The sequence below is a fragment of the Streptomyces sp. B21-105 genome, from assembly GCF_036898465.1.
In the GTDB taxonomy this organism is placed as follows: domain Bacteria; phylum Actinomycetota; class Actinomycetes; order Streptomycetales; family Streptomycetaceae; genus Streptomyces.
Window position 1 is genome coordinate 6071233 of record NZ_JARUMJ010000001.1, and the last position, 114586, is coordinate 6185818.

Below are 114586 nucleotides of genomic sequence, written 5' to 3' on the forward strand. Positions count from 1 at the left end.
GTAGAAGAACGCCGAGGCGGCGGCGGAGGCGAGACCGCCGTGGCCGAGCGCCTTGAGCGGGTCGAGCAGCGAGGTCTTGCGGGCCGGCTTCGGCTGCTCCTTCAGGAACACCGTGATGCACAGGAAGCCGATGGCCATCAGGAACGCGGTGCCGAAGAACGGGTAGCGCCAGCTGGCGTCGCCGAGCAGCGCGCCGAGCAGCGGTCCGCAGGCCATGCCGAGGCCGAGCGCGGACTCGTACAGCAGAATGGCGGCCGCGCTGCCGCCGGCCGCCGCGCCGACGATCACGGCGAGCGCGGTGGAGACGAAGAGGGCGTTGCCCAGTCCCCAGCCGGCTCGGTAGCCGACCAGCTGCGCGACCGAGTCCGAGGTGCCGGCGAGGCCCGCGAAGACGACGACGAGGGCGAGGCCGGCGAGCAGCGTCCGGCGTCCGCCGATGCGGCTGGAGACGAAGCCGGTGACCAGCATCGCGATCGCGGTGATCAGGAAGTACGAGGTGAAGAGCAGGGAGACCTGTCCGGCCGTGGCGTCCAGCCCCTGGGCGATGGACGGCAGGATCGGGTCGACCAGGCCGATGCCCATGAAGGCGACGACGGACGCGCCGGCGGTCGCCCACACCGCCTTCGGCTGCCGCAGGATGCTTCCGGTTCCCGCTCCCGCGTCGAATGGGTCCATGGTGCGTCTCACCCCTCCAGAGATGGTTGGTATATGCACATAGTAAGTTAGCTCGGCTAATTAATGCAAGCTACATGTATGTTGTGCGAGAGCAACTGGTTCCGTCCGGACGGGTGATCGTCCTTGACGTGGACGTGCTCGGGTAGGACCGTGGGGCTCTATGAGGGGCGAACCCAGTTGCCCGAAGTGTGGTGGCCGGGTCAGGGCTCCCGGACTCTTCGCCGATTCCTGGCAGTGCGATGTGCACGGGACGGTCCATCCGCTGCAGCCTGTGATCCCGCCCAGCGTCGAGGCGCTCAGCGTCGTCGTGCACCGCACCCAGGTGCCGGTGTGGATGCCGTGGCCGCTGCCGGTCGGCTGGCTCTTCACGGGTGTGACCTATGCGGGCGACGACCGCAGCGGCGGCCGTGCCACCGCGGTGGCCTGCTCCGGGCCCGGACCGCTCGGCGGCATGGGCGAGCTGATCCTGGTCGCCGAGGAGCTGGGCGTCGGCCTGGGCGCGCGCTACGCCGGCGTCGACGGGCCGGACCCGGGGCCGTACATGAGCGTCGAGAAACCGCCGCAGGCCAAGGTCCTGGCCGCAGGTCGGCCCACTCCGCTCTGGCATGTCTCGGCTACCCCGGACGACCGTGCGGTCTTCGCGGGCGAGGCGCGGGGGCTGTGGCTGTGGGCGGTGGTGTGGCCCGAGCAGTCCGGACTGCTGATGTACGACGAGCTGGTGCTGACGGATCTGCGGGACGCGGGGGCGGAGGTGGAGCTGGTGCCCTGCGGGGCACTGTCACCGCGCCTCCTCAAGCCGTAGCGCGCTGTCGGCTTTTGTCGGGCCCTGCTGATTCCGCCGGGCTCTGCCGATCCGGTCGGCCCTGTCGGGTCTGGCGGGTGTAGGGGGCGCCGGGGGGTTTCGGGTGTGACAGGGCGGTCTGATTTTCCGGCTATGCTGGAGCGTCCCCTTCCGTCCGTCCCCGACTGGAGTCCGCGTCGTGCGCATCGATCTGCACTGCCACTCCACGGCCTCGGACGGTACGGACACCCCGGCCGAGCTGGTGCGAGGCGCCGCAGCCGCCGGACTGGACGTCGTCGCGCTGACCGACCACGACACCACGCGCGGACACGCCGAGGCCGTCGCGGCACTGCCCTCGGGGCTCACCCTCGTCACCGGCGCGGAGCTGTCCTGCCGGGTCGACGGGATCAGCATGCACATGCTGGCCTACCTCTTCGACCCCGAGGAGCCCGCTCTGCTCGCCGAACGCGAGCTGGTGCGGGACGACCGGGTGCCCCGGGCGCACGCGATGATCGCCCGGCTGAACGACCTGGGCGTGCCCGTCACCTGGGACCAGGTGGCGCGGATCGCGGGGGAGGGGTCCGTCGGGCGGCCGCATGTCGCCACCGCGCTGGTCGAGCTCGGCGTCGTCCCGACCGTGAACGACGCCTTCACCGCGCACTGGCTGGCCGACGGCGGCCGGGCCCACGTCGGGAAGCACGAGACCGACCCCTTCGAGGCGATCCGGCTGGTCAAGGCCGCGGGCGGGGTCACCGTCTTCGCGCACCCGGGCGCGAGCAAGCGGGGGCACACGGTGCCGGAGGCCGTGATCGCCGAGCTGGCCGCCGCCGGTCTCGACGGCGTCGAGGTCGACCACATGGACCACGACGCGGACACCCGCGCGCGGCTGCGCGGCCTGGCCCGGGACCTGGGGCTGCTGGTCACCGGCTCCTCGGACTACCACGGCAGCCGTAAGACGTGCGTGCTCGGCGAGTACACCACCGACCCCGAGGTGTACGGGGAGATCACCCGGCGGGCGACGGGTGCGTTTCCCGTCCCGGGGGCCGGCGGAGTCTGAGTTCCGACCCCGACTCCGTTTCCACGCCCCTGTGCTGCAGGCTGTGCCCACCCGTTCCTCCCCCCAGTGCCTCCAGGGCCTGGGATACCCCATGCGGAACGACTGTTCACAGCGGTAGCCCTTCTCCGCAAGGCCCAACCATGTTCGACGTCGCTGTCTTCGGCTCCCTCTTCCTCACCCTTTTCGTCATCATGGATCCCCCCGGGATCACCCCGATCTTCCTCGCGCTGACCGCCGGACGCCCCGGCAAGGTGCAGAAGCGGATGGCCTTCCAGGCCGTCTGTGTGGCGGGCGGCGTGATCGCCGTCTTCGGACTCCTCGGCCACCAGATCCTCGACTACCTGCACGTCTCCGTGCCCGCGCTGATGATCGCGGGCGGGCTGCTGCTTCTGCTGATCGCGCTCGACCTGCTCACCGGCAAGACCGACGAGCCGAAGCAGACCAAGGACGTCAACGTCGCCCTTGTCCCCCTGGGCATGCCGCTGCTGGCCGGCCCCGGCGCCATCGTGTCCGTCATCCTCGCCGTGCAGAAGGCGGACGGGGTGGCGGCGCAGGCCTCGGTCTGGGCGGCCATCCTCGCCATCCATGTCGTGCTGTGGCTGGTGATGCGGTACTCGCTGCTGATCATCCGCGTCATCAAGGACGGCGGCGTGGTCCTGGTGACCCGGCTCGCGGGCATGATGCTCTCGGCGATCGCCGTGCAGCAGATCATCAACGGGATCACCATGGTCGTCCGGTCGAGCTGACCTGCGGACACGCGGACAGCAAAGCCCCCTACGGCGGTGCCGTAGGGGGCTCGCAAACCTGTAAGGGGACCCGCGCTGTTACGAGGCCGTGGGGTCGGCCGGACGGATCCACAGCCGCTGCCCGATGGCGGCGGCCTGCTGAACGATCCGGTTGACGGAGGCGGCGTCCACGACGGTGCTGTCCACGGGGGTTCCGTCGACGTCGTCGAGTCGCATGATTTCGAAGCGCATGGCTTCTCCCTTCGTCTGGTCATCCTCCTGAGGAGAACTACTTGGTTACGTAGGGAGTCAACGGCATGCGTGTTACAAACATTCCCTACGCTAAAGAAATTTTTCGAACGACTAATTACTAGCGAGTAAGGGAGCTTGTGTGGACTGAACGGGACCGGTTGTGTTCGCAGCGTGACCACCGGGACAATGGAGGCGATGAACGACGACCTCCCGGCCCTCGCCGCCCGCATCGACCGCACGAACCAGCTGCTGACCCGCATGCTCGCGGAGGTGGCCAAGACGCCCTCGACCCACGCGATCTTCGTCGACGCGGGGTACCTGTACGCGGCGGCGGGGCGTCTGGTGGCCGGGACCGAGGACCGGCGGGCCTTCGACCTCGACGCCGAGGGCCTGATCGAGGCGCTCATCGACCGCGCACGCTCGATCTTCGCCGACAGCCGGCTGCTGCGGGTCTACTGGTACGACGGCGCCCGGCGGCGCATCCACACCACCGAGCAGCAGTCCATCGCCGAACTGCCGGACGTGAAAGTGCGGTTGGGCAATCTCAACGCCAACAACCAGCAGAAGGGCGTTGATTCGCTGATCCGCACCGACCTCGAGTCGCTGGCCCGTCACCGGGCGATCAGCGACGCGGCCCTGCTGGGCGGCGACGAGGACCTGGTATCGGCGGTGGAGGCCGCGCAGGGGTACGGCGCCCGCGTCCACCTGTGGGGCATCGAGGCGCCTGAGGGCCGCAACCAGGCGGAGCCGCTGCTCTGGGAGGTCGACAGCCAGCGCACCCTCGACCTCGACTTCTTCAAGCCCTACGTGGCCCGCCGCACCGCGGGGGCCTACGAGTCGGCCGGCGCGGGCCGTCCCACCCGCGAGGCCGTCCGTTTCGCCGGCGCGCAGATCGCGGCGAAGTGGCTGGCGGCGCGGGGCAGGGAGAGCCTGGCCGAGTTGCTGCCGGGCCACCCCTACCTCCCCGGCTCCGTCGACCAGGACCTCCTCGTGGAGGCCGAGGGCATCCTGCAGTACTCGCTGCGCGGCCAGGCGGACCTGCGGCGCGCCCTGCGGGACGGCTTCTGGGAGCACATGCAGGCGCAGTACTAGCGCGCTCCCAGCGTGCTCCCAGCGTGCTCAGGACGGCGAAACGCGCCCGATTCAGCTCCGGGTGGTCGGTGGGAGGGCGTCCCAGAAGTCGGCGAGACCGCGGGCCGTCAGGAGCGGCTGGTCCTGGTTGGGGGAGTGGTCGGCGTCCGGCACGACCGTCCGGCGCGCCCGCAGTTCCTCGGCCATCGCGTCGAGGAGGGGGACCGGCCAGGTGTCGTCCGACGCGCCCGACAGGACGTGGAAGGGCAGCGGGACGGCCGCGAGCTCCGCGACCCGGTTCGGCTCGACGCACAACCGGCGGCCCGTTACCAGGAGTTGGGCCGGCTTGTGGTTCAGCCAGCGCTGCCGCATCTGGGCCAGTTTGCCGAAGCCGCGGGCCGGGCCGCCGACCTCCTCCGGCGCCCCCATCGCCAGGATGGCCTGCCAGACCTCGGCCATCGTCATCACCGCGAGCGCGTCGTGCAGCAGCTTCACGCGCTGCTTCTGGGACTCCGAGATCTCCGCCGGGCCGGACGAGACGAGCGTGAGCGAGACGAACGGGGAGTGGTCCAGGAGGACGGCGGCACGGGCGATCTGCCCGCCCATGGAGTGGCCGACGAGATGCAGGGGCTGGCCGAGAGCGGACGCCTGCGCGAGGACGTCACGGGCCAACTCCTCGTGAGCGTACGGAGATTCGTCGTCGGCGGGGCCGTCGGACTCGTTCTGCCCGCGGCCGTCCACGGCGACGGTCCGGTAGCCGCGGGCGGTCAGTGGCTCGTGCAGCCGGTGGAAGTCCTCCTTGCTCCCGGTGAACCCCGGCAGCAGCAGCGCGACCCCCCGTTGCTCCACACCGGTGGCCACCGGCGCGTCGACCACGGCGAACGCCCCACGCGTGGTCCGCAGCGGGTACGCGCGTGCGCCGGAGGGCGGTGGGAACACAGCGGACGCGTCGTAGGCGTCGTAGGCGTCGTGCGCGGCGGACGCGACGACGCCGGTGGGTCCGACGGCGCCGGGCGCGGCGGGGCTGACGGGAGGCTCGGCGGACAGAGCGGGCTCGCTGCGGTCGGTCACGGGGCGAGAGTACCGGGGGCCGGGAAACGCCGAGGGCCCGGTCCACAGGGTGTGGACCGGGCCCTCGGCTGTGAGCTCGTCGGCTCAGCCGTCCGTCGGCTCCGCGACGGCCTTGGCGGCCGCCGTCTTGCGGGTGCGGCGCGGCTTGACGGCTTCCGCCTCCTGCGTGGCCTGGGCCGGGATGTCGGCCGTGGCCTTGCGGGTGGTACGGCGGCGGGGCCCCGGCTCCGCGCCTTCGGCCGTCTCGACGGCTGTCTCGGCGGGGGCCGGGGCGGCGGCAGCCGTCTTGCGGGTGCGCCGCGGCTTCGCGACGGCGGCCTCCGCGGCCGGCTCCGCCACGGCGACCTCGACGACCTCAGCGGTCTTGGCGGCCGCCGTCTTGCGGGTGCGCCGCGGCTTGGCCTCGGCGCCCTCGGCGCTGTCGACCGCGGCTTCGGCCGGGGCCGCGGTCTTGCGGGTGCGGCGCGGCTTGACCTCGGCCTCGGGAGCCTCCGGGGCCTCGACGGCGGTGGCGGCAGCGGCGGTCTTGGCGGCCGCCGTCTTGCGCGTCCGACGGGGCTTGGCCTCGGTGGCCTCGGCCGTGTCCACGACAGCCTCCGCCGCGGCCGGGGCCGTCGCCGTGGTCTTGGCGGCCGTCTTGCGGGTGCGGCGCGGCTTGGCCTCGGTCGCCTCGGCCGTGTCGACCGCAGTCGTCGCCGCGGCCTCGACCGGGGCGGACGCGGCGGTCTTGCGGGTGCGGCGCGGCTTGACGGCTTCCGCCTCCTGCGCGGCCTCCGTCTCCTGCTCCTGCGCGACCTGGGCCGGGATGGCGGCCGTGGCCTTGCGGGCGGTGCGGGTACGGGTGCGGGGCTTGGCCTCGGTCGCCTCGGCCGTGTCGACCGCGGTCTCGGCGGCGGCGGCCGTCTTGCGGGTGCGGCGCGGCTTGACCGCGGGCTCCACGGCCGCGGCGGCCTCCGGGGCCACCTCGACGCTCGTGACGGTGTCGACCGCCGCTTCGGCCGGGGCCGTCGCCTTGCGGGTACGGCGGCGCGGCGCGGCCTCCACCACCGGCTGGGCCGGCTCGACCGCTACGGTCGCGTCGGTCGTACCGGTCGGCTCGGCCGTGTCGACGGCGGGCTCCGCGGTCCTGCGGGTGCGGCGGCGGCGCGGCTTCGACGCATCGGGCGCGGTCTCCGGCGTGTCGAGGGCGGGGCCCTCCGCCGTCGTCACAGCCGCTTCCGCCGCCTCGGCGGCGGGCTCGACGGCTGTCACGGGGGCGACGGTCTCCGGCGCGGACCCGTTGCGGGTACGACGACGGCGACGCGGGGTGCGCGGGCCGGCGGCCTCCTCGGTGACGGGCGTCCGCTCGGCGGCGGGACCCTGCTCCAGCGCGGTCCCGGCGGGCGCCGCGGCCGCGTCGACCGGCGAGCCGTTGCGGGTACGACGACGGCGACGCGGCGTACGGGCTGCCCGCTCGCGGTCGTCGGAACGGTCGTCGGAACGGTCCGCGGAACGGTCCCCGGAGCGCTCGGAGGAGCGTCCGCCGGAACGGGAGTCGCTCCGCCCGCCCCGTCCGCCGCGGTCACCGCGACCGCGTGCGTTGCGGCCGCCCGGCTCGCCCAGGTCCTCGAGCTCTTCCGCGTCGAGCCCGGCGCGGGTGCGCTCCGAGCGCGGCAGGACACCCTTGGTGCCCGCGGGAATGCCGAGTTCCTCGAAGAAGTGCGGAGAGGTGGAGTACGTCTCCGGCGGGTCGCTGAACTCGAGCTCCAGCGCCTTGTTGATGAGCTGCCAGCGCGGGATGTCGTCCCAGTCGACGAGGGTGATCGCGATGCCCTTGGCGCCCGCGCGGCCGGTCCGGCCGATGCGGTGCAGGTACGTTTTCTCGTCCTCGGGGGACTGGTAGTTGATGACGTGTGTGACGCCTTCGACGTCGATGCCGCGGGCGGCCACGTCGGTGCAGACGAGCACGTCCACCTTGCCGTTGCGGAAGGCGCGCAGCGCCTGCTCGCGTGCGCCCTGGCCGAGGTCGCCGTGGACCGCGCCGGAGGCGAAACCGCGCTGCTGGAGCTGGTCGGCCAGGTCGGCCGCCGTGCGCTTGGTACGGCAGAACACCATGACCAGGCCCCGGCCGTCGGCCTGCAGGATGCGGGCGACCATCTCGGGCTTGTCCATGTTGTGCGCGCGGTACACGTGCTGCTTCGTGTTCGCGACGGTGCGGCCCGCGTCGTCCGGCGAAGTGGCGTTGATGTGCGTGGGCTGCGACATGTAGCGGCGCGCGAGGCCGATGACCGCGCCCGGCATGGTCGCCGAGAACAGCATGGTCTGGCGCTTCGCCGGAAGCATGTTGATGATCTTCTCGACGTCGGGCAGGAAGCCCAGGTCGAGCATCTCGTCGGCCTCGTCGAGGACGAGCGAGCGGATGTGCCTGAGGTCGAGCTTCTTCTGGCCCGCGAGGTCCAGCAGACGGCCGGGGGTGCCGACGACGACGTCGACGCCCTTCTTCAGGGCCTCGACCTGGGGCTCGTAGGCGCGGCCGCCGTAGATGGCGAGGACGCGCACGTTGCGCACCTTGCCCGCGGTCAGCAGGTCGTTGGTGACCTGCGTGCACAGCTCACGCGTGGGGACGACGATGAGCGCCTGTGGGGCGTCGGTGAGGTCCTCGGGGCGGGCGCGGCCGGCCTCGACGTCGGCCGGGACGGTCACGCGCTCGAGGAGCGGGAGTCCGAAGCCGAGCGTCTTGCCGGTGCCCGTCTTGGCCTGTCCGATGACGTCGGTGCCCGTCAGGGCGACCGGGAGCGTCATCTCCTGGATGGGGAAGGGGGTGGTGATGCCGACGGCCTCGAGGGCTTCGGCGGTCTCGGAAAGGATTCCGAGCTCTCGGAACGTAGTCAGGGTGCTGCCTCTTCTGTGTACGCGGTGCGAGGCGAGCGCGGGGGTCGTGACGGACCGTGCCGGGGACGTCGGATGCCTTACGGGCGAACCGCTCGCGGCAAGCCGTATGGCACGGGACCTCTGCCGACGCTCTAGCGCTCGTACCGCTGAGGGTGTCCCTCTGGCCGGCGTACGCGATGTGCCGTACGAGCTGGCCATGAGGGCTGTCGGGTCGGAGCCGATCGGGCCACCGACCGGGCATCCTCATACGTGCGGCCCGTCGAATATTCGGCAGGCGCATTACCACCATACCCCGGAATCGTGCACATGCGATGGCCGATTCGGTCACGTTGTGGTTGTCACAGTGCCTGGACCGGTCCGTTGCGTCTTCGTCGTCACACTGACTGACCAGGGACTTCCAGCCCGCGACGAGCGGGCTATTGTGCGCTGCATGACGACCTCTGACAAGCCCGAGAACACCGTTACCGGAATCGCGGCCCAGGACTGGGCGACGGCCTCCGCCGACCCGCAGTACCGTGCCGCGGTCGTGGACCTGCTGGGCGCGTTGGCGTACGGCGAGCTGGCGGCGTTCGAGCGGCTCGCGGAGGACGCCAAGCTGGCGCCCACCCTGGCGGACAAGGCGGAGCTGGCGAAGATGGCGTCGGCGGAGTTCCACCACTTCGAGCGGCTGCGGGACCGGCTCACGGAGATCGGCGAGGAGCCGACGCAGGCGATGGAGCCCTTCGTGGCCGCGCTCGACGGCTTCCACCGGCAGACGGCCCCCTCGGACTGGCTGGAGGGTCTGGTCAAGGCGTATGTCGGCGACTCGATCGCGAGTGACTTCTACCGCGAGGTCGCGGTGCGGCTGGACACCGACAGCCGGGCCCTGGTGCTGGCGGTGCTCGACGACACCGGCCACGCGGGGTTCGCCGTGGACCGGGTGCGTTCGGCGATCGACGCGGAGCCGCGGGTGGGCGGCCGGCTCGCGCTGTGGGCGCGGCGGCTGATGGGCGAGGCCCTGTCGCAGTCCCAGCGGGTGGTCGCGGACCGCGACGCGCTGTCGACGATGCTGGTGGGCGGGGTCGCGGACGGCTTCGACCTCGCCGAGGTGGGCCGGATGTTCTCCCGCATCACGGAGGCGCACACCAAGCGCATGGCCGCACTGGGCCTCGCGGCCTAGTCAGCACCTATCGGGTGCCTCGGGTGCCTCGGGTGCCGGGTGAGGCGTGTGGGTCGGAGGCGCCGGGTGGGTCGGCTGGCTCAACTCCGGCCTGGCGTCCCCGGGTACGCCGTGCCCCCGGGGTACGGCGTGCCGCGGGGCCGGACCGTGCCGCGGGGCCGGACCGTGCTGCGCGGTCGGGACGTGCCGCGGGTTCAGGCCGTGCTGCGGGGTCAGGCCGTTGCTGATCGTCGGCGCAGACTTGCGGCGGGGCGCAGCAACAGCGAGAGCGAGGCGGCGGAGATGGTCGCCGCGCCGAGAAGGCTCGGCAGGAGGCTGCCGGGGCCCAGTGCGCTGTGGGTGACGAAGTCACCGAACAGGGCTCCGGCGATCCCCGTCGCGAAGACGAGCGTGTGGACCGGCAGGCGGTGGGAGAGGCGGGTGACCGCCGTCCACGCGAGCACGAGACCGAGCACAGCGGAGCCGAGCGCTTCCAAGATCATTTGGGTCCCTCCCAGGCGGCGGGCTGTGCACCAGCGTCGTAGCGCGTCATACCCGTGACCTGCGAAATGCAATCCTCCTGTGTGGTCGCGTCGTGCTCTTTCTGTGGAGAGAGGCGGGCACGGCGCGCACGGGGGCGGCAGGCAAAGGGGAGGGGCCCGGGGACCGTGTCGGCCGCCGGGCCCCTCCCGTGGATCGCTTCGCCTTTTACAGCGCGCCGAAGCCCACCTTGCGCGGGGCGGGCTCGCCCAGCTCGACGTAGGCCAGACGGTCGGCCGGGACCAGGACCTTGCGGCCGTGCTGGTCCACGAGGCTGAGCAGCTGCGACTTCCCGGCCAGGGCCTCGGCCACCACGCGCTCGACCTCCTCGGGAGTCTGACCGCTCTCCAGAACGATCTCGCGAGGCGCGTGCAGCACGCCGATCTTGACCTCCACGGCTATGTCCCTCCGACGGTCATGAGATGCGCGGGCGTCCGCGCCGTACGCTGCACACATTAGCCCGGTGAGGGGACGTACACGGCGCGCCCGTCCACGCCAGGAGCGAACAGCCGGCGGGAACAAACGCCCGCCCCGCCCGCTCAGTGCTGATCAGTGCCGTGCAGCGGGAATCCCGCGATGCCCCGCCAGGCCAGCGAGGCCAGCAGCTGTACCGCCTGGTCGCGCGGCACGCTGCGGTCGCTGTGCAGCCAGGACCGGGCCACGACCTGCGCCAGGCCGCCGAGGCCGGAGGCGAGCAGCATCGACTCCGCGCGCGAGAGACCGGTGTCCTCGGCGATGACCTCGCAGATCGCCTCGGCGCACTCGCCCGTGACCTTGTCGACGCGTTCGCGCACCGAGGGCTCGTTCGTCAGGTCCGACTCGAAGACCAGGCGGAAGGCGCCGCCGTCGTCCTCGACGTACGCGAAGTAGGCGTCCATGGTGGCCCGGACGCGCTGCTTGTTGTCGGTCGTCGATGCGAGGGCGCCGCGCACCGCCTGGATCAGCGACTCGCAGTGCTGGTCCAGCAGGGCGAGATAGAGATCGAGCTTGCCCGGGAAGTGCTGGTAGAGCACCGGCTTGCTGACGCCGGCCCGCTCGGCGATGTCGTCCATCGCGGCCGCGTGGTAGCCCTGTGCGACGAAGACTTCCTGGGCGGCGCCCAGCAGCTGGTTCCGCCGGGCACGGCGCGGCAGGCGCGTGCCTCGCGGGCGCGCCGCCTCTGTCTGCTCGATGGCTGTCACGCCGCCTCCCAAAGTCGTCCTCTTGCGGTGAGCGCCGCGTCGCCATCGTACTTTTGGGTAACCCCGGTGCGCGCGGTGCGAGCGCAGAATTTCACGGACTGGACGAGGACAGAAGTGGTCGAGATGGTTTCGAAACAGTAGGTTCCGGGCATACTCGCCCCCCGTTCCAGCTCAGCGCCCTTCAGCGGTAGTCGTCCTCGTCGATCGAGACGACGCGTGCCTGTTCGGCGAGATCGGCCTCGTTGGCCCGGGTGGGATCGGCGTCCTCCAGGGGGTCGTCGTGCTCCTGTGTGACGTCTGCGGACTGCTCGGCCGCGTCCTCCTCGGGTGCCTCGACGTCGATCTCCCCGAAGTCGTCGTCCTCGTCGAACGCTTCCGGGTCGGTGGGGTCAACGGTCATGGCGGGCTCCCTTCCTACGAATGCCCCTGCCAGCTGCGGGGGCCACCAGCGGGTGCCCTGGGTACGAGCCTAGGAGACACCCGTTTCGGACGCTATGCGATCGCTGTGCCCAGTGCCCCTGATTCCCGCGGGTATGACCCCTGTGAGGGGGCGGCCCGGCGTCGATCGCGCGCGGACGCGAGTGGACGATGCGTGGACCGCCTCGCCGGGCACACCGCTCACACGTGTGACGGCGAACACACATGGTCGCGCGTGATCGTCTCGTAACATTGCCCGCATGTCTTCGACCGAGCTCCCCGCCGTGCCGCCCACCAGCGTGCTGCCGAAGGCGGCCGCAGTACGGGTCGCGGAGGGCGAGCGGCTGCGGTCCGTGGGGCTGCCCGGCGTCACGTTGACGGTCCGGTCCCGGCCCCCCGCGCGCGCGGGACTGCAGCCGGCGCTGTACGTACACGGCCTCGGCGGCTCCTCGCAGAACTGGTCCGCGTTGATGGCCGCGCTCGACGGGGTGGTGGCCAGCGAGGCCGTCGATCTCCCCGGCTTCGGCGACTCCCCGCCACCGGACGACGGCGACTACTCCGTCACGGCACACGCGCGTGCCGTCATCCGCTATCTCGACGCCGCCGAGCTCGGGCCCGTCCACCTCCTCGGCAACTCCCTCGGCGGCGCGGTGTCGACACGGGTCGCCGCGGTCCGCCCGGACCTCGTGCGCACCCTGACCCTGGTCTCGCCCGCCCTCCCGGAGCTCCGGGTGCAGCGCACCGCGGTCCCCACGGGCCTGGTCGGCCTGCCCGGCGTGGCCGCGCTCTTCAGCCGGCTCACCCGGGAGTGGACGGCCGAGCAGCGCGTCCGCGGCGTCATGGCCCTCTGTTACGGCGATCCCGCGCGGGTCAGCCCGGACGCCTTCCGGGACGCGGTGCAGGAGCTGGAGCGGCGGCTGAGACTGCCGTACTTCTGGGACGCGTTGACGCGTTCGACGCGCGGGTTGCTGAGCGCGTACACGCTGGGCGGGCAGCACGGGCTGTGGCGTCAGGCCGAGCGGGTCCTCGCCCCTGCGCTGCTCGTCTACGGCGGACGCGACCAGCTCGTCGGCTATCGCATGGCGCAGCGCTCCGCCCGTGCCTTCCGTGGCTCCCGTCTGCTGACCCTGCCGGACGCGGGGCACGTGGCGATGATGGAGTACCCCGAGACGGTGGCGAGAGCCTTCCGGGAACTCCTGGCCGACACCGCGGCCACGACCGCGACCCCGAGGGGCTGAGGCCGACGTGGGACGTCACAGCCGGCGTGGACCCGCACCCAAGCGCGCGGGGGACGGCGCCCCCCGGGGCGCGTCACAGGGAGCCTCACAGGGGACCTCTGCAGGGCCCGCGCCCGGAGACGCGCGCGGCAGCCGCGCCCAGGCCCCGCCCCTGCCACCCCTGGGCCCCGACGGCAGCCCCGCACACGGCGTGCCCCGCTTCGCCGACGGGACGTCCGCGCAAGGCGTGCCCCGCTTCGCCGACGGCACTCCCGCACACGGGTTCCCGCAGGCCCGCGGCGGTCACCCCGAGCAGCGTGAGGCCGGAGGCGGCTGGGGGGACTTGAGAGCGCGTCAGCCGGGTACCGGGCAGCCTGTGATACCGCGTCAGCGACCCGTGCCCCCTTCGAGCGGCCCGGGCCAGGGCCCCCGTCCTTCCGGCCGCGGGGCACGCCAGGGGCCACGCCAGGACTACCTCGACGCCTTCGGCGCCGACACGCAAGACGACGTCTTCACGCGCGTGAGACCTGCTTACGCGCCGCCGCGCCCCGGGGAACGCCTCCCGCACGCCCCCGTGCCCGACGCGGACGCCGTCTCCCGCGAGAGCGACCCCGCCGACGGACGGGGCGACGGCGCGCCGCCCGCCGGCGAGTCCGTGTCCGCCGCCAAGGGCGGCAAGGGGCGGGCGTTCACCGGCATCGCGGCCGCCGCCGTCACCACCGTGCTGGCCGTCGTGGTGGCCGGACAGGTCGCCGACGGGCGGGACGACGTGGCCGTCCAGTCGCAGTCCGCGACCGAGCGGGCCGAACGGGACTCCGTCGACGACGCCACGCGCGGGGACGACCGGCCGAGCCCCTCGGTGTCGCCCGGCGTCGTCACGCTGACGTACGCGCAGAAGATGTCCGCCAAGTACCCCCTGGCCCCCAAGCTCGCGGGGTCGGGGAAGTTCGACGCGATCGCGGGCGTCGCCAAGGCGCCCGGCAAGGGGCGGAAGTACACCTACCGCGTCGACGTCGAGCAGGGGCTCGGGCTCGACGGCGAACTCTTCGCCCAAGCCGTGCAGAAGACGCTCAACGACGACCGCAGCTGGGCCCACGGCGGCGCCCGCACCTTCGAGCGGATCCACTCCGGCAAGCCCGACTTCGTCATCTCGCTCGCCAGCCCCGGCACCACCGCCGTCTGGTGCGCCAAGTCGGGTCTGGACACCACGGAGGACAACGTCTCCTGCGACTCGGCCGCCACCGAGCGCGTGATGATCAACGCCTACCGGTGGGCGCAGGGCTCGCCGACCTTCGGCGACCAGCTGTACGCCTACCGGCAGATGCTGATCAACCACGAGGTCGGCCACCGGCTCGGCTTCGGCCATGTCACCTGCGACAAGGACGGCGAGCTCGCGCCCGTCATGCAGCAGCAGACGAAGTTCCTCGACCACGACGGGATCCGCTGCCTGCCCAACGCCTGGGCCTACCCCGGGAGTTGACGGAGGGCGGGAGGGCGGCGAAGGCCGCAGCGGCATGGCGGTCGCCGCCCGCGGACGCGGTGTCCCCGGATGCGTCGTCCGCATCGTCGGCGTCGTCCCCGTTGCCCGCCGCGAACGCGGAGCGGCGGGTGGACCGAACGGGTGCCGTCCCCGAATACGCGGCGTGACATAGCGCAGTCAGATGATCTCTTAGCGCGACCGAACGCGACCCGCACGGGAAAGTTACGACCGTTCACCCCTTTTGGTGGCGCGACGGACAACCGTCCGTCGCGCCACCGCCTTGTCCGCATACGTTCTTCCCGCTGCGAGCCGCCGGGTCAACGACGGCTCACCAAACGGGAGATCGGGAGTGCGCGTGCGCATCGGACTGCTTACGGAGGGTGGCTATCCGTATGTGAACGGTGATGCCGGACTGTGGTGCGACCGGCTCGTGCGCGGGCTCGAGCAGCACCAGTTCGAGGTGTACGCGCTCAGCCGGACCGAAGGCCAGGAGGACGCGGGCTGGGTGGCGTTGCCGCCGCAGGTCAGCCGGGTACGCACCGCGCCGCTGTGGACGGCGCAGGACGACGGGGTCGATCACGGACGGCGTGCACGCCGGCGCTTCGCCGAGTCCTACGGCGCGTTGGCGGCCGCCCTGTGCGAGGGGGACCCGTCGGACGCGGCCGGCCTCTCGCAGGCCGGTCCGACCGCTCAGGCGGACCGTTTCGCCACCGCGCTGTACGGTCTCGCCGAACTCGCCCGCGACGAGGGCGGACTGGTGGGAGCACTTCGCTCGGAGGACGCCGTGCGCGCCCTGGAGCGGGCCTGCCGCGCGCCCGGCGCGCTGCGCACGGCGCGCGAGGCGCGCGTACCCGATCTGCTCGCCGTCGCCGCACACCTCGAAAGCGCCCTGCGCCCCCTTTCGCTCGACTGGTACGACGACCAGGGCGACGAGGCGGGCCGGGGGCTCGGCGCGGTCGACCTCTGCCACGCCGCGTCGGGCGGCGCCGCCGCCCTGCCCGGACTCCTCGCACGCCACTTCTTCGACGTGCCCCTCCTGGTCACCGAGTACGGGGTGAGACTGCGCACGCACTATCTGAGCTCGCAGTACCTGAACTCTGGTAACGGCCCATCCCCGGCGGGCCCCGGGAACGCGCCGTCCGCCGTGACCGCCCCCGCCGCGACCAGTCCCGCCATGACCGCTCCCGCCGTACGCGCACTGGTCGCCGCCTTCCACGGCCGGCTCGCGGCCGAGGTCTACCGGCAGGCGGCGTGCGTCACGTCCGGCAACGCGCACGCCCGCCGCTGGCAGGAGCGGTGCGGCGCCGACCGCGCCAAACTGCGCACCGTCTACCCGGGCATGGAGACGGCCCGCTTCGCCGACGTGGGTGACTCCCCGGACACCGCCGACCCGCACACGCTGGTCTGGATCGGCCGGGTGGAACCCGCGAAGGACCTGGTGTCCCTGCTGCACGCCTTCGCGGAGATCCGCAAGGAGGAGCCCCGCACCCGGCTGCGGATCATCGGCGCGGCGTCCGGCGAGGAGGGCCGGGCCTACCTCGGCCATTGCCGGACGCTGGCCGCCCAGCTCTTCCCCGACGAGGCGGACGGACCGCACGCCGTCGGCGACAACCCGGTCTCCTTCGAGGAGATCGGCGGCCCGGAGTCGGCCACCCTCGCCGACGCGTACGCGTCCGGGGCGGTCGTCGTGCTGTCGAGCGTCGTCGAGGGCTTCCCGGTCGGTCTGGTCGAGGCGATGCTCTGCGGCCGGGCGACCGTGTCGACCGACGTCGGCGCGGTGGTCGAGGTCATCGGAGGCACCGGACTGGTCGTCCCGCCGCGCAATCCGCGGGCGCTCGCGGCCGCCTGCGTCGCGCTGCTGCACGACCCCGAACGCCGTGCGCGCCTGGGCGCGGCCGCCCGTGCCCGCGCCCTCGAACTGTTCACCGTCGAGCAGAACGTCGAGGCGTTCCAGGGCATCTACCTCGAACTCGCCTCCCAGGCCCCGATGCGCCGGTTCCTCTTCGACGACGACGGCGAACCCCGGCCGTTCGCCGTCCCGCCCGAGGCGTGTCTGCCCGGCCCGTGGACCGGGCCGGACGCCCCGGTCACCGCTCGGACCGGCCCGGCCTGGGCGGCGGGTCCGCCGGCCCGGGACGCCTCGGCGGTCGCCGCGACGGAGGCGGCACGATGAGCGGGCCGGACGAACCGGACCGACCGGAATCACCCCTTGATGCCAGTGCCGCCGCGGCCGGCGCCGGTGCTGCCATCGCTGCCGCCGGCCCCACCGCTGCCGCCGCCGGCAGCGCCGTTCCCGGTGCCGTCGACGAGGCCCCGGCGGGCGCCCCCGGTCGCGCCGACGCGCGCGGCGCTCACGGTGCCGGCGATTCCGCGGGCACCCGCTCCGGCGCCCCAGGGCCGGCCGCGCCCCGCCGTGGCGGCGCGGACCCGGTGAAGACCCTGCTGCACCGTCACCGTGACCTGTGCGAACGCGCCGTCGACCCGCTGGAGATCGCCGCCGGCCTGGAGGCTCACGGGGTCACCGACCGCACCGCCGCACGATTCCGGCACCGGGACGTCTTCTCACTCGCCGAGGAGATGTACGCCCGGGTCCCACGCGACGCGGACGCGCCGCCGCTCGCCGCACCCACCGCCGCCCCGCGGCCCCGCCTTGACTGGGCGCTGCTCACCCTGCTGCCCGGCGGCCTGTGCGCCGCGACCGTGACGGGCCTGCGTCTCACCCACGGGGGCACCGCTCTAATCGTCGCGGCCGCCGGCCTCCTCTCCGTCGTCCTCGCCGTGCACGCGGCGCTGCGCCGGGGGCCGTTGAGCCCGCACCGGGGCGCCCACCCCGGCCCGCACCGGACGGAGGCATGGACCTGCTGGCTCCTCGCCTACGCGGCCCTCGGCGACAGCCTTCTGCGCGCCGCCGTCGGCGGCGGCCCGGACGGCCTGCCGGACGGGACGGCCGACGGCCCCTGGCCCGTCGCCGCCGCTCCGCTGCTCGCCCTGACCCTGGCCTGCGCGCCCGCCGCCTGGTGCGCCCACCTCCTTGCCGGGCGCGCCCGCCGCCGCCTGGGCACCAGCCGCGGCCTCGACGAGTTCGCCGCCTCCGTGCAGCCGTTGCTGCTCGGCACCGTCGTTCTCTTCCTGTGCGCGCTCGCCGCACTGACCGCTCTCAGCGCGGCCGTACTGGGCGAGCCCGCCGGTTACGGTCACACCCTCACGCTCGGCGGCCTCCTCTTCCTGGCCCGCCTTCTCATCGTGCACGGCTACCCCCACGCCCCCGCCGTCGTCCTCGGTGCGGCCGGTGCGGCCGAGGCACTGGCCCCGGCGGCGGTCTTCGCCGGCCGTCTGCCCGGCTGCGACTTCCTGGCCGTGCCCGTGGACGACCTGGCCACCGCCTGGGGTCCGGCCGGAGTTCCGCTCCTCGTCTGCGGCAGCGCGGCCCTGGCCCTCCTGGTCCACGCGGCCCGCACGCTGTCCCGGGCGTCGGCCCACGCGGGAACGGACCAGCCGTGCTGACGCGAACCCGGCCCCGCCGGTCCCGGCAGCCACCGCGGCAACCCCACGCGGCGCAACCCCCCACCGTGCCCGACCGGATGACGCCCGCGCTCCCGCACCTCGCCGTGGCCCACCGCATCCCACCGCAACACCCCCGAAGGAGAGACCAGATGACCACCTCCCGATCCGGAGCGACCGCAGCCGCCGGGGCACCCGCGGGCGCCGGCGCCCCGGCAATCCCGGCCCCGGCAGCCCTGGCAACCCCGACCCCGGTCACGGCAGCCACGGCCCCGGCAGCCACGGCACTGGCTGCCCCGGTCCCGGCGTACACCCCGGGAGCCGCACGATGAGGGTCCTGCTGATCGGAGCCAACGGCTACCTCGGCCGATTCGTCGCCGACCGTCTGCTCGCCGACCCCGCCGTCCAGATCACCGCGCTCGGCCGCGGCGACGACGCGGACGTCCGCTTCGACCTCGCGTCCGGCAGCCCCGGTGCGCTCACCCGCTTCCTCGACGCGGTCCACCCCCAGGTCGTCGTCAACTGCGCGGGCACCACCCGCGGCGGCGCCCGCGAGCTCACCCGGCACAACACCGTCGCCGTCGCCACCGTCTGCGAGGCGTTGCGACGCAGCGGCTGCGGCGCCCGGCTGGTCCAGATCGGCTGCGGCGCCGAGTACGGCCCGAGCCAGTCGGGCTCTTCCACCGCCGAGGACGCCGTGCCCCGGCCGGGCGGCCCGTACGGCGTCAGCAAACTCGCCGCCACCGAACTCGTCCTCGGCTCCGGACTCGACGCCGTCGTGCTCCGGGTGTTCTCGCCCGCGGGCCCCGGCACGCCCGCCGGTTCCCCGCTGGGCCGGCTCGCCGAGGCCATGCGCCGCGCCATGCAGTCCGGCGACGGCGAGCTCAAGCTGGGGGGTCTCGGCGTGCAGCGGGACTTCATCGACGTCCGTGACGTCGCCCGAGCCGTGCACGCCGCCGCGCTCTCCGCCGCGCAGGGCGTCATCAACATCGGCTCCGGTCGCGCCGTCCGGCTGCGCGACGCCGCGGCGATCCTCGCGCGCGTGGCCGGATACGGCGGAGCCCTCCACGAACTCGACGGCCCGCCCGGCGGCCACCCGCGGCCCGTCATCGGCCACCCCCGCCTGGAGGCCGACCACGGCGGCCCGGTCGCGTACCCGTACCCGGACGGCTGCGGCAGCTGGCAGCAGGCCGACGTGCGCACCGCCCGCGACCGGCTCGGCTGGCGCCCCCGGATCAACCTCGAGGAGTCCCTCGCCGACATCTGGATGGAGGCGGCATGTCGTATCTGACCGGAACCCCGGCGGGCAGCGCGTACTCCGGCACCACCGACGTCCGCACCGGCCTCGGCGTCCCCGGCCTCGCGCATCCGCTGCTCGCGCCCGCCGAGTGGGGCGAACTCGCCCGGCCCGGCAGGCCCCTGCACTGGGTCGCCCTGGACGTCTTCGACGGACCCGGCTCGCGCCCCGACCCGAGCTGTCTGGAATCCGCGGGCCGACTGCGCAACGCGGGCATCCGGGTCCTCGGGCGCATCGACGCGCGGTACGGAGCCCGCGACTTCGCCGAGGTGATCTCCGAGGCGCAGCGCTACCTCGACTGGTACCAGGTCGACGGCTTCCTCCTGGACCGCTGCCCGGCCGACCGCGCCACGCTGCCCGGACTGCGCCGCACGGCCGGCGCCCTGCGCACGCTCCATGACGCACCCCACGTCGTCCTCGACCACGGCGTCCACCCGTGCCCCGGCTACGCCGAGCTCGCCGACCAGCTGGTCACCTTCTCCGGCCCCTGGAGCGACTACCGCTGGTCCCAGGTGGCCGAGTGGACGGCGGAGCACCCGCCGGAGCGCTTCTGTCACTTCGTGCACGGCGTGCCGCGCGGGCACCTCGACGAGGCGCTGCGCATCGCCCGCTGGCAGGGCGCCGCGACGATCTGGTTCACGGACGGCACCGAACGCGGCGGCGCACGCGACCCCTGGGAGACCATGCCCGGCTACTGGGACGACATCGTCTCGCGGATCGGAACAGGTGTCTCGGAATGAAAATGGCCATGGCACTGTTACGGGGAGAACAACCGTCATGACTGACCGACCAACGGAGTCCCCGTGTCGCTGCCACCCCTGGTCGAGCCGGCCCCCGAGCTCACCGTAGACGAGGTCCGCAGGTACTCCCGCCACCTGATCATCCCCGACGTGGGGATGGACGGGCAGAAGCGGCTGAAGAACGCCAAGGTGCTCTGTGTGGGCGCCGGCGGCCTGGGCTCGCCGGCGCTGATGTACCTGGCCGCGGCGGGCGTGGGCACGCTCGGCATCGTGGAGTTCGACGAGGTCGACGAATCGAACCTGCAGCGGCAGATCATCCACAGCCAGGCCGACATCGGCCGCTCCAAGGCCGAGTCCGCCCGTGACTCCGTTCTCGGCATCAACCCTTACGTCGACGTGGTGCTTCACGAAGAGCGGCTCGAGGCCGAGAACGTGATGGACATCTTCAGCCAGTACGACCTGATCGTCGACGGCACTGACAACTTCGCGACCCGTTACCTGGTCAACGACGCGTGCGTGCTGCTGAACAAGCCGTACGTGTGGGGTTCCATCTACCGCTTCGACGGCCAGGCGTCCGTCTTCTGGTCCGAGCACGGTCCCTGCTACCGCTGCCTGTACCCGGAGCCCCCGCCGCCGGGCATGGTCCCCTCCTGCGCCGAGGGCGGCGTGCTGGGCGTGCTGTGCGCGTCCATCGGGTCGATCCAGGTCAACGAGGCGATCAAGCTGCTCGCGGGCATCGGCGAGCCGCTCGTCGGCCGCCTGATGATCTACGACGCCCTGGAGATGCAGTACCGCCAGGTCAAGGTCCGCAAGGACCCCGACTGCGCGGTGTGCGGCGAGAACCCGACCGTCACCGAGCTCATCGACTACGAGGCCTTCTGCGGCGTCGTCTCCGAGGAGGCCCAGCAGGCGGCGGCCGGTTCGACGATCACTCCCAAGCAGCTCAAGGAGTGGATCGACGACGGCGAGAGCATCGAGATCATCGACGTCCGCGAGCCGAACGAGTACGAGATCGTCTCCATCCCGGGCGCCAAGCTCATCCCGAAGAACGAGTTCCTGATGGGCACCGCCCTGCAGGGTCTGCCGCAGGACAAGAGGATCGTCTTGCACTGCAAGACGGGTGTCCGCAGTGCGGAAGTCCTCGCCGTGCTGAAGTCCGCGGGCTTCTCCGACGCCGTGCACGTCGGCGGCGGCGTGATCGGCTGGGTCCACCAGATCGAACCGAGCAAGCCGGTCTACTGACGGCATCCCGGGCGTTCGCCCGGCCCGGCAGGCCCATCGGGCCTCCCGACGGGATCGGCGGGGGCTTCGCGTACCAGGGGTGCGCGAAGCCCCCGCCGCCGTCATGAGCAGACCGTGCCGTCCTGCGGGACCGCTCCCTTCAGCAGGTAGTTCTCCACCGCCGAGTCGACGCACGAGCTCCCGCTCCCGTACGCGATGTGCCCCTCGCCCTTCCAGGTGAGCAGCACACCTACGCCCTTGCCGAGCTCGTCCGCCATCTTCCGCGCGCCCTCGTAGGGCGTCGCCGGATCCCCGGTGGTGCCGACCAGCAGGATCGGCGCCGCGCCCGCCGCGCTCACCTCCGGGGTGTCGTACTGTCCGGCCACCGGCCAGTCGTGGCACCAGCCGGCCGTGTCCCAGGCGAGGAAGTCCCCGAACACGGGTGAGATCTTCTCGAACCCCGGCACCAGCAGCTTCGTCTTTTGCGCGGTCGGCCGCTGCCTGTCGTCCAAGCACGATATGACCCGTTGGGAATGGACCGTCGTGCCGTAGCGCCCCGAGGAGTCCCGCTCGTTGTAGCGGTCGGCGAGCCTGAGCAACTCGGAGCCGTTCCCCGCCTGCGCGGCCTCCAGCGCACTGGTCAGCCTCGGCCAGCTCGCTTCGCTGTACAACGGCAGGACGATGCCGATGACGGCGAGCCCCTGCGTCAGCTTGCGCCCGTCCGTCCCGGGCAGCGGGTGGGCGTCCAGCCGGTCCAGCAGGGCCGCGATCCTCGCGCTGCCCGTCTCGGGGTTCTGGCCGGTCGACATGAGGTAGTCCTCCAGCGCCCGCTGAAAGCCGCGTGCCTGGTTCTGGGCATGGCCGACGGCGTCGGCGCTCGGGTCGACGACCGCGTCGAGGGTGAGCCTGCCGACGTTCCGAGGAAACAAGTGGGCGTACACGCCACCCAGTTCGGTGCCGTACGACATGCCGAAGTAGTGCATCTTGCGGTCGCCGAGCACCTGGCGCATCAGGTCCATGTCGCGGGCGGTGTCGGTGGTCGACACATGGGCCAGCAGCGTGCCCGCGGCCTTTTGGCATCCCGCGCCGAGGGCGGTGGCGTCCTGGAGGAACGCCTGTTCCTCGGCAGGGGTGTCCGGGGTCGCGTCGAGGGATTCGGCGGCCTGGATGTCCTGGTCGCCGCGGCAGCGGACACCCTCACTCGCGCCCACCCCGCGAGGGTCCCAGCTCACCAGGTCGTAGCGGTCGCGGAGCGAGGAGACCGTCGAGTCGTAGGAGGGGAGCATGGACACTCCCGAGGCGCCGGGGCCGCCGAAGTTGAACAGGAGCGAACCGATGCGGTCTCCGCCCTCGGCGCGGGACTTGGCCCGGACGAGGGCGAGATCGATGGTCCGGCCGCCCGGCTTCGACCAGTCCAGCGGCGCTTTCAGCGTGGCGCACTGCCAGTCGTCGCCCGGCGCGGAGGAGTCCGCGGTGCTCCCGCACCGGCCCCAGTCGGGTTTCTGCCCGGTCAGCGCGGTGGGCAGGGCCGCCGGGGGTGTGGCCGTGGTCGAGGCGGATCCGGCTGTGGGCCGGGTGCCGGCCGTACCGCCCCTGCCGTCCGTCCCGTCGTCCGCCGCACCGCTGCTGCAGCCCGCAGCCAGCAGCGCGGCGGCGGCTCCCCACACCGTCCACCGTGCGAATCGCGCCATGTGCGCCTCCCCCCTCACCGGCCGTCCACGCTCGGCGGCGAACGGCTTTCAGGCCATGTTAGGCGTCCTGGGCATCGACCGTCCGAGCCTGTGGATAACACTCTGACCTGCGCATACTGTGCGATCGAGGGGCCCTGATGCCGTCCGCGTGGCCGCGGTCGGGAACAGCGTGGCCGCAGTCGGGAACAGCGTGGCCGCAGTCGGGAACAGCGTGGCCGCCGTCAGGAACAGACGGTCCCGGCGGCCGGTGTCCTTCCGTTCAGCAGATAGCCGTCCACCGTCCGCCGCACACACGGGTTTTTGCTGCCGTACGCACCGTGGCCCTGTCCCTTGTACGTCAGCTCGACCCCGACCCCCCGGCCCAGCGCGTCCGCCATCTTCCGCGCCCCTTCGTACGGGGTCGCCGGGTCGCCGGTGTTGCCCACCACGAGGATCGGCGCGGACCCGGGCGCGCTCACGTCGGGATGGTCGGCGGCCCCGGGCACGGCCCAGTCGGTGCAGCCGACCATGGACCAGGCCATGAAGTCGCCGAACAGCGCGGAGGCCGCCCGGAACTCCGGCAGCTTCTTCTCCACGTAGGCGGCCGAGTAACGCGGCTTGTCGTCGGCGCAGTTGATGGAGACGTTGGCGGCCGAGGCGTTGCTGTACTCGCCGTTCTCGCTCCGGCCGTTCATCAGGTCGGACAGCAGCATCAGAATCTGGCCGTCGCCGTCGTAGGCCTGCTCCAGGCCCTCGGTGAGGTACTCCCAGAAGTCCTTCGAGTACAGAGCCTGCGCGATGCCGTTGGTCGCGGCGCTCTGGGTCAGGACGCGCGGGAAGATCCCCGGGATCGGCTTGGAGTCGAGGCGCTTCAGCAGTCCGGCGACGCGGGCCTCGACGTCCTGCGCGGTGTCTCCGACGGGACAGTCCTGCGTCTTCGACGTGCAGTCCTTCGCGAAGTTGTCGAGCGCGCGCTGGAAACCCCTGGCCTGCCCGAGCGAGCCCTGCTCGGAGGTCTGGGTCGGGTCGACGACCGCGTCGAACACGGCTCGCCCCACCTTCTTCGGGAACAGATGGGCATACACGCCCCCCAGTTCGGTGCCGTAGGAGATGCCGAAGTAGTGCAGCCGCTCGTCGCCGAGCACCTGGCGCATCAGATCCATGTCGCGGGCCGCGTCGGTGGTCCGCACCTGCGGCAGCATCTTCTTCGAGTTCTCCTCGCAGGCAGCGTTGAATTTCTTGGTGTTGTCCAGCAGCGCGGTGCGCTCCGCGGCGTCGTCGGGGGTGGCGTCCTGCTGGAAGTACGCGTCGAGCTGCTGGTCGTTCTCGCACCGCACGCCGGCGCTGCGGCCCACCCCGCGCGGGTCGAAGCTGACCAGGTCGTAGCGGGTGCGCAGGGTCGCGTACTCGTCGCCGAACGAGGGCAGGGCAGAGACCCCCGAGCTGCCGGGGCCGCCGAAGTTGAAGATCAGCGAGCCGAGGCGCCGGCTCTCGGCGCCGCTCGCCTCGGCCCGGACCAGCGCGAGGTCGATCGTGTCGCCCTCGGGGTCGTCCCAGTCGAGGGGGGCCTTCATCGTGGCGCACTGCCACGGGTCGCCGTCCGGCAGCGGAGACGGTGCACTGCCGCTGCCCTCCGACCGGGACGGGGCCGGGCAGTCCTTCCAGTTCAGCTTCTGCTCCGTCAGGTTTTCGGCCCGTGCGTCCTGCGCGCAGCCCGCCACCAGCGAGGACAGCAGCACAGCGATGGCGGTCACGGCGGTGGCACGCGGGCGGGAGGGCATCGGCATGACCCCATCCTGAGGTCGTGCACCGGCACGCGCGCGGGGCGCGGGCCGACCGGAGTACGGGCCGCCCGGAGTACGGCCGTCCGAGCCGGTCACGGCCCTAGAGGGCGCCCTTGCGGGTCAGGTGGTTGAAGGCCAGCCAGCCCGGCAGCACCGGCAGCCACAGCGTCAGCAGCCGGAAGAGCAGGACCGCGGGCGCGGCGACCTCCTTGGGCAGACCCACCGCGATCAGACCGACCGTCAGGGTCGCCTCGACCGCGCCGACTCCGCCCGGTGTCGGCGCGGCGGAGCCGAGCGCGTTGCCCGCCAGGAACACGACGGCGACGCTCGCGATGCTGAGCGAGGTCGACTCGTCGCCGAACGCGCGGATCGACGCGTCCAGGCACATCACGAAGCAGGTGGTGAGCAGCAGCATGCCGCCGATGCCGGTGACCAGCTTCTGCGGCCGCTGCAGTATGTCCAGCATGCGCGGCACGACGCCCGCGAACAGCGACCGCACGCGCGTGGCGACGAACTTGCGCAGGAAGGGCACCGAGGTCACCACGAGCACGAGCACCGCCACCGTGAGCAGACCCGCGATGACCGTGCGGGACGGCGACAGCGACGGCGTCTTCTCGGTGCCGGTCAGATAGCCGAACGACAGCAGCATCAGGATGTGGCAGCCGAGTCCGAAGAGCTGCGAGGCGCCGACGCTGGCCACCGCGAGTCCCGGTCGCACCCCCGCGCGCTGCAGGAAGCGCGTGTTGAGGGCGACGCCGCCGACCGCGGCCGGCGCCACGATCTTCACGAAGGACCCGGCGACCTGCGCGGCCACGGTCCGCGGGAAAGGCACCCGCTCCGGCACGAACCCCAGCAGGCTCATCGCGGCGGCGACATAACTCAGCGCCGAGAACAGCACGGCCGCGGCGACCCAGCCCCATTCGGCGTGGGAGATCAGCGGGCCGAACTCGATGTGGGTGAGCTGGGTCAGCAGGAAGTACGCGCCGATGGCGCCGGCGATGAAGCTCATGAGGGTGCGCGGCCGCACCCGTTCGAGCCGGGCGGGCTCGACCGGCGCCTGGGGACGGATCAGCAGCACCTCATGGCGGATCTGCGTCAGCAGGTCCTCCTCGCGCGCCCCCTCGAGTGCCTCGTCGATGGCCCGTTTCTCGGCGCGGGCCTCCGCGCGCACGGCCTTCTTGCCGGGCTTCTCCACGACGGCGGCCTCGGTGTCGGCCTCGGCCGCCTCCGCGCGGGCCTGCTTGGCCTGCTGGGAGGCTTCGAGAACGGCTTCCCGCTCCCGTTGCGCGCGCTCGCGTGCCAGCCGGCGCAGCGTCGCGCGCGTGGAGCGGGACAAGGCGATGGGCTGGAGCATCGGCAGGCAGTCCGCGACCGCGTCCGGGCCGAGCACGCCCACCGCGGAGGCCACCGCGCGTTCCGCGCCCACCCGCAGGCCCAGTGTCGTCACCAGCTGGGCGACGTCCATGCGCAGCAGCAGGTCGCCGGCCGCGATCTCACCGCCGCGCAGATCGGTCAGGATCATCGTGCCGGAACGATCCACCAGAATTGCGTCACCGGCGAGCCGGCGGTGCGCGATGCGCCGTGACTGCAGCGCCCGCACCTGGTGCCAGGTGTTGCGCAGCAGGTCGTCGGTGATCTCCTCGTCCGCCAGCGAGTCGAGGGTGCGGCCGCCGGTGTGCTCGTAGACGAGGATCACCGCGTCGGGCCCCAGCTCGGAGGTCGCGATCAGCTTCGGCGCGTTGGCGCCGGCAGCGATGGCCGCGTAGGCGAGCAGCGCCTCCTGCTCCAGCGCCTGGCGCAGCGACTGCAGGCTGCTGCGGGTGGCGAAGCCGCGCAGGGCCAGGTTGCGCCACGCGCGGTAGAAGAAGCCCTGGGCCTGCTGCTCCCGGTCGACGACGGTCACGTCCAGCGGCGGTCCGTCCTCCAGGGTGACGAAGTACCGTCTGCCCCGGTCGCCCTCCGCCGCGTCCGGCGTCTCCTCACGGGCGGCGCTCACCGGGCGGAACCCGACGTGCCGCAGACCTGCCATGAGCGTCCGCCCGGTGGGCCGCACGTTCGGCGAGCCCACCGCGTACAGGGTGCCGTACGCGACCGTCCAGCCGATCAGCACCGTGAGGATGATGGAGAACGGCGTCGTGTAGCCGGTGACGAGCATCGAGAAGGCGTCGAGGAGCAGCACGATCCACAGCACCGAGCGCCAGCGCGGGCGACGCGACATGCCGACGGCCGTCATGTACGCGATGACGGGCGCGAGATAGCCGTGCACCGGGTCGGTCAGGGCGTGGACGTCGCCGGGGGAGGGCTGGGTCAGCGCCTCCTGGATGGAGCCCGGAGCGGCCTTGGCGACCCACAGGTCGGTGGCGAGCGTCACACCGTGCGCGAGGACCGCCGCGAGTACGCCGTCGGCGATGCGCAACCCGTCCCGCTTGATCAGACGCTCGATCGCGAACGCGACCGGGACCAGCAGGATCGCGATGCTGGACGCCAGGCCGGCGATTTTGATGAGCAGGTCGGGCGCCTGTCCGGTGCCCTTGTTGATGTCCTGTTCGAGGCCTGAGGTGGTTCCGTGGGCGAAGGCGGCGATGCCCAGGAGCACGATGACGGCGAGCACGCCGACCATCAGCCGCATCAGGTCGGAAGGACGGTGCACGCGCGCGGGGAGCAGGGGTTCGTCCCCCTCGACCTCGTCGATGTGCACCTCCTCCCGTCGCTCGTCGGGGATGTCCGGGCGCGCCGCGGCGTCAGAGGCGCCCTGTGCGTCCTCTGCGTGCACGCCGTTCTGCTGCATCGTCTCTTCTTGGTCTCGTATCACCGGTCACCGCCCGCACGATGGTGGCATGCCCCACCGACACACGGGGGCATCAGGGTGCAAATGCGGGGGCGCACAGTCTGCCCGAAGCCTCACCCGGGGGCGAGGGTCACACTGCGTCGCGAGCCCGTCGCATTGTCGGTGCGGTGGGGCAGGATGGGGCGGATGAGCGAGCAGAGCCTTCCGGACGACGCCCGCCCGGAGTACACGCAAGCGCTGCCGGAGTACGCCGAGCGGGTTCTCGAGGTCGCGGAGCTGATCCCGCCCGGGCGCGTCATGACGTACGGGGACGTCGCCGAGTGGCTGGAGGAGGGCGGTCCGAGGCAGGTCGGCCGGGTGATGGCCCTCTACGGCGGCGCCGTCCCCTGGTGGCGTGTCGTGCGCGCGGACGGGGTGCTGCTCCCGGGGCACGAGCTGCGGGCGCTCGACCGCTACCGCACCGAGGGCACCCCGCTGAAGGCGGCGAGCAGGGCCGCGGAAGGCCATGTCCCGCGCCTCGACATGAGACGGGCGAGGTGGGACGGCGGCGAACGCGCGGCGGGTCACACCTGACAGCTTGCGCCGTCGGACGGGTTTCGGAGGTGCCTGTGGCCCGGACGGGCGAAACAGCGCGTACCGGGCACGCCCGTGGCATGGCGTACGTTCGTGGGTCGAGGGACACCCGGGACGTGCGGGGCCCGAGGGAAGAAGCGGAAGCTGTCCTTCCGGGCCGGCCGTCGGCGTAGCGTCGGCGGCACGCGTCCCTCTCATCCCGCGATCACCGACCTCCCCGGGCGACGATCCGTCGACCAGCACACCCACCAGGACCGGCGAACCACGTGAGCACCTCTTCCTCCACCAGGCGCCTGCCGCCCCACCAGGGGCGACAGGGGAGCCGTGGCGCTTACCGACTGGTGCGTACCCCGCCCGCCCGGACGGATCCCCCTCGTCTGGACGCCGCACAGCGCTCGGTGGTTGATCACGGCCCCGGCCCCCTGCTCGTCCTCGCCGGCCCAGGCACGGGGAAGACCACCACGCTCGTCGAGTCCGTGGCGGCCCGCATCGCCCGCGGCGGCGACCCCGCGCGCATCCTCGTCCTCACGTTCAGCCGCAAGGCGGCAGTCGAACTGCGCGACCGGATGGCGCGGCGCATGGGCGCGGCCCGCGCACCCCAGGCGACCACCTTCCACTCGTACTGCTACGCCCTGGTCCGCGCCCACCAGGACGCCGACCTGTTCGTCGAGCCGCTGCGGCTGCTGTCCGGTCCCGAACAGGACGTGGCCGTCCGCGAACTGCTCGCCGGCCAGCTCGACCTGCAACGACTCGGCCTCGCCCACGTGCGCTGGCCGGACGAACTGCGCGCCTGCCTCACCACCCGCGGCTTCGCCGACGAGGTCCGCGCGGTGCTGGCCCGCAGCCGCGAACTGGGCCTGGACCCCGCGTCCCTGGACGCCTTCGCCCACCGCATCGGCCGCCCCGACTGGCGCGCCGCGGCCGCCTTCCTCGCCGAATACCTCGACGTGCTCGACCTGCACGGGGTGATCGACTACGCCGAACTCGTCCACCGTGCGGTGCTCCTCGCCCACCGCACCGAGGTCGCCGAGCGGCTGGCCGCGAGTTACGACGCCGTGTTCGTCGACGAGTACCAGGACACCGACCCGGCTCAGGTCCGGCTGCTGCACGCCCTGGCCGGCGGCGGCCGTACCCTGGTCGCCTTCGGCGACCCCGACCAGTCGATCTACACCTTCCGGGGCGCCGACGTGAACGGCATCCTGGAGTTCCCGCACGCCTTCCCCCGCCCCGACGGCCGTCCCGCCCCCGTCGACGTGCTGCGCACCTCCCGGCGCTCCGGCGCGGCTCTCCTGGCCGCCACCCGGCTGCTGACGCAACGGATGCCCCTGACCCGACTGCCGGCGGAGAAGGTCCGCGCGCACCGCGACCTGACCGCTGCACGCGACGGCGGCCAGGTCGACGTATACACGTATCCCACGCCCGGCACCGAACTGGACAACATCGCCGACATCCTGCGCCGCGCCCACCTGGAGGACGGCGTGCCCTGGGGGGAGATGGCCGTCCTGGTGCGCGCCGGCTCGCGCACCATCCCGACGGTCCGCCGCGCCCTCACCGCCGCCGGCGTCCCCCTCGACATCGACGGCGACGATCTCCCCCTGCGCCACGAACCCGCGGTGGCGCCCCTCCTGGCGGCCCTGCGGGCGGTGGCCACGGCGGAGGCCTCCGCGGCGGCGCCGGCCGAAGACGCACGCGCCGTCGCGGCGATCGAGGCCGGAACGGTGGGCGATGCGGGGTCGGCGGGCGACGCACGGACGGTGGGCGAGGCCGGTGGGGCCGGGGCACTGGGCGATGCCAGCGGGGTCGGCGGGATCGGGCAGGCAGCCGGCTGGCTCGACATCGAAACCGCCCTCACCCTGCTCACCTCACCCCTCGCCGGCATGGACGCCGCCGATCTGCGCCGCCTCGGCCGGGCCCTGCGCGAGGAGGAGCGGGCCGCGGGCAACCCCCTGCCGCCGCCCTCCGACGCACTGCTCGCGCGCGCCCTGGCCGAGCCGGAGCGCCTCGTCGCCCATGACCCGACGTACGCGCGCGGCGCCCAGCGCCTCGGCGCGCTGCTGGCGACGGCCCGCGCGCGTCTCGCGCGCGGCGGCACGGCCGAGGAAGCGCTGTGGGACCTCTGGGACGGCACGCCCTGGCCCACGCGCCTGGAGCGGGCCGCCCGGCGCGGCGGCGCGGCCGGCCGCAACGCCGACCGCGACCTGGACGCGGTGTGCGCGCTGTTCGCCACCGCCGCGCGCGCGGAGGAACGCACCGGCGGACGGGGCGCCCTGAACTTCCTGGCAGAGATCGAGGCCGAGGACATCGCCGCCGACACCCTCGCCCACCGTGCCGTGCGCCCCGACGCCGTACGCCTGATGACGGCCCACCGCGCCAAGGGCCTGGAATGGAGTCTGGTCGTCGTGGCCGGCGTCCAGGAAGGCCTGTGGCCGGACCTGCGTCGCCGCGGCTCCCTCCTGGAGGCCGACCGCATCGGGCGCGACGGACTCGCCGAGCCGCTCACCCCGGGCGCGCTGCTCGCCGAGGAACGCCGCCTCTTCTACGTCGCCGCCACGCGCGCGCGGGACCGCCTCGTCGTCACCGCCGTCAAAGCGCCCGCCGACGACGGCGACCAGCCCTCCCGTTTCCTCACCGAACTCGGCACCGAACCCAAGGACGTCACGGGCCGCCCCCGCCGCCCCCTGTCGGTCGCCGCGCTGGTCGCCGAACTGCGCGCCACCACGGTCGACCCGCGCGTCTCCGCGCCTCTCAGGGAGGCGGCCGCCCGCCGTCTCGCCAGGCTTGCCGCGCTCGCCGACGAGGAGGGCCGGCCCCTGGTGCCCGCCGCCCATCCGTACCGCTGGTGGGGCATGTTCGAGCCGACCGAGAGCAAGGTGCCACTGCGCGACCGTGAGCAGCCCGTCGTGCTCTCCGGCAGCGCCCTGGACCAGCTCGCCAACACCTGCGCCCTGCAGTGGTTCCTGGGCCGCGAAGTGAAGGCCGACGCCCCCGCCACGGCCGCCCAGGGCTTCGGCAACGTGGTGCACGTCCTCGCCGACGAGGTCGCCTCCGGGCACACCCCGGCCGACCTCGACGTCCTCATGGAGCGCCTCGACTCGGTGTGGAACGCCCTCGCCTTCGACGCCCCGTGGAAGTCCGCCCAGGAGAAGGCGCACGCCCGCGTGGCGCTCGAACGCTTCCTCCAATGGCATGTGACGGACCGCGCGGGCCGCACACCGGTCGCCAGCGAGCACGACTTCGACGTCACGCTGGCGGCGGGCGACTACGAGGTGCGCATCCGCGGCCAGATGGACCGCGTCGAGGCGGACGGCGACGGCCGCGCCTACGTCGTCGACTTCAAGACGGGCAAGCAGACGCCCACCGCGCGCGAGGTCGAACGCCACCCCCAGCTCGCCGTCTACCAGCTCGCGGTCCGCGAGGGAGCCGTCGACGACGCCTTCGACGGGGTGCGCCCCGAACCGGGCGGCGCCGAACTCGTCCAACTGCGCCAGGGCGCCGCGCGGCGGGACGGCGGCGACACGCTGCCCAAGGTGCAGGCGCAGGAGCCGCTCGACGGCGCATGGGTCGGCGAACTCCTCGCCACGGCCGCCGGCAAGGTCCTCGACGAGCGGTTCACCCCCACCGCCGGCCAGCAGTGCACCCACTGCGCGTTCCGCGCCTCGTGCAGCGCCAGGCCCGAAGGGCGCCACGTCGTCGAGTGAGGGGCGGACGGGGGAGCCGAGTGCGGGGCGTACGGTGTGACGGACCGCACCACCCGCGCCGACCTGCACGCATCTCCCCGCGGCGGGTGATGTGTCATCGACTGTCGGTGCCCGCCGCTAGCCTCTCCCCATGCCCGCCCGCATCAGCGATCCCGAGCAGCTCAAGGAGCTCCTCGGGATCCCCTTCACCCCGGAGCAGACGGCCTGCGTCATCGCGCCGCCCGCCCCGCAGGTGATCGTGGCCGGAGCCGGGTCGGGCAAGACCACGGTGATGGCCGCACGCGTGGTGTGGCTGGTCGGCACCGGGCAGGTCGCCCCCGAGCAGGTCCTCGGCCTGACCTTCACCAACAAGGCGGCCGGAGAACTCGCCGAGCGCGTCCGCAAGGCCCTCGTCAGGGCCGGCGTCACCGACCCCGACGTCATCGACCCCGACAACCCGCCGGGCGAGCCGGTCATCTCCACCTACCACGCCTTCGCGGGCCGCCTCCTCGCCGACCACGGCCTGCGCATCGGCCTGGAACCCACCTCCCGCCTGCTCGCCGACGCCACCCGCTACCAGCTCGCCGCGCGCGTGCTGCGCGAGGCCCCCGGCCCCTACCCGTCGCTCACCCGCTCCTTCGCCGACCTGATCAGCGACCTCCTCACGCTCGACGGCGAACTCGCCGAACACCTCGTACGCCCCGAGGACCTGCGCGCGTGGGACGCGGAACTGCTGCACACCCTCGACGGCGCCCGACTCACCAACGCCGACCTGCGCAAGGCCCCCGAGACGGCCGCCGCCCGACGCGAACTGGCCGACCTGGTGCTGCGCTACCGGGCCGCCAAGCGCGAACGCGACCTGCTCGACTTCGGCGACCAGATCGCCCTCGCGGCGCAGCTCGCCCAGGTGCCCGAGGTGGGCCCGCTCCTGCGCGACGAGTTCCGCGTCGTCCTCCTCGACGAGTACCAGGACACCTCCGTCGCCCAGCGCGTGCTCCTCGCCGGACTCTTCGGCGGCGCCGCCGGCCACCCCGTGACCGCCGTCGGCGACCCCTGCCAGGCCATCTACGGCTGGCGCGGCGCCTCCGTCGCCAACCTCGACGACTTCCCCGAGCACTTCGCGCACGCCGACGGCAGCCGGGCGCGACGCCAGTCGCTCAGCGAGAACCGCCGCAGCGGCGGCCGCCTCCTGGACCTCGCCAACGGCCTCGCCGAACCGCTGCGCGCCATGCACGCGGGCGTGGAGGCCCTGCGCCCGGCCCCCGGCGCGGAACGCGACGGCGTGGTCCGCTGCGCCCTGCTGGCCACCCACGCCGAGGAGATGGACTGGATCGCCGACTCCATCGCCCATCTGGTGCGCACCGGCAAGGCGCCCGGTGAGATCGCCGTCCTGTGCCGGACGGCCACCGACTTCGCGCAGATCCAGGGCGCGCTGGTCGCGCGGGACGTCCCCGTCGAGGTCGTCGGCCTGTCCGGTCTGCTGCACCTGCCCGAGGTGGCCGACCTGGTCGCCGTCTGCGAGGTCCTCCAGGACCCCGGCGCCAACGCCTCCCTGGTCCGCCTGCTCACCGGCCCGCGCTGGCGCATCGGCCCGCGCGACCTCGCCCTCCTCGGCCGACGGGCCCGGCGGCTCGTCAGCCACACGCGCGGGGGCGACGACGACCCGGACCGCCGCCTCGCCGAGGCCGTCGAGGGGGTCGACCCGTCCGAGGTGATATCGCTCGCGGACGCCCTCGACACCTTCCTGGAGACGCCGATGTACGGCGGCCACGGCGGGGACGACGACGGGCTGCCGTTCTCCCCGGACGCGCGCGTGCGGTTCGCGCGCCTCGCCGCGGAACTGCGCGACCTGCGCCGCTCCCTCGCCGACCCCCTGATGGACGTCCTGCACCGCGTCCTCGCCGTCACCGGCCTCGAGGTGGAGCTGTCGGCGTCTCCGCATGCCCTCGCCGCCCGGCGCCGGGAGACCCTGTCCAACTTCCTCGACATCGCCGCGTCCTTCGCGTCCGGCGAGAGCGAGGCGAGCCTGCTGGCCTTCCTCGGCTTCCTGCGCACCGCCGCCCAGTACGAGAAAGGCCTCGACAACGCCCTTCCGGGCGGCGAGAACACCGTCAAGGTGCTCACCGCGCACAAGTCCAAGGGTCTCGAGTGGGACGTGGTGGCAGTCCCGGCCTGGTCAGCGGCATCTTCCCCAGCGGACAGGGCCGCGAGAAGTGGACCGCGCAGGCCAGGGTGCTGCCGCACGCCCTGCGTGGCGACGCCGACACGCTCCCCGACCTCGCCTCCTGGGACGCGCGGGGCGTCAAGGCCTTCCACGAAGCCATGAAGGACCACCAGCACACCGAGGAACTCCGCCTCGGCTACGTCACCTTCACCCGACCGCGGTCCCTGCTCCTCGGCTCCGGCCACTGGTGGGGCCCCGCCCAGAAGAAACCCCGCGGCCCGTCCGACTTCCTGCTGACCCTGCACGACCACTGCACGGCCGGACACGGCGAGATCGAGGTCTGGGCCGACCCGCCGGAGGAGGACGAGGAGAACCCCGCCCTGCACCGCACGAGCGTCGACCAGGTCTGGCCGCTCCCGCTGGACGACGCGGCCCTGGCCCGTCGCCGCGCCGCCGCCGAGACCGTCCTCGCCCACCTGGAGGACCTCGAGGACGACGCCTCGCACGAGGACGACCGCCCCCGTGCCGCCCACGACCCGGACGCCCACGACGACCCCGACTGGCCGCCCCCACCGGACGACGACGAGCCGCCCCACGACGGCCACGACGAGCCGCCCCAGGACGAGGACGACCCGTTCGGAGCGGACCCCTTCGACACGGGCTCCTTTGAAGATGACCCCTTCGACGCCGACCCCTTCGACCGAGGCCCCTTCGAGGACGGGTCCGCCGGGGCCGCCCCCCACGAAGCCCGGCCCGCCGAGGGCGACCCCGTAGACGGGCACGAGCGGAGCTCGGCCGATTCCCCCGTCCATCGCCCCGTCCGTCCCGCAGTCCACCCCTCGGTCCCTCATCAAGGGACAGCCCCTGAGGCGTCCGGGCCCCTCAGGCCGCCCAGCGCGCCCGGACCCCGCCCGCGCAGGAACTCCCTCACCCCCGAGGAGGCCCGCACCGTCGACTCCTGGGACCGCGACCTCGACGCCCTCGCCGGGGAACTCCTGCGCGCCCGCCGGACCGTCACGGACGTACCCCTGCCGACGAGCCTGACCGCCTCGCAGGTCCTGCGCCTGGCCGCCGACCCGGACGGTCTCGCGCAGGAACTCGCGCGCCCCATGCCACGCCCCCCGCAACCGGCCGCACGTCGGGGCACCCGGTTCCACGCCTGGGTGGAGGCCCGCTTCGAGGAGTTGACGCTGCCCCTGCTGGAACCGGACGAACTGCCCGGCCACGACGCCGAGATCGACGACGAACACGACCTCGAGGCCCTCAAGGAGGCCTTCGAGCGCACCGAGTACGCCCATCGAACGCCCTACCGGGTCGAGGCCCCCTTCCAGCTCGCCCTCGCCGGCCGTGTCGTCCGCGGCCGCATCGACGCCGTCTACAAAGAAGGCGCCGGCGACTCGGCCACGTACGACATCGTCGACTGGAAGACCCACCGCGCCCATACCGCAGACCCCCTCCAGCTCGCCCTGTACCGGCTCGCCTGGGCCGAGCAGCAGGGAGTGCCCGTGGAATCCGTCACAGCGGCGTTCCTGTACGTGCGCACCGGCGACGTCGTACGACCGGAGGGGCTGCCCGATCGCCCCGCCCTGGAGCGCCTGTTGACCGGGAAAGCCGACGCCGGGGACGGCCGCGACGGACCGGCCGGGCGCATCGGCTCCGCGTCAGGGCCCGGCGAGGACACCGGCGCGGGCCGATAGGCTCGTGGTCATGAGCCATCCCGTTGACAGTGCCGTCAGCGCCGTCCGCACGTACGTCGAGCAGCACCGCGCCGCCTTCCTCGACGACCTCGTCGAATGGCTGCGCATCCCGTCGGTGTCGGCCCAGCCCGACCACGCCTCCGACGTACGGCGCAGTGCGGACTGGCTCGCCACCAAGCTCACCGAGACCGGGTTCCCGACCGCCGAGGTCTGGCGGACGCCGGGCGCGCCGGCCGTCTACGCGGAGTGGCCCTCAGGCGATCCGCAGGCGCCCACCGTCCTGGTCTACGGCCACCACGACGTGCAGCCGGCCGCCCGCGAGGACGGCTGGGACACCGACCCCTTCGAGCCCGTCGTCCGCGGAAACCGCCTCCACGCGCGCGGGGCGGCCGACGACAAGGGACAGGTCTTCTTCCACACCCTCGGCGTCCGCGCCCACCTCGCCGCCACCGGCCGCACCGCGCCGGCCGTCAACCTCAAGCTGCTGATCGAGGGCGAGGAGGAGTCCAGCTCCCCGAACTTCCGGGCCCTCGTGGAAGGGCGGGCCGGGCGGCTCGCCGCGGACGCCGTGATCGTCTCCGACACCGGCATGTGGTCCGAGGACACCCCCACCGTGTGCACCGGAATGCGCGGCCTCGCGGAGTGCGAGATCCGGTTCCTCGGTCCCGACCAGGACATCCACTCCGGCTCCTTCGGCGGCGCGGTGCCCAACCCGGCGGCCGCGATCGCCCGCCTCGTCGCCGCCCTGCACGACGGCCACGCGCGCGTGGCCGTGCCCGGCTTCTACGACGGCGTCGTCGAGCTCACCGACCGCGAGCGCGAGCTTTTCGCCGAGCTTCCCTTCGACGAGGACCAGTGGCTGCGCACCGCCCGGTCGCACGCCGCCCACGGCGAGGCCGGGCACACCACCCTGGAACGGATCTGGGCCCGCCCCACGGCCGAGGTCAACGGCATCGGCGGCGGCTACCAGGGACCCGGCAGCAAGACGATCATCCCGTCCTCGGCGTTCGTGAAACTGTCCTTCCGGCTCGTCGCCGGCCAGGACCCCGACCACGTCGAGAAGGCCGTCCGCGCCTGGGTCGCCGAGCAGGCGCCCGCCGGCATCCGGTACGAGATCGCGTTCAGCCCGGCCACCCGCCCCTGCCTGACCCCGCTGGACCACCCCGCCCTGCAGTCCGTGGTCCGCGCCATGGGCCGGGCCTTCGACGGGCCCGTACGCTTCACCCGTGAGGGAGGCTCGGGACCGGCCGCCGACCTCCAGGAGGTTCTCGGCGCCCCCGTGCTCTTCCTCGGCGTCTCCGTCCCCTCGGACGGCTGGCACGCACCCAACGAGAAGGTCGAGCTGGACCTCCTCCTCAAGGGCGCCGAGACCACCGCACACCTCTGGAGCGACCTCGCCGCGCACTGGCGTCATGCGCCCTGACGACGCCGACCGGCCCGGAGGAGCCACGCGCGCGGTGCACACTGAAGAAGCCGCTCCGCACGCGCGCGGCTCCACGGCCGGTCGCCGTCTCCCGTACATCCCGCTGAACCGCCCGCAGAAACAACCGTTCCACCGGGGGAGTTGGAAGTACCCGTGACACCCGTGACCACCTGGACCGACCAGAACGCCGACCGACCCATCTCGCTCACCGCGCCGAGCGGCGTGGACCGGGCCGCCCACCACCGGCTCGACGAAGCCTGGCTCGCCGCGGCATGGAGCCACCCCACGACCCGGTGCTTCGTCGTCTCCGGAGGCCAGGTCCTCATCGACGAGACCTCCGACGGACGCACCGAACTCGTCATGACCCCGTCCTTCGAGGCCCCCCTCACCGAGGCGCACCGCTACTTCCTCGGAACGGACGACGACGGCGTCAGCTACTTCGCCCTCCAGAAGGACGCGCTGCCCGGCCGCATCGACCAGTCCGCGCGCCCGGCCGGCCTGCGCGAGGCGGGTCTGTTGTTGTCGCCGCGCGACGTGGGCCTGATGGTGCACGCCGTGGGCCTGGAGAACTGGCAGCGCACCCACCGCTTCTGCTCCCGCTGCGGCGAGCGCACGGTGATCGCCGCGGCGGGGCACATCCGCCGCTGCCCCGCCTGCGGCGCCGAGCACTACCCGCGCACCGACCCGGCGGTGATCATGGCCGTCACGGACGAGGAGGACCGCATCCTCCTGGGCCGTCAGGTCCACTGGCCCGAGGGCCGCTTCTCGACCCTCGCCGGTTTCGTCGAGCCCGGCGAGTCCATCGAGCAGTCCGTGCGCCGCGAGGTCTTCGAGGAGGCCGGCGTCACCGTGGGCCAGGTCGAGTACGTCGCCAGCCAGCCCTGGCCCTTCCCGTCCAGTCTCATGCTCGGCTTCATGGCCCGTGCCACGTCGACCGACATCGACGTCGACGGCGACGAGATCCACGAGGCCCGCTGGTTCTCCCGCGACGAGCTCACCGCCGCCTTCGAGTCCGGCGACGTGCTGCCCCCCTACGGCATCTCGATCGCGGCCCGTCTGATCGAGCTCTGGTACGGCAAACCGCTCCCCACCCGCAACCTCGTATGACCACCCCACCACGCCGCAGGGCGGCCGCCCCACCCCGGGACGGCCACCCCTGCGACGCCGGGGAACCGCTCAAGCGCCGATCTCGGCATGGGCGCCCGAGGCAGGCGTACGCGGGTGCGTCCCGAACGAGGAAGGGCAGCGAGGGCCCGCCGCCGGTTGCCGCCGCTCGCACTCGCCGAGGCTTCCATGACCGCAGCTCAGCTCCGTGGTGCGGAGGTCGCGAGCTATGTCAGACCTGCGTGCAACACTGCGGTCCATGGCTCTCGCTGATCTCACTCTCGGCCAATGGCGGTCCTTCGATCTGCCGACCGCACGCCGCGTCGCCGAGGAGGCCGCTGGTTCGGTGGACGGTCGGGTGACTCTCGTCGAGACCACGGAGCACCTCGGTGCCCCGCTGCATCGCGTCCGGATCGAGCGGGACGAGCAGGAATTCGCCCTGATACCCGGAGGGCCGGTGTCCCTCGGATTCGACCTGGACCGCTGGCAACCGACCCCGCAGCAGACGGCCGACTACGCCGAGAGCCTGGACCAGGGATTCGCCTACGGACCCGACCTGCGGGCCCACCTCGCGCAAGTGCTCAGCCCCCGCCGGAGCGTCGTCCTGGCAACTGTGCTCATGGCTGTGGAGGACGAGAACCTGACCGAGGCGCCCGCCGACATGCACGCCGTTCTCGCGGCTCGTGGCCTGCGGATGCCGAGCTCAGACGAGTGGGAGCACGCTTGTGGGGCTGGCACCAAGACCCTGTTCCGGTGGGGGAACGACTGCCCCCTCGACCGCGTCCCGTACGGGGACGCCACCGGCCCGCAGAACCAGTTGAACGCCTTCGGCTTGCACATCGCCTACGACACCTACCGTACGGAGCTGACGAGCGACATCGAGGCGGTCCATGGCGGAGACGGTGGCGAGTCGGTGTGCGGCGGCTACGGTCGCCTGCTCGCATGGCTGCCTCTGGCCACCTCCAACCGCAATCCGTCCATGGTCGAGTTTGTGTACGGTCCGGACGGTGAAGACCTTTGCGAGGACTCCTCCACTCGGCCCGTGCTGACGCTCTGAAGCAGTGGTTCTGCTGTCATGCGCCGGGAACTTCTGCCTGCGACAGCCGTCAAGCCGAGGGCTCGGTCCCGCTGGATTCCTGCGAGGCGTACACAGTCTGGCGCCGGGATCTCCAGGGCGCACAAAGCCCCCGATCAGCGTCAGGCCGATCGGGGGTTGCGTATCGCGGGGGGTCAGGCGCCGAGCGCCTGCTTCACCTGGGCGAGGCTCGGGTTCGTCAGCGTCGACCCGTCGGGGAACAGTACGGTCGGTACCGTCTGGTTTCCGCCATTCGCCTTTTCCACGAACGCCGCGGACTCCGGGTCCTGTTCGATGTTGATCTCGGTGTACGCGATGCCCTCGCGCTCCAGCTGCTTCTTCAGCCGCTGGCAGTAGCCGCACCACGTGGTGCTGTACATCGTCACAGTGCCCAGCATGTCTCTCATGCTCCTTCGGCGGTCGGGGGACGGGCGGTCCTAGAGGCAACGCGGCCGGCGGGGCCGCCATTCCCGGCGGGGCATGTCCGCCGCATTAGTACGACTGCGGGGCCCCGCCTGTGGACAACCGTCCCGCCCGTCTCCGCCGACCTGGCAGCATGGCCGTGTGACAGCAGCAACGCACTCCACCCTGTTCCCGCAGGCACCGGACTCGGCCGACGCGGTGCTCGACGGGCTCGACCCCGAGCAGCGCGAGGTCGCCACGGCCCTGCACGGTCCGGTGTGCGTGCTGGCCGGAGCCGGCACGGGCAAGACCCGGGCCATCACCCACCGCATCGCCTACGGGGTGCGCGCCGGCATCCTGCACCCTTCCAGCGTGCTCGCCGTCACCTTCACCAACCGGGCCGCGGGGGAGATGCGCGGCCGGCTTCGCCAGCTCGGCGCCCAGGGTGTCCAGGCCCGCACCTTCCACTCCGCGGCCCTTCGGCAGCTGCAGTACTTCTGGCCGAAAGCGATCGGTGGCTCCCTGCCCCGGATCGTCGACCGCAAGGTTCAGCTCGTCGCCGACGCGGCCGCCGCCTGCCGTGTCCGGCTCGACCGAGGTGAGCTGCGGGACGTCACCGCGGAGATCGAGTGGTGCAAGGTCACCCAGACCGTCCCCGCCGACTACGCGCTCGCCGCCGTCAAAGCGGGCCGTGAGTCCCCCCGCGACCCCGCCGAGATCGCCCAGCTCTACGCCGCCTACGAGGACCTCAAGCGCGAGCGCGCCGTCATCGACTTCGAGGACGTCCTGCTGCTGACCGCCGCCGTGCTGCAGGACCGGCACGACATCGCCGAACAGGTCCGCGCCCAGTACCAGCACTTCGTCGTCGACGAGTACCAGGACGTCAGCCCGCTCCAGCAGCGCCTGCTCGAACTGTGGCTCGGCGACCGGGACGACCTGTGCGTGGTCGGGGACGCCAGCCAGACCATCTACTCCTTCACCGGCGCCACCCCCGACCACCTGCTCGACTTCCGCACCCGCCATCCCGGCGCCACCGTCGTCAAGCTGGTCCGCGACTACCGCTCCACCCCCCAGGTCGTCCACCTCGCCAACGGTCTGCTCGCCCAGGCCCGCGGCCGCGCCGCTGACCACCGTCTGGAACTGATCTCCCAGCGCGCCCCCGGACCCGAGCCGGGCTACGCCGAGTACGCCGACGAGCCCGCCGAGGCCGAGGGCGCGGCCCGCCGTATTCGCGAGCTCCTCGACGCAGGGGTCCCGGCCGCGGAGATCGCCGTCCTGTTCCGCACCAACGCCCAGTCGGAGACCTACGAGCAGGCCCTCGCCGACTTCGGCATCCCGTACCAGCTGCGCGGCGCCGAGCGCTTCTTCGACCGGCCCGAGGTGCGCAAGGCCGGTGTCGCCCTGCGCGGTGCGGCCCGGTTCGGCGGCAACGACACGCTCCTCGAGGACGCCGTCGACCTGCCCTCGCAGGTGCGTGCCGTGCTCTCCGGCGAAGGCTGGACCACACAGCCGCCGGCCGGCTCCGGGGCCGTCAGAGAGCGCTGGGAGTCGCTGGCGGCCCTGGCCAACCTGGCGCATGACTTCGCCGCGGCCCGGCCCGGGGCGACCCTCGCCGATCTGGTCGCCGAACTCGACGAGCGGGCGAGCGCCCAGCACGCCCCGACCGTCCAGGGCGTCACCCTGGCCTCCCTGCACTCCGCCAAGGGCCTGGAGTGGGACGTCGTCTTCCTGGTCGGCGTGGCGGAGGGCATGATGCCGATCACCTACGCCAGGACCGACGAACAGATCGAGGAGGAGCGCCGCCTCCTGTACGTCGGGGTCACCCGGGCCCGTGCGCGGCTGCACATCTCGTGGGCGCTGTCCCGCTCTCCGGGCGGCCGTCCGAACCGCCGTCCGAGCCGCTTCCTCGACGGTCTCCGTCCCGGCTCGGGCACCGCCGTGGGCCGTGCGGGCGGCGGGGGCGCCGGAGGCATCGAGCGGGGGTTCCCCGGCGTCGCCGCGGGCGCCGGCCAGGCGCCGCGCCGGACAGCGCGCACCCCGGCCCGCTGCCGGGTCTGCGGGCGCACCCTGACCGACGCCGGCGAGATGAAGCTGATGCGCTGCGAGGACTGCCCCTCCGACATGGACGAGGGCCTGTACGAGCGACTGCGGGACTGGCGGGCGGTCCAGGCGAAGCGCGCCGGACAGCCGGCGTTCTGCGTCTTCACCGACAAGACGCTGATGGCGATCGCCGAGGCCGTCCCCGAGGAGGAGGGCGAACTGGCCCGGATCCCCGGGGTCGGTGTGCGCAAGCTGCACCGTTACGGAACCGACGTCCTGGCCATCTGCGCAGGCCAGGACGTGGTGGAGGGGGACGAAGGGGAGTGAGGGAGGGTCGGCCGAAGATTGATCCGAACTCGTCGGAAAAATAGTTTGCGCATGCCCCGGCAATCCCCATAGGTTCTTAGACACCGGAACGGCGGCCTTCTCGAAGGCCCTGATTCCGTGCTGTACTTGCATATCCGTCGGACCGGCTCACCCCGGTCCCCCGATACGCCAAGAGGAGGCGATTCCAGTGATCATCATCAACCGCAGCTCCACCGCCAAACTGACCGATTGCTCGGTCGTCTCCACGTGCATGCTCGGCGCCTCGGTCCTGGGCACCGGTCTGTCCGGCATCCGTGCCGACCGGCCGGCGTCCTCCTCTGTCTCGCCCGTGAGTCTTCTCGTCCGCGAGCGCAATGAGCGACCGACCAAGGCACTGGAAGCAGTAGAGGCACAGGCACATGCCTATGCCTTCGCGGCGACCGGTGCCGGATTCCGCAAGCAGACGACGCAGCACCACCTGATGTGGGCCTTCCGTGGGCCAGAACCCTGGAGTGATCCAGCCTGATCGTCGATCAGGCCGGCGCCTTCAGGGCCGCGGAACCCCACCCGGGATCCGCGGCCCTTCTGTTTTCCCCGAACGGGGACGACGGAGCGAAGGGGCCTCGGGACAAGAAAAGAACCCGGTACCCAGCCGACACCCGGTCCCACAGGACCGGACCGACCAGACGAGGAAGACGAACCGTGCAACTCGAAGCGCACGCCCCGTCCGTACCGCCTTCCGAAACGATCCCCCCGCCCGGCCTCACGGAGGACTCCACCTTGACCCCGCTCACGGCGCTCACCGCGCTCGACGACGCCATCGAGAACCTCGGCGTGCCCGTCCCCTGCCGTTCGTACGACCCGGAGGTCTTCTTCGCCGAGACCCCGGCCGACGTCGAGTACGCCAAGTCCCTCTGCCGCACCTGCCCCCTGGTGGAGGCCTGCCTCGCCGGCGCCAAGGAGCGACGCGAGCCCTGGGGCGTCTGGGGTGGCGAGCTGTTCGTCCAGGGTGTCGTCGTCGCCCGCAAGCGGCCGCGTGGTCGCCCGCGCAAGAACCCGGTCACGGCATGAACACCGCAGGAACAATCGACCGCCCCCTCACGCAAGACCCCAAGAAGCAGGCCCCGATGAAGCCGTTCACCAGCGAGCCCGCAGGCTCCGCGACCGAAGACCTCACCATCACCACCGGCGCGTACGACTCGCGTCAGAACAGGACACGCGAGATGCAACTCATCCCAGAAGCCCTGGCTCGTGCGCATATGCGCGACCGCCTGCACGAGGTCGAGCGGGAGCGCCAGGCCGTGCGCCTGGTGGCCGCTCGCCGGATGCAGCGTCGGGCCGAGCGCGCGTCCCTGCGCGCCCGGCGGGCGCTCGCCATGGCCGTGATGCAGTAACCGCACCAACCGCACACACCGGATGCGGTGGCCTCCCGACAGGGAGGTGAAACTCTCCCCGAGGGGGCGGGTCCGTCCGTACGGGCCGGCCCCCTCGGGGCGCTGTGCGCCCGATCCGACGCCCCGGCGTTATCGTCCTGGGCATGGCGAGTCCTCCCGGAGACGGCGACCGCGACGGTTCACCGGCGGAGCCCCTGCCCCTGCCTCCGTCCAGGCCCCGGTCCGGGCCCCTGTCCGTGGTGTGCGGCCGGTGCGGGACCCGGGCCGCAGAGCCACCGCCGGTCACCTGGACGTGTTCCCTGGAGAACGGCGTCCGCCGGCACTTCTGCGAGGACTGCGCCCGGGAGAACCTCCGGGCGATCGAAGGCCGGCTCGACTCGGAATGGTGGTGACGTATCTCACACCCGGGTCGGAGCCCCGTACCCGCGTCTCACGCCTCCGCCGCCGAGCCCTCCGCAACCGAGTCCTCCGTTTCCAGGGAATCCACGGACTCCAGGGTTTCCAGGGCCTCCAGCGCGTCCTCCGCGAGGAACCCGGGCAGCCAGTCCTCCAGTTCGTCCCGTAGCCGTACTGTCGCGCCGAGCTGGCACAGCACGCCGATCGTGCTGAGGGTCACCCGGTGAATCAGCAGGTACGCCGGCGGCAGGTTGAGCTGTTTGCCCAGCTGGTGGGCGGGAGAGCGGGGGTCGGCTATGCGGGCCGCCTGGTTGCGCATCCAGCCGCGGGTGAAGGTGAACTCCTCTGCGCGGGCCGGTTCGATGATCGGCAGGAGGTAGTCGAGGACCGCGTCGGGATCGAGCTCGATGGACTCCTTCACGAAGCCCTCCGCGCAGAGGAGTTCGTAGACCGCCTCCGCGTCGCCGTCCAGGGTCAGGCGCAGGGACTCGCCGATCGGGTCCGGCAGGCCGCCCGCCAGCCGATCCACCGTGCCGAAGTCCAGAACGCCAAGCCGCCAGTCGTCCTCGCCCTCCGGCCCGCCAGGCAGGAGACGGAAGTTGCCGGGGTGCGGGTCGGCGTGCAGCAGGCCGGTGCGCGCCGGGCCGGAAAAGAGGAAACGGGACAGCAGCTGGCCGGCGCGGTCCCGCTGCTCCTGGGTGCCCTCGGAGATCACCTCGGACAGGGGCACGCCGTCGATCCACTCGGTGACCAGGATCTGGTCGCACTGGTGGACCACCGCCGGCACCACGACGTCGGGATCCCCGGCGAACTCCTCCGCGTGGGCCTGCTGGGCCTGCGCCTCCAGGCAGTAGTCCAGTTCCTCCGAGACCCGGTCACGCAGCTCGGCGATCAGCGGCTTCACGTCCATGCCCGGAATGAGCGGGCCCAACAGGCGTGCGAAGCGACTGAGTTGGTTCAGGTCGGACAGCAGGGCCTCGCCGGCTCCGGGGTACTGGACCTTGACTGCGACCTCCCGGCCGTCGTGCCACACCGCTCGGTGCACCTGACCGATGGAGGCCGCCGCGGCGGGCTTGTCGTCGAACTCCAGGAAGAGCCCGGCCCAGTCCTCGCCGAGGTGTTTCGTGAGCACGGCGTGCGTGGTGCCGGTCGGCATCGGCGGCGCCGCGTCCTGGAGCTTGGTGAGGGCCGCGCGGTACGGTCCGGCCACCTCCTCGGGCAGGGCCGACTCGAAGACGGACAGGGCCTGCCCGAACTTCATCGCGCCGCCCTTCAGCTCGCCCAGCACCTTGAAGAGCTGCTCCGCGGTGCGCTGCTGCAGCTCGCGGCCGACGATCTCCGCGGACTCGCCCACGATCCGCTTGCCCAGACCCCAGGTGGCCCGCCCGGCGAAGCCGAGCGGGAGCGCGGCGAGCTTGGCGGTCCGGGTGACCGCCTTCCGGGGAAGATCAGACATGCGCCCTCCAAGTCCCAGCCAGCCGCGCGGTGTCCGTCGTACCGCGAAACTCCGTTGAATGCCGTTGCTGTTCCATTGTCGCGTGCGAACCGCCCTCCTCGGAGGTGTGTTCCCGCATACCTTTCTCCGCGGCCCCGCACGGACAGGCACAGTGTGGCCGCACCGGCCGTGCGTGCCACTGGAGCGCGGGCACGGAGACCTCCCACCGGGCGCCCACGCTCGACGGGTCGCGGCCGTCGAGGAAGGTGAGCGCGTGGGCGGCGGCCAGCCCGGCCACCGTCGTGGCCAGCGTCAGGTCACAGGCGCGCGTCGTGCGCCGATGACCGGAGTGCCACTGGGTGACCAGCCGCGGCCAGGCCTGGTCCCGGTCGGTACGGTCCTGGTGCAGACAGCCCGCGCAGCCCGTCTCACCCGGCAGCACGAGCGGGCCCACGACCCCCGTGCCCTCGACGACCCCGGCGTAGAGATGCGGGGTGCCCGAGGCGATCAGGGGTTCCGCCGCGGAAGGGACGGGCGCGTGCACGGACACGTCGTCCCGCGGGGCGAGGATCACCAGGGAGAAGCCTGGAGTGTCCTCGGCGGGTGAGCTCCTGCTCCTGCGGGGCGGGCGGCCGGGGGCGGCCCGGCGCACGACGCGGCCGGCCGCCTCGTCCCGGCGCTCGCCGACCGCCTCGGCGGGCAGGCCGCCGGGTGCCACATCGCCCGGCTCCACCTTTCCACCGTCACGCACGTCCACCTCGCCGACTCCCGCGCCCGACAACAGCGCCGCCAGCACTGTGCCGACCCTGCCCGCGCCGCGCACCTGGACCCGCAAGCCGCGCCGGGCGGCCAGGTGCTCCACAGCGTCTCCCGGCTGCGAGGTGACGAGGGACAGTGCGGCGAGATCGGGCCGCAGCCGGTCCATGACCTCCTTCCTCTCCCGCAGAGCGGAGGCCTCAGGCCCGCCGCCGCGCGCGTCGTCGAGCAGCCCCGCCCGGGCCAGCCGCTCCACCAGCCGGTCGACATGACCGTCGGGCAGATCCATACGGCGGCCCTCCTCACGCAGCAGCGGAAGCCCGCGAGTGCCGTCCAGCAGGTCGAGGAAGCTGCCCGTGGCCGTGTCCACCGGGCCGAGTGTCAGTGCGTGCGCCGGCGTCATGCCGAACTGCACCGTGTTGAGGTCGCGCCAGCCGCGCCGCAGCGCGGGCTTCACCGTCGGATGCATCGAACGCCCCCGTATGCCTGGAAAACTCCCCGTCACGTCGACGGAGCGGGGCGTGGGGTGTCCTCGCTCCGCCGACGACTGCCAGCATGCCCGGACCCGCCCGAGCCCGCCGAAAGTTGTCCACAGGCAGCGGCATTCGTCGTACGAATGCGTCGTACGAGGCAAAAGCGGCAGGCCGGATCGGAACCCACCCGACCAGGAGTCGGGACTTCCCCCGTGTGCAACGGGTAACGTCGGGGCGTGCCCGCCGACCCACTGCACCGCGCCGGACCACCACAGCGCAGCACGACGAGCCAGCCGCCGAGCGGCTCGGGGGCGAGCGCGATCGAGGTTCGCAGAAGCACCCGGCGACGTCGGACGGTCTCCGCGTACCGCGAGGGCGATCGCACCATCGTGCTCATCCCTGCCCGGATGTCCGAGGCCGAGGAGCAACGCTGGGTGACCGTCATGCTCGACAAACTCGCCGCGCAGGAGAGCCGGCGCGTGCCCGGCGACGCCGAGCTCGCCGAACGCGCCGAGCGTCTGTCGGCCCAGTGTTTCGACGGCCGGGCCCGACCCGCCTCGGTGCGCTGGGTGACCAACCAGAACACCCGCTGGGGATCGTGCACACCGGCCGAGGGCAGCATCCGGCTGTCGCACCGCCTGAAGGGCATGCCCGAGTACGTCATCGACTACGTCCTCGCGCACGAACTCGCGCATCTGCTCGTGCCGGGTCACGGCCCCGACTTCTGGCGGCTGCTGGAGGCCTACCCGCGCACCGAACGCGCTCGGGGCTACCTCGAGGGCGTCGTCGCGGCCGAACGCCTCCCCCACCTGCCGCAGACGAGCGGGGAGTGACCTGCGGCGCGCGTGGGGCGAACCTCGCGGGCGTCCGGTGATGTCGCTTGTGTACCGGGTCTGTACCGACATCGTGCGTTGTCGGACTTTGCCGTTAGCCTGACGCGACGCACTCGCAATCGGGATGGGGGACGGTCGTTACGCATGCCCAGGGAATTCCAACGCGGCCACAAGGCCAGGATCAGTGACCTCACGGCGGGTACCGATCTGTACGTAGGCGTGCAGATCACCGCCCCCGGCCTGACCTTCGACATCAGCTGCTTCGGTCTCGACGCCGACGAGCGTCTCTCGGACGACCGGTACTTCGTCTTCTTCAACCAGCCCAAGTCCCCCGAGGAGTCCATCCAGCTCCTGGGCGCCCAGGCGGGCGACACGGAGTCCTTCCGCATCACCCTCGACCGGATCCCGCCGCAGATCCAGAAGCTGTCCTTCACGGCCACGCTGGACGGCGCCGGGCAGATGTCGCAGATCGACCCCGGCTACCTGCGCATCGTCGCGGGCGGCGAGGAGGTGGCCCGCTACGCGTTCAACGGCTCCGAGTTCACCAGTGAGCGGGCCGTCATGCTGGGCGACTTCTACCTCAAGGACGTGTGGCGGTTCGCGGCCGTCGGCCAGGGCTTCGACGGCGGCCTGGACGCGCTGCTGAAGAACTTCGGCGGCGAGGTCGCGGAGGAGGAGGCGCCCGCCGCGCCGCAGCAGCCGCAGGCCGCCGCCGCTCCGAGCTTCGCCCCGCCCGCCTTCGGCGCGCCCCCCGCTCCTCAGCAGCCGCAGCCCGCCGCGCAGGGCTTCGCGCCCCCGCCCGGCGCGACCCCGCCGCCGGCCCCGGCTCCCGCGCCCCCGGTCCACGCCGCGCCGACCATCGTCGCGCCGCTGGCCCCGCCCGGCGGTCACGTCCCGCCGCCCGCCCCCGCCCCGGCTCCTTACGGGCAGCCGCCCCAGCAACAGCCGTACGGCCAGGGCCCCGCGCCGACCGCGCCCATGCCCCCCGGCTACGGTCAGCAGCCCTCGGCCCCGCAGGCCCCCCAGGCCCCGCCCGGCTACGGACAGCCGACCCCGCCGCCCGGCTACGGTCAGCAGTCCCCCTTCGGGCAGGTCCCCGGCCAGCAGGTTCCCGGCCAGCAGGCCTACGGTGTGCCGCAGGGCGCGCCCCAGGGCGGTGCCGGTGTGGCGTCGGCGCTCCAGCAGTTCAAGGAGACGCCGACGGGGCAGCGCTGGACCCAGCAGAACAGGAAGATGATCCGGGTCGACCTCGGCATCGGCGGCCAGCCCGTTCTCGCCCGCCAGGGCAGCATGGTCCTCTACCAGGGCAAGGTCGACTTCAGCTACAAGGGCGCCGGGTTCGCCGGCCGGGTCGTCGGCAACGCCACCGGCCAGGAGATGCAGCTGATGCGCTGCACCGGCCAGGGGCAGGTGTTCCTCGCCGAGGACTCCACCCATGTGCACCCGATCGAGCTCCAGGGTGACGCGGTCTGCGTCTCCGCCGAGAACGTCCTGGCCTTCGACGAGAGCCTCCAGTACGAGGTCCGTCGCATCGAGGGGCACGGCATCCCCGGCGGCGCGCTGTTCACCATGCAGTTCCAGGGCGCCGGGACGATCGTCGTGAAGACGCACGGCACGCCCGTGGTCCTGCCGGTCACGCCCACCACGTTCGCCGACTGCAACGCCGTCGTCGCCTGGTCGGCCGCCTCCCAGGTGGTCGTCTCCAGCCAGGTGCGGATGCGCCGCAACGCCTACCCCGGCGACACCGGCGAGAGCGTCAATCTCCAGTTCCGGGGCGCTCCCGGCAACTTCATCGTCGTCCAGCCGTACGAGGTCTGAGGGAGCCCGTCATGAACCAGCCGCTCGCGGGCTACGCGCCCGCACCCGTCACCGCCCGCATGGAGAACCACGGCAACCACATGCTGAAGGTCGCCATGCAGACCGGTAACGACCTCTTCGCGCGCGTGGGCTCGATGGTCGCCTACGAGGGCTTCGTCCAGTACGAGCCCAACCCGCCGGCCGTACGCCAGATCGCCCGCGACTGGATGACCGGCGAGGGCGCGCCCCTGATGAAGTGCACCGGCGACGGTCTGCTCTACCTCGCCGACTACGGGGCGAACGTCGTCGTCATCAACCTCAACGGCGACGGAATCTCCGTCAACGCCACCAACCTGCTCGCCTTCGACGCGCACCTCACCTGGGGCGTCGAGCGCGTCAAGGGGCTTGCGAAGTTCGCCGGTCAGGGGCTGTGGAACACCAAGATCTCCGGGCAGGGGTGGGTCGCGCTGACCTCCCGGGGCAAGCCGATCGTCGTCGACTGCGGCGGCGGCGAGGACGAGACGTACGTCGACCCCGACGCGCTCGTCGCCTGGTCCCCGAACCTCAAGGTGAAGGGCAAGCGCAGCTTCAAGGCGCAGTCGCTCATCGGCCGGGGCAGCGGCGAGGCCTACCAGATGGCCTTCTCCGGCCAGGGCATCGTCGTCGTCCAGCCCAGCGAGGACAGCACCGACCGCCTCCGGGTACGGGGCTGAGGGGGACCGGAAACACCATGCAGAGCTCACTTTTCGCGCACAACGACTCGCAGACCCAGGACCGCTGGAGTCTGCAGAACAAGCAGATGCTCCGGGTCACCCTGGAGGGCCACGACGACATCCTCGCCCGCAAGGGGACGATGGTCGCCTACCAGGGCCTGATGGAGTTCGACGCCGAGTACCAGAGCAACCAGCAAGGGCGCGCGCGTGCGCACACGGGCGAGGGCCTGAGCCTGATGCGCTGTCACGGCCAGGGGACGGTGTACCTCGCGAACCTCGCCCAGCGCATCCACGTCATGGACGTGGAGCAGGACGGGCTGACCGTGGACAGCAGCTATGTGCTGGCCATGGACTCGTCACTGCACCACGAGGTCATCGCCGTCGACAGCCTCTACGGCATCTCCGGCTCGGGGAAGTACCAGCTCAACATCACCGGCCGCGGCAAGGTCGCCCTGATGACCTCCGGCGCGCCGCTGATGATGCAGGTCACCCCCGACAAGTACGTCAACTGCGACGCCGACGCCATCGTGGCCTGGTCCACCGGACTGCGGGTGCAGATGCAGGCGCAGACGCACTCCTCCGGGGTGTGGCGCCGGCGTGGTAACACCGGTGAGGGCTGGGAGCTCAGCTTCATGGGCAGCGGCTACGCGCTGGTCCAGCCCAGCGAACTGCTGCCGCCGCAGAACGCCCAGATCGGGTCGGGTCTCGCCGCGCAGTACGGCATGGGCCAGCAGGGAGCACGGGGACAGAACCAGGGCAACGTCTGGAGCTGACCGCCCGGACGTCGGACGTGGGCCGACGGATGTAACCGACGGACGCGGCCGACGGACGTAGCCGACCGACGTAAGGGGCGACCACCTGGTGGTTCGCCCCTTACCCGTTCCGGCTCACAGCCGCGCGCGGGCCGCCTCCAGCAGGCGCACGACCGACGCGTCGGCCACGCCCGCCACCTCGTCATAGGCGAACCAGCGCAGGTCGAGAGACTCCTCGCTGATGGCCTCCACGGCTCCGGCCGGGGCGAGCGCCGCGTACTGGACGTCGTAGTGCCAGGCGCAGGGCGTGTGATGCCGGTCCAGGCGCACCGGACCGCCGGGCAGCAGGCTCAGCCCCGGCACGCCCGACTCCTCCGTCCCCTCCCGCAGCGCCGCGCCCGCCAGCGTCGCGTCGACCGGCTCGCAGTGGCCGCCCGTCTGCAGCCACATCCGCAACTTCTTGTGCAGCGTGAGCAGCACACGGCCGCGCTCCGGGTCGATCACCAGCGCGCTCGCCGTGATGTGCCCGTCCGCGCAGGCCTTCCACACGCCGTCGGGATGGACCGCCAGATGGTCCAGGTACGTCTGGCACAGCTCTCGCTGGCCCTCGTACCCCTTCAGGACGAGGACCGCGTCGTCGTGCAGGCTCACTTGGTGTCGTCGCCCCCGGAGTCGTTCCCGTCGTCCGTACCGTCCGTGTCGGCGTCCTTCTTCAGGTTCGGCTTCTCACCGTGGCCGCCGCTCGCCGCCTCGCCGAGCATCTTGTCCAGCTCGGAGAAGTCCATCTGCTCGCGGTGCACGAAGCCGTCCGGGTCGTCGAGGTCGGAGGCCGTGGGCAGCATGTCCGGGTGGGCCCACAGGGCGTCCCGGCCGTCGACCCCGCGCGCGTCCGTCAGCGAGGCCCACAGGCGGGAGGCGTCGCGCAGACGGCGAGGACGCAGCTCCAGGCCGATCAGCGTCGCGAACGTCTGCTCCGCCGGACCGCCCGTGGCACGGCGGCGGCGCAGGGTTTCCCGCAGCGCGTCGGCGGACGACAGGCGCGGCTTCGCGGCCGCGTGCACCACCGCGTCCACCCAGCCCTCGACGAGTGCCAGAGCCGTCTCCAGACGGGCCAGGGCAGCCTTCTGAGCCGGGGTGTCCTCGGGCTGGAACATGCCCTGCTGGAGAGCCTCCTGCAGCTGCTCGGGATTCTGCGGGTCGAACTGCCCGACCACGTCCTCCAGCTTGGCGGTGTCGACCTTGATCCCGCGCGCGTACCCCTCGACCGCGCCGAACAGGTGCGAGCGCAGCCACGGCACATGGGCGAAGAGCCGCTGGTGGGCGGCCTCGCGCAGGGCGAGGTAGAGCCGCACCTCGTCCTTGCCGACGCCGAGGTCCCTGCCGAAGGCCTCGATGTTCACCGGCAGCAGCGCGGCGCGCCCGGCCGGACCGAGCGGCAGGCCGATGTCGGTCGAGCCGACGACCTCGCCCGCGAGCACGCCCACGGCCTGGCCGATCTGCGAGCCGAACATCGCGCCGCCCATCGAGCGCATCATGCCGATCAGGGGGCCGGCCATGGCCTGCATCTCCTCCGGCAGGACGTCGCCCATGGCCGCGCCGACGCGCTCGGCGACCGGGTCGACGAGCTCCTTCCACGCGGGCAGGGTCGCCTCGACCCACTCGGCGCGGGACCACGCCCCGGCGGTTCCGGCACCGGACGGCAGGGACGTCGCGTCGTCCAGCCACAGGTCGGCCAGGCGGACGGCCTCCTGGACGGCGGTGCGCTCGGAGGAACCGATGCTCGAGTCCTTGACGCCGTCGGAGGTGCCCTGGGCGACCGTCTGGCGGGCGATCTGCTGGGCCATGTCCCAGTTCACCGGACCGCCCTCGTAGGAGAGCATCTGGCCGAGCTGCTGGAAGGCGGCGCCCAGGTCGTTGGGGTTCAGCGAACCGAACATCGCGGCGAGCGGATTGTCCGCGCCGGGCGCGCCGAAGCCGCCGGCGCCGGGCAGGCCGCCGAAACCGAACGGGTTGGCCGGTCCCTGACCACCGCCGCTCTGTGGGTCCTTCTTGCCCTCGTCGCCGTCCTCCGGCTCCTCCGGCGGAAGGCCGAATCCGAATGGGGTGTCACTCACGGGGTTCCTCGGCTGGTAAGGCCACCGGTTTTCGGCCGGCGGCGACTGCCCTGCAACACCACCCAGCGTAGACACCCCGGCTCGATCGGGCCTCGGTGCTTCGCCGACTCCTGCCCTGCGGCAGGATGGATGCCACCTGGTACGTACGCGTCACTCGCGCCCGTATGCCAAGACAACCGCTGGAGACACCTGGTGAGTTCCCCAGATCCGCAGGTTCGCGCAGCGCGAAACCCTTCGGCCCGGGCCGGCGCCCGAGGGCCCGTCGTCGCCGTGACCGGCGCGGCGACCGGGGTGGGCGCGCTGCTCACGGAGCGGCTCGCCGCATCGGAGGAGGTCAAGCAGGTCGTCGCCATCGACGAGCGGCGGGGTGGGTGCGACGCGGCTCAGTGGCACATTCTCGACGTCCGCGATCCGGCGATCGCCGACAAGCTGCGCGGCGCCGACGTCGTGGTCCATCTCGCGCTCGACCTCGACCTGGGGAGTGACGCCGCCGCCCGGACGGCCTACAACGTGCGCGGTACGCAGACGGTGCTGACGGCCGCCGCGGCGGCCGGGGTGCGCCGCGTGGTGCTGTGCACCTCCGCGATGGTCTACGGAGCGCTGGAGGACAACGAGCTGCCGCTCTCGGAGGACGCGGAGCTGCGCGCGACGGCGGAGGCGACCGGCGTCGGGGACCTCCTGGAGATCGAACGGCTCGCGCGCCGCGCGCCCCGGGCGCATCCCGGTCTGAACGTCACCGTGGTGCGGCCCGCGATCCTGGTCGGCGGCACGGACACGGCGCTGACCCGGTACTTCGAGTCACCGCGGCTGCTGGTCGTCGCCGGGTCGCGGCCGGCCTGGCAGTTCTGCCACGTCGAGGACCTGGTGAGCGCCCTGGAGTACGCCGTCCTGGAGAAGGTCGACGGGGAACTCGCCGTCGGGTGCGACGGGTGGCTGGAGCAGGAGGAGGTCGAGGAGCTCAGCGGGATCCGGCGCATGGAGCTGCCGTCGGCGGTCGCCCTGGGCGCCGCCGCGCGGCTGCACCGGATCGGGCTGACGCCGTCCCCGGCGGGCGACCTGGCGTACACGATGTACCCCTGGGTGGTGAGCGGAAGCCGGCTGCACGACGCGGGGTGGCGGCCGGGCTGGACCAACGAGGAGGTTCTGGCGGAGCTGCTGGAGGAGGTGGCCGGACGGCACACCGTCGTCGGCCGGCGGCTGGGGCGCAAGGACGCGACGGCCGCGGGGGCGGCCGGGGCGACGGTCGCGCTGCTGGGCGCGGCTGCCGTGGTGCGACGGGCCCGGAAGGCCCGGCGGCGCTGAGCGGCGGGTGGCGGGCGGCTTCTCGCACCCGCCACCCCGGGTTGCACCCGCCACCCCGGGTTCGCGGTTGCCCCCGCCGCCCCCGGTCGCGGGATTGCTCCTGCCACCCCACCATCCCGGACGCCGGAAGGGCCGGACGCCGGAAGGGCCGGACGCCGGAAGGGCCGGACGCCGGACGGGCCCGACGCCGGACGGGCCGGTGCTTTGGAGCGACCTCCAAGGCGCCACGCGCGCGTTACCGGGTGATCACGCTGTTTCGCCTGTTCCCGGGGTGCGGCACGATGGGGGTATGGCAGCCATCGACGAGCATCCCGGCGAGCGGGCGGCGCAGGACCCCATCAAGCTGATCGCCGTTCGCGACACCCCCCTCTCCCTGGACGAGGTCTTCAAGGCCGTCGGGGACGACGCGGCCGGCGGGACGGCGCTCTTCGTGGGCACCGTGCGCAACCATGACGAGGGCGCCGACGTCGACGCGCTCGGATACTCCTGCCACCCGAGTGCCGAGGCGGAGATGCGGCGGATCGCCGAGAAGGTGGCGGCCGAGTACCCGGTGCGGGCGCTGGCGGCCGTCCACCGGGTGGGGGATCTGGCCGTGGGCGATCTGGCGGTCGTCGTGGCCGTGTCCTGCCCGCATCGCGGGGAGGCCTTCGAGGCGTGCCGGAAGCTGATCGACGACCTCAAGCACGAGGTGCCCATCTGGAAGCACCAGAAGTTCTCCGACGGCACCGAGGAATGGGTCGGCGCGTAGCGTCGTCGTTGGGGGGTGGTGGTCGGGCGACGGGTGGGGGGGTCGGCGCGTAGCGTCGTCGTTGGGGGGTGGTGGTCGGGCGACGGGTGGGCGGGTCGGCGCGTAGCGTCGTCGTTGGGGGGTGGTGGTCGGGCGACGGGTGGGCGGGTGGGGTCTGCTGATCCACCGGCCACCCGTCCGGTTGCGTAACCGGACCCCTGCCGTGAGCGTTGTCACTGCGAATGGTTAATCTGCTGATCAGTCAGTTGTGGTGGCTCACTGGGGTTGGGAGGTCGGCATGGCGGCGCTCGCCTGGTTGCTGATTCCGCTTGTCGCCGCGATCGGCGCGGGGCTGTGGGGGAGTTGGGCCAACCGGACCCGCAAAGCCCGCGGTGACGGTCCTGAGCTGGACGGATACGCACGCTTCCGGGCCGCCATGGAGAAGCCGCACATCCGCGCGTGACCCGGGTGGCAGCCCTGACCGTGCGCTGACAGACGCGTCCCGTACTGTCGAGTCATGCCACGCCGCACCGCGACGATGCTCGCCTCCACCTTGATCCTCATCGCGCTTCTCTGCGCGGGAGTGCTCTTCCCCGTGCCGTACTCGGAGATGTCCCCGGGGCCCACGGTGAACACGCTCGGAGATCACGACGGCGAGCCGGTGCTGCAGATCTCCGGGCGCAGGACCTACGCGACCAGCGGCCACCTCAACATGACCACCGTGCGGGTGACCAGCGCCGACTACCGGATGAACCTCGTCGAGGCCGTCTACGGATGGCTCGCGCACGACAACAAGGTCGTTCCGCACGACACGCTGTACCCGGACGGCAAGACCGAGGAGCAGTCCACCCAGGAGAACGCCGAGGAGTTCAGCCAGTCCCAGGAGAGCGCCAAGGTCGCCGCCCTGAAGGAGCTGAACGTCCCGGTGACGTCCTGGGTGATCGTCTCGACCGTGGTGAAGGGGTCCCCGGCGGAGGGCAGGCTGCACGCCGGAGACGTGATCAAGGCAGTGGACGGCACCGCGGTGAAGGCGCCGGGTGACGTCGCGAAACTGGTGACCAAGCACAAGGCCGGCGAGAACGTCGTCTTCACGATCGTTCCGGCGAAGGAACAGGCGGCTGCCGAGAAGGCGCGCAGGACGGCGACGACCACGCAGAAGGTCTCGGTCACCACCGCGGCCTCCGACGACAGCGGCGAGAAGCGCGCCATCGTCGGGATCTCGGCCGGAACCGACCACACCTTCCCGTTCACCGTCGACATCAAGCTCGCCGACGTCGGCGGCCCCAGCGCCGGTCTGATGTTCGCGCTCGGCATCTACGACAAGCTCACCCCGGGCAGTCTCACCGGCGGCAGGTTCGTCGCCGGCACCGGGACCATCGACGACGACGGCAAGGTCGGCCCGATCGGCGGCATCGAGATGAAGACCGTCGGCGCGCGCAGCAAGGGCGCCCAGTTCTTCCTGACGCCTGCCGACAACTGCAAGGCCGCCGCCAAGGACACCCCCTCGGGGCTCAGGCTTGTCAAGGTCGACACCATCGACGACGCCCTCGCCGCCCTCGAGGACATCCGCAGCGGCGACACCGCCGCCCTGCCGAAGTGCACGAAGTAGCCGCCGGGGCCTGATCCGGACGGCAGGCCCCGGGCACCCCGCAGGGCCGCTACCGCGCGCTACTCCGCGAACGTCGCCGACAGCGCCTCCGCGAGGCCCGGGACCAGCCCGGCGCCCGTGAGGACCTCCGTCGGAGCGTCCTTCTCGCGCAGCCGGAGAGCCGAGTCGCGGGTGCCGTCGCGCAGCACGCCGACCGTCATCCGGACCTCGTGGCGGTCCGGGTGCTCGGCCACCCACTTGGCGAGCTTCGCGTCGCTGAGGCCCTGCGGGACCTGGGACTCGGCGGACGGCGGCAGCATCAGGCGCTCGACGGTGAGGGCGCAGCCGACCACCGCGTCCGGCCAGGCGATCGTGGCGAGGAACTCGTCGAGCGGCTTGTCCGTTGGCACTTCGTCCTGCTCGATCGGGGTGAGGCCGGTGGTCTCGGGCTCGTCCTGAAGGCCGAGCTGGGTCGCGAGCGACGGTTCCTGGGCTCGCAGCCGAGCGGTGTCTACGAGGGCGAAAAGGCGGGCGGGCTGGTCCCAGCCGAGGCCGGAGGCGTACTCGTCGATCTCGAGTACGGCCCGGGTGAGCGGGCTCGCCGCCATGGGAGTGTTGGACATGGTCACAATCCTCTCTCGTTCCTGGGCGGAATCGGGAACCGAGTAAACGGTGAGTAAGTTGCATAGGTGTGGGCCCGCGATCACGGGGGCCACCACGGTCCACGAACACGCGGGCCTGACGGATCAACTGCGACATTCGAGGTGCGCACCTTGGCTTTCCAGATGCCGGACCGCGGCGGAGGCCCCACGGGGCCGCGGATCAGAGTGGGCCGCCCGTCCCGGCGCGTCCGGACTTTGCTGACGACCCTGGGCGTCCTAGCCGTACTCGGCATGGCGTTCACGATGTTCGCCGGGTTCTGGACGGACTGGCTCTGGTACCGCTCGGTGAACTACTCGTCCGTGTTCACGACCATGCTCTGGACCAAGATCGGGCTGTTCTTCGTCTTCGGCCTGCTGATGTCCTTCGCGGTCGGCTTCAACATCTGGCTGGCCCACCGGCTGCGGCCGCCGCTGAGTGCGATGTCGGTGGAGCAACAGAGCCTCGACCGCTACCGCATGGGCATCGCGCCGTACAAGACGTGGCTGCTGCTCGGCATCACCGCGCTCGTCGGCCTGATCGCCGGCGCTTCCGCGGCGGGCCAGTGGCGCACGTGGCTAATGTGGGTCAACGGGGTGTCCTTCGGGCAGAAGGACCCGCAGTTCCACCTGGACGTGTCGTTCTTCGCCTTCGACCTGCCCTGGTACCGGTTCCTGCTCGGCTTCGGCTTCGCCGCCACGATCCTCTCCCTGATCGCCGCCGCGCTCACCCACTACCTGTACGGGGGGCTGCGCGTCACCAGCCCCGGTGCGCGGGCCACCGCCGCGGCGACCGGGCATCTGTCGGTGCTGGTGGGCACGTTCGTCGCGCTGAAGGCGGTCGCGTACTGGCTGGACCGTTACGGCCTGGCCGTGAAGTCCAGCGACTTCAAGGCCACGGACAACTGGACGGGCCTGCGGTACGTCGACGCCAACGCCTACCTGCCGGCCAAGACGATCCTGTTCTGCATCGCCGTCATCTGCGCCCTGCTGTTCTTCGCCACGCTGTGGCGGCGCACCTGGCAGCTGCCCGTGATCGGCTTCGGCCTCATGGTGCTCTCGGCGATCCTCATCGGCGGGCTGTACCCGGCGATCGTCCAGAAGTTCCAGGTCCAGCCCAACGAGCAGGCCAAGGAAGCCCCGTACGTCGCGAAGAACCTCAAGGCGACACGTGAGGCCTACGGCATCGACGGCACCCAGGTCACCGAGTACTCGGGCACGAGCACGACCAAGGACAAGACGACGCTGCGCGACGACGTCGACGCGACGGCGAGCATCCGCGTGCTGGACCCGAACATCGTCTCCCCGACGTTCCAGCAGCTCCAGCAGATGCGGAAGTACTACGCGTTCCCGACCAACCTGGACGTGGACCGCTACAACGTGAAGGGCGCCGACCAGGACACGGTGATCGGTCTGCGCGAGCTGAACCTCGCGGGCGTGGACAAGCAGAACTGGATCAACAACCACTTCCGCTACACCCACGGTTTCGGCGTGGTCGCGGCGAACGGGACGACGTCCGACGCCGAGGGCCGGCCCCTGTTCACCGAGTCCAACCTGCCGTCCGAGGGCGAGCTCGGCACCTACGAGCAGCGCGTCTACTACGGCGAGAAGACGACCACCTACTCGATCGTCGGCGGTCCCCAGAAGGAGATCGACTACTCCGACGACAGGGGGGAGAAGACCACCAGCTACCGGGGCAAGAGCGGGGTCGACCTCTCCAACCCGGTCAACCGGGCCGCGTACGCGGTGGCGTTCGGCGAGCCGCAGATCCTCTACTCCGGTGCGATCGGCGAGGGTTCGAGGATCCTGTACAACCGCACGCCCAAGGAGCGCGTCGAGGCCGTCGCCCCCTGGCTGACCATCGACGGTGACGCCTACCCGGCCGTGGTCGACGGCCGCATCCAGTGGATCGTCGACGCGTACACGACGACGAACGGCTACCCGTACGCCTCCCGTACGACCCTCGGCGACACGACGGCCGACTCGCTGACCGCGACGAACGACAACCGCGCGGTGGTGGCCCAGCAGAACCAGGTCAACTACATCCGCAACTCGGTGAAGGCGACCGTCGACGCGTACACCGGCGAGGTCAAGCTCTTCCAGTGGGACACCCAGGACCCGGTCCTGAAGACCTGGATGAAGGCGTTCCCCGGCACGGTGAAGGCCAAGTCGGCGATCTCCAAGTCGCTGATGGCCCATCTGCGGTACCCGCAGGACCTGTTCAAGGTCCAGCGTGAGCTGCTCACCCGTTACCACGTGAAGGACGCCACGACGTTCCTCAGCGGCAGCGAGGTGTGGCAGGTGCCGGACGACCCGTCCAACAAGTCGGGCGACGCGGTGCCGCCGTACTACCTCAGCATGAAGATGCCCGACCAGAAGGCACAGGCGTTCTCGCTGACGACGACGCTCACGCCCAACGGCCGGGACAACCTCAGCGCGTTCATGGCGGTCGACTCCGAAGCGGGCACTCCCGGTTACGGCAAGATCAGAATCCTGAAACTGCCGACGAGCACGACCGTCGACGGGCCGAAGCAGGTGCAGAGTCAGTTCAACTCCGAACAGGACATCGCCGAGTCCATCAGACTTCTTAAGGGCGGCGACTCCGACATCGAGTACGGCAACCTGCTGACGGTGCCGCTCGACGGGGGCCTGCTCTACGTGGAGCCCGTGTACGTCCGCGGCGGCGGGCTCAAGTACCCGCTGCTGAAGAAGGTGTTGGTGACGTACGGCGGCAACACCGCCTTCGAGGACACCCTGGACGAGGCCCTCGACAAGGTCTTCGGCGCGCAGGCCACGACCCCGCCGCCCGCGGACGAGCCGGGCGGCACCACCCCACCGCCGACGTCGAGCAACCCGACCGTCCGCGAAGCGCTGGCCGACGCCCAGAAGGCCTTCGACGCCGGCCAGGAGGCCCTGAAGAAGCCCGACTGGGCCGCGTACGCCAAGGCGCAGAAGGACCTCGAGGACGCACTGAAGCGGGCCGAGGCGGCGCAGGCGGCGGCCGACAAGGGCACCAAGCCGAGCAGCAGCCCGAGTCCCACCGGTTCGGCGAGTCCCAGCAGTGGCTCGAGCGGCGGTTCCGGCGGCAAGCCCAGTCCCAGCCCGAGCCCCAGTAGCGGCTGATCATGCTCCACCCCGCGTCGTGGTACGGTTGTGGAACACGACGCGGGGTGGAGCAGCTCGGTAGCTCGCTGGGCTCATAACCCAGAGGTCGCAGGTTCAAATCCTGTCCCCGCTACTGAAGACGAAGGCCCGGATCCGGAAACGGATCCGGGCCTTCGTGGTGTGCGAACGCGTGTGCCGGAGAAAGCGATCGCCGCGCCGCTGTGGGGAGTTGGCGGATCTGTGTTTGACTTGTCTCTCTGTGGGCATGTCGACAAAACGCTGAAGTGACCTTACGGGCCGCGGTATACCAGGTGTACCCGGGTTGCGGGTGGTGCGACGATGGACGTTATGGGGGACAAGGCAACTCTGTTCGAGACAGGGCGGTTTGTGCAGCCTTCCGACGAGGAAGCGACCCCGGACGAGAGCCGGGACGAGACGGCCGACGCCGTCGAGACGGGGGAGGCCGTCGAGGAGATGCGCCTGCGGCTCGCGGCGGAAGCCGGCGACGCCGAGGCCAGGAGCGTCCTCGGGGCCATGCTGCTGCGCCGCGGCGACCTGGACGGCGCGGAGCCCCACCTCCGTGCCGCCACCGCGGAGGGCGACCGCGCCGCCGCGAACAACCTGGGCGTCCTGCTCCACCAGCGCGGCTACCCCGACGAGGCCGCGGGCTGGTGGCGGGTCGCCGCGGTGGCCGGCTCCGCCGCGGCCGCCCACGCGCTGGGCCGCCACCGCCGCGAGTGCGGGGACGAGCCGGCCGCCGAGTACTGGCTGCGCCAGGCCGCCGAGCAGGGGCACACGCTGGGCGCGTACGCCCTCGCAGACCTGCTGGAACATCGCGGGGACGCCGGGGCGCGGCAGTGGATGCGGGTCGCCGCCGAGCGAGGCCACCGGGAGGCGGCGTACCGCCTCGCGCGCGCCCTCGACCAGCACCGGAACCCGCTCCAGGACGGCACTTCACCAGAGGGCGCACACGACGACGGCGCCGCCGGGCGGACCGAGGCCGAGCAGTGGTACCGGCAGGCCGCCGCGCGCGGACACCGCCGCGCCGCGCTGCACCTCGGGACGATCCTGGAGAGCCGCGGCGATCTGAAGGAGGCCGGGCGCTGGTACCTCACGTCGGCCAAGGACGGCGAGGCGCGGGCCGCCTGCGCGCTCGGGTTCCTGCTGCGCGACGCCGGCGACCCGGAGAACGCCGCCGTCTGGTGGCTGCGGGCCGCCCAGGACGGCGACGGCAACGCGGCGAACGCGCTGGGCGCGCTGCACGCGGAGCGCGGCCAGACCCAGACCGCCGAACGCTGGTACCGGGCCGCGATGGACGCCGGGGACGACAACGGCGCCTACAACCTCGCCCTGCTCTGCGCGGAGCAGGGCCGCACCGCGCAGGCCGAGCAGTGGTACCGGCGCGCCGCCTACGCCGGGCACCGGGAGGCGGCCAACGCCCTCGCCGTCCTGCTGCTCCAGGTCGGAGACACGGCCGGGGCCGAGCCCTGGTTCTCCAAGGCGGCGGAGGCGGGCAGCGTCGACGCCGCGTTCAACCTGGGGATCCTGTTCGCCGGGCGCGGCGAGGAGGAGGTCGCCCTGCGCTGGTACGAGCGGGCGGCGGCCGCCGGGCACACCGAGGCAGCGCTGCAGGTCGGCATCGCGCGCCTGCGTGACGGGGACGAGCAGGAAGCCGAACGGCATCTGCGGTGCGCGGCGGGCGGCGGCAACGCGGAGGCCGCGTACCGGCTGGCGGCCGTGCTCGACGCCCGCCGACCGCCGCAGCCCGCGCACGAGCTGGGGGAGACCGTGCACGAGAAGACCGAGTGCGAGGAGTGGTACGAGCGCGCCGCGACTCAGGGGCACCGGCGCGCGCAGGTGCGTGTCGGGATGCTGGCCGCGGCGCGCGGCGACGTCGTCGAGGCCGCGCGCTGGTACCGGACGGCCGCGGAGGCCGGTTCACGCAACGGAGCCTTCAACCTGGGGCTGCTGCTCGCGCGGGAGGGCAGCGAGCCCGAGGCGGCCGTGTGGTGGACGCGTGCGGCCGACGCCGGGCATGGGCGGGCGGCGTTGCGGCTGGCCCTGGTCTACGCGCGTCGGGGTGAGCTGGCGGAGGGGAAGCGGTGGGCCGACCGGGCGGTGTCCCTCGGCCCGGCGGAGGTGGCCGAGCGGGCGGCCCGGCTGCGCGACGCCCTGCGGGAGGAACTGTCGGCGTGAGCTTGTCGGCGCGGGTCTGTAGGCCTGGGTCTGTAGGCCTGGGTCTGTCGGCTGAGTGCCGACCCTACGCCGCGGTAACCCGTCTCCGCCCCGCGGCACCACCCCGCTGACCTCGGCATATAGGCGCCGCCTTATGGATTTGCCTTCCTCGTCGCCCTTCACGTAACGTGGGGTTCACCGACGCGGGGTGGAGCAGCTCGGTAGCTCGCTGGGCTCATAACCCAGAGGTCGCAGGTTCAAATCCTGTCCCCGCTACTGAAGGTCGAGGGCCGGAATCCGAAAGGGTTCCGGCCCTCGGTCGTTCGCTGTCACGTGCCCTCGGGGTCTGCCGTTCCGTTCTGCCGTTCCGGCTGTGGCGGTCACGGTCGTGGCCACAGCCGGGCGCGGGTCAGGCGGTCGCGGCGCAGTTCGGGCAGATGCCGCGGTAGGTCACCTCGACGCCCGACACCGTGAAGCCGAAGCGCTCCGAGTCGGGCAGGTCGGCCAGCGGGTTGCCGCTCGGATGGACGTCCTTGATCGCGCCGCAGCGGGCGCACACCAGGTGGTGGTGCGGACGGTGGGCGTTCGGGTCGTACCGCTTCGCGCGCTTGTCGGTGGCGACCTCGAGCACCTCGCCGAGGGAGACCAGTTCGCCGAGGGTGTTGTAGACGGTCGCCCGGGAGATCTCGGGCAGCCTGACCACCGCTCTGGCGTGCACTTCGTCGGCCGTCAGATGGACGTGGTCGCCCTCGAGCACCTCGGCCACGACGCGGCGCTGTGCGGTCATCCGCCATCCGCGTCCGCGCAGCCGTTCCAGAAGGTCACTCATGGATCCAGCCTAACAGTCGACCGGACCAGGTCACGAACCTGTGTGACTTTAGATCCTTGACGGACTTGGACGGATTCCAGTATGAGTTCGGGCGCTCTCCGCGTTCAGGCGGGCACCCGCTGTCGGGCCGGCGCCCAGCAGCGGATGATGTCGCGGACCGAGACGATGCCGGCCGGTCCGCCGTGGTCGAGGACGATCAGGTGACGGAAGCCGCCGTGGGCCATCGCCCGGGCCGCCTCCTCCAGGGTCCAGGTCGGGGCGGCGAAGACGACGTCGCCGGTGGTGTGCGCGTGGGTGCGCTCGACGTCCGGGTCCTGGCCGAGGCCCACGGAGTTGAGGATGTCCCGCTCGGTGAGGATGCCGATGCCGCCGGCGTCCGGATCCAGGACGATCGCCGCGCCGACGCGGCGGGCGGCCATCAGGGCGGCGGCCTGACGGAGTGTGTGTGCGGGGCCGATGGTCAGAACCACCGTGCTCATGGCGTCGCGGACGAGCATGGGCTGATGCCACCTCCTAAGAATCCACTGGTCGTGCATGGATTCACAAGTTCACAAGTGGGGGTGCTGTCAGCGTGGCAGGTAAAGCAGGGGTCAACAAGAGGGCGCGCGCGGCCGATTGAGGGCGCGCGCTCATCCGTGCGTTCCGGGTGCGTTTCAGTAGCGATGCTCGAGGTAGCCCAGCAGCTCCTCGTGGAGGAGTCCGTTCGAGGCGGCCGCGTTGCCGCTGTGCGGACCCGGGCGGCCGTCGAGGCCGGTGAACGCGCCGCCCGCCTCCGTCACGATGATCGCGTTGGCCGCCATGTCCCACAGGGACAGCTCGGGTTCGGCGCACAGGTCGACCGAGCCCTCGGCGACCATCATGTACGGCCAGAAATCGCCGTACGCGCGCGTGCGCCACACGTCGCGGGTCAGGTCGAGGAAGCCGTTCAGCAGCCCGCGATCCTCCCAACCGCTCAACGAGGAGTACGCGAAAGAGGCGTCGGAGATCCGCGAGACGCGCGAGACGTGCAGCCGGGTCGCGGAGGACAGGCTGCGGCCGCTGAACGCGCCGTGCCCCTTCGCGGCCCACCAGCGGCGGCCCAGCGCCGGCGCGGAGACGAGCCCGACGACGGGCTGGTACCCACCCTCGCCCGCCTCCGTCAGCGAGATCAGGGTGGCCCAGACGGGCACGCCCCGGACGTAGTTCTTCGTGCCGTCGATCGGATCGATCACCCAGCGACGGGGGCCGGTCCCCTCGACGCCGTACTCCTCGCCCAGGACCGCGTCCCGGGGGCGGGCGCGCTGGAGATGCCCCCGGATGAGTTCCTCGGCGGCCTTGTCGGCCTCGCTCACCGGCGTCATGTCCGGTTTGGTCTCCACCTTGAGGTCGAGGGCCTTGAAACGGGCCGTGGTCGCGGCGTCGGCGGCGTCCGCGAGGACGTGCGCGAGGCGGAGGTCGTCCAGGTAGTCCGGCATGGAACGAACCGTATCCGGCCAAGCCGAACAGGGGCCACGGGGGGCGGCGGCGGACGGCCCCGAGCGGGCGGGGAACGCCTCCGATCGCCGTCCGGTACGTCCGCCACCCTTGACAGTGCGGCCGTGCGCGTCAAATCTGGGCGCAGAGCCACTCGCTCCAGGGAGGCGACGATGCCTGCAGCGCGGGAATCCCTACTGGACGCCGCCTTCGAGGCGCTGGCGCTACGGCCGTGGGCCGCGGTGCGGATGGTGGACGTCGCGGCGTCCGCCGGAGTGTCCCGGCAGACGCTGTACAACGAGTTCGGCAGCAAGGAGGGCCTGGCCCGGGCCCTGGTCAGGCGCGAGGCCGACGGGTACCTCGCCGGGGTCGAGCGCGCGCTGGCCGCGCACGGCGATGTCCGGGAGCGGCTCGCCGCCACCGCCGAGTGGACCGCCTCCGCCGCCCGCGAGAACGTCCTCGTACGGGCCGTCCTCACCGGGTTCTGGAGCGAGCGGCTGCCCTCGCCGACGCTCTCGGCGGTGCCGTCGTCCTCCGCCGTGCCGGCGCAGCGGCGGGCGGACGGGCCGCTGCCCTCACCCGCCGACCTCGTGGGCGCCGTCCGTGACCGGGCCGTCGCCGTGCTCTCCGGTCCCGGCGCCGTCCGCGCCGACGCGGCCGACCTCGCGCGGTGCTCCGAACTCGCCGTCCGCCTCGCGCTGTCCTGCGTCGCCGCGCCGCCGCCGGGGGAGGACGGGGTCGCCGACCTGGTGCGGAGCGCCCTGCAACGACCGTCCAAGAACTAGTGACCGTGGCGTGATCGGCCGCCGGTACGCCCGACCCGGCAGCGTCCTGGGACAGAACACCCAGGAGTGTCCCGGGAGTGCCAGGAGTGTCCTAGTGCGCCGACCCGGACAGCTGCAGTCCGATCACTCCTATGATCACCAGGCTGATGGAGACGAGCTTCAGCGTCGACACCAGGTCGCCCAGGAAGACCATCCCGTAGATGGCCGTGCCCGCCGCGCCGATGCCCGTCCACACCGCGTAGGCGGGGCCCACGTCGAGCTTCTTCAGCGAGAGGGTCAGCAGACCGAAGCTGCCCAGGGCGAAAGCACAGAAGGCGATGGTCGGCCAGAGCCTCGTGAAGCCGTGGGACAGCTTGAGGCAGACGGCGAAACCGGTCTCGAGCAGTCCGGCCACGACGACCAGCAGCCACGCCATGTGCTGTCCCTCCGTTTGACCCGACCCCGGCCCGGTCCGGCTCGGTGCGATTATGCACTTACCGGCTCCGGGCCGACGCAAACAACGCGGTGGTCAGCCGGTGAGTGTGACGGGACGTCAGGCACGAGGCCCGCAGAGGGAACGGACGACGGGTCAGTCGCCCTCCGTGCGCTCGCGCGTGGCGAGCAGCCGGCGCAGCGAGTACAGCCGCGCCGGGTCGGCGTGGCCGTCCGCCACCCAGGCGTCCAGGGCGCAGTCCTGCTCGTCGTGACTGCACGCGCGCGGACAGCCCTCGGTGCCGGGCACCAGGTCGGGGAAGGCGAGGATCACCCGGGACGGGTCGACGTGGTGCAGACCGAACGACCGCACGCCCGGCGTGTCGATCACCCAGTCGTCCGTGCCCGCCAGCGGCAGGGCCAGCGCCGAGGTCGTGGTGTGGCGGCCGCGTCCGGTCACCGCGTTCACATGGCCGGTCACCCGCCGCCGCTCCTTCGGGACCAGCGCGTTGACCAGCGTCGTCTTGCCGACGCCGGAGTGACCGACGAACGCCGTGATCCGTCCGGCCAGATGCTCTCGCACCACGTCCGCCGCCGCGCCGTTCTCCAGCTCCTCACGGCTGGTGACGAGGTACGGGATGTCGAGGTGGCCGTACAGCTCCAGCAGCTTGTCCGGTGAGGCCAGGTCCGACTTCGTCATGACCAGCAGGGGGGTCAGGCCGCCGTCGAAGGCCGCGACGAGACAGCGGTCGATCAGACGAGGGCGGGGCTCCGGATCGGCCAGTGCGGTGACGACGGCCAGCTGGTCGGCGTTGGCGACGACGACCCGCTCGTACGGGTCGTCGTCGTCCGCGGTGCGGCGGAGCACCGACGTGCGCTCGCCGATGCGGACGATGCGGGCCAGGGTGTCCTTCGTGCCCGACAGATCGCCGACCAGGGCGACGCGGTCGCCCACCACCGCCGCCTTGCGGCCCAGCTCGCGGGCCTTCATCGCCAGGACGACGCGGTCCTCGACCAGGCAGGTCAGCCGGCCCCGGTCGACGGTGAGGACCATGCCCTCGACGGAGTCCTCGTGCTTGGGCCGGATGTGGGTGCGAGGCCGGTTGCCCTTGCGGTTCGGGCGGCTGCGGATGTCGTCCTCGTCGGTGTGCTTGCCGTAGCGGCGCATGGCAGAAGTCCCTACGCCCCGAGCATCCCGGTCCACAGCTCCGGGAAGTCCGGCATGGTCTTCGCGGTCGTCGCCACGTTCTCGATCTGCACGCCCTCCACGGCCAGGCCGATGATCGCGCCGGCCGTCGCCATACGGTGGTCGTCGTAGGTGTGGAAGATCCCGCCGTGCAGGCGGCGCGGACGGATGTGCAGACCGTCGGCGGTCTCCGTGACGTCCCCGCCCAGTTCGTTGATCTCCTTGGTCAGCGCGGCCAGCCGGTCGGTCTCGTGCAGCCGCAGATGGGAGACGCCGCGCAGGGTGGACGGGGAGTCCGCGAGGGCGGCGACCGCCGCGATGCCCGGTGTCAGCTCGCCGACGTCGCCCAGGTCGACGTCGATGCCGTGGATCGAGCCCGAGCCGGTGAGGACGAGGCCGTAGTCGGCCAGTTCGCAGCAACCGCCCATCTCGGTGAAGATCTCGCGCAGCCGGTCACCCGGTTGGGTGGTGCGGGCCGGCCAGTCCGGGATCAGCACCCGGCCGCCGGTGACCAGTGCCGCCGCCAGGAACGGCTGGGCGTTGGACAGGTCCGGCTCGATCGTGAGGTCCCGGCCCAGCAGGGCGCCCGGGGTGACCCGCCAGACGTTGGGCTCGCCGCCCGACTCCGGGGTGTCCACCTGGGCTCCGACCGCGCGCAGCATGTCGACCGTCATCCGGATGTGCGGCAGCGAGGGCAGCGAGGAGCCGATGTGCCGGACCTCCACCCCCTGGTTGAAGCGCGGCCCCGACAAAAGCAGGGCCGACACGAACTGGGACGAGGACGAGGCGTCGATCTCCACCGGGCCGCCGTCCAGCGCACCGCCGCCGTGCACGGTCATCGGGAGGGACCCGCGGCCGTCGTCGTCGATGCGGGCGCCGAGGACGCGCAGCGCGTCGATGACGCCGTTCAGGGGACGCTCGTAGGACCGCGGGTCGCCGTCGAAACGGACGGGCCCGTCGGCGAGGGCGGCGAGCGGCGGCAGGAAGCGCATCACGGTGCCCGCGTTGCCCACGTCCACCGTGGCCGGGCCGCGCAGGCCGTCGGGCAGCACGCGCCAGGCCTCGCCCGCGCGCTCGGGGTTCCCCGCGCCGCCGGTGGAGCTGGACGACACCGTCTCCTCGATCTCGACGCCCATGGCGCGCAGGGCCTCGGCCATCAGCAGGGTGTCGCGGGAGCGCAGCGGGCGGCGCAGCCAGCCGGGCTCGGAGGCCAGGGCGGCCAGCACCAGCGCGCGGTTGGTGACGGACTTCGACCCCGGCACGTGGACCGTCGCGTCGACGGCCTCGCTCGCGTGCGGGGCGGGCCAGAGGGCGGTGTGGGCGGGGTTCGGGGCCATGGACTCCACTCTAATGAACTCGGGAGGCCGTCGTTCGGGCGCGCCCGCGCCTAACCGGCCGCGTCATGACCGGCCGCGCGCGCCGCAGAGGGAGCGTCACAGGTCCAGCAGCCACCTGCCGCCGCCCAGCAGCGCGCACAGGCTCACCGCGTGGAAGAGGAACAGCCACAGGCCGGCCGGTACGTGGGTCAGCCTCGACAGCTGGTCCGCGTCGGAGTCCCCCGCCCCGCCGCGGGACCGCTTCGCCTGCAGTTCGAACGCCGGACGGACCCCGCCCAGCAGCAGGAACCACACCACGGCGTACGCGAACGCCGCCTGCACCTGCGGACCCGCCAGCCAGGACACGAGCAGGAAGGCGCCGCCGGTGAGGACGACCGTCAGGGCGCCGTACGCGTTGCGGATCATCACCAGCATCGCCATCAGCAGGGCCGTCGCCACCCAGAGCAGCAGGGTGATGCGGCCGGCGCCCAGCAGGGCGGCGCCGCCCAGGCCGAGCAGCGGGGGAGCCGGGTAGCCGGCGGCCGCGGTGAGGATCATGCCGAGGCCGTGCGGCTTGCCCCGGCTGAGGGTCAGGCCGCTGGTGTCGGAGTGCAGCCGTATTCCGGTCAGTTGGCGGCCGGTCAGCAGCGCGACCAGGCCGTGGCCGCCCTCGTGGGCGATGGTGACGGCGTTGCGGGAGACCCGCCACAGCCGGTGCGGCACGACGACCGCGAGCGCCGCCACGGCGGTGGCGATCACCACCCACAGGTCGGGGTCGGTCTGGGAGCCGGTGAGACGGTCCCACAGGTCGGGCAGCGCGAGGGCGGCGGTGCTGGCCATGGTCGGGGGAGGCTCCCTCTTGTGATGCACGGTTCGGCGCGGGGCACCGGCACCGGGTGGTCCGGGTGACGGGTGACGGCGGGGTGACGGGTGGGCCTGGCAGTGTGGCACGTCTGTGCGGACGCTATCTGAGACGTCGACGCGACAGGGATCGTTCCTCACGACGAATATGCAGTTCACAGGGTCGGAGCAGCCCCGCGCCACCCCCGGAGCGATCATCCGGGGCCCGTGCCACGCCACGGCCCCCGCAGCACTTCGCCCCGCCGGGCCGCAACCGATGCCGGTGGCGAACCCGGCGGGGCGAAGTGAATGGGGGTCCCGCAGTCGCCGGCGGTGTCCCGACGCTACGGGGGGCCCGGTCAGTCACGTGCGCGTGTGACACGCCTCCGCCCGCGACGGGAGGGCCTCGCGGTGTCGTCCGCGCCGCCGACCAGGGCCAGGGCGGCCCCCGCGGATTCCGGGCCGGCTGCGGGAGTGCCGGAGCCGCCGTCCGCGTCCGCATCCGCGTCCGCATCCGCGTCCGACTTCAGGTCCCGGCGGGCCAGCCACCGGTCGATCGCCACGTTGAGCAACAGGCACACGGCACCCCAGCCGAGATCGTCGCCAGGTGACCGCCGAGGCCGGCGCCGTCGAAGTAGACCGCGGCGCGGACCACGTCGACTTGCGGTCCGCCTCGGCCGAATCCGGCTCGCGCCCGCTCACCTCGGCGACGGGGGGTCGGTGTGTCCATGACGTGCTCCTGATGGACATAGCGGGCATGACACCCGATGGATGTGCATAGCGCACAGTGATGGCATCGTGTAATGGGATTGCATATTGCATAGCCGTGGCATGATGCCATGCGCGCGTATGATGCGTGGCGGGGGCCGCGTCCGGATGAGCGTCGGGTCGCTCATTCCGGCCACGGGATACAGAGGAGGCACCGGTGGAGGCGCAGCAGGCACAGCGGATGGAGCGGGAGCTGCTCATCCTGATGCGGCACATGACCATGGCCGGACCGCGAGGTCCGGGCAAGCACTCCGGGCTCGACCGCAGCGCCTACGTCCTGCTCAGCCGCCTCGAGGCACAGGGCCCCATGTCGATTCCCGAACTCATCGAGGCGTTCGGTCTCGCGTCCTCCACCCTCAACCGGCAGACGACCGCCCTCCTCAAGAACGGCCTGGTCGAGCGCACGGTCGACCCCGGTGGCAGCGTCGTGCACAAGTTCCGCGTCACGGAGGAAGGGCGAGGCCGTCTCAAGGCGGAGCGGGACCGGACTGCGTCCGGCCTGGACGAGACCCTCAGCGAGTGGACGCCGGCGCGCCTGGAACGCTTCATAGACGACCTGGAGCGGTTCAACACCGACATCGAGCGGATGACGGGTCGTCCGTGGCCCCGCACCGGCCGCGTACCGCAATGAGCCGATCCGTTGCCCAGGAGAGTCGATCCGTCGTGCAGGTCGAAGGGGTGGTCTGAGATGTGTGGACGATATGCGGCCAGTCGTGGGCCCGAGGATCTCGCGGGAATCTTCGAAGTCGAGAAGTGGGAGCCCGAGGAGAGTCTGGAGCCCGACTTCAACGTGGCGCCGACCAAGGAGGTCTACGCCGTTCTCGACCGTCCCGTGAAGGGCGCGGCCGAGACGCGCCCGGTGCGTCAGCTGCGCAGGCTGAAGTGGGGGCTGGTGCCGTCCTGGGCGAAGACCCCCGAGGGCGGCGCCCGGATGATCAACGCGCGCGCGGAGACGGTGCACGAGAAGCCGTCGTACCGCCGTGCCTTCGCCGCCCGGCGCTGCATACTGCCCGCCGACGGCTACTACGAGTGGGTGACCGGCGTCCAGGAGCGGGACCTCGAGGTCGAGGGGAAGAAGAAGCGGCCGCGCAAGCAGCCCTACTTCGTGCTCCCGGCCGACGGCTCGGTCTTCGCGATGGCCGGGCTGTACGAGTTCTGGCGGGACCGGACCCTGCCCGACGACCACCCGCAGGCCTGGTGGGCGACGTGCTCGGTGATCACCACCGAGGCGGAGACCTCGCCGCTCGCCGTGGCCCCCGCCGACGGCCCGCACGCCCTCTCCGACATCCACCCCCGGATGCCGCTGATGCTCACCCCCGACCGCTGGGACGCCTGGCTCGACCCGGCGCGGACCGACGTCGACGACCTGCGCTCGCTCCTCGCGCCGCCGCCGGAGGGGCTGATGCGCGCCTATCCGGTCTCCACGGCGGTGAGCAACGTCCGCAACAACGGCGCGGAGCTGCTGAAGGAGCTGGAGGGGCCGGAAGAGGGCACACTCTTCTGACGTGATCACCGAAACCGTGGACACCGTCGAGACCGACGCGGGGACCGCCCGCATCACCTGGCACCGGGCCCGCAGACCCGCCTGCGTCCTCGCCGTCGGTCACGGGGCGGGCGGCGGCGTCGACGCCCGTGACCTGCGGGCGCTCGCCGCCGTGCTGCCCGGGCACGGAGTGAGCGTGGCCCTCGTCGAGCAGCCCTGGCGGGTGGCAGGCAAGAAGGTCGCGACCGCCCCGAAGACCCTCGACGTCGGCTGGCGCGGCATCTGGCCGGCGGTCACCGCGTCCGGGGCGCCGGTGATCTCCGGCGGCCGGTCGGCAGGAGCCCGGGTGGCCTGCCGCACTGCCGCCGAGCTCGGCGCCCGCGCGGTGCTCGCGCTCGCCTTTCCGCTCCACCCGCCAGGGAAGCCGGAGAAGTCCCGCGCCGGGGAGCTGCTCGGCGCCGGGGCGCCCACCCTCGTCGTCCAGGGCGGCAACGACCCGTTCGGCAGGCCGCAGGAGTTCCCCGAGGGCCCCTACGAGCTCATGGAGGTGCCGTACGGCGACCACGGGTTCGCCGTGCCGAAACGGGCCGCCGTGACGCAGGAGGAGGCGCTGGAGACCGTCACCGCCTCCGTCGTCCGGTGGATCGCGTCACTCGCCTGAGCGCGGGGAATGCGGAGGGCGGCCTCGCTGTTGAGGCGGACAGAAGTGCTGAACATCCGGCACCGACGTCAGTGGGAGAGGAAGTCCTCCGCATGGGTTCGACCATCTGCCCGAGCCGTACCGAACTCGACTGGACGGTGCTGCACGCGGCCAAGATCGCTCCAGTTCGAGCGGCGGCAGGCACGGGTAGTCGTCTATCCTCCGATTCGAGTGGGATCGGTTTCGATTCCGCCCGCGATTCTGAGGAGGTGGGTCCGGTCACCGGTACCGACGCAGGGACCGACAACGGCCAGGCGGAGCTGCCCGAGGGCCAGGGTGTGAGCGAGGAGACGGGTGTGGAGTCCACCGCGGAGCGCAGCGCGCGCTTCGAGCGGGACGCGCTCGAATTCCTCGACCAGATGTACTCGGCCGGCCTGCGCATGACGCGCAACCCGGCGGACGCCGAGGACCTGGTGCAGGAGACCTACGCCAAGGCGTACGCGTCCTTCCACCAGTTCCGGGAGGGCACCAATCTCAAGGCCTGGCTCTACCGGATCCTCACCAACACCTTCATCAACTCGTACCGCAAGAAGCAGCGCGAACCCCAGCGCAGCGCGGCCGAGGAGATCGAGGACTGGCAGCTGGCGCGCGCCGAGTCGCACATGTCCACCGGTCTGCGCTCCGCCGAGTCGCAGGCACTGGACCACCTGCCCGACTCGGATGTGAAGGCGGCACTTCAGGCCATTCCCGAGGAGTTCCGGATCGCCGTGTATCTCGCCGACGTAGAAGGCTTTGCGTACAAGGAGATCGCGGACATCATGGGGACACCCATCGGCACGGTGATGTCCCGGCTGCACCGGGGCCGCCGTCAACTGCGCGGCATGCTCGAGGACTACGCCCGTGAGCGCGGACTGGTCCCGGCCGGCGCCGGAGAGTCGAACGAAGCGAAAGGTTCGGGCTCATGAGCTGCGGAGATCCGCACGAGACGGACTGCAGTGAGGTCCTCGACCACCTGTACGAGTATCTCGACAGCGAGATGCCTCCTCTCGACCGGGACAAGTTCCAGCACCACTTCGAGGAGTGCTCGCCCTGCCTGGAGAAGTACGGGCTGGAAGAGGCCGTGAAGAAGCTGGTCAAGCGGTGCTGCGGACAGGACGACGTGCCGACCGACCTGCGCGCCAAGGTCATGGGCCGGATCGACCTGATCCGCTCCGGCCAGGCCGTCCCGGAGCATGACGTGGCCGCCACCTCGGTGACTCCCCAGGAGTCCTGAACCGGTCGGCACAGGCGCTCGCCCAGCTGGCCCAGTTCACCCAGCGTCGGTGAACGTCAGGCCCGAAGAGCGCCGTCGTCACCCGAATGTGCTAATCCGCGGGTGATACGCCCGCCGACCCACCCCCGGCCGTCCTAGGCTCCTGAGCCCGGACAGGCACGGCTGGGGGGAGAGGCCATGGCGGGGATCCCGGCGCGGGCACGCGGTTATGTCGCCTGCGTCGCCCTCGGCTCGCTGTTCTGCGCGCTCCCCGCGCTTCCCGGCACGTTGTTGTGCACGCTCCCCGCGTTCCCCGCGCCCCCCGGCGCGCGCACCCCCTGGTGGGCCGTCGCCCTGCTGGCCGCGGTGTACGCGGGGGGCGAGCAGGTCGCCCGGCGCAGGTTCGCCGCCACCCTCCATCCCGTCCTGCTCGCCGGGGCCTTTCTGCTGGCGCCCGCCGCGGCCGCCCTCGTCCCGCTGCCCGGCGCGCTGTTCTCGCACGTCGAACGGCGGCCCTTCCTGCTGCGCCGCGTCTGGCGGGCCGCGGAGTCGTCGCTCGCCGTCTGGCTCGCGGCGCGCACGCACGGGGCGCTCGGCGGGCGCGAGGCGGTGGCCGGTTCCGACCTGCCGCCCACGCTCCTGCCGGCGGGCGCGGCCGTGCTGGTGTTCTGCGCCGCGCTCGCCCTCCTCGACGGCGGGATGCTGGCGCTCGCCGAGGGACTCCCGCTCCGGGCGGTCTGCCAGGGGCTGTTCCTGCGCTCCCTCGCCCCGGTCGCCGTGCACGGCCTCGCCGCACTGATGACGGCCGTGCTGTGGAGCAGCCCGTACGGACCCGTCGCCGCACTGCTGGTGCTCTTCCCGATGGCGGTGTCCTGGTGGGTGTTCGCCCAGTACCACCGGGAACGCGCCGCCCACCAGGCGACCATCCGCGCCCTGGTGCAGGCCGTCGACCTCAAGGACGGCTACACGCGCGGCCACAGCGAACGCGTCGGCCAGGCGTCGATGATGATCGGGCGCGAACTCGGCATGGACGAGCACCGGATCGAGATGCTCCGGTTCGCCGGCATCCTGCACGACGTCGGCAAACTCGGCGTCCCCACCCGGCTGTTACGCAAGGACGGGCCGCTGACGCCCGAGGAACGCCGGGTGATCGAGCTGCACCCCGAGTACGGGCACGAGATCACCCGGGGCATCGCCTTCCTCGGCGAGGCGCGTTCGGCGATCCTCCACCACCACGAGCGCGTCGACGGCAGCGGCTACCCCTACGGACTGGCGGGCGGTCAGATCCCGGAGTCCGCGCGGGTGGTCGCCGTCGCGGACGCCTTCGACGCGATGACCTCCACCCGCTCCTACAGCCGGGCCCGGCCCGTGCAGGCGGCCCTCGACGAGCTGCGGCGGTGCGCGGGCACCCACTTCGACCCCCGGATGGTCACCGCGCTGGCCCGGGTCGTCGGCCGGGACGGCTGGCACCCGGTGGTGACCGCCGAGGAGACCCGGCCCGGCGTGCCGGCCCCCGCCCCGGCGCCCGACGACCGCTCGGAGGCACGCCGGTGACCTCGTGCTCGGCGGCGCCGGGTGCGCCGACGACCTCCCGCCGCACCCTCGTCGCCCTCTACACGACCGCCGGCCTGCTGGCCGCCGGCAGCCTGCTCGTCACGTACTGGGCGGGCCTGCGGGAGCGCCCCGTCGCGCTCGCCTTCGGGATCCTCGTGGCCGTCGGCGAGCCGGCCCTCGCGCGCCCCCGGCTCCGCCCGGGCGACGCGAGCCCGGTGAGCGAACCCGGACTGCGCGAGACCGCGCCGCTCGCCGCCGCCGGGTCGCTGTCGTACGCGCTGCTCGGGGAGCACTCCGGGCAGCCCACGCATCACGGGGTCGCGCAGGTCGTGGCGGTGGTCGCGGCCGCCTCCCTGCTGGGCAGCGTGACCCAGCCGGCCCGCGGACAGGGGCCCGTCCTCGACCATCTGGTCCGGCGCGTGCTCGCCGTCGGGTTCGCCGCCGTCTGCTTCCAGCCCCTGTACAACCGCGGGGCGTTCGACGGCTGGAGCGGGCCCGCGTACGCGCTGCTGCTGCTCGCGCTGCTGGTCCTGACGGTCCTGTGCGACGCCGTGGTCGCCGCCGCCCTCGCCTCCTCGCGCACCGGCTGGCCGTTCGCCCCGCTGCTGCGCGACGAGCTGCGGGCGGTGCCCGGGATCGGTTCCGCGGTGTGCGCCACCGGCGCGGTGATGGCGCTCGCGGTGGCCGTCGTCGGGCTGTGGGCGCTCCCGGTGTTCTCGGTGCCGCTGCTGCTCACCCAGCTGTCCCTGCGCCGCTACGAGGCCGTCCGCGCCACCTACCGGCAGACCATCGCCTGTCTCGCCCGGGCCACCGAGGTCGCCGGGTACACCCCGCCCGGGCACGCCCGCCGGGTCGCCGAGCTCAGCCAGGCGGTGGGTCGGGACCTCAGGCTGCCGGAGCCCGAGCTGACCGTCCTCGAGTACGCGGCGCTGATGCACGACATCGGGCAGCTCAGCCTCGTCGACCCGGTTCCGGCCGGGGCCACGGCCGGCCTGCCGGCGGCCGAGCAGCGGCGGATCGCGCTGCTCGGCGGAGCGGTCGTCCGGCAGACCGGGGTGAGCGCCCAGGTGGCGACGGTCGTCGAGCGGCAGGCCGACCCCTACCCGGAGCAGCCGGTGGCCGCCCGCATAGTCCGGGCGGTGAACGCATACGAGGAGCGAGTGCGGGGCAGCGGACCCGACGGACCTCTCACCGCCCTGGAGGAGCTGCGTCTCGGCACCGGCCGGGAGTACGCCCCGGAGGTGGTGGAGGCGCTGGCCAGGGTGGTTTCGCGGTCGGGTCTGACCCTGCCCGGGGATGGGTAACCCATGGGTAATGAGCGGCCTTCCGGCCACACGTGGTTGGATGCGAGGGAGAGAGTGTCCGGGGGCACTGGCCAGCCCACAGAACGGAACTGGCAGGCGGGAATCGTGAGGATCTTCGGCAAGGGACGGCACCGGCCCTCCGCCTCCTGGCGGCAGGCCACCGACCGCGCGTTCACGCTGATCGGCGACGGGCGGTACGAGGACGCGGGCGCGCTGCTGACACGTGCCGCCGACCTGGAACCCTGGCTTTCCGAGTCCTGGTTCAATCTCGCCCTGCTGCACAAGTTCCGGCACGACTGGGAGCAGGCCCGCACGGCCGGGCTGCGCGCCGTCGCCCTGCTCGACCGGGAGGCCGGGGCCCCCGACTGGTGGAACGTGGGCATTGCCGCCACCGCCCTGCAGGACTGGCCGCTGGCCCGCCGCGCCTGGCAGGCGTACGGGCTGCACGTGCCGGGCGAGGCCACCGGCGCGGGCGAGCCCGTCGGTATGGAGCTGGGCAGCGCGGCCGTACGGCTGTCGCCGGAGGGCGAGGCCGAGGTGGTGTGGGGGCGGCGGCTGGATCCCGCCCGCATGGAGGTGCTGTCGATCCCGCTGCCGTCCTCCGGGCGCCGCTGGGGCGAGGTCGTGCTGCACGACGGGGTGCCGCACGGTGAGCGGACCACCGTCGCGGGCCACTCCTACCCCGTCTTCGACGAGATCGAGCTGTGGGCCCCGTCCCCCGTGCCGACCTGGGTGGTCCTGCTGGAGGCGGCCTCGGAGACGGACCGGGACGCCCTGGAGCAGCTGGCCGCCGACGCGGGCTTCGCGGCGGAGGACTGGTCGTCGTCGGTGCGGCTGCTGTGCCGGATGTGCTCGGAGTCCCGGATGCCCTCCGACGAGGGGGACGGCGAGCACCTCGACCCGCACGACCACAGCGAGCCGGGGCACCCGGGCCCCCTCGGGCACGTGACCGACGGGCAGCTGTGGGCGCCGGAGCGGGAGTGCGGGGTCGCCGCGCCCGCCTCGCTGGTGCGGGGGCTGCTGGACGGCTGGGTCGCCGACAGCCCGGACACCCGCGACTGGCGGGACCTGGAAGAGGTCTGTTAGCCGCCCCCGTACCCTGTATCAGCGACGAACCCCCGGGCGGGGGTCCGAGGGCAGCCCTCGGAGGACACAGTCAGGAAGGCATACGTCGGTCATGGCGCAGCAGGACACCGATCAGCAGCACGGGGGCATGCTCCCCGTGGACGACGAGGGCTTCGTCATCGACACCGAGGAGACGGAGGAGCGCGAGCGGGCCTACCGTGAGCGCGGCGACTCGCGGCCGATCACGGTCGTCGGCAACCCGGTGCTCCACAAGGAGTGCAAGGACGTCACCGAGTTCGACGACGACCTGCTGAAGCTGGTGGACGACATGTTCGCCTCGCAGCGCACCGCGGAGGGCGTGGGCCTGGCCGCCAACCAGATCGGCGTGGACCTGAAGGTCTTCGTCTACGACTGCCCCGACGACGAGGGCGCCCGGCACGTCGGCGTCGTCTGCAACCCGAAGCTGGTCGAGCTGCCCGCGGACCGGCGCCGGCTGGACGACAGCAACGAGGGCTGTCTGTCGGTGCCGACCGCCTACGCGCCGCTGGCCCGTCCGGACTACGCCGAGGTGACCGGGCAGGACGAGCGGGGCAACCCGATCAAGGTGCGCGGCACCGGGTACTTCGCACGGTGTTTGCAGCACGAGACGGATCACCTGTACGGATACCTCTACATCGACCGTCTTTCGAAGCGTGAACGCAAGGACGCGCTGCGGCAGATGGCCGAGAACGAGCCCCGCTACCCCGTGGTCGCCAACGACTGAGCTCCACCCCCGCACTCACCTCCCCGCACTCACCTCCGCGTACTCACCTCCGCATCCCCGCACACGACGCCTGGCCGGACTTCTCCCGGTCGGCGTCGTTCGTGTGTCCGACGGACGTTCGGTCGCTTACGCACAACTACTGCACATCTGCTGATCCGTAATCAGTCACCTGGGGGCGGATTCCCGGCATGTTGGAGTAGTGAATGAAGCAAATCCGTTCCCAGAACGGTCAGTTGTAGTGCTGAATGGGATGAGCGGGGATACGCAACGGCGCACGCCCGGCACGGCGGGAGGGGTGTGCGCCCACTGGCGGCTGAGAGGGGTTGTTTCGTGCCAGCTTTCCCATACAGCACCACTTGCAGCACCACATACAGCACCACATACAGCACCACGGCGACGGTGACCGTGCCCGCGGTCCCTCCCTCGCTCTCTCTTCCGGTCATCGAGGCGGCGTTTCCCCGGCAACTGCACCCGTATTGGCCCCGGTTGCAGGAGAACACCCGCTCCTGGCTGCTGGAAAAGCGGCTGATGTCGGCGGAGAAGGTCGCAGAATATGCCGACGGTCTTTGCTACACGGACTTGATGGCGGGCTACTACCTCGGCGCACCCGACGCGGTCATGCAGGCCATAGCCGACTACAGCGCCTGGTTCTTCGTCTGGGACGACCGGCACGACCGTGACGTCGTGCACGGCCGGGTGTCCTCCTGGCGACAGCTCAGGTTCCGCTTGCACGCGGCCCTGGACTCCCCGGCGGAGCATCTGGGCCACCGGGATCCGCTGGTCGCCGGACTCGCGGACAGCGTGGGCAGGCTGTTCACCTTCCTTCCCGGCACCTGGAACGCCCGGTTCACCCGGCACTTCCACACCGTGATCGAGGCGTACGACCGGGAATTCCACAACCGTGTCGACGGACGCATTCCCGGCGTCGAGGAATACCTCGCCCTGCGCCGGCTCACCTTCGCGCACTGGATCTGGACCGACCTGCTGGAGCCGAGCGCGGCATGCGAACTCCCGGACTCGGTGCGGAAACACCCGTCCTATCGGCGCGCGGCCCTGCTGAGTCAGGATTTCGCCGCCTGGTACAACGACCTCTGCTCGCTCCCCAAGGAATTGGCGGGTGACGAGGTGCACAATCTCGGAATCAGTCTCGTCACCCATGAGGGAATGACTATCGAAGAGGCTGTGCAGGATATCCGGCGACGCATCGAGGAATGCATTTCCGAGTTCCTCGCCGTCGAGAAGGATGTCTTGCGGATCGCCGACCGGCTCACCGACGGAACTGCCCGCGGAATGCAACTGGGCGGCGCCGTGCGGGCCTGCCTCGGCAATATGCGGAACTGGTTCAGTTCCGTCTACTGGTTCCACCACGAGTCCGGCCGTTACATGGTCGACAGCTGGGACGACCGGTCCACGCCCCCGTACGTCAACAACGAAGCGGCAGGTGAGAAATGACCGTCGAGTCGGTGAAACCCGCGACCCCCGCGGCGCCCGAACTGCGTGAGCCACCGTTGGCCGGTGGCAGGGTGCCGCTCCTCGGACACGGCTGGCGGCTGGCCCGCGACCCGTTGGCCTTCCTGGCCCGGCTCCGCGACCACGGCGACGTCGTCCGCCTCAGGCTCGGCCCCAAGACGGTGTACGCCGTCACCGCGCCGGACCTCACCGGGGCACTGGCGCTCAGCCCCGACTACATCATCTCCGGCCCCCTGTGGGAGTCCCTGGAGAGCCTGCTCGGCAAAGAGGGCGTGGCCACGGCCAACGGTCCGCTGCACCGCCGCCAGCGGCGCACGATCCAGCCCGCGTTCCGGCTCGACGCCATCCCCGGCTACGGTCCGATCATGGAGGAGGAGGCGTACGCGCTCGTCGACCGCTGGTCGAAGGGCGAGGTCCTCGACGTCACCGCGGAGGCCTTCCGGGTCTCCGTGCGCATCTCGGCCCGCTGCCTGATGCGCGGCAGCTACATGGACGCCCGGTCCGAGCGCATCACCTCCGCGCTCGCCACGCTGTTCGCCGGTATGTACCAGCGCATGGTGGTACCCCTCGGGCCGCTTTATCGGGTACCGATTCCGGCCAACCGCGAATTCAACCGGGCGCTGGCCGATCTGCATCGACTGGTGGACGAGATCGTCACCGACCGCCGGGCATCCGGTCAAAAACCGAACGATTTGCTGACAGCTTTGCTGGAGGCGACGGACGAGAATGGCGACCCGATCGGGGAACAGGAGATCCACGACCAGGTCGTCGCGATACTCACCCCGGGCAGCGAAACCGCCGGCTCGGTGGTCATGTCGTTGCTCCACGTCCTCACCGAGCACCCGGATCAAGTGGACAAGATCCGCGAAGAGGTGAAAAACGTTGTCGGCGACCGGCCGGTCGCATTCGACGACGTCCGAAAGCTCCGGCACACCGCCAATGTCGTCGTCGAGACCATGCGGCTGTATCCCGCCGTATGGATATTGACCCGGCGCGCGGTGACCGACACGGAGCTCGGCGGTTACCGCATTCCCGCCGGGGCCGACATCGTGTACAGCCCGTACGCGGTTCAGCGCGATCCGCGGTCGTACGAGCGGCACGCCGAGTTCGACCCCGACCGCTGGCTGCCCGGCGGCTCCCCGGAGCTGCCGAAGTACGCCATGACGCCGTTCGGCGTCGGCAACCGCAAGTGCCCGAGCGACCACTTCTCGATGGCCGAGCTGACGCTGATCGCCGCGGTGGTGGCGAACGCGTTCCGCTTCGAGCCGGCCCCCGGCTCAGACAACCGGACGCACATCGGCATCACGCTCCGCCCCCGCCGGCTGCTGCTGCGGGCGATACCCGGGTGAGAACCGCGGCTCAGGCGACGGCCTGCGGGCCGCGGAACGTGCGCCGGTAGGCGTTGGGGGTCGTCCCCAGCGCCTGCACGAACTGGTGGCGCAGGGCCCCCGCCGTGCCGAACCCGGCACGCCAGGCGATCGCGTCCACCGTCTCGTCCGTGGCCTCCAGCAACTGCTGTGCCAGCAGCACCCGTTGACGCAGCAGCCAGCGGTAGGGGGTGGTGCCCGTCTCCTGCTGGAAACGGCGGGCGAAGGTGCGCGGGGACATGTGGGCGCGCTCCGCGAGCTGTTCGACGGTGACCTCCTCGCCGAGGTGCTGCTCCATCCACGCGAGCACCTCGCCGACGGTGTCGCACCGCGACCGGGGCAGCGGCCGCTCGATGTACTGGGCCTGGCCGCCGTCCCGGTGCGGCGGCACCACCATCCGCCGGGCGATCCGGTTGGCGACCTCCGGGCCCTGCTCCTTGCGGACGATGTGCAGACAGGCGTCGATGCCCGCCGCCGTCCCGGCCGAGGTGATCACCGAGCCCTCGTCGACGTACAGCACGTCCTGTTCCACGGTGGTGCGCGGATACTGCCGGGCCAGCTGCTCGGCGTGCCGCCAGTGCACCGCGCAGCGCCGCCCGTCCAGCAGCCCCGCCGCGCCCAGCACGAACACCCCCGAGCAGACGCTGAGCACCCGCGTGCCGCGGTCCACGGCCCGGCGCAGCGCGTCGAGCAGCTCCGGCGGGAAGTCCCGCTCGCCATAGGCGTCCCCGGCCGGCACCGCGATCAGGTCGGCGCTCTCCAGCCGCTCCAGACCGTGCCGGGTGGTCATCGTGAACCCGGCGTGGGTGGTCAGCGTCGGCCCCTGGGCCGAGGCGACGGCGAAGTCGTAGACCGGCAGCCCCTCGTCACTGCGGTCGATCCCGAAGACCTCGCAGACGACGCCCAGTTCGAAGGGGTGCACACCGTCCAGGAGGATCGCGGCCACGTTGTTCAGCATGCCGCCAGTGTGCACCGGAAGTGGCAGTAATTTGAAGGTGTACGGCAGTCCTGCCACTATCAGGAGCGTCCGGCGCGTACGACGCTTACCTCATGAACGCACTCAGCGAGTACCTCACCGTCCTGGCCCTCTTCCTCCTCCTCGCCGGTCCGGCGCTCGTGGGACATCTCCACGAGCGCCGGATCGACCGCCAGCTGAAGGCCGCCGAGGCCGCGCAGGCCGCATCGGCCGCGCGGCCCGGGACCCGGAACCTGGCCCGGACCAGGACTCAGAAGTCCTCGTCCAGGTCCACGGTGCCCTCCACCGCGACCTGGTACGCCGAGGGACGGCGCTCGAAGAAGTTGGTCAGCTCCTGAACGCCTTGCAGCTCCATGAAGGAGAAGGGGTTCTCCGAGCCGTACACCGGGGCGAAGCCGAGCCGCACCAGACGCTGGTCGGCGACGCACTCGAGGTACTGCCGCATCGACTCGGTGTTCATGCCCGGCAGGCCGTCGCCGCACAGGTCGCGCCCGAACTGCAGCTCGGCCTCGACGGCCTCCCGGAGCATGTCGGTGACCTGCTTCTGGAGGAGGTCGTCGAAGAGCTCCGGCTCCTCCTTGCGGACCGTGTCGACGACCTCGAAGGCGAAGCTCATGTGCATGGTCTCGTCGCGGAACACCCAGTTGGTCCCGGTGGCCAGACCGTGCAGCAGGCCCCTGCTGCGGAACCAGTAGACGTACGCGAACGCGCCGTAGAAGAACAGGCCCTCGATGCAGGCGGCGAAGCAGATCAGGTTGAGCAGGAAGCGGCGCCGGTCGGCCTGCGACTCCAGCCGCTCCAGCTTCTCCACCTCGTTGATCCACTTGAAGCAGAACTCGGCCTTCTCGCGGATGGACGGGATGTTCTCCACCGCAGCGAAGGCCGCCGCCCGGTCGTCCGGGTCGGGCAGATAGGTGTCCAGCAGCGTCAGATAGAACTGGACGTGCACGGCCTCCTCGAAGAGCTGCCTGGACAGGTACAGGCGCGCTTCGGGGGAGTTGATGTGCTTGTACAGCGTCAGCACGAGGTTGTTCGCCACGATCGAGTCGCCCGTCGCGAAGAACGCGACCAGCCGGCCGATCATGTGCTGCTCGCCCTCGGACAGCTTCGCCAGGTCGGTGACGTCCGAGTGGAGGTCTACCTCCTCGACGGTCCAGGTGTTCTTGATGGCGTCCCGGTAGCGCTCGTAGAAGTCGGGGTAGCGCATCGGACGCAGGGTCAGCTCGAAGCCCGGGTCGAGCAGGTTCTTCTCGGCCTTGCCGGTCGTCACGGCCTTGTCGGCCTTGTCGGCCCTGTCGGTCTTCTCGGGTGCGGTGGTCATTACTGGCAGGCCTCGCAGGACTCGGGGTTCTCCAGGGAGCAGGCGACGGCGTCGGGGTCGGCGGCCTGCTGCACGGGGACGGTCTTCTCCGGCTGCGCCTGGGCCTGGGCGGCCCGGGCGATCCGGGTGGCCGGGCGCGAGCGCAGGTAGTACGTCGTCTTCAGGCCCGACTTCCACGCGTACGCGTACATCGAGGAGAGCTTGCCGATCGTCGGCGTCTCCAGGAACAGGTTCAGCGACTGCGCCTGGTCGAGGTACGGGGTACGGGCGGCGGCCATGTCGATCAGGCCGCGCTGGGGGATCTCCCACGCCGTGCGGTACAGGTCCCGCACCTCGGCCGGGATCCACGCGAAGCCCTGCACCGAGCCGTTCGCCTCGCGGAGCGCCTCACGGGTACGGGCGTCCCAGACGCCGAGCTCCTTGAGCTCGCGCACCAGGTACGAGTTGACCTGGAGGAACTCCCCGGACAGCGTCTCGCGCTTGAACAGGTTCGACACCTGCGGCTCGATGCACTCGTAGACGCCCGCGATGGAGGCGATGGTGGCGGTGGGCGCGATGGCGAGCAGCAGGGAGTTGCGCAGACCCGTCGAGGCGATCCGCTCGCGCAGTGCCGCCCAGCGCTCGGGCCAGGCGAACTCGACGCCGTAGTGGTCCGGGTGCAGCACGCCCCTGGCCGTACGGGTCTTCTCCCAGGCCGGCAGCGGACCGCTCCGCTCGGCCAGGTCCGCGGAGGCCTCGTAGGCGGCGAGCATGACCCGCTCGGCGATACGGGTGGACAGGGCCTTGGCCTCGGGAGAGTCGAAGGGCAGCCGCAGCTGGAAGAAGACGTCCTGGAGGCCCATCGCGCCCAGCCCGACCGGACGCCAGCGGGCGTTGGACCGGCCCGCCTGCTCGGTCGGGTAGAAGTTGATGTCGACGACGCGGTCGAGGAACGTGACGGCCGTGCGGACGGTCCCGTCCAGCCGCTCCCAGTCGATGTCGCCGGCCGCCGTGTCGACGAACGCGCCGAGGTTCACCGAGCCCAGGTTGCACACCGCCGTCTCGCCGTCGTCGGTGACCTCCAGGATCTCCGTGCAGAGGTTGGAGGAGTGCACGACGTGGCCCGGCTCGGCCGTCTGGTTGGCGGTGCGGTTGGCCGCGTCCTTGAAGGTCATCCAGCCGTTGCCGGTCTGCGCGAGGGTGCGCATCATGCGGCCGTACAGGTCACGGGCCGGGATGGTCTTCTTCGCCAGGCCGTCCGCCTCGGCCTTGCGGTAGGCCGCGTCGAACTCGTCGCCCCACAGGTCGACCAGCTCGGGCACGTCGGCCGGGGAGAACAGCGACCACGGCTCGTCGGCGTTGACCCGGCGCATGAACTCGTCCGGGATCCAGTGCGCCAGGTTCAGGTTGTGCGTGCGCCGGGCGTCCTCACCGGTGTTGTCCCGCAGCTCCAGGAACTCCTCGATGTCGGAGTGCCAGGTCTCCAGGTAGACCGCCGCCGCGCCCTTGCGCCGGCCGCCCTGGTTCACGGCGGCGACGGAGGCGTCCAGGGTCTTGAGGAACGGCACGATGCCGTTGGAGTGCCCGTTGGTGCCGCGGATCAGCGAACCCCGGCTGCGGATGCGGGAGTACGACAGCCCGATGCCGCCGGCGTGCTTCGACAGCCGGGCCACCTGGTGGTAACGGTCGTAGATGGAGTCCAGCTCGTCCAGCGGGGAGTCGAGGAGGTAGCAGGACGACATCTGCGGGTGCCGGGTGCCGGAGTTGAAGAGCGTGGGGGAGGACGGCAGGTATTCCAGCCGGCTCATCAGCCGGTAGAGCGCGGCGACTTCGTCCAGGGCGCGCGCCGTGTTTCCCCCGGAGGGGGTGCCCCCATCCGCCAGACCGGCGGCGACGCGCAGCAGGAAGTGCTGGGGCGTCTCGACCACCTTGCGGGTGATCGGGTGCCGCAGGAGGTAGCGGCTGTGCAGGGTGCGCAGTCCGAAGTAGCCGAAGCGGTCGTCGGCGGCGGTGTCGATCAGCGCGTCGAGACGGGCCGCGTGGATGCGCGCGAACTCGGCGGTGCGGTCCGCGATCAGGCCCTCGCGGTGGCCGACGGCGACCGACGCGGTGAACGAGGTGACGCCCTGGGAGGCGGCCTCCGCGGCGATGGAGATCGTCAGCAGCCGGGCGGCCAGCTTCGAGTAGGCGGGGTCCTCGGCGATCAGGCCGGCGGCCGCCTCCGTGGCCAGCTCGCGCAGCTCCGCCTCGTCGGCCCGGGCGGACCGGCCGCGCAGCGCGGCGGCGGCGACCCGGCCGGGGTCGGCGTCGGGCAGGTCGGCGGTCAGCTCGGTCAGGGTACGCAGCAACGCGGTCCCGGGACCGTCGGTCTTCAGCTCGGTGACTGAGGCCGGTTCGGCTGGCGCGATGGTCACGTGGGGCTCTCCCTCGCTCGGCAGGGGGCCTGGCGCAGGGCAGGGGGCAGCACACGAGCGCGCGGGGGCGTCGCGTCCACCGGCCCACTCCACGAGGCCCGGACGTCAGGGCAACCCGGACCGGACGGCCGGGCGCGCTGTCGGCAGGACCTCGGACTGAACAGGCGTGCCCATATGGGTAGGGATGCACGCGAGTACACCGTTGCGGGACAGTTCCGGATTCGCACCGGATTCCCCTGCGGCGACAGCGAGCATGAGCATACATCTTGTGCTCACCCGTCACGCCACCCCCAGATGTTGTGTCGGGGCGGTTTCAGAGCGTCAACTGATAGGTGAGCAGAGTGAGGTCGTCCAGGTGCGGCACGGGATTCCAGTCCCGCTCGGGTGTGCGGACGAAACCGAGACGTTCGTAGATCCGGTGCGCGCTGTGCATACTGCGCTGACTCGACAGGACGACGGCCGTGCAGCCCCGGGTGCCCCGCGCCCGCTCGAGGCAGGCCCGCACCAGGGCCTCCCCGGCACCCCGGCCGCGCGCCGCGTGCGCGACCGCGAGCGCACGGATCTCGGCCTCACCGGGCCGCGCGATGTCGGCGACCGGGCCGGGACCGGCCACGAAGGTGACGCCGCCGAGGAGCCGGTCGCCGTCCATGGCCACCAGCACCTCGGCGGCGGCCGCCCGCGCGGCGACGTCCTTCAACACCGGCAGATACGGGTCCTCCTCGCCGTAGTCGAGGAGACCGTCCTGGAGGTAGGCCTGGGCGGTGAGTTCACCGAGGGCCCGGTACTCGCCGGGCGCGACCTGCCGTATCGCGATGTCCATGGCCCCGAGTCTGCCGGACGCCCGGGTTGCGGAGCGTACCGGGAGTGTTTCCATGGAAGTAGCCGCCGACGCCGCGCGAATCCTCCGCCCGCGAATCCTTTTTCGCGAGTCCTCTGCCGGCGAGTCCACTGCCTGCGAGTCCTCTGTCCGCGAGCCCTCCGTCCGGGGACCGCTCCCGGGACTCGGAAGGAGAACGGCATGACGAGGGTCGTCCGCCATCCGCCCGGCAAGGAGCGACCGCGCGACGCGCCGATGGCCACGCTGCCTTTCCGGCGGGCGGGAACCCGCCTGCGGCACGGGCTCGTCGGCCGCTGGCACTCCCTGACGATCCGTCGGGAGGCCCGCCGCGGCGTCGCCCGCCCCAAGAAGTGGCGCCGGTGGGTCTCCTACGCCAACGTCACCCGGGCGGTCTGGCTGGTCGCCGTGCTGGCGGTGCTCGCCTGGGTCGGGGAGGGCGTGTTCATCCTCGTCACGCACGACACGACCGGCTTCGAGAAGTGGCGGCAGAACAACCAGGGATTCGAGATCGTCTCCCGGTTCGTCGGTCCGGTCCTCGCCGCCTCGATCGCCGCCGCGCTCTTCCTGTTCTGGTGGTACCGCTGGACCAAGCGGCGTTACCTCACCAAGGCCCTGCGGGATCCCCGGGCCCTGGTGCCCACCGCCGGATACGACACCCGCGAGATCGTCGGCCGCGAGGACATCGCCCAGGTCATCGCCGAGCGGCTGCGGGAGCGCGACACCCGGCGGCCGTATCTGCTCGTCGGCGGCGTCGGCGCGGGGAAGACCGCCGTCCTCGTACGGCTCACCGAACTCCTGGCCCGCCAGCACGCCGTACCGGTGCCGATCAGGCTGCGCGACGCGACGGACGGCGCCGAGCTCAACTTCGAGCGACTGGCCAGGGAGCGGTTCGCCCAGGAGGCGCCCAAGGGGGTTCTGGCGCGCAGCAAGACCGACCGGGTGTGGCAGCAACTCCTCGCCGACGACAAACCGGTCGTCCTCGCCGACGGCCTGGAGGAGGCCCTGCTCGACGACGGCCGGCAGCAGAACCGGGACAACGTCATCCGCCAGGCCATCGAGCGCGCCCGCGAGGAGAAGCTGCCCCTGGTGATCGCCTCCCGGCCGCACAGCCCGCTGGAGACCACCTCCGCCGCGATCGTGATGCTCGAACCCCTCAGCGAGGAGGAGGCGCTGCGCTTCGTCGAGGCGGACGTGCCGGACACCGACGAGCGCCGGGTGGACTGGATCGTGGAGACGGCGGAGGTGACCGAGTCGCCGGTCTACCTCCAGATCGCCCGCGAACTCCACCGGCGGGGAATCCTGGAGCACGACCGTCCGGAGGACGACCCGCAGCACGTCATCACCCGCAGCCGCGACCGCGCCACCCTGCGGCTCTGGCTGATGGAGACCTGGGCCGAGGCGCTGTGCGAGGGCAAACTGCGCGAGGACGTCGCGCTGACCCCCGGCGAGCGCCGTGACACGCTCGAAGTGGTGTGCGCCCTGGCCTGCCTCGGACTGCTCCAGGACACGCTGGAGGTCGGCTTCGCGGAGCTGCTCGACCCGAACATCCTGCATCCCGGCGCGGCCAGGCGCGCCCGGGCCCGCGCCGAGCACCTGTGGTCCGGCCGCGGCTTCGACCAGTACGGCAAGCGGGACAACACGCTCGTCGACTGGCACCGGCAGCAGATCTGGGAGGTGCTGTGCCGGCGACTCGGCGAACAGGAAGGCAGGCGGCTGCGCGAGGGCAACCTGGACCAGTGCCATGCCGTCCTCGCCCGCTTTGCGGCGTACGCGAGCAGGCTCAGGCTGGTGGAGGGCTTCGAGCACAGGGTCCGCTTCCCGCACAGCATCATCCAGGCCTACTTCGGCTGCCGTGTGCTGAGCCACCTGGGAGAACGGGGCGCCGGGGACCTGACCGAGCAGGCGCTTCAGCCGCCCGGTCCCAGCCGTGAACTGCTCATCGCCCTCGTCCTGCTGTCCCGGAGGCGGGCGGCGGACCCTTCGGCCCGCAGGCGCGGGGTGCGGGCCGAGGTGCGCAGGGAGATCGCGGAGCGGGTACGGCGGGCTCCCGTGCGGGGCCGCCCGCTTGCCTGCCGGCTGTGCGCCGCCGCGGGCCGGCGCACCGACGATCCCAAGGCCCTGGATCTCTACGCGGCCGCCCTGGAGATCGAGAGCGCCGAGGCCGACCCGAGGCATCTCGCCGAGATCGTGAGCGCGTTGCGCCGGCACTGGCCCGCCATCAAGGGCGACCGGCGCACCCTGAGGGACGCCAAGCGCAGAGCGCTGAAGCAGTTGGGGGCCGCGCTGCGGGCGGTCTCCGACCGGATCGACACCACCCCGCTGTACTGGGAGCTCTTCCAACTGGCCGTCAAGGAACCCTCCTACTCCATCCGCCTGGTCGTCGCCCAGGAGTTCGGCAGCGGGGGCAACGCGGCGTTCGCCGTGATCCGCGAGCGGGTCGGCCTGAACAGCGACCCGGTGCGCGAGTACAACGACCGGCTCGACCGGCTGAAGGCCTGGAAGAGAGGGGAGCACGAGACATGGGCCGCGCGGATGAGAAGGGCCCGGGCGGTCCGCACGGCTCCGGGGAGCGCGCCGGACGAGGACATCGGGCGGCTGCAGGAGGACCGCAAGGAACTGAACCGGCGCTACCGCGAGCAACGGGTCGATCTCTTCCGGGAGTTCGTGATGCGGGCCTGGATGCTCCCGATGCTGCTGGGCTCCGTCGACGAGGCCCATCGCGACGAGGCCCGGGAACGTCTCACCAAATGGCTGCGCCACCTCGACCCGAAGTTCACCGGCGGTACGCCCGATCTGCCGCTCGCCCTGGAAGCCGCGCTGGCCCAGGGCTTCAAGTACGCGGCCAACCGGCGCCACCGGCACCCGCACACCTGCGTGGGGGGCCGGGACGACCTGATCCGCCAGGCGGAGACCGTGCTGCAGCAGTCACGCTGCTGGTACGCGCAACTCAGCCTGCTCCAGGCGCTGTGCCTGTGGGAACTCCCGGACATGGCCGGCGGCCGCCCCGACGGGTATCAGCCGTTCCAGCTGCTCGGCGGGGCCACCGCCGTACAGACGGTGCAGCGCTGGCTGTCGATGGCGGGCACGGTGAACGCGGCGCCGGGTTCCTCGGACGGCGGGCCTGCCCGGCGGTGCCTGCATCCGTTCGTCGCCGAGGCCGGCGACCTGGCCGCCCTCGCCCTGGAGACCGGACAGCCCGAGCGGTTCCTGTGGATCGACGAGAAGGGCGTCGCGGACAACATCGGCGCCCGCGCGGGCGACACCGGCGGATACCGCAGGCACAGCCTGTGGATTCCCCCCTCGGTCGGCTGGAGCACCCTCGACCCGCGCGCCCAACGCCTGGTCGCCGACGTCCTGGTGATGCTGAACCTCGTCGAACGGGACGGGCACCCGGACGAGGTCGAGGAACGGCTGGCCCGCATGGAGCAGCCGGGGATGTCGTTGCCGCCGTGCATCCGCACGGACCGGGAGCCGCTGAGGCCGGGGCTGTGCATCGGCACGTCCGCCCCGCCCGCACCGGGCACGACGTGTCTGCCCGACTGCAAGTTCCAGCTCTGCCCGTACCCTCCCCGGGGCGGTGTGCCCCGGGGAGAGATCCGTGAGCCGTTCTGCCGCCAGCAGCAGGCACTGCTGCCCGGCAGCCTCCGGCGCTGGCTGCCCCGGGGGCTGCGCAGGAAGACCCCGCACTGGGTCGGGATGCGGGTCAGCGAACTGGACCGCTTCTGGGACGCGATGGCCCGACGGACCCGCGACTAGCGCCGCTCACGGCACCGGTCGCGCGTCCCTGGGCCGGTCCCTCCGCCCGGACTAGTGGGACGTGCCCGCCGTAGCGGGGGGCAGCTCCACCGCCACGCCCGGGTCGCCCGCGTCCGCCGTGTAGTCCGACGGCTTCGTCTCGTCGACGCCTTCGGGGGCCTTGGCGGCCTTCAGGACGAAGGTCAGGACCACCGTGACGACGACGTTGAGGACGAACGCCGTCAGGCCGATGTAACCGATCTCGCCGATGCCCGGGATCTCCTTCGCCGAGCCCCCGAAGTGGTTCTGGGTCGGGGAGGCCACCCCGTACGCGGCGAAGGTGCCGTAGACCATGCCGACCGCCCAGCCGGCGAGCAGCGCCCAGCGGTGGAACCAGCGGGTGAACAGGCCGCCGACCAGGGCCGGGAACGTCTGCAGGATCCAGATGCCGCCCAGCAGCTGGAAGTTGATGGCCACCGTCTTGTCCATGGTGAGGACGAAGACCAGCGCGCCCACCTTCACCAGCAGCGAGACCAGCTTGGAGACGCGGGTCTCCTCCTTGGGCGTCGCGTCCGGTTTGATGAAGTCCTTGTAGATGTTGCGGGTGAAGAGGTTCGCGGCCGCGATCGACATGATGGCAGCCGGCACGAGCGCGCCGATGCCGATCGCCGCGAACGCCACGCCCGCGAACCAGGACGGGAACATGTCCTCGAACAGCTGCGGGATCGCCAGCTGCCCGTTGGTGACCTTGACCCCGGCCGCGATCGCCATGAAGCCCAGCAGCGCGAGCAGGCCCAGCATCAGCGAGTACAGCGGCAGGATCGTGGTGTTGCGGCGGATCACGTCGCGGCTGCGCGAGGACAGCGTCGCCGTGATGGAGTGCGGGTACATGAACAGCGCCAGGGCCGAGCCCAGCGCGAGCGTCGCGTACGTCCACTGGCCCGGTTCGGCCGGGATCAGCGCACCGCGCGGCTTGCCCGTCGCCGGGTTGGTCTGGCTGAACGCCTCGCCGGCCTTGGCGAAGATGTCGTCGAAGCCGCCGAGCTTGATCGGGATGTAGATGATCGCCACCGCGATGACGATGTAGATCAGCGTGTCCTTCACGAACGCGATCAGCGCGGGGGCCCGCAGCCCGGAGGAGTACGTGTAGGCGGCCAGCACGCCGAACGCGATCAGCAGCGGCAGGTCCTTCACGAACCAGTTGGTGTTCTCGCCGCCGCCGACGCCCATCACGTCCAGCACGGCCTGGATGCCGACCAGCTGGAGCGCGATGTACGGCATCGTCGCGAGGATGCCGGTGACGGCGACCGCCAGCGACAGGCCCTTCGAGCCGAACCGGCCCCGCACGAAGTCCGAGGTCGTCACATAGCCGTGCTTGTGGGACACCGACCACAGGCGGGGCAGGAAGGTGAAGATCAGCGGGTAGACGAGGATCGTGTACGGCACCGCGAAGAAGCCGGCCGCGCCCGCCGCGTAGATCGCCGCGGGCACCGCGACGAAGGTGTACGCGGTGTACAGGTCGCCGCCGAGCAGGAACCAGGTGACCCAGGTGCCGAACGACCGGCCGCCCAGGCCCCATTCGTCGAGGCTTTCGTTCTCGGCCTTGCGCCAGCGCGCGGCCAGGAAGCCCATGACCGTGACGGCCAGGAAGAAGAAGATGAATACGGCGAGGGCCACGCCGTTCACGCCGTCCTTCACCGCGACGCACCGCCCTTCGCGGAGGAGGAGCCCGCACGACCGCGCTGGTCGAACTGCCACAGCTTGTACGCGACGACCGTGAGCACGGTGGAGATCAGCACCCACAGCATCTGGTACCAGTAGAAGAACGGGATCCCGATGAACGCGGGATCCACCTTCGCGTACGAACCCACCCACAGCATCGCCACGAAGGGCGCGAACAGGCAGAGGCCGATGGCGACGCGCAACGGCGTCACCACCGGCCCCTTGGTCACTTCCGGGGTCTCTGACATCGGCGGCTCCGCCCTCACTCGATCGCCTTGATCACACGTGTAGTGCGCAGGCAATGTAAGTGACGGATAAGCCCAGCGGAAGTCCCTCCACAGACCCTCTACTCGGCGGGCCGTTTCAGCCGGGCCACGAACTTGTACCGGTCGCCCCGGTACACCGACCGCACCCACTCCACCGGCAGGCCCGTCCGGTCCAGCGAGTGGCGGGACAGCATCAGCATCGGCAGTCCCACGTCGGTGCCGAGCAGGCCCGCCTCGCGCGGCGTGGCCAGCGAGGTCTCGATGGTCTCCTCGGCCTCGGCGAGACGGACGTCGTACACCTCGGCGAGGGCGGTGTACAGCGAGGTGTACTTGGCCAGCGACCGGCGCAGGGCCGGGAAGCGCTTCGCCGACAGATGGGTCGTCTCGATGGCCATGGGCTCGCCGTTGGCCATCCGCAGCCGCTCGATGCGCAGCACCCGCCCGCCGGCCGTGATGTCGAGCAGCCCGGCGAGCCGGTCGTCCGCGCTGATGTAGCCGACGTCCAGCAGTTGCGAGGTCGGCTCGAGGCCCTGGGCGCGCATGTCCTCGGTGTACGAGGTGAGCTGGAGCGCCTGGGAGACCTTCGGCTTGGCGACGAAGGTGCCCTTGCCCTGGATGCGCTCGAGCCGGCCCTCCACGACGAGCTCCTGCAGCGCCTGCCGGACGGTCGTGCGCGAGGTGTCGAACTCGGCCGCCAGCGTGCGCTCCGGCGGGACCGGGGTGCCCGGCGACTGGGTCTCCGTCATGTCGAGCAGGTGCTTCTTCAACCGGTAGTACTTGGGCACGCGCGCGGTACGGACGGTCGCCCCACCCTCGTTCGCCGCACTGCTGACGTCGGTGCTCATGTCCTGCCTTCCCGGCCTCGGATGTGGATCACATCGTGGCACGGACGCGGCGGTGCTCGTCCCGCCGTCCCGTGATCCCCTCTGTATACCGTCGCAACCTGTGCTGGTCTAGTCCACCAAGGCGAATGGTCTACCGGAGCGACGGCCTCCGGCGCCGGGGTTTTCGACGGCTTCTTACTTAAAGGTTCCTGCATATGTAGGTCCCATAACGGCTGGTCGGAGGGGGTTCGGCCACCCTTGACAGGCCTTTTGGTCTGAGCCAAGCTCTGCGCACTGGTCTACACCATTGGTCCAGAGATCGAGGTCCCGGCCCGTGGGCGGGGGGTGTGGCATCCCTGAGGAGGATGGCGTGAAGCGCAAGCTGATAGCCGCGATCGGTATCGCGGGCATGATGGTCTCCATCGCGGCGTGCGGGGACGACAGCGGGAGCGGGGACTCGAAGGGCGCCGACGCCAAGGAGCTGACCGTCTGGCTCACCGTCGACGCGCAGAACAACTGGCCCGAGCTGGTGAAGGCCGCCGACGCCGCCGTGCAGAAGAAGCACCCCGGCGTCGAGATCAACCACGAGTACTACGGCTGGCCCGACAAGAACGCCAAGCTGGACGCCGTCCTCGCCACCGACAAGGCCCCCGACGTCGTCGAGATGGGCAACACCGAGATGCTCGGCTACATGGTCAAGGGCGCCTTCGCCCCCCTCGACGCGGGCACGTTCGACAACTCCGCCGCCTGGCTCGACGGCCTCAAGGCCTCGGTGACCTACGACGGCAAGACCTACGGCGTTCCCTACTACGCCGGCGGCCGCGTCGCCAACTGGCGCAAGGACGTCTTCGCCGCCGCCGGTGTGACGTCCTCGCCGAAGACGTACGCGGAGCTCACCGCGGCGCTCGACAAGGTGCAGCAGAAGGAGGGCGGCAAGTTCTCCGCCTGGTACCAGCCCTCCCGCGACTGGTACGCGGCCATGTCCTTCGTCTACGACGCCGGCGGCTCCATCGCCGAGGAGGACGGTGGCCGGTGGAAGGCCGACCTGTCCTCGCCGGAGTCCCTCAAGGGCCTCGACGAGTTCAAGAAGGTCCTCGACTCGTACATGCACGGCGACAAGACCAAGGACGAGTCCGACCGCTACATCGTCTACGGCCAGGGCAAGTCCGGCATGATCTTCGCCCCCGCCTGGGAGGGCGCGACCGCCGCCGCCAAGGAGAACGACAAGACCGGCAAGCTCGCCGGCAACGTCGAGAACTTCGTGATGCCCGGCCCGTCCGGCAAGAACCTCCCCGTCTTCCTCGGCGGCTCCGACCTCGCCGTCCCGGTGAAGTCCGACGCACAGGGCCTGGCCGCCGAGTGGATCAACGCCTTCACCGGTCCCGCCGGACAGAAGGGCCTGATCGCCAAGGGCAACCTGCCCAACAACAAGACCGACCTCGCGACCCTCAAGAACGACCCGGCGACGGCCGTCCCGGCCACCGCGGCCGAGTCCAACTGGTTCGTGCCGATGGCCCCCGGCTGGGGCCAGGTCGAGAAGGCCCAGGTGCTCCAGACCATGCTCCAGAGCATCGGCACCGGCAAGAAGACGGTCGAGGCCGCCGCGAAGGACGCGGACGCGGCGATCGACAAGGTCATCAACAACAAGTGACCTGGGGGGCGGGGCCCTGCCCCGCGCAGGGCCCCGCACCCCGTACGACCCGAAGGACCGCTGAGGAGCGCGCGGATGAGTGCCGCAGACACGACCACCCCTGCCAAGGCGCCGCCGCGGCGGCCGTCACCCCCACCACCCGCGCCGCCGGGCGGACCACGGGCGAAACGCACGTCCGCCGGAACCCCGTGGCTGCTCCTCGCCCCCTGCCTGCTGGTGCTCGCCCTGGTGATGGGCTATCCGCTGGTCCGGCTCGTCACCCTCTCCTTCCAGAAGTTCGGGCAGTCCCAGCTGTGGGGCTTCCAGCCGGCCGAGTCGGTCGGGTTCGACAACTTCGCGGGCGTACTGGGCGACGGCGAGTTCTGGCAGGTCGTCCTGCGCACGATCGTCTTCGCGGCCGGCTGCGTGACCCTCACGATGGTCCTCGGCATGATGGTCGCGCTGCTCCTCCAGCGGGTCTCCGGCTGGGTGAAGACCCTCGTCAACATCGCGCTCGTGGCCGGCTGGGGCATGCCGGTCATCGTCGCGACCACCGTCTTCAAGTGGCTGTTCGACTCCGACTACGGCATCCTCAACGCCGTCCTCAGCAGGCTGCCCGGCGTCGAGCTGATCGGCCACAACTGGTTCGCGAGCGGACCGCAGGGCCTCGCGGTGATCATGCTGCTGGTCATCTGGGGCGCGGTGCCCTTCGTGGTGATCACCCTCAGCGCCGGCCTCACTCAGGTGCCCGCCGAGCTGGAGGAGGCCGCCCGCCTCGACGGCGCCGGCGCCTGGGGCGTCTTCCGGTACGTCACCCTGCCCGTCCTCAAGCCGATCGTCGTGATGCTCACGACCCTGTCGGTCATCTGGGACATGGGCGTCTTCCCCCAGGTCTTCGTCATGCGCAACGGCCACCCCGAGCCCGAGTTCCAGCTCCTGACGACGTACTCCTACGACCGCGCCTTCGTCGTCAACGACTACGGCCAGGGCTCGGCCATCGCGCTGATCACCGTGCTGCTGCTGCTCGGGGTGGTCGCCGTCTACATGCGCCAGATGCTGAAGATCGGAGAGGTGGAATGACCAGCGTGCGCACCCTCGCCGCGCCGCGCCGGACGTCACGGCTCGGCTGGAACCTCCTCGGCCTGCTGGTCTTCGCCGTCGCCGGCTTCCCCGTCTACTGGATGCTCAACACGGCGTTCAAACCGGCCAAGGACGCGATCGACCCGGACCCGGGCCTGCTGCCGACGCGCCTGACCTTCGACAACTTCAGCCGCGCGCTGCACATCGCCGACTTCTGGGGGCCGGTGGGCCGCAGCCTGCTCGTCTCCCTGGCGGTCGTCGCGATCGGCGTCGTCGTCGGCATGCTGGCCGCCCTCGCCATCTCCCGGTTCGCCTTCCGCGGCCGCAAGGTCGTCATCGTCGGCATCCTGGCGGTGCAGATGGTCCCGCTCGTCGCCATGATCATCCCGGTCTTCCTGCTGCTGAACGACCTGGACCAGTACGACAAGCTGTCCGGCCTGATCATCACCTATCTGACGTTCATCCTCCCGTTCACGGTGTGGACCCTGCGCGGCTTCATCGTCAACATCCCCAAGGAGTTGGAGGAGGCCGCGATGGTCGACGGCTGCACCCGCACCGGCGCCTTCGTCCGGGTCGTCTTCCCGCTGCTGGCCCCCGGCATGGTCGCCACCTCGGTCTACGGCTTCATCCAGGCCTGGAACGAGTACCTGTACGCCCTGATGCTGCTCAGCCAGAAGAACCAGACGGCGACCGTGTGGCTCAGCAACTTCTCCACCAAGCACGGCACCGAGTACGCCCCGATGATGGCCGGCGCCACGATGATGGCGCTGCCGATCGTCGCCCTCTTCCTCCTCGTCCAGCGCAAGATGGCCGCGGGGCTGACCGCGGGCGCCGTGAAGGGATGACGCCCCGATGACCACACTCGCCAGCGGCGCCACCGTGTTCGACAAGGACCGGCTCACCCGCGACGCCCTGACGGTCCTGCAGCCCGGCTTCCCCGGCACCGCCGCCCCCGACTGGCTGCTGCGCCGGCTCGGCGAGGGACTGACGTCGGTCGGCCTGTTCGGCAGGAACATCGCCTCGCCCGGACAACTCGCCGCCCTGACCGCCCGGTTGCGCGCCGAACGGGACGACGTCCTGGTCGCGATCGACGAGGAGGGCGGGGACGTCACCCGCCTCGAGGTGCGCACCGGCTCCAGCTTCCCCGGCAACCACGCGCTGGGCGCGGTGGACGACGTCGCGCTCACCCTGGAGGTCGCCGCCGCGCTGGGCCGCCGCCTCGCCGCCTGCGGAGTCAACCTCAACTGGGCGCCCTCCGCCGACGTCAACTCCAACGCCGCGAACCCGGTCATCGGTGTGCGCTCCTTCGGCGCCGACCCCGCCCTGGTCGCCCGGCACACCGCCGCCTACGTCACCGGCCTGCAGTCGGCGGGCGTCGCGGCCTGCACCAAGCACTTCCCGGGCCACGGCGACACGGCCGTCGACTCCCACCACGCGCTCCCGCGCATCGACGCCGACCCGGCGGTCCTCGCCGAACGCGAGCTGACCCCGTTCCGCGCGGCCATCGCCGCCGGCACCCGCGCCGTGATGAGCGCGCACATCCTGGTCCCGGCCCTCGACCCGGCCCACCCGGCAACGTTGTCCCCCCGCGTCCTCACCGCCCTGCTGCGCGACGAACTCGGCTACGACGGCCTGATCGTCACCGACGGCATGGAGATGCAGGCCGTCGCCGCGACCTACGGCATCGAGCGCGGCAGCGTCCTCGCGATCGCCGCGGGCGCCGACGCCATCTGCGTGGGCGGCGGCCTCGCCGACGACGAGACGGTGTGCCGGCTGCGCGATGCCCTGGTCACCGCCGTCCGCACGGGCGAACTCCCCGAGGAACGCCTCGCCGACGCGGCACGGCGGGTCCGCGACCTCGCCCGCTGGACGGCGACGGGAGCCTCGGCCAGGACCGGGCAGCCGGCAGGCGTCGGCGTACCCGGGGGCGTACGCGCCGACGTCGGCCTGATCGCCGCCCGCCGCGCCCTGCGGCTGACCGGCGACGAGGTCTTCACCCCGCTCACCGACCCGCCGTACGTCGCCGCCCTCACCCCGGTCGCCAACATCGCCGTCGGCGACGAGACCCCGTGGGGGATGGCCGCCGAGCTGGTCCGGCTGCTGCCGGGAACGGGGACCGGGAGCTTCGCCGGCCCGGAGGCGGGGCACGCGGCGCTGGTCGCGGCGGGGGAGCGGCGGATCGTCGCCGTGGTCCGCGACGAGCACCGGCACCCCTGGATGACGACCGCCCTCGACACGCTCCTCGCGGCCCGTCCGGACACCGTCGTCGTCGAGATGGGCGTCCCCCAGGCCCCGCCCCGGGGCGCGCTGCACATCGCCACCCACGGCGCTGCCCGGGTGTGCGCCCGCGCGGCGGCGGAGGTCGTCGCCGGAGGGTAGGCACGACGACGAGGAAGGCGCCGGGTCCCTGGTCGGGAACCCGGCGCCTTCGTCGATCCGGCGCCGGTGCGCGGGGCGAGCGTGGTGCGGCGTCGCCTCAGATCCCCTGCCAGTGCGGCTTGTGGGCGTAGGTGTGCCGGAAGTAGTCCGCGAGCTTCAGCTCGGACGCGGCGGCCTCGTCGACGACGACCGTGGCGTGCGGGTGCAGTTGCAGCGCGGAGGCCGGGCACACGGCGGCGACCGGTCCCTCGACGGAGGCGGCGACCGCGTCCGCCTTGCCCTCCCCGGTGGCCAGCAGCACCACGTGCCGGGCCTCCAGGATCGTCCCGATCCCCTGGGTGACGACGTGGTGCGGGACCTGCTCGACGTCTCCGCCGAAGAACCTGGCGTTGTCCACCCGGGTCTGCTCGGTCAGCGTCTTGATCCGGGTGCGCGAGCGCAGCGACGAGCACGGCTCGTTGAACCCGATGTGCCCGTCGGTGCCGATCCCGAGCAGCTGGAGGTCCACGCCGCCGGCCGCGGCCAGCGCGCGGTCGTAGGCCTCGCAGGCGGCCTGTACGTCCTCGGCGGCGCCGTCCGGACCGAGGAACGCCTCCATCCCGACCCCCAGCGGCTCCAGCACCTCGCGCCGCAGGACCGAGCGGTAGGACTCGGGGTGCTCGGCGGGCAGACCCACGTACTCGTCGAGCTGGGCGATCCTGGCGCGCGCGGTGTCCACGGCGCCGGCCCGCACCTGGGCGGCCAGCGCCTCGTAGACGGGCAGCGGGGTGGAACCGGTGGCCACGCCGAGCAGCGCGTCCGGCTTGCGCCGAAGCAGCTGGACCATGGCCTCGGCGATGAGCTCGCCGCCCGACCGGGCGTCCGCAACGATGACAACTTCCACGCTGGCCTGCCGTTCTGAGAGGTGCTCCGAGAGCCCGCAAGGGCTATGTGGTTTAGACCAATCCAGGAGGTCAATCTAACAGAATCGGGAACCGTCGTCTGCGGACGCGGGGTGCGGGGTGCGGGCGCAGAGTGCGGGGTGCGGGACGCGGGGTGCGGGAGGCAGGGCGGCGGGCGCAGAAGGGCGCGGTGGGCGGGCCGGGATCCGGAGTCCGCCGGGGAAATTGCCCCGCGCATCCGTCCCGCGGGGGAACCCGTACAGGCTAGGCTGCGTGGTGGATGTCAGAGCATCCGAATACCCACAACAACAAACAAGCTCCCACACATGGACACCCCTAGTGGTCTAGTCCACAATGGCAGGGAGTGCGACACAGAACCTCCGTCTTCCCCGCACAGGAAGGCGGACCGAGGACCCGGAGCTCTCTGCCCTGACTGCCCCGGTCCTCACCTTCGGCCGACGGGACCGCACACCCCGCGGCCGATATTGCTCCGGGCTGCGGTGCCGGGAGGGTTGAGGGTCCCTCTCAGGCGCCGCGGCCCGCGGGTGTTTTTCCGGACACTCCGGCCGCCCGGGTACGCTCACGGCGTGCCCTCCATGAACGAACTCGTACGCCAGCACACCGCACTCGACGACTCCGACCTCGAGTGGCTCCACCTGCTGGTCTCGGAGTGGCAGCTGCTCTCCGACCTCTCCTTCGCCGACCTGGTCCTGTGGGTGCCCACCCGTGACGGCGCGCGTTACGTCTCCGTCGCCCAGATGCGCCCCAACACCGGCCCCACCTCCTACCAGGACGACATGGTCGGCCACCTCGTCCCACGCGGCCGCCGCCCGCTCCTGGACGCCGCCCTGGACGAGGGCCGGATCGTGCGCGAGGGCGACCCGGAGTGGCGCGAAGAGGTCCCCGTCCGGGTCGAGTCGATCCCCGTGCGGCGGGAGGGCCGCGTCCTCGGCGTCATCGCCCGCAACACCAACCTGCTCACCGTGCGCACCCCGAGCCGGCTGGAGCTGACCTACCTCCAGAGCGCCTCCGACCTCGCGCAGATGATCGCGGCCGGCTCCTTCCCCTTCCCCGACCAGCAGATGGACATGGACGCGGCTCCCCGCGTGGGCGACGGTCTGATCCGGGTCGACGGCGACGGACTCGTCCAGTACGCCTCGCCGAACGCGCTCTCCGCGTACCACCGGATGGGCCTCGCCTCCGACCTCGTCGGCCAGCACCTCGGTCTGACCACCGCCGAACTCGCCCCGACCCGGGGCCCGGTGGACGAGGCCCTCGCCAAGGTCGCCAGCGGCTGGGCGCCCCGCGAGTTCGAGATCGAGGCCAAGGACGGGGTCATCCAGTTCCGAGCCATCCCGCTCAAGCCCAAGGGGACCCGCATCGGCGCGCTGGTGCTGCTGCGTGACGTGACCGAACTGCGCCGCCGCGAGCGCGAGTTGATCACCAAGGACGCGACCATCCGGGAGATCCACCACCGGGTGAAGAACAACCTCCAGACGGTGGCGGCCCTGTTGCGCCTCCAGGCCCGGCGCATCGAGTCCGAGCGCGGCCGGGAGGCCCTGGAGGAGGCGGTCCGCCGGGTCGGCTCGATCGCCATCGTCCATGAGACGCTGTCCCAGAACCTGGACGAGCGGGTGGAGTTCGACGAGATCGCCGACCGTGTGCTGGCGATGGTCGCCGAGATCTCCCCTGGCAAGGTCGCCGGCCGGCGCAGCGGACGCTTCGGCATCCTGGACGCGGAGGTCGCCACCCCGCTCTCCATGGTCCTCACCGAGATCCTGCAGAACGCCCTGGAGCACGGCTTCCGTGAGGGCGACACCGGGACGGTCGAGGTGTCGGCCGTCCGCGGCGGCACCACCAAGGAGTCCCGCCTCCTGGTCACCGTCCAGGACGACGGCGTCGGCCTGCCCGACGGTTTCGACCCGCACACCTCGGGCAACCTGGGCCTGCAGATCGTGCGGACGCTGGTGGAGGGCGAGTTGGGCGGGACCTTCGACATGGTCCCGGCCCCCGACCGCGGGACACGGGTGATCCTCGACATCCCGGTGCGCGCGCACAAGTGAGCCGAGCGGGAGCCGCGCAGGGTGGCGCCCCTCGACGGGCCGGGCGGCGCCCTGCGACCGGACCGCGCAGAGCACGAAGCCCCGGACCGTTCAGGGGTCCGGGGCTCGAATGCTCGTTGCCAGCGTGTGCTGCGCATCGGGGGTACTGCGCGCTGCGGCTCGGGGGCGGGAGATGCGTACTCGCTGTACGCGCCGCCAAGCTCAGGCTTGCGGGGCGGGTGTTGTCAGGCGGTTGCCTGGCGGGCCCGGTTGCGGGCGGCGCGACGCTTCATGGCACGGCGCTCGTCCTCGCTGAGACCACCCCAGACGCCGGAGTCCTGGCCGGACTCGAGCGCCCACTGCAGACACTGCTCCATAACCGGGCAGCGACGACAGACGGCCTTGGCTTCCTCGATCTGCAGCAGCGCAGGACCGGTGTTGCCGATGGGGAAGAAGAGCTCGGGGTCTTCCTCGCGGCAAACGGCGTTGTGACGCCAGTCCATGGCTGCTACCTCTCCTTGGTATTACATGCGGGTGCTTGTGAATGTGAACGCTTTCACGAATCCCTCAACAAGTGAAGGGCCACCAGCCAGGTGCACTGGCGTTGGTCCTGTGTGTGAAGAGGGGTTCCGGTGATCAGTGGATGCCGGTGTTGCGGGCTGTCCCGATCGCCACGTAGAGACTCGCAAACCTCAGCGGCGGATACAACCCCTACCGGAAAGTTTTTTTTGATTCCTCGGTGTCGACTAGGTCACAGCCGTACTTCCATGGGGTGGATCCTGGCCTAAACGTTCGAGTGAAAGGACTTCAGCCCTTTCTGCTCACACAATCACACGCAGTGCACGGCGTACGCCTGTGAACGTCACGCTGGTTCGCAGCCCCAGGTGGTCACCGTCCATCTGGAGGGGCAACGGGACCTTCGAATGCAAGGTGAACTGGTCCAGGTCGTGCAGTGAGACGGCGTGCTTCCCCTGGGGTCCCCGCTCGGGGGACGAAGTGAGCAACTGGGTGCCATATCGGGCAACCGAGGCGGTGGACAGACGGCTGAGACCGAGTACGTCGAGCCCGGTATCGAACGAGGCCTTAGGTGACGCGTACACCGGGCGATTACCCAGATAGGTCCACGGGGCCGTGTTGCAGACTATGGAGAGCACCAAATCGGTCACCGGTTCGGCGTCCGGCCGCTCCAGGGTGATCGAACCGTGCCGGCGCTGTGATTCGCCCAACAATTGGCGGACGGCCTGGCGAATGTAAAGAGCGTGCGTGGATTTCCTGCCGCGTTCACGCTGCTGTTCCACCCGCCCCACCACTCCGGCGTCGAAGCCGAGCCCGGCGTTGAAGGTGAACCAGCGCGACGGCACCGCCTCGTCCTCGGTGCCGGGCGTGCCGGCCGCCAGACCCAGACCGACCGTGCGCTCGCGGCCCTCACGCAGCGCGTCCAGCAGGGCGCCGGTGGCCTCCACGGGATGGTTGGGCAGGTCCAGGGCCCGGGCGAAGACATTGGTGGAACCGCCGGGGACCACCGCGAGACCGGGCAGGTTCTCCGGGTCGGGGCCGGCGTGCAGCAGGCCGTTCACGACCTCGTTGACCGTGCCGTCCCCGCCGAGGGCCACCACCAGGTCGACGTTGCCGCTCTCGGCGGCCTGCCGGCCCAGGTCGCGCGCGTGACCGCGGTACTCGGTGGTGACCGCCTCCAGCTTCATCTCGCTGGCGAGTGCGTGGATGAGTACGTCACGCGTCCGTGCACTGGTGGTGGTTGCCGCCGGATTGACCACGAGAAGTGCACGCATGAGTTGCAGGGTACCTACTGGGTGGTACCGGGCACAGGCCGAGGTGGGGATCGGGTAAGAGATCGCGAGGTGAGCCTCGACACGGGCAGACCCACGGGCGGACCCTGGGGGCGGCGACCGTGCGGGCTACCCTTCAGAGGTGAGCAGTGAGCAGACCCCCGCAGCCCCGGAGACCGCCGACCCGGTGACCGCAGACTCGGAGACCGCAGCCCCCCGCCCGCGCCGGCTGACGTACGCCGCCGCGCTCGCCGCCCTCGAAGGGCTGGCGCTGGTGGTCGGCGGGGTCTGGATGCTCGTCCTCGGGATCTTGGGAGACCCGGACGGCCGCCAGCAGGCCGTCACCGGCGGGGTCACGCTGATCGTGCTCGCGCTGCTGCCGCTGCTCGCCGCGCGCGGCCTGTGGGGCCTGCGGGGCTGGAGCCGGGGACCCGCCGTCATCACCCAGATCATGGCGCTGCCGGTGGCCTACAACCTGCTGCAGGCCGACAGCATGGCCATCCCGGCGGGCATCGCACTCGCCGCCGCCGCGATCGCCTCGCTGGTGCTGCTGGTCAACGGGGAGACGACCCGGGCCCTCGGGATCCGGGGGCCCGGCCGCACACCGGAGTAGAGCCGCAGCGTCGCGGCTGCGGGGCGGACCGCCGCTCCTCGACTACTCCTCGACGAGCAGCTTCTCCCGCAGCTGGGCCAGGGTGCGCGCCAGCAGCCGGGAGACGTGCATCTGCGAGATGCCCACCTCCTGGGCGATCTGCGACTGCGTCATGTTGCCGAAGAACCGCAGCAGCAGGATCCGCTTCTCCCGAGGCGGCAGGTCCTCCAGGAGCGGCTTGAGCGACTCCCGGTACTCGACCCCCTCCAGCGCCTCGTCCTCCGCGCCGAGGGTGTCCGCGACCGCGGGCGACTCGTCGTCGGTGTCGGGGACGTCCAGCGACAGGGTGGAGTACGCGTTCGCGGACTCCAGGCCCTCCAGGACCTCCTCCTCCGAGATCGCCAGCTTCTCGGCGAGCTCGTGCACCGTGGGGGAGCGGCCGTGCTGCTGCGACAGCTCGGCCGTCGCGGTGGTCAGCGCCAGGCGCAGCTCCTGGAGTCTGCGCGGGACCCGTACCGCCCAGCCCTTGTCGCGGAAGTGCCGCTTGATCTCGCCGACGACCGTCGGGGTCGCGTACGTGGAGAACTCCACGCCGCGCTCCGGGTCGAAACGGTCGACCGACTTGATCAGACCGATGGTGGCGACCTGGGTGAGGTCGTCCAGCGGCTCGCCGCGGTTGCGGAAGCGGCGCGCGAGGTGCTCGACCAGTGGCAGATGCATGCGGACCAGCCGGTTGCGCATCTCCGCGTACTCGGCGCTGCCGTCGTCGAGCTGCCGCAGCTCGATGAACATCGCCCGCGCCCCACTGCGGTCCGTCGCCGACGTGGGTGAGGGTGTGTGCTGTGTGCCCGGCACGCTCTGCTCGCCGTCTCGCTCGTGCTCGCTCATTGTCCCGCCCGTCGCCCTCTGTCGAGCCCTCGCCTGCGCTCGGCCCGGGGGCGAGCCCCCGATCCGCCCCTCAAGTGGCGAGCCCTGCACGGCACCGGCCGGCAGGCTCGCCTGCACGGAGGACGAGTCGCCCTCCGGATGCGGCCGGGCCTGCTCGGGAATGCCGTCGATGTTGTCCGCCAGATGTCGGGAACCGTCCGGAGAGACTGGCACGTCGGCGCTCCCGGCCGGCAGCTCCTGTGTGCCGCGCTCTTCGTCCCGCACCGGCCCGTCCCCGTTCCTCACGCCGGCCCGGGTCCCGCGCCGCGCTGTTTGTAGAGGCTGATCGACACGGTCTTGTCCTCGTCGACGGCGGAGGACACCTTGCCCGCGAGGGCGGACAGGACGGTCCAGGCGAAGGTGTCCCGCGAGGGGGCGTGGCCGTCCGTGGTCGGCGCCGAGACGGTGACTTCGAGCGAGTCGTCGACGAGGCGGAAGACGCAACTGAGCACCGAGCCGGGCACGGCCTGCTGGAGCAGGATCGCGCAGGCCTCGTCCACCGCGATGCGCAGGTCCTCGATCTCGTCCAGGGTGAAGTCCAAACGGGCCGCGAGGCCGGCCGTGGCCGTCCGCAGCACCGACAGGTAGGCACCCGCAGCCGGCAGCCGGACTTCCACGAAGTCCTGGGTCGCGGGCTCGCCTGCGATCTGGGACACCCTCACCTCCAAGGTGGTACAAGCTTTTCGGGGCCGAGGGTCGCCCCCCGGGGTAACGCGTGTGTGGTGCAGCGGTGACGCTATCGCGCTCTCACGTTTCCTGTCCCGGGACCCCAACCCCCTGACGTCACTCACAGTAAAGCTGTGAACACGCTCCGTGTCTAGGGGTGTGCGGAGCCAAAGGGGAAGAAGGCGCGCCGGGTTGACGTACCCAGGCGTCGGACGGTCGAACCGTACCCGCCCGGCGGCCGGCACGTCTCATGAGTTCAACGCGCGCACCGCCCCGGAAGTTCGCCCGGCGACGGACTCGTCGCGGACGGGCCCGCCGCGGGGGTCAGACGAGGACGTGGTCGACGAAGCACCAGCGCCAGCTCTCGCCCGGCTCGAACGTCCGCATCACCGGGTGGCCGGACTCCTTGTGGTGCTGCGTGGCGTGGCGGCTCGGCGAGGAGTCGCAGCAGCCGACGTGGCCGCACGTCATGCACAGCCGCAGCTGGACCGGGTGGGTGCCGTCGCGCAGACACTCGGGACACGTCTCACCGAGCGGGACGGGTTCGGGGTCGGGCAGCGCGTCGGCATGCGTGCACTGTTTCATGATTGCCAGATTACGACGGGGGTGCGGACGACCGCGCCAAAAAGAAAGCGGCGAGACATGGACGTGATGCCACTGCTGTTGCTGGTGGCCGGCAGTGCGGCGATCGCGGCGGCGGCCCGGCGCACCCCGGCCCCGGCGCCGCTGCTGCTGGTGGCGGTGGGTCTGGCGGTGTCGTACCTGCCGGGGGTTCCCGACTACACCCTGGACCCGGACGTCGTCCTGCCGCTCCTGCTGCCGCCGCTGCTCTACACCTCGGCCACCGACAGCTCCTACCTGGACCTGCGCGCCCAGCTGAGGCCGGTGGCGCTGCTGTCGGTCGGGTACGTGCTCTTCGCGACGTTCGCCGTCGGCTGGGCCGCCTACCTCATCGTCCCCGGGCTGCCGCTGACGGCGGCGCTCGTGCTGGGCGCGGTGGTGGCCCCGCCGGACGCGGTCGCGGCCACCGCGGTGGCCCGCCGGGTCGGCCTGCCGTCGAGGATCACCACCATTCTCCAGGGCGAGTCGCTGCTCAACGACGCCACCGCGATCACCGCCTACAAGGTGGCCCTCGCGGTCGTGGTCGGCGAGGGCGCCTCGTGGGCAGGCGGCATCGAGGAGTTCCTGGTGGCGGCGGTCGGCGGGGTCGCCGCGGGCCTGATCCTGATGGCCCCCCTGCACTGGCTGCGCACCCACCTCGACGAACCCCTCCTGCAGAACACGCTCTCCCTGCTCATCCCGTTCGTCGCCTACGCGGCCGCCGAGCAGTTCCACGCCTCCGGGGTGCTCGCCGTGGTCGTCGTGGCGCTCTACCTGGGACACCGCGCGTGGGAGGTCGACTTCGCGACCCGCCTCCAGGAGGAGGCGGTGTGGAAGATGGTCGCCTTCGTCCTGGAGTCGGCCGTGTTCGCGCTGATCGGACTCCAGCTCCCGGTGGTGCTGCGCGGCCTAGGCGACTACGAGGGCGTGGACGCCGTCTGGTACGCCGTCGCCCTCTTCCTCGTGGTCGTGGCGGCGCGCTTCCTGTGGGTGTACCCGGCGACCTTCCTCCCGCGCATGGTGTCGGCGCGCATCCGTGCACGGGAGGACAACCCGACCTGGCGCGGACCGGTCGTCATCGCCTGGGCCGGCATGCGGGGCGTGGTGTCGCTCGCCATCGCCTTCTCCATCCCGCTCACCGTGGAGGACGGCGACGCGCCCTTCCCGCACCGCAACCTGATCCTCTTCCTCACCTTCACCAGCGTCATCGGCACGCTGGTGGTGCAGGGCCTGACGCTGCCGCCGCTGATCCGCCTGCTGAAGTTCCCCGAGGCCGACCCGCAGGCCGCGACGCTCGCCGAGGCCAACGCGCAGGCGCAGGCCTCGCGGGTCGCCGAGGAGCGGCTGGACGCCCTGCTGGCCGACGAACGCAACGCCCTGCCGCCACCCCTCGCCGACCGGCTGCGCAGCGTCCTGGAGCGCCGCCGCAACGCCGTCTGGGAGCGACTCGGGCAGGTCAACCCGGTCACCGGGGAGACCGTCGACGACACCTACCGCCGTTTGTCGCGGGAGATGATCAGCGCAGAGCGCGAGGTGTTCGTCCGACTGCGCGACGGCCGTTACATCGACGACGAGATGCTGCGCACGCTGCTGCGCCGGCTCGACCTGGAGGAGGCGGCGGCGTTCCGCGAGGCGACCTGAACGGCCGCGCGGTCCGGGCTGCGGCGGGTCCGGGCGGGCCGGCGGCGGGTCCGGGAGGGTGCGGCGGTCCGGGCGGGCGGGGGCAGCGTCCGGGATGGCTGACGGCGGGTTCGGGCGGTGGCGCGGCGGGTTCGGGATGGCCGGCGGGGCGGGCGGGTCTTACGCGGCGAACGGTGAACCCGTCACGACGGCCGCGAGCCGCGTCCCGGGCGCGAAGGCCCCCTCCTCGGCCAGCACGACCAGGGCGTAGAGCGACTTGGCGACATAGAGACGTTCGACGGGCAGACCGTGGCGGCGTTCGAAATCCGCCGCGAAGGCATCCAGCTCGGGCGTGACCCGGGCGTATCCGCCGAAGTGGAAGCGCTCGTCGAGACTCCAGTCGCCCCGCCGGACCCCGAACGCCTCCTGCTGCAGGGCCCGTATCTCCTCGCCCAGGAAACCGCCCTTGAGGACCGGTATGCCCAGCGCCCGCCCGCCGGGGGCGAGGCCGGCGGCCAGACCCGCGAGCGTGCCGCCGGTGCCGCACGCGAGGGCCACGACGTCGGCGCGGCCCCGCAGTTCCTCACCGAGCGCCCGGCAGCCGCGGACCGCCGCCGCGTTGCTGCCGCCCTCGGGAACGACGTAGGCGTCCTCGGCGCCGGCCGCCCGCAGGACGGCCCCGAGGGTGCCCGGCTCGGCCTTGCGGCGGTACGTCGCCCGGTCCACGAAACGCAGCCGCATGCCGTCCGCCGCGCACCGGGCCAGCGAGGGGTTCAGCGGCCGGCCCGCCAGCTCGTCGCCGCGCACCACGCCGACCGTGGGCAGCCCCAGCAGGCGGCCGGCGGCGGCCGTGGCCCGCAGATGGTTGGAGTAGGCCCCGCCGAAGGTCAGGAGCGTCCGGCCGGCCGCCCGCTCCAGGTTGGGCGCGAGCTTGCGCCACTTGTTGCCGATCAGCTCGGGATGGATCAGGTCGTCCCGCTTGAGCAGCAGCCGTACGCCGTGCCGGGCGAACCGGTCGTCGGTCACCTCCTGGAGGGGGGAGGGAAGGCGCGGGCGCAGGTCGGTCACCCGCTCATTGTCGAACATCGTTCGGTGAAACGTGCCTCTTCCCAGGCCCGCGATGATCCATTCCCGCTCTTTCGGGTAATAGCACGACCACACTCCGTGATGGAAGGCTGGCCGCGTGAACGAAGTGCACCGGCGCAGTTCGGCGTCCGTGCATGAATCGGGAGGGCGTTTCTCATGTCGGTAGGCGAAGAGGTCCGCACGGAGTCGGGCAAGCCGCAGCAGAGTCTCGGCACCGCGGCCGCGCGGAACCTGGCCACCACGACCAAGTCCGCGCCGCAGATGCAGGAGATCAGCTCCCGCTGGCTGCTGCGGAATCTGCCCTGGGTGGATGTGCAGGGCGGGACGTACCGGGTCAACCGGCGTCTGACGTACGCGGTGGGCGACGGCCGTATCACGTTCGTCAAGACCGGCGACCGCGTCGAGGTCATCCCGGCGGAGCTGGGCGAACTGCCCGCACTGCGCTCCTACGAGGACGAGGAGGTGCTCGCGGAACTCGCCCAGCGCTGCCGGCAGCGGGAGTTCGCCCCCGGCGAGGTGATCGCCTCCTTCGGCAGCGGGAGCGAGGAGGCCTACCTGCTGGCGCACGGCCGCGTGGAGAAGGTCGGCACCGGCCCCTACGGCGACGACCAGGTGCTCGGGGTGCTCGCCGACGGCGCGTACTTCGGCGACCAGGCGCTGCTCGACGCGGACGCCATCTGGGAGTACACGGCCCGCGCCGACACCGCCTGCACGGTGCTGGTCCTTTCCCGGCAGGACGTCGAGCAGGTCGCCGAGCGCGCCGAGTCGCTGGGCGAGCACCTGCGGCGGCTGCGCGCGATCCCCGAACAGCGCACCAACAAGTACGGCGAGAAGGTGGTCGACCTCGCCGCCGGCCACGCCGGCGAGCAGGACATCCCGCACACCTTCGTGGACTACGACGCGAGGCCCCGTGAGTACGAACTGAGCATCGCGCAGACCGTCCTGCGCATCCACTCGCGGGTGGCCGACCTGTACAACCAGCCGATGAACCAGACCGAGCAGCAGTTGCGGCTGACGGTCGAGGCGCTCAAGGAGCGGCAGGAGCACGAGCTCGTCAACAACCGGGAGTTCGGGCTGCTCCACAACTGCGAGTACGACCAGCGGCTCCAGCCGCACGACGGCGTGCCCAGCCCCGACGACCTGGACGAACTGCTGAGCAGGCGGCGCGGCACCAAGATGCTGCTCGCCCACCCCCGCGCGATCTCCGCGATCGGCCGCGAGCTCAACAAGCGCGGACTCGTCCCCGAGACGATCGACGTCGGCGGCAACCGGATCCCGACCTGGCGCGGGGTGCCGATCTACCCGTGCAACAAGATCCCGGTCACCGAGGCCCGCACCAGCTCGATCATCGCGATGCGTCTGGGCGAGCAGGACCAGGGCGTGATCGGGCTGCGCCAGTCGGGCCTGCCGGACGAGATCGAGCCGAGCCTGTCCGTGCGGTTCATGGGCATCAACGAACAGGCCATCATCAAATACCTGGTCACGGCCTACTACTCGGCCGCGGTCCTGGTGCCCGACGCGCTGGGCGTCCTGGAGAACGTCGAGATCGGCCGCTGGCGGTGACGTCCGCCCTCACGCGGCAGCAAGGCGGGGCGCGGGAAGGGCGGGGGCCCGTCGGAAGCCAGGACGACGGCGGTGCGGGGCCGGCCGCCGAGCACGAGGCGGCGGCCGTCCTGGAGGGGGCCCGGGCCGTCGTCGATCCGGAACTGCGGTCGGCGCTCGACTCGCTGCCCGACTGTCTGCGACGGGTCGCGCTCCACCACTTCGGCTGGGAGCACGCGGACGGCACCCCGACGGCAGGCGGCGCGGGCAAGGCGATCCGCCCGGCCCTCGTGCTCGCCGCGGCCACCGCGCTCGGCGGACCGACGGCCCGCGCGGCGGCCGTCCGGGCCGCGGCGGCGGTCGAACTGGTCCACAATTTCACGTTGTTGCACGACGACGTGATGGACCGGGACACCACCCGCCGCCACCGCCCCACCGCCTGGACCGTGTTCGGCGACGCCGACGCGATCCTCGCCGGGGACGCCCTCCAGGCCCTCGCCCTCGGCGTGCTCGCCGCGGACCCGCACCCCGCGTCCGCGGCGGCCGCCGCCCGTGTCGCGGCCTGCGTGGTCGAACTGTGCGCCGGCCAGCAGGCGGACACCGCCATGGAGAGGCGCGCCCCCACCGACATCACCCTCGGTGAGGTGCTCGCCATGGCCGAGGCCAAGACGGGCGCGCTGCTCGGCTGCGCCTGTGCGGTGGGCGCGCTGTACGCAGGTGCGACGCAGGCCGACGTCGACGCGCTGGACGCGTTCGGCCGGGAGGCCGGACTCGCCTTCCAGCTCATCGACGACGTGATCGGGATATGGGGCGACCCGCGGCGGACCGGCAAGCCGGCCGGCACCGACCTCGCCGCCCGCAAGAAGTCCCTGCCGGTGGTCGCCGCGCTCACCTCCGGCACCCCCGCGGCCGCAGAGCTGGCCGAGCTGTACGCGGCGCCCTACCGCCCGGCCGACCTGGACCGCACGGCGCTGGCCGTCGAACGGGCCGGCGGCCGTGCGTGGGCGCAGGAGGAGGCGGCCGACCGCATGTCCCGCGCCCTGCACGAACTGACCCGCGCCGTCCCGGACCCGGAGTCGGCGGGCGGTCTGCTCTCCCTGGCCGAGTTCGTGACCCGGCGCAGCACCTGACGTAATCCCCTTGCAATCACTACGTGTGAAGTACTACAACTGGAGTCGTTCAAAGCGGCCTACGGAAAGAAGCCCCCTTGCGCAAGCTCACCTACTACATCGCCTGCTCCGTCGACGGCTTCATAGGAGACGTCACGGGCGACGCCTCGGCGATGCTCCCCTACGTCGACGAGGAGTTCCTGGACTTCCTGAAGTCCGAGTATCCGGAGACCGTGTCGACCCGCGGACGGCGCGCCCGCGGCTTCGACGACCTGGAGAACAAGCGGTTCGACACAGTCATCCAGGGCCGGCTCAGCTACGACCTGGCCTTGAAGGACGGCGATGTCAGCCCGTACGCCCATCTGCGCCAGTACGTCGCCTCCCGCACCCTCGCCGCATCGCCGAGCCCGGAGGTCGAGATCGTCGGGGAGGGACTGCTCGACACGGTGCGTGAGCTGAAGGCGCAGGACGGCGGACTCGACATCTACCTGTGCGGCGGCTCCCGGCTGGCGGGCGAGCTGTTCGACGAGATCGACCAGTTGGTGATCAAGACGTACCCGATCGTCTACGGCACCGGCATGCCGATGTTCGCCGCCGACTGCGACGTCGCCGGCTTCGCTCTCGGCGACGTCCGCTCCTTCGGCAACGGCGCGGTGGTGCGTACCTACGACCGGGAACGCTGACTCACCGGTGCACGCGGGGAGCGCTCGCGCCCGGGCCGTCCTACCCTGAGGTCATGGACAGGGAACAACGTGTGTGTCCTGCCTGTGGGCAGCCCGTGCAGTCCGTCGTCCGGCGGCACAAGACGCTGGGGGCGTGGGTGCCGCGCTGGACGGCGGGGCCGTGCCACAACCAGGAGTGCGAGGCGTACGCGGATGCGGCCGCCGAGCCCGAACAGAAGCCCGAAGCCCCCGCCGCCCCCGCCTCCTGACGCCGGACGCCGCCTGACCGCGGGAGACGGGCCCGCGTGCCCGCGGCCCGCTGCCGTGCGCACGGACCCGGTCCGCCGGGCTGCGTCCGTGTCAGGAGGCCGTCCGCGGTGGGCCGCCCGTCTCCGGGTCGCGTCCGGTCAGGCAGTACAGTCCGCCGGCCGGGTCGCGCATCACCGTCCAGTGCGGCTCACGGGCGACCAGGAGCGCGCCGAGCCGCTCGTGGCGGGCGCGCACCGCGTCGACGTCCGGCCCGCACGCGAGGTCGAGATGGGCACAGGCCCGGTCAGCGCCGCCGGGACGTTCCTCGGCGAGCCGCTGGAGCAGGATGCGGATCGGCAGCCCGGCCGGCTGTTCGACCACGTGGAACTCGGACCGCGAGCCCGGCCGGGACGACCAGTCGGGCAACAGCCCGCTCCAGAAGGCGACTTCGGCGTCGAACACGGACGGCGCGAGATCCAGGCACACCTGGTCCAGCCGGCTGCCCTCCACCACGGGCGGCCGCCGCGACTCGCCCTGCCACGGCACCGCGCAGAACGACAGCCCGCCGGGGGAGCGCAGCACGGACCAGCCCTCGTGCGCGGCGGCCGTCGTCGCCCCCAGCCGCGACACCTCGGCCACGAACCCGGGCACGTCCTCGACGACGAGGTCGAGATGCGCGCCGCCGTCGCCGTCCGTCACTCCCTGGACCTTCACACAGGCGTCCGCGCCGCCCCGCGGCACCAGGGTGACGAACTCACCCTGGTCGCCGCGCGGTGCGGACAGGCCGGTGTCGGTGACCGCGGTCCAGAACGCGCACGTCCGCCCGAAGAGGTGGGCGGGCCGGTCGACGAAGGCGTACGTCCAGCGGACAGCGGGGGCGGGGCGGTCGGCACGGGTGCTCATGGGCCGATCGTAGAGCGGCGGCCGGGAGCGGAACCCGCGCAGCTCACCTGCCGGGACGTCCGGCGCCGTCCCTGCGCTCCATGAACCGCAACAGGTTCCCCGCCGGGTCGCGGAACGCGCAGTCACGCACCCCGTACGGCTGGTCGGTCGGCTCCTGGAGCACCTCCACGCCGGCCTCCCGCACGCGCGCGTGCAGCGCGTCGCAGTCGGCGGTGGAGAAGATGACCCCGCGCAGCATGCCCTTGGCGAGCAGCCGGGCCAGCGCGTCCTTGTCGGCGGGGGAGGCGTCGGGGTCCGCGCCCGGCGGTTCCAGCACGATGCTGACGTCCGGCTGGAGCGGTGAGCCGAGGGTCACCCAGCGCATCCCCTCGAAGCCGACGTCGCCCCGGACCTCCAGCCCGAGGACGTCACGGTAGAAGTACACGGCCTTGTCGTGGTCGTCCACGGCGATGAAGCACTGATGCAGCAGCAGGTCCATGGTGTCCAGCCTTACGGGCGTAGAGGAGGTCCGGAGCGTCGCGGGCGGGTGAACTTGCGGGCCACACACGGCGGGATCACCGCGCTCGGCTCGTGCGACCGCGCCCGGTACGCGCTCGGGGTCTCGCCGACCAGTTCGGTGAAGCGGGCGCTGAACGAGCCGAGCGAGGTGCAGCCAACCGCCATGCACACCTCGGTCACGGTGAGGTCGCCGCGGCGCAGCAGGGCCTTGGCGCGCTCGATCCTGCGGGTCATCAGGTAGCCGTAGGGGGTCTCGCCGTAGGCCTCGCGGAAACTGCGCTGGAAGTGGCCGCAGGACATCAGCGCGGTGCGCGCGAGCGCGGCGATGTCGAGCGGTTCGGCGTACTCGCGGTCCATCCGGTCCCGTGCATGCCGCAGTCTGACCAGGTCATCCCGATTCACCCTGCCAGCATGGCACGGTGACGCGCCCGGCGGCCGCCGGATTCGGCCGCCCGACCGGGCGACGGCCGTCCGGGGTGCGGCGGGGCGTCGGCGGGCGCATGGTGAACGCATGGCTGGTCACCTCGCCGTCCTCCGCGGGCCCGAGGTCCGAGTCCGGGAGGTAGAGGGCATGGCGATACCGCCCCCGCTGTCCGAACTGGCCGACCTGCGCGTGGACTACAGCGACCATGACGAACCCGTTCTCATCCGGCCCGACGGGACCCCGGTCGACACCTGGCGGGAGAACTACCCGTACGCGCGGCGCATGGAGCGCAGGGAGTACGACTGGCACAAGCGGCTCCAGCAGATCGAGCTGCTGAAGCTGCAGAGCTGGATCAAGGACACGGGACGCAGACTCGTCATCGTCTTCGAGGGCCGCGACGCGGCCGGCAAGGGCGGCACCATCAAGCGGTTCACCGAGCACCTCAACCCGCGCGGCGCCCGGGTGGTGGCCCTGGAGAAGCCGACCGAGCGGGAGCGGGGACAGTGGTACTTCCAGCGGTACGTCGAGCAGCTGCCGACCGCCGGCGAGATCGTCCTCTTCGACCGGTCCTGGTACAACCGGGCCGGGGTCGAGCGGGTCATGGGCTTCTGCACCGACGACGAGTACCGGCGCTTCGCGCGCCAGGCGCCGATGTTCGAGCGGATGCTCGTGGACGACGGCGTCGACCTGGTGAAGTTCTGGTTCTCGGTGTCGCAGAGCGAGCAGCGCACCCGCTTCACGATCCGCCGGATCGACCCCGTGCGGCAGTGGAAGCTGAGCCCGATGGACGTCGCCTCGCTGGACCGCTGGGACGACTACACCGCGGCCAAGGTCGCCATGTTCCGCGACACGGACACGGCGCACGCGCCCTGGACCGTGGTCAAGAGCAACGACAAGAAGCGGGCCCGTGTGGAGGCCATGCGCAGCGTGCTCGCCCGGTTCGCCTACACCGGCAAGGACGAGGAGGTCGTCGGCGCCCCGGATCCGCGCATCGTGGGCGCCGCGGCGGGCCTGCTGGAGGCCGGCGAGGCCGACACGACGGACCGGCCCGGCCTCCGCGGGCGCGCGGCATGACCGGAGTGCGCCCCTACCGTGCGGAGGCCCGCCCGGCCCGCCGAGGCACGTGACCACACCACGCTGCGCACCGTACGGCCGGCCCCGGCCGGCATGACACCGCACCCGGCCCGCGAACGGCCGCCGTTCTCGGCGGTCT

The 114586-nt window shown here is 71.9% G+C and carries 101 protein-coding genes, 2 tRNA genes and 1 riboswitch (1 of these 104 cut by a window edge); of the genes, 62 read left to right on the top strand and 41 right to left on the bottom strand.

Annotation, left to right across the window (positions count from 1 at the left end; genetic code table 11):
• Positions 1–675, bottom strand: the 5' portion of a protein-coding gene (locus QA802_RS27570; protein WP_334527953.1) for an MFS transporter. Its footprint begins 555 nt before the window's first position; 675 of the gene's 1230 nt are visible here — the first part of the coding sequence; its start codon is at positions 673–675; its stop codon lies beyond the left edge, outside the window.
• 160 nt (positions 676–835) lie between these two features.
• On the opposite strand from QA802_RS27570, the gene QA802_RS27575 reads away from it, so the two are divergent.
• The 3 genes from QA802_RS27575 (at position 836) to QA802_RS27585 (ending at position 3259) form a co-directional block, all read left to right on the top strand.
• Positions 836–1477 (top strand): DUF6758 family protein, encoded by a 642-nt coding sequence (locus QA802_RS27575; RefSeq protein ID WP_310435861.1) that lies wholly within the window; start codon positions 836–838, stop codon positions 1475–1477.
• A gap of 178 nt (positions 1478–1655) precedes the next feature.
• Positions 1656–2513: a PHP domain-containing protein gene (locus QA802_RS27580; RefSeq protein ID WP_334527961.1), complete on the top strand. Its 858-nt coding sequence runs from the start codon at positions 1656–1658 to the stop codon at positions 2511–2513.
• A gap of 140 nt (positions 2514–2653) precedes the next feature.
• Positions 2654–3259: a MarC family protein gene (locus QA802_RS27585; protein WP_319164882.1), complete on the top strand. Its 606-nt coding sequence runs from the start codon at positions 2654–2656 to the stop codon at positions 3257–3259.
• Positions 3260–3337: 78 nt separating this feature from the next.
• Here QA802_RS27585 and QA802_RS27590 read toward each other — a convergent pair whose 3' ends face one another.
• Positions 3338–3490, bottom strand: coding sequence for a DUF8834 family protein (locus QA802_RS27590; protein WP_107105381.1), 153 nt, complete (start codon positions 3488–3490; stop codon positions 3338–3340).
• A gap of 195 nt (positions 3491–3685) precedes the next feature.
• On the opposite strand from QA802_RS27590, the gene QA802_RS27595 reads away from it, so the two are divergent.
• A complete protein-coding gene (locus tag QA802_RS27595) occupies positions 3686–4582 on the top strand; it encodes an NYN domain-containing protein (protein WP_334527964.1) in 897 nt (298 codons plus the stop codon).
• Between the two features lie 51 nt (positions 4583–4633).
• On the opposite strand, the gene QA802_RS27600 is transcribed toward QA802_RS27595, so the two are convergent.
• Together QA802_RS27600 and QA802_RS27605 are read right to left on the bottom strand one after the other, a co-directional pair.
• On the bottom strand, positions 4634–5500 hold the full coding sequence (locus QA802_RS27600) for an alpha/beta fold hydrolase (protein WP_334534929.1): 867 nt from the start codon (positions 5498–5500) through the stop codon (positions 4634–4636).
• Between the two features lie 216 nt (positions 5501–5716).
• A complete protein-coding gene (locus QA802_RS27605) occupies positions 5717–8413 on the bottom strand; it encodes a DEAD/DEAH box helicase (protein WP_334527967.1) in 2697 nt (898 codons plus the stop codon).
• A 511-nt stretch (positions 8414–8924) separates the two neighbouring features.
• Here QA802_RS27605 and QA802_RS27610 point away from each other — a divergent pair.
• Positions 8925–9662 carry a ferritin-like fold-containing protein gene (locus QA802_RS27610; protein ID WP_334527970.1) on the top strand — a complete coding sequence of 246 codons (738 nt, stop codon included), beginning with the start codon at positions 8925–8927 and terminating at the stop codon, positions 9660–9662.
• Between the two features lie 212 nt (positions 9663–9874).
• On the opposite strand, the gene QA802_RS27615 is transcribed toward QA802_RS27610, so the two are convergent.
• The 4 genes from QA802_RS27615 to QA802_RS27630 all read right to left on the bottom strand — a co-directional run bounded on the left by QA802_RS27615 (position 9875) and on the right by QA802_RS27630 (position 11762).
• Complete coding sequence (locus tag QA802_RS27615; RefSeq protein WP_334527973.1) at positions 9875–10144, bottom strand: hypothetical protein; 270 nt, start codon at positions 10142–10144, stop codon at positions 9875–9877.
• Positions 10145–10349: 205 nt separating this feature from the next.
• Positions 10350–10577 carry a DUF3107 domain-containing protein gene (locus QA802_RS27620; RefSeq protein WP_020130831.1) on the bottom strand — a complete coding sequence of 76 codons (228 nt, stop codon included), beginning with the start codon at positions 10575–10577 and terminating at the stop codon, positions 10350–10352.
• Positions 10578–10720: 143 nt separating this feature from the next.
• Positions 10721–11362, bottom strand: a complete 642-nt coding sequence (locus tag QA802_RS27625) for a TetR/AcrR family transcriptional regulator (RefSeq protein WP_319164887.1) — start codon at positions 11360–11362, stop codon at positions 10721–10723.
• Positions 11363–11543: 181 nt separating this feature from the next.
• On the bottom strand, positions 11544–11762 hold the full coding sequence (locus tag QA802_RS27630; RefSeq protein ID WP_334527976.1) for a hypothetical protein: 219 nt from the start codon (positions 11760–11762) through the stop codon (positions 11544–11546).
• 277 nt (positions 11763–12039) lie between these two features.
• Here QA802_RS27630 and QA802_RS27635 point away from each other — a divergent pair, with 277 nt between their 5' ends.
• The 7 genes from QA802_RS27635 (at position 12040) to moeZ (ending at position 21256) form a co-directional block, all read left to right on the top strand.
• Positions 12040–13017, top strand: coding sequence for an alpha/beta fold hydrolase (locus QA802_RS27635; RefSeq protein ID WP_334527979.1), 978 nt, complete (start codon positions 12040–12042; stop codon positions 13015–13017).
• A gap of 190 nt (positions 13018–13207) precedes the next feature.
• Entirely contained in the window at positions 13208–14476 is a 1269-nt protein-coding gene (locus QA802_RS27640; RefSeq protein ID WP_443042182.1) for a DUF3152 domain-containing protein, read from the top strand.
• 355 nt (positions 14477–14831) lie between these two features.
• Positions 14832–16649 (top strand): DUF3492 domain-containing protein, encoded by a 1818-nt coding sequence (locus tag QA802_RS27645; RefSeq protein ID WP_334527982.1) that lies wholly within the window; start codon positions 14832–14834, stop codon positions 16647–16649.
• Positions 16646–17980 carry a hypothetical protein gene (locus tag QA802_RS27650; RefSeq protein ID WP_334527985.1) on the top strand — a complete coding sequence of 445 codons (1335 nt, stop codon included), beginning with the start codon at positions 16646–16648 and terminating at the stop codon, positions 17978–17980. The genes QA802_RS27645 and QA802_RS27650 overlap by 4 nt, the downstream gene beginning before the upstream one ends.
• Positions 17981–18305: 325 nt before the next feature.
• Positions 18306–19268, top strand: a complete 963-nt coding sequence (locus tag QA802_RS27655) for an NAD-dependent epimerase/dehydratase family protein (protein ID WP_334527988.1) — start codon at positions 18306–18308, stop codon at positions 19266–19268.
• On the top strand, positions 19256–20014 hold the full coding sequence (locus QA802_RS27660; protein ID WP_334527991.1) for a spherulation-specific family 4 protein: 759 nt from the start codon (positions 19256–19258) through the stop codon (positions 20012–20014). The genes QA802_RS27655 and QA802_RS27660 overlap by 13 nt, the downstream gene beginning before the upstream one ends.
• Positions 20015–20077: 63 nt before the next feature.
• On the top strand, positions 20078–21256 hold the full coding sequence (gene moeZ / locus QA802_RS27665) for an adenylyltransferase/sulfurtransferase MoeZ (RefSeq protein WP_319164893.1): 1179 nt from the start codon (positions 20078–20080) through the stop codon (positions 21254–21256).
• A 101-nt stretch (positions 21257–21357) separates the two neighbouring features.
• Here the strand turns inward: moeZ and QA802_RS27670 are convergent, their stop codons facing one another.
• From QA802_RS27670 to QA802_RS27680, 3 genes are all read right to left on the bottom strand, one after another.
• Positions 21358–22926 carry an alpha/beta hydrolase gene (locus QA802_RS27670; RefSeq protein WP_334527995.1) on the bottom strand — a complete coding sequence of 523 codons (1569 nt, stop codon included), beginning with the start codon at positions 22924–22926 and terminating at the stop codon, positions 21358–21360.
• Positions 22927–23147: 221 nt separating this feature from the next.
• Positions 23148–24692: an alpha/beta hydrolase gene (locus tag QA802_RS27675; RefSeq protein ID WP_334527998.1), complete on the bottom strand. Its 1545-nt coding sequence runs from the start codon at positions 24690–24692 to the stop codon at positions 23148–23150.
• Positions 24693–24789: 97 nt separating this feature from the next.
• The gene (locus QA802_RS27680) at positions 24790–27477 is read right to left on the bottom strand and encodes a lysylphosphatidylglycerol synthase transmembrane domain-containing protein (RefSeq protein WP_334528000.1); all 2688 of its coding nucleotides are present in this window, start codon (positions 27475–27477) and stop codon (positions 24790–24792) included.
• Between the two features lie 186 nt (positions 27478–27663).
• Between QA802_RS27680 and QA802_RS27685 the strand changes: the two genes are divergently transcribed.
• The 7 genes from QA802_RS27685 (at position 27664) to QA802_RS27710 (ending at position 39172) form a co-directional block, all read left to right on the top strand.
• Positions 27664–28050, top strand: a complete 387-nt coding sequence (locus QA802_RS27685; protein ID WP_319164897.1) for an MGMT family protein — start codon at positions 27664–27666, stop codon at positions 28048–28050.
• Between the two features lie 266 nt (positions 28051–28316).
• The gene (locus QA802_RS27690; RefSeq protein ID WP_334528005.1) at positions 28317–31748 is read left to right on the top strand and encodes an ATP-dependent helicase; all 3432 of its coding nucleotides are present in this window, start codon (positions 28317–28319) and stop codon (positions 31746–31748) included.
• A gap of 130 nt (positions 31749–31878) precedes the next feature.
• Positions 31879–34053, top strand: coding sequence for an ATP-dependent helicase (locus QA802_RS41665; protein ID WP_443042183.1), 2175 nt, complete (start codon positions 31879–31881; stop codon positions 34051–34053).
• Positions 33960–35588, top strand: a complete 1629-nt coding sequence (locus tag QA802_RS41670; protein WP_443042184.1) for a PD-(D/E)XK nuclease family protein — start codon at positions 33960–33962, stop codon at positions 35586–35588. The genes QA802_RS41665 and QA802_RS41670 overlap by 94 nt, the downstream gene beginning before the upstream one ends.
• A gap of 10 nt (positions 35589–35598) precedes the next feature.
• Positions 35599–37011, top strand: a complete 1413-nt coding sequence (locus QA802_RS27700) for a dipeptidase (RefSeq protein ID WP_334528008.1) — start codon at positions 35599–35601, stop codon at positions 37009–37011.
• Positions 37012–37173: 162 nt separating this feature from the next.
• The gene (gene nudC, locus QA802_RS27705; RefSeq protein ID WP_334534932.1) at positions 37174–38118 is read left to right on the top strand and encodes an NAD(+) diphosphatase; all 945 of its coding nucleotides are present in this window, start codon (positions 37174–37176) and stop codon (positions 38116–38118) included.
• Positions 38119–38374: 256 nt separating this feature from the next.
• Complete coding sequence (locus QA802_RS27710; RefSeq protein WP_334528011.1) at positions 38375–39172, top strand: hypothetical protein; 798 nt, start codon at positions 38375–38377, stop codon at positions 39170–39172.
• 173 nt (positions 39173–39345) lie between these two features.
• On the opposite strand, the gene QA802_RS27715 is transcribed toward QA802_RS27710, so the two are convergent.
• Positions 39346–39588: a mycoredoxin gene (locus QA802_RS27715; RefSeq protein ID WP_319164902.1), complete on the bottom strand. Its 243-nt coding sequence runs from the start codon at positions 39586–39588 to the stop codon at positions 39346–39348.
• 82 nt (positions 39589–39670) lie between these two features.
• On the opposite strand from QA802_RS27715, the gene QA802_RS27720 reads away from it, so the two are divergent.
• The 5 genes from QA802_RS27720 to QA802_RS27740 all read left to right on the top strand — a co-directional run bounded on the left by QA802_RS27720 (position 39671) and on the right by QA802_RS27740 (position 43724).
• Positions 39671–41959 carry an ATP-dependent DNA helicase UvrD2 gene (locus tag QA802_RS27720; protein WP_334528016.1) on the top strand — a complete coding sequence of 763 codons (2289 nt, stop codon included), beginning with the start codon at positions 39671–39673 and terminating at the stop codon, positions 41957–41959.
• A 187-nt stretch (positions 41960–42146) separates the two neighbouring features.
• Entirely contained in the window at positions 42147–42464 is a 318-nt protein-coding gene (locus tag QA802_RS27725; protein ID WP_334528019.1) for a hypothetical protein, read from the top strand.
• A gap of 176 nt (positions 42465–42640) precedes the next feature.
• On the top strand, positions 42641–43009 hold the full coding sequence (locus QA802_RS27730; protein WP_057584309.1) for a WhiB family transcriptional regulator: 369 nt from the start codon (positions 42641–42643) through the stop codon (positions 43007–43009).
• Complete coding sequence (locus QA802_RS27735; RefSeq protein ID WP_334528022.1) at positions 43006–43332, top strand: putative WhiB-interacting protein; 327 nt, start codon at positions 43006–43008, stop codon at positions 43330–43332. The genes QA802_RS27730 and QA802_RS27735 overlap by 4 nt, the downstream gene beginning before the upstream one ends.
• A 143-nt stretch (positions 43333–43475) precedes the next feature.
• Positions 43476–43724, top strand: coding sequence for a hypothetical protein (locus QA802_RS27740; protein ID WP_334528025.1), 249 nt, complete (start codon positions 43476–43478; stop codon positions 43722–43724).
• Between the two features lie 38 nt (positions 43725–43762).
• Here the strand turns inward: QA802_RS27740 and QA802_RS27745 are convergent, their stop codons facing one another.
• Both QA802_RS27745 and QA802_RS27750 read right to left on the bottom strand, forming a co-directional pair.
• Positions 43763–45184: an ABC1 kinase family protein gene (locus QA802_RS27745; protein WP_334528028.1), complete on the bottom strand. Its 1422-nt coding sequence runs from the start codon at positions 45182–45184 to the stop codon at positions 43763–43765.
• Entirely contained in the window at positions 45177–46388 is a 1212-nt protein-coding gene (locus QA802_RS27750; protein ID WP_334528031.1) for a TOMM precursor leader peptide-binding protein, read from the bottom strand. The genes QA802_RS27745 and QA802_RS27750 overlap by 8 nt, the downstream gene beginning before the upstream one ends.
• A 240-nt stretch (positions 46389–46628) precedes the next feature.
• Between QA802_RS27750 and QA802_RS27755 the strand changes: the two genes are divergently transcribed.
• The 4 genes from QA802_RS27755 (at position 46629) to QA802_RS27770 (ending at position 50508) form a co-directional block, all read left to right on the top strand.
• Positions 46629–47225, top strand: coding sequence for a M48 metallopeptidase family protein (locus QA802_RS27755; protein ID WP_334528034.1), 597 nt, complete (start codon positions 46629–46631; stop codon positions 47223–47225).
• 144 nt (positions 47226–47369) lie between these two features.
• Positions 47370–49043, top strand: coding sequence for a TerD family protein (locus QA802_RS27760; RefSeq protein ID WP_334528037.1), 1674 nt, complete (start codon positions 47370–47372; stop codon positions 49041–49043).
• An 11-nt stretch (positions 49044–49054) separates the two neighbouring features.
• The gene (locus tag QA802_RS27765) at positions 49055–49735 is read left to right on the top strand and encodes an AIM24 family protein (protein WP_079659796.1); all 681 of its coding nucleotides are present in this window, start codon (positions 49055–49057) and stop codon (positions 49733–49735) included.
• A gap of 17 nt (positions 49736–49752) precedes the next feature.
• A complete protein-coding gene (locus QA802_RS27770; RefSeq protein ID WP_334528039.1) occupies positions 49753–50508 on the top strand; it encodes an AIM24 family protein in 756 nt (251 codons plus the stop codon).
• Between the two features lie 114 nt (positions 50509–50622).
• Here QA802_RS27770 and QA802_RS27775 read toward each other — a convergent pair whose 3' ends face one another.
• Together QA802_RS27775 and QA802_RS27780 are read right to left on the bottom strand one after the other, a co-directional pair.
• Positions 50623–51138, bottom strand: coding sequence for an NUDIX hydrolase (locus tag QA802_RS27775; protein ID WP_334528041.1), 516 nt, complete (start codon positions 51136–51138; stop codon positions 50623–50625).
• Positions 51135–52601, bottom strand: coding sequence for a zinc-dependent metalloprotease (locus QA802_RS27780; RefSeq protein WP_334528044.1), 1467 nt, complete (start codon positions 52599–52601; stop codon positions 51135–51137). Before QA802_RS27780 ends, QA802_RS27775 begins: the two co-directional genes overlap by 4 nt.
• Positions 52602–52793: 192 nt before the next feature.
• On the opposite strand from QA802_RS27780, the gene QA802_RS27785 reads away from it, so the two are divergent.
• The 4 genes from QA802_RS27785 to QA802_RS27800 all read left to right on the top strand — a co-directional run bounded on the left by QA802_RS27785 (position 52794) and on the right by QA802_RS27800 (position 56239).
• Positions 52794–53903 carry an SDR family oxidoreductase gene (locus QA802_RS27785; RefSeq protein ID WP_107442001.1) on the top strand — a complete coding sequence of 370 codons (1110 nt, stop codon included), beginning with the start codon at positions 52794–52796 and terminating at the stop codon, positions 53901–53903.
• Between the two features lie 289 nt (positions 53904–54192).
• A complete protein-coding gene (locus QA802_RS27790; RefSeq protein WP_319164915.1) occupies positions 54193–54651 on the top strand; it encodes a molybdenum cofactor biosynthesis protein MoaE in 459 nt (152 codons plus the stop codon).
• Positions 54652–54901: 250 nt separating this feature from the next.
• Complete coding sequence (locus QA802_RS27795) at positions 54902–55093, top strand: hypothetical protein (RefSeq protein ID WP_319165051.1); 192 nt, start codon at positions 54902–54904, stop codon at positions 55091–55093.
• A 54-nt stretch (positions 55094–55147) separates the two neighbouring features.
• Positions 55148–56239, top strand: coding sequence for a YlbL family protein (locus QA802_RS27800; RefSeq protein ID WP_334528050.1), 1092 nt, complete (start codon positions 55148–55150; stop codon positions 56237–56239).
• A 59-nt stretch (positions 56240–56298) separates the two neighbouring features.
• Here QA802_RS27800 and QA802_RS27805 read toward each other — a convergent pair whose 3' ends face one another.
• Positions 56299–56841 (bottom strand): PPA1309 family protein, encoded by a 543-nt coding sequence (locus QA802_RS27805; protein ID WP_057584738.1) that lies wholly within the window; start codon positions 56839–56841, stop codon positions 56299–56301.
• Positions 56842–57003: 162 nt separating this feature from the next.
• Here QA802_RS27805 and QA802_RS27810 point away from each other — a divergent pair, with 162 nt between their 5' ends.
• The 4 genes from QA802_RS27810 (at position 57004) to QA802_RS27825 (ending at position 62412) form a co-directional block, all read left to right on the top strand.
• A complete protein-coding gene (locus QA802_RS27810) occupies positions 57004–59979 on the top strand; it encodes a UPF0182 family membrane protein (RefSeq protein ID WP_334534934.1) in 2976 nt (991 codons plus the stop codon).
• 41 nt (positions 59980–60020) lie between these two features.
• Positions 60021–60094 (top strand) — tRNA-Met (locus QA802_RS27815).
• A 206-nt stretch (positions 60095–60300) separates the two neighbouring features.
• On the top strand, positions 60301–62157 hold the full coding sequence (locus QA802_RS27820; protein WP_334528053.1) for a tetratricopeptide repeat protein: 1857 nt from the start codon (positions 60301–60303) through the stop codon (positions 62155–62157).
• A gap of 181 nt (positions 62158–62338) precedes the next feature.
• A tRNA-Met gene (locus QA802_RS27825) sits at positions 62339–62412 on the top strand.
• A 133-nt stretch (positions 62413–62545) separates the two neighbouring features.
• On the opposite strand, the gene QA802_RS27830 is transcribed toward QA802_RS27825, so the two are convergent.
• The 3 genes from QA802_RS27830 to hisN all read right to left on the bottom strand — a co-directional run bounded on the left by QA802_RS27830 (position 62546) and on the right by hisN (position 64419).
• Positions 62546–62965 (bottom strand): Fur family transcriptional regulator, encoded by a 420-nt coding sequence (locus tag QA802_RS27830; RefSeq protein ID WP_334528056.1) that lies wholly within the window; start codon positions 62963–62965, stop codon positions 62546–62548.
• 104 nt (positions 62966–63069) lie between these two features.
• Entirely contained in the window at positions 63070–63462 is a 393-nt protein-coding gene (locus tag QA802_RS27835; RefSeq protein WP_334528059.1) for a CBS domain-containing protein, read from the bottom strand.
• Positions 63463–63618: 156 nt separating this feature from the next.
• Positions 63619–64419: a histidinol-phosphatase gene (hisN, locus tag QA802_RS27840; RefSeq protein WP_334528062.1), complete on the bottom strand. Its 801-nt coding sequence runs from the start codon at positions 64417–64419 to the stop codon at positions 63619–63621.
• Between the two features lie 171 nt (positions 64420–64590).
• Here hisN and QA802_RS27845 point away from each other — a divergent pair, with 171 nt between their 5' ends.
• Positions 64591–65202 carry a TetR/AcrR family transcriptional regulator gene (locus QA802_RS27845; protein WP_334528064.1) on the top strand — a complete coding sequence of 204 codons (612 nt, stop codon included), beginning with the start codon at positions 64591–64593 and terminating at the stop codon, positions 65200–65202.
• A 91-nt stretch (positions 65203–65293) separates the two neighbouring features.
• On the opposite strand, the gene QA802_RS27850 is transcribed toward QA802_RS27845, so the two are convergent.
• The 4 genes from QA802_RS27850 to QA802_RS27865 form a co-directional block, all read right to left on the bottom strand.
• Positions 65294–65617: a DMT family transporter gene (locus QA802_RS27850; protein ID WP_062642293.1), complete on the bottom strand. Its 324-nt coding sequence runs from the start codon at positions 65615–65617 to the stop codon at positions 65294–65296.
• Positions 65618–65770: 153 nt separating this feature from the next.
• The gene (rsgA, locus tag QA802_RS27855) at positions 65771–66781 is read right to left on the bottom strand and encodes a ribosome small subunit-dependent GTPase A (protein WP_334528071.1); all 1011 of its coding nucleotides are present in this window, start codon (positions 66779–66781) and stop codon (positions 65771–65773) included.
• An 11-nt stretch (positions 66782–66792) separates the two neighbouring features.
• Complete coding sequence (gene aroA / locus QA802_RS27860) at positions 66793–68136, bottom strand: 3-phosphoshikimate 1-carboxyvinyltransferase (RefSeq protein WP_334528074.1); 1344 nt, start codon at positions 68134–68136, stop codon at positions 66793–66795.
• A gap of 96 nt (positions 68137–68232) precedes the next feature.
• A complete protein-coding gene (locus QA802_RS27865) occupies positions 68233–68955 on the bottom strand; it encodes a M50 family metallopeptidase (protein WP_334528077.1) in 723 nt (240 codons plus the stop codon).
• Positions 68956–69880: 925 nt separating this feature from the next.
• On the opposite strand from QA802_RS27865, the gene QA802_RS27870 reads away from it, so the two are divergent.
• From QA802_RS27870 to QA802_RS27920, 11 genes are all read left to right on the top strand, one after another.
• Positions 69881–70354, top strand: a complete 474-nt coding sequence (locus QA802_RS27870) for a MarR family winged helix-turn-helix transcriptional regulator (RefSeq protein ID WP_334528080.1) — start codon at positions 69881–69883, stop codon at positions 70352–70354.
• A 57-nt stretch (positions 70355–70411) separates the two neighbouring features.
• Positions 70412–71227, top strand: a complete 816-nt coding sequence (locus tag QA802_RS27875) for an SOS response-associated peptidase (protein WP_334528083.1) — start codon at positions 70412–70414, stop codon at positions 71225–71227.
• Position 71228: 1 nt separating this feature from the next.
• Entirely contained in the window at positions 71229–71867 is a 639-nt protein-coding gene (locus tag QA802_RS27880) for an alpha/beta hydrolase family protein (protein WP_334528086.1), read from the top strand.
• A gap of 248 nt (positions 71868–72115) precedes the next feature.
• Complete coding sequence (gene sigR, locus QA802_RS27885; RefSeq protein ID WP_334528089.1) at positions 72116–72811, top strand: RNA polymerase sigma factor SigR; 696 nt, start codon at positions 72116–72118, stop codon at positions 72809–72811.
• Complete coding sequence (gene rsrA / locus QA802_RS27890; protein WP_319164929.1) at positions 72808–73119, top strand: mycothiol system anti-sigma-R factor; 312 nt, start codon at positions 72808–72810, stop codon at positions 73117–73119. Before sigR ends, rsrA begins: the two co-directional genes overlap by 4 nt.
• A 177-nt stretch (positions 73120–73296) precedes the next feature.
• Complete coding sequence (locus QA802_RS27895) at positions 73297–74652, top strand: HD-GYP domain-containing protein (protein ID WP_334528094.1); 1356 nt, start codon at positions 73297–73299, stop codon at positions 74650–74652.
• The gene (locus QA802_RS27900; protein WP_334528097.1) at positions 74649–75956 is read left to right on the top strand and encodes an HD-GYP domain-containing protein; all 1308 of its coding nucleotides are present in this window, start codon (positions 74649–74651) and stop codon (positions 75954–75956) included. The genes QA802_RS27895 and QA802_RS27900 overlap by 4 nt, the downstream gene beginning before the upstream one ends.
• 105 nt (positions 75957–76061) lie before the next feature.
• Positions 76062–77042, top strand: coding sequence for a tetratricopeptide repeat protein (locus tag QA802_RS27905; protein WP_319164932.1), 981 nt, complete (start codon positions 76062–76064; stop codon positions 77040–77042).
• 91 nt (positions 77043–77133) lie between these two features.
• The gene (def, locus tag QA802_RS27910; protein ID WP_334528100.1) at positions 77134–77784 is read left to right on the top strand and encodes a peptide deformylase; all 651 of its coding nucleotides are present in this window, start codon (positions 77134–77136) and stop codon (positions 77782–77784) included.
• 330 nt (positions 77785–78114) lie between these two features.
• Positions 78115–79236, top strand: coding sequence for an epi-isozizaene synthase (gene cyc1, locus QA802_RS27915; RefSeq protein WP_443042297.1), 1122 nt, complete (start codon positions 78115–78117; stop codon positions 79234–79236).
• Positions 79233–80603 (top strand): bifunctional albaflavenone monooxygenase/terpene synthase, encoded by a 1371-nt coding sequence (locus tag QA802_RS27920; protein ID WP_334528103.1) that lies wholly within the window; start codon positions 79233–79235, stop codon positions 80601–80603. The genes cyc1 and QA802_RS27920 overlap by 4 nt, the downstream gene beginning before the upstream one ends.
• A 10-nt stretch (positions 80604–80613) precedes the next feature.
• Here the strand turns inward: QA802_RS27920 and QA802_RS27925 are convergent, their stop codons facing one another.
• Positions 80614–81579 carry a GlxA family transcriptional regulator gene (locus QA802_RS27925; RefSeq protein ID WP_334528106.1) on the bottom strand — a complete coding sequence of 322 codons (966 nt, stop codon included), beginning with the start codon at positions 81577–81579 and terminating at the stop codon, positions 80614–80616.
• Positions 81580–81671: 92 nt separating this feature from the next.
• On the opposite strand from QA802_RS27925, the gene QA802_RS27930 reads away from it, so the two are divergent.
• A complete protein-coding gene (locus tag QA802_RS27930) occupies positions 81672–81935 on the top strand; it encodes a hypothetical protein (protein WP_334528108.1) in 264 nt (87 codons plus the stop codon).
• On the opposite strand, the gene QA802_RS27935 is transcribed toward QA802_RS27930, so the two are convergent.
• From QA802_RS27935 to QA802_RS27945, 3 genes are all read right to left on the bottom strand, one after another.
• Entirely contained in the window at positions 81848–82918 is a 1071-nt protein-coding gene (locus QA802_RS27935; RefSeq protein WP_443042185.1) for a ribonucleotide-diphosphate reductase subunit beta, read from the bottom strand. The genes QA802_RS27930 and QA802_RS27935 overlap by 88 nt on opposite strands.
• Positions 82918–85311 carry a ribonucleoside-diphosphate reductase subunit alpha gene (locus QA802_RS27940; RefSeq protein WP_334528111.1) on the bottom strand — a complete coding sequence of 798 codons (2394 nt, stop codon included), beginning with the start codon at positions 85309–85311 and terminating at the stop codon, positions 82918–82920. Before QA802_RS27940 ends, QA802_RS27935 begins: the two co-directional genes overlap by 1 nt.
• Positions 85312–85436: 125 nt before the next feature.
• A riboswitch (cobalamin riboswitch) is annotated at positions 85437–85572 on the bottom strand.
• A 52-nt stretch (positions 85573–85624) separates the two neighbouring features.
• Positions 85625–86131: a GNAT family N-acetyltransferase gene (locus QA802_RS27945; RefSeq protein ID WP_334528114.1), complete on the bottom strand. Its 507-nt coding sequence runs from the start codon at positions 86129–86131 to the stop codon at positions 85625–85627.
• Positions 86132–86329: 198 nt separating this feature from the next.
• Between QA802_RS27945 and QA802_RS27950 the strand changes: the two genes are divergently transcribed.
• A complete protein-coding gene (locus tag QA802_RS27950; RefSeq protein WP_334528116.1) occupies positions 86330–89905 on the top strand; it encodes an NACHT domain-containing protein in 3576 nt (1191 codons plus the stop codon).
• A 51-nt stretch (positions 89906–89956) separates the two neighbouring features.
• Here QA802_RS27950 and mctP read toward each other — a convergent pair whose 3' ends face one another.
• The 3 genes from mctP to QA802_RS27965 form a co-directional block, all read right to left on the bottom strand.
• Positions 89957–91582 carry a monocarboxylate uptake permease MctP gene (gene mctP / locus QA802_RS27955; protein WP_334528118.1) on the bottom strand — a complete coding sequence of 542 codons (1626 nt, stop codon included), beginning with the start codon at positions 91580–91582 and terminating at the stop codon, positions 89957–89959.
• Positions 91579–91854 (bottom strand): DUF3311 domain-containing protein, encoded by a 276-nt coding sequence (locus QA802_RS27960; protein WP_334528121.1) that lies wholly within the window; start codon positions 91852–91854, stop codon positions 91579–91581. Before QA802_RS27960 ends, mctP begins: the two co-directional genes overlap by 4 nt.
• A gap of 98 nt (positions 91855–91952) precedes the next feature.
• Positions 91953–92717, bottom strand: coding sequence for a GntR family transcriptional regulator (locus tag QA802_RS27965; protein WP_319164944.1), 765 nt, complete (start codon positions 92715–92717; stop codon positions 91953–91955).
• 349 nt (positions 92718–93066) lie between these two features.
• Between QA802_RS27965 and QA802_RS27970 the strand changes: the two genes are divergently transcribed.
• From QA802_RS27970 to QA802_RS27985, 4 genes are all read left to right on the top strand, one after another.
• On the top strand, positions 93067–94347 hold the full coding sequence (locus QA802_RS27970) for an extracellular solute-binding protein (protein ID WP_334528125.1): 1281 nt from the start codon (positions 93067–93069) through the stop codon (positions 94345–94347).
• Positions 94348–94422: 75 nt separating this feature from the next.
• Positions 94423–95406, top strand: coding sequence for a carbohydrate ABC transporter permease (locus tag QA802_RS27975; RefSeq protein WP_334528128.1), 984 nt, complete (start codon positions 94423–94425; stop codon positions 95404–95406).
• On the top strand, positions 95403–96251 hold the full coding sequence (locus QA802_RS27980; RefSeq protein ID WP_334528130.1) for a carbohydrate ABC transporter permease: 849 nt from the start codon (positions 95403–95405) through the stop codon (positions 96249–96251). Before QA802_RS27975 ends, QA802_RS27980 begins: the two co-directional genes overlap by 4 nt.
• Positions 96252–96258: 7 nt before the next feature.
• On the top strand, positions 96259–97785 hold the full coding sequence (locus QA802_RS27985; protein ID WP_334528132.1) for a glycoside hydrolase family 3 protein: 1527 nt from the start codon (positions 96259–96261) through the stop codon (positions 97783–97785).
• Between the two features lie 97 nt (positions 97786–97882).
• Here the strand turns inward: QA802_RS27985 and nagB are convergent, their stop codons facing one another.
• A complete protein-coding gene (nagB, locus tag QA802_RS27990; RefSeq protein ID WP_334528134.1) occupies positions 97883–98668 on the bottom strand; it encodes a glucosamine-6-phosphate deaminase in 786 nt (261 codons plus the stop codon).
• Positions 98669–99262: 594 nt separating this feature from the next.
• On the opposite strand from nagB, the gene QA802_RS27995 reads away from it, so the two are divergent.
• A complete protein-coding gene (locus QA802_RS27995; RefSeq protein ID WP_334534940.1) occupies positions 99263–100729 on the top strand; it encodes a sensor histidine kinase in 1467 nt (488 codons plus the stop codon).
• A 224-nt stretch (positions 100730–100953) separates the two neighbouring features.
• Here QA802_RS27995 and QA802_RS28000 read toward each other — a convergent pair whose 3' ends face one another.
• Positions 100954–101211: a WhiB family transcriptional regulator gene (locus QA802_RS28000; RefSeq protein WP_006380970.1), complete on the bottom strand. Its 258-nt coding sequence runs from the start codon at positions 101209–101211 to the stop codon at positions 100954–100956.
• A 318-nt stretch (positions 101212–101529) separates the two neighbouring features.
• The gene (locus QA802_RS28005; protein ID WP_334528137.1) at positions 101530–102498 is read right to left on the bottom strand and encodes a diacylglycerol/lipid kinase family protein; all 969 of its coding nucleotides are present in this window, start codon (positions 102496–102498) and stop codon (positions 101530–101532) included.
• Between the two features lie 139 nt (positions 102499–102637).
• Here QA802_RS28005 and QA802_RS28010 point away from each other — a divergent pair, with 139 nt between their 5' ends.
• Positions 102638–103108, top strand: a complete 471-nt coding sequence (locus QA802_RS28010; RefSeq protein WP_334528139.1) for a hypothetical protein — start codon at positions 102638–102640, stop codon at positions 103106–103108.
• A 42-nt stretch (positions 103109–103150) separates the two neighbouring features.
• On the opposite strand, the gene QA802_RS28015 is transcribed toward QA802_RS28010, so the two are convergent.
• The 3 genes from QA802_RS28015 to QA802_RS28025 form a co-directional block, all read right to left on the bottom strand.
• Positions 103151–104260 carry a SigB/SigF/SigG family RNA polymerase sigma factor gene (locus QA802_RS28015; protein WP_334528142.1) on the bottom strand — a complete coding sequence of 370 codons (1110 nt, stop codon included), beginning with the start codon at positions 104258–104260 and terminating at the stop codon, positions 103151–103153.
• Entirely contained in the window at positions 104257–104670 is a 414-nt protein-coding gene (locus tag QA802_RS28020; RefSeq protein WP_004925829.1) for an ATP-binding protein, read from the bottom strand. Before QA802_RS28020 ends, QA802_RS28015 begins: the two co-directional genes overlap by 4 nt.
• A gap of 334 nt (positions 104671–105004) precedes the next feature.
• A complete protein-coding gene (locus QA802_RS28025) occupies positions 105005–105265 on the bottom strand; it encodes a UBP-type zinc finger domain-containing protein (RefSeq protein ID WP_319164958.1) in 261 nt (86 codons plus the stop codon).
• 57 nt (positions 105266–105322) lie between these two features.
• On the opposite strand from QA802_RS28025, the gene QA802_RS28030 reads away from it, so the two are divergent.
• Positions 105323–106921: a Na+/H+ antiporter gene (locus tag QA802_RS28030; protein ID WP_334528147.1), complete on the top strand. Its 1599-nt coding sequence runs from the start codon at positions 105323–105325 to the stop codon at positions 106919–106921.
• Positions 106922–107080: 159 nt separating this feature from the next.
• Here the strand turns inward: QA802_RS28030 and QA802_RS28035 are convergent, their stop codons facing one another.
• Positions 107081–107968 (bottom strand): 1-aminocyclopropane-1-carboxylate deaminase/D-cysteine desulfhydrase, encoded by an 888-nt coding sequence (locus tag QA802_RS28035; RefSeq protein ID WP_334528150.1) that lies wholly within the window; start codon positions 107966–107968, stop codon positions 107081–107083.
• A gap of 174 nt (positions 107969–108142) precedes the next feature.
• On the opposite strand from QA802_RS28035, the gene QA802_RS28040 reads away from it, so the two are divergent.
• The 4 genes from QA802_RS28040 to QA802_RS28055 all read left to right on the top strand — a co-directional run bounded on the left by QA802_RS28040 (position 108143) and on the right by QA802_RS28055 (position 111568).
• Positions 108143–109549 carry a family 2B encapsulin nanocompartment shell protein gene (locus QA802_RS28040; RefSeq protein ID WP_307045811.1) on the top strand — a complete coding sequence of 469 codons (1407 nt, stop codon included), beginning with the start codon at positions 108143–108145 and terminating at the stop codon, positions 109547–109549.
• The gene (locus QA802_RS28045) at positions 109540–110658 is read left to right on the top strand and encodes a family 2 encapsulin nanocompartment cargo protein polyprenyl transferase (RefSeq protein WP_443042298.1); all 1119 of its coding nucleotides are present in this window, start codon (positions 109540–109542) and stop codon (positions 110656–110658) included. Before QA802_RS28040 ends, QA802_RS28045 begins: the two co-directional genes overlap by 10 nt.
• 77 nt (positions 110659–110735) lie before the next feature.
• On the top strand, positions 110736–111320 hold the full coding sequence (locus QA802_RS28050; RefSeq protein WP_334528162.1) for a dihydrofolate reductase family protein: 585 nt from the start codon (positions 110736–110738) through the stop codon (positions 111318–111320).
• Positions 111321–111373: 53 nt separating this feature from the next.
• Positions 111374–111568, top strand: coding sequence for a hypothetical protein (locus tag QA802_RS28055; protein ID WP_319164966.1), 195 nt, complete (start codon positions 111374–111376; stop codon positions 111566–111568).
• Positions 111569–111659: 91 nt separating this feature from the next.
• On the opposite strand, the gene QA802_RS28060 is transcribed toward QA802_RS28055, so the two are convergent.
• From QA802_RS28060 to QA802_RS28070, 3 genes are read right to left on the bottom strand one after another with little or no spacing between them, the layout of a single operon-like run.
• Positions 111660–112451, bottom strand: coding sequence for a VOC family protein (locus QA802_RS28060; RefSeq protein ID WP_334528167.1), 792 nt, complete (start codon positions 112449–112451; stop codon positions 111660–111662).
• Positions 112452–112494: 43 nt separating this feature from the next.
• Positions 112495–112929, bottom strand: coding sequence for a VOC family protein (locus QA802_RS28065; protein ID WP_334528170.1), 435 nt, complete (start codon positions 112927–112929; stop codon positions 112495–112497).
• Positions 112930–112940: 11 nt separating this feature from the next.
• The gene (locus QA802_RS28070) at positions 112941–113351 is read right to left on the bottom strand and encodes a helix-turn-helix transcriptional regulator (protein ID WP_334528173.1); all 411 of its coding nucleotides are present in this window, start codon (positions 113349–113351) and stop codon (positions 112941–112943) included.
• Between the two features lie 169 nt (positions 113352–113520).
• Here QA802_RS28070 and ppk2 point away from each other — a divergent pair, with 169 nt between their 5' ends.
• Positions 113521–114447: a polyphosphate kinase 2 gene (ppk2, locus tag QA802_RS28075; protein WP_334528176.1), complete on the top strand. Its 927-nt coding sequence runs from the start codon at positions 113521–113523 to the stop codon at positions 114445–114447.
• Positions 114448–114586 lie beyond the last annotated feature (139 nt).

What these genes read in the sequence shown, in the direction of transcription:
- QA802_RS27575 (WP_310435861.1), top strand. Translation starts at nt 836, where the DNA reads ATGAGGGGCGAACCCAGTTGCCCGAAGTGTGGTGGCCGGGTCAGGGCT.
- QA802_RS27585 (WP_319164882.1), top strand. Translation starts at nt 2,654, where the DNA reads ATGTTCGACGTCGCTGTCTTCGGCTCCCTCTTCCTCACCCTTTTCGTC.
- QA802_RS27590 (WP_107105381.1), bottom strand. Translation starts at nt 3,490, where the DNA reads ATGCGCTTCGAAATCATGCGACTCGACGACGTCGACGGAACCCCCGTG.
- QA802_RS27595 (WP_334527964.1), top strand. Translation starts at nt 3,686, where the DNA reads ATGAACGACGACCTCCCGGCCCTCGCCGCCCGCATCGACCGCACGAAC.
- QA802_RS27605 (WP_334527967.1), bottom strand. Translation starts at nt 8,413, where the DNA reads ATGACGCTCCCGGTCGCCCTGACGGGCACCGACGTCATCGGACAGGCC.
- QA802_RS27615 (WP_334527973.1), bottom strand. Translation starts at nt 10,144, where the DNA reads ATGATCTTGGAAGCGCTCGGCTCCGCTGTGCTCGGTCTCGTGCTCGCG.
- QA802_RS27630 (WP_334527976.1), bottom strand. Translation starts at nt 11,762, where the DNA reads ATGACCGTTGACCCCACCGACCCGGAAGCGTTCGACGAGGACGACGAC.
- QA802_RS27635 (WP_334527979.1), top strand. Translation starts at nt 12,040, where the DNA reads ATGTCTTCGACCGAGCTCCCCGCCGTGCCGCCCACCAGCGTGCTGCCG.
- QA802_RS27650 (WP_334527985.1), top strand. Translation starts at nt 16,646, where the DNA reads ATGAGCGGGCCGGACGAACCGGACCGACCGGAATCACCCCTTGATGCC.
- QA802_RS27655 (WP_334527988.1), top strand. Translation starts at nt 18,306, where the DNA reads ATGAGGGTCCTGCTGATCGGAGCCAACGGCTACCTCGGCCGATTCGTC.
- QA802_RS27660 (WP_334527991.1), top strand. Translation starts at nt 19,256, where the DNA reads ATGTCGTATCTGACCGGAACCCCGGCGGGCAGCGCGTACTCCGGCACC.
- QA802_RS27670 (WP_334527995.1), bottom strand. Translation starts at nt 22,926, where the DNA reads ATGGCGCGATTCGCACGGTGGACGGTGTGGGGAGCCGCCGCCGCGCTG.
- QA802_RS27675 (WP_334527998.1), bottom strand. Translation starts at nt 24,692, where the DNA reads ATGCCGATGCCCTCCCGCCCGCGTGCCACCGCCGTGACCGCCATCGCT.
- QA802_RS27680 (WP_334528000.1), bottom strand. Translation starts at nt 27,477, where the DNA reads ATGCAGCAGAACGGCGTGCACGCAGAGGACGCACAGGGCGCCTCTGAC.
- QA802_RS27685 (WP_319164897.1), top strand. Translation starts at nt 27,664, where the DNA reads ATGAGCGAGCAGAGCCTTCCGGACGACGCCCGCCCGGAGTACACGCAA.
- QA802_RS41665 (WP_443042183.1), top strand. Translation starts at nt 31,879, where the DNA reads ATGCCCGCCCGCATCAGCGATCCCGAGCAGCTCAAGGAGCTCCTCGGG.
- QA802_RS27700 (WP_334528008.1), top strand. Translation starts at nt 35,599, where the DNA reads ATGAGCCATCCCGTTGACAGTGCCGTCAGCGCCGTCCGCACGTACGTC.
- QA802_RS27710 (WP_334528011.1), top strand. Translation starts at nt 38,375, where the DNA reads ATGGCTCTCGCTGATCTCACTCTCGGCCAATGGCGGTCCTTCGATCTG.
- QA802_RS27715 (WP_319164902.1), bottom strand. Translation starts at nt 39,588, where the DNA reads ATGCTGGGCACTGTGACGATGTACAGCACCACGTGGTGCGGCTACTGC.
- QA802_RS27720 (WP_334528016.1), top strand. Translation starts at nt 39,671, where the DNA reads ATGTCCGCCGCATTAGTACGACTGCGGGGCCCCGCCTGTGGACAACCG.
- QA802_RS27735 (WP_334528022.1), top strand. Translation starts at nt 43,006, where the DNA reads ATGAACACCGCAGGAACAATCGACCGCCCCCTCACGCAAGACCCCAAG.
- QA802_RS27740 (WP_334528025.1), top strand. Translation starts at nt 43,476, where the DNA reads ATGGCGAGTCCTCCCGGAGACGGCGACCGCGACGGTTCACCGGCGGAG.
- QA802_RS27745 (WP_334528028.1), bottom strand. Translation starts at nt 45,184, where the DNA reads ATGTCTGATCTTCCCCGGAAGGCGGTCACCCGGACCGCCAAGCTCGCC.
- QA802_RS27750 (WP_334528031.1), bottom strand. Translation starts at nt 46,388, where the DNA reads ATGCATCCGACGGTGAAGCCCGCGCTGCGGCGCGGCTGGCGCGACCTC.
- QA802_RS27760 (WP_334528037.1), top strand. Translation starts at nt 47,370, where the DNA reads ATGCCCAGGGAATTCCAACGCGGCCACAAGGCCAGGATCAGTGACCTC.
- QA802_RS27765 (WP_079659796.1), top strand. Translation starts at nt 49,055, where the DNA reads ATGAACCAGCCGCTCGCGGGCTACGCGCCCGCACCCGTCACCGCCCGC.
- QA802_RS27770 (WP_334528039.1), top strand. Translation starts at nt 49,753, where the DNA reads ATGCAGAGCTCACTTTTCGCGCACAACGACTCGCAGACCCAGGACCGC.
- QA802_RS27790 (WP_319164915.1), top strand. Translation starts at nt 54,193, where the DNA reads ATGGCAGCCATCGACGAGCATCCCGGCGAGCGGGCGGCGCAGGACCCC.
- QA802_RS27800 (WP_334528050.1), top strand. Translation starts at nt 55,148, where the DNA reads ATGCCACGCCGCACCGCGACGATGCTCGCCTCCACCTTGATCCTCATC.
- QA802_RS27805 (WP_057584738.1), bottom strand. Translation starts at nt 56,841, where the DNA reads ATGTCCAACACTCCCATGGCGGCGAGCCCGCTCACCCGGGCCGTACTC.
- QA802_RS27810 (WP_334534934.1), top strand. Translation starts at nt 57,004, where the DNA reads ATGCCGGACCGCGGCGGAGGCCCCACGGGGCCGCGGATCAGAGTGGGC.
- QA802_RS27820 (WP_334528053.1), top strand. Translation starts at nt 60,301, where the DNA reads ATGGACGTTATGGGGGACAAGGCAACTCTGTTCGAGACAGGGCGGTTT.
- QA802_RS27830 (WP_334528056.1), bottom strand. Translation starts at nt 62,965, where the DNA reads ATGAGTGACCTTCTGGAACGGCTGCGCGGACGCGGATGGCGGATGACC.
- QA802_RS27835 (WP_334528059.1), bottom strand. Translation starts at nt 63,462, where the DNA reads ATGCTCGTCCGCGACGCCATGAGCACGGTGGTTCTGACCATCGGCCCC.
- hisN (WP_334528062.1), bottom strand. Translation starts at nt 64,419, where the DNA reads ATGCCGGACTACCTGGACGACCTCCGCCTCGCGCACGTCCTCGCGGAC.
- QA802_RS27845 (WP_334528064.1), top strand. Translation starts at nt 64,591, where the DNA reads ATGCCTGCAGCGCGGGAATCCCTACTGGACGCCGCCTTCGAGGCGCTG.
- QA802_RS27850 (WP_062642293.1), bottom strand. Translation starts at nt 65,617, where the DNA reads ATGGCGTGGCTGCTGGTCGTCGTGGCCGGACTGCTCGAGACCGGTTTC.
- rsgA (WP_334528071.1), bottom strand. Translation starts at nt 66,781, where the DNA reads ATGCGCCGCTACGGCAAGCACACCGACGAGGACGACATCCGCAGCCGC.
- aroA (WP_334528074.1), bottom strand. Translation starts at nt 68,136, where the DNA reads ATGGCCCCGAACCCCGCCCACACCGCCCTCTGGCCCGCCCCGCACGCG.
- QA802_RS27865 (WP_334528077.1), bottom strand. Translation starts at nt 68,955, where the DNA reads ATGGCCAGCACCGCCGCCCTCGCGCTGCCCGACCTGTGGGACCGTCTC.
- QA802_RS27875 (WP_334528083.1), top strand. Translation starts at nt 70,412, where the DNA reads ATGTGTGGACGATATGCGGCCAGTCGTGGGCCCGAGGATCTCGCGGGA.
- rsrA (WP_319164929.1), top strand. Translation starts at nt 72,808, where the DNA reads ATGAGCTGCGGAGATCCGCACGAGACGGACTGCAGTGAGGTCCTCGAC.
- QA802_RS27895 (WP_334528094.1), top strand. Translation starts at nt 73,297, where the DNA reads ATGGCGGGGATCCCGGCGCGGGCACGCGGTTATGTCGCCTGCGTCGCC.
- def (WP_334528100.1), top strand. Translation starts at nt 77,134, where the DNA reads ATGGCGCAGCAGGACACCGATCAGCAGCACGGGGGCATGCTCCCCGTG.
- QA802_RS27920 (WP_334528103.1), top strand. Translation starts at nt 79,233, where the DNA reads ATGACCGTCGAGTCGGTGAAACCCGCGACCCCCGCGGCGCCCGAACTG.
- QA802_RS27925 (WP_334528106.1), bottom strand. Translation starts at nt 81,579, where the DNA reads ATGCTGAACAACGTGGCCGCGATCCTCCTGGACGGTGTGCACCCCTTC.
- QA802_RS27930 (WP_334528108.1), top strand. Translation starts at nt 81,672, where the DNA reads ATGAACGCACTCAGCGAGTACCTCACCGTCCTGGCCCTCTTCCTCCTC.
- QA802_RS27935 (WP_443042185.1), bottom strand. Translation starts at nt 82,918, where the DNA reads ATGACCACCGCACCCGAGAAGACCGACAGGGCCGACAAGGCCGACAAG.
- QA802_RS27945 (WP_334528114.1), bottom strand. Translation starts at nt 86,131, where the DNA reads ATGGACATCGCGATACGGCAGGTCGCGCCCGGCGAGTACCGGGCCCTC.
- QA802_RS27950 (WP_334528116.1), top strand. Translation starts at nt 86,330, where the DNA reads ATGACGAGGGTCGTCCGCCATCCGCCCGGCAAGGAGCGACCGCGCGAC.
- QA802_RS27960 (WP_334528121.1), bottom strand. Translation starts at nt 91,854, where the DNA reads ATGTCAGAGACCCCGGAAGTGACCAAGGGGCCGGTGGTGACGCCGTTG.
- QA802_RS27965 (WP_319164944.1), bottom strand. Translation starts at nt 92,717, where the DNA reads ATGAGCACCGACGTCAGCAGTGCGGCGAACGAGGGTGGGGCGACCGTC.
- QA802_RS27975 (WP_334528128.1), top strand. Translation starts at nt 94,423, where the DNA reads ATGAGTGCCGCAGACACGACCACCCCTGCCAAGGCGCCGCCGCGGCGG.
- QA802_RS27980 (WP_334528130.1), top strand. Translation starts at nt 95,403, where the DNA reads ATGACCAGCGTGCGCACCCTCGCCGCGCCGCGCCGGACGTCACGGCTC.
- QA802_RS27985 (WP_334528132.1), top strand. Translation starts at nt 96,259, where the DNA reads ATGACCACACTCGCCAGCGGCGCCACCGTGTTCGACAAGGACCGGCTC.
- QA802_RS27995 (WP_334534940.1), top strand. Translation starts at nt 99,263, where the DNA reads ATGAACGAACTCGTACGCCAGCACACCGCACTCGACGACTCCGACCTC.
- QA802_RS28000 (WP_006380970.1), bottom strand. Translation starts at nt 101,211, where the DNA reads ATGGACTGGCGTCACAACGCCGTTTGCCGCGAGGAAGACCCCGAGCTC.
- QA802_RS28005 (WP_334528137.1), bottom strand. Translation starts at nt 102,498, where the DNA reads ATGCGTGCACTTCTCGTGGTCAATCCGGCGGCAACCACCACCAGTGCA.
- QA802_RS28025 (WP_319164958.1), bottom strand. Translation starts at nt 105,265, where the DNA reads ATGAAACAGTGCACGCATGCCGACGCGCTGCCCGACCCCGAACCCGTC.
- QA802_RS28030 (WP_334528147.1), top strand. Translation starts at nt 105,323, where the DNA reads ATGGACGTGATGCCACTGCTGTTGCTGGTGGCCGGCAGTGCGGCGATC.
- QA802_RS28040 (WP_307045811.1), top strand. Translation starts at nt 108,143, where the DNA reads ATGTCGGTAGGCGAAGAGGTCCGCACGGAGTCGGGCAAGCCGCAGCAG.
- QA802_RS28055 (WP_319164966.1), top strand. Translation starts at nt 111,374, where the DNA reads ATGGACAGGGAACAACGTGTGTGTCCTGCCTGTGGGCAGCCCGTGCAG.
- QA802_RS28060 (WP_334528167.1), bottom strand. Translation starts at nt 112,451, where the DNA reads ATGAGCACCCGTGCCGACCGCCCCGCCCCCGCTGTCCGCTGGACGTAC.
- QA802_RS28065 (WP_334528170.1), bottom strand. Translation starts at nt 112,929, where the DNA reads ATGGACCTGCTGCTGCATCAGTGCTTCATCGCCGTGGACGACCACGAC.
- ppk2 (WP_334528176.1), top strand. Translation starts at nt 113,521, where the DNA reads ATGGCGATACCGCCCCCGCTGTCCGAACTGGCCGACCTGCGCGTGGAC.